General features: G+C 27.0%; 115 protein-coding genes, 1 riboswitch and 1 other annotated feature. Of the genes, 7 read left to right on the forward strand and 108 right to left on the reverse strand.

What is annotated here, in order from left to right:
* Positions 1–370 precede the first annotated feature (370 nt).
* On the reverse strand, positions 371–823 hold the full coding sequence (locus GOQ29_RS06950) for a hypothetical protein (protein ID WP_203371923.1): 453 nt from the start codon (positions 821–823) through the stop codon (positions 371–373).
* 326 nt (positions 824–1,149) lie between these two features.
* On the opposite strand from GOQ29_RS06950, the gene GOQ29_RS06955 reads away from it, so the two are divergent.
* Positions 1,150–1,383, forward strand: coding sequence for a hypothetical protein (locus tag GOQ29_RS06955; RefSeq protein WP_203371924.1), 234 nt, complete (start codon positions 1,150–1,152; stop codon positions 1,381–1,383).
* A gap of 65 nt (positions 1,384–1,448) precedes the next feature.
* Here GOQ29_RS06955 and GOQ29_RS06960 read toward each other — a convergent pair whose 3' ends face one another.
* A complete protein-coding gene (locus tag GOQ29_RS06960; protein ID WP_203371925.1) occupies positions 1,449–1,673 on the reverse strand; it encodes a hypothetical protein in 225 nt (74 codons plus the stop codon).
* A gap of 322 nt (positions 1,674–1,995) precedes the next feature.
* On the opposite strand from GOQ29_RS06960, the gene GOQ29_RS06965 reads away from it, so the two are divergent.
* Complete coding sequence (locus tag GOQ29_RS06965; protein ID WP_203371926.1) at positions 1,996–3,543, forward strand: recombinase family protein; 1,548 nt, start codon at positions 1,996–1,998, stop codon at positions 3,541–3,543.
* Here GOQ29_RS06965 and GOQ29_RS06970 read toward each other — a convergent pair.
* The 24 genes from GOQ29_RS06970 to GOQ29_RS07085 form a co-directional block, all read right to left on the reverse strand.
* On the reverse strand, positions 3,477–3,989 hold the full coding sequence (locus GOQ29_RS06970; protein ID WP_203371927.1) for a sigma-70 family RNA polymerase sigma factor: 513 nt from the start codon (positions 3,987–3,989) through the stop codon (positions 3,477–3,479). The two genes, GOQ29_RS06965 and GOQ29_RS06970, sit on opposite strands and share 67 nt — an antisense overlap.
* Before the next feature lie 72 nt (positions 3,990–4,061).
* Positions 4,062–5,690 carry a peptidoglycan D,D-transpeptidase FtsI family protein gene (locus GOQ29_RS06975; RefSeq protein WP_203371928.1) on the reverse strand — a complete coding sequence of 543 codons (1,629 nt, stop codon included), beginning with the start codon at positions 5,688–5,690 and terminating at the stop codon, positions 4,062–4,064.
* Positions 5,691–5,749: 59 nt separating this feature from the next.
* On the reverse strand, positions 5,750–6,382 hold the full coding sequence (udk, locus tag GOQ29_RS06980; protein ID WP_203371929.1) for a uridine kinase: 633 nt from the start codon (positions 6,380–6,382) through the stop codon (positions 5,750–5,752).
* A gap of 5 nt (positions 6,383–6,387) precedes the next feature.
* Positions 6,388–7,617 (reverse strand): peptidase U32 family protein, encoded by a 1,230-nt coding sequence (locus GOQ29_RS06985; protein WP_203371930.1) that lies wholly within the window; start codon positions 7,615–7,617, stop codon positions 6,388–6,390.
* 2 nt (positions 7,618–7,619) lie between these two features.
* Positions 7,620–8,264 (reverse strand): O-methyltransferase, encoded by a 645-nt coding sequence (locus GOQ29_RS06990; RefSeq protein ID WP_203371931.1) that lies wholly within the window; start codon positions 8,262–8,264, stop codon positions 7,620–7,622.
* A 70-nt stretch (positions 8,265–8,334) separates the two neighbouring features.
* Positions 8,335–9,360: an endolytic transglycosylase MltG gene (gene mltG / locus GOQ29_RS06995; protein ID WP_203371932.1), complete on the reverse strand. Its 1,026-nt coding sequence runs from the start codon at positions 9,358–9,360 to the stop codon at positions 8,335–8,337.
* 147 nt (positions 9,361–9,507) lie between these two features.
* Complete coding sequence (locus GOQ29_RS07000) at positions 9,508–10,101, reverse strand: LysO family transporter (protein ID WP_203371933.1); 594 nt, start codon at positions 10,099–10,101, stop codon at positions 9,508–9,510.
* Positions 10,091–10,402, reverse strand: coding sequence for a LysO family transporter (locus tag GOQ29_RS07005; RefSeq protein WP_203371934.1), 312 nt, complete (start codon positions 10,400–10,402; stop codon positions 10,091–10,093). Before GOQ29_RS07005 ends, GOQ29_RS07000 begins: the two co-directional genes overlap by 11 nt.
* 63 nt (positions 10,403–10,465) lie before the next feature.
* Positions 10,466–12,130 (reverse strand): ribonuclease J, encoded by a 1,665-nt coding sequence (locus tag GOQ29_RS07010; RefSeq protein WP_203371935.1) that lies wholly within the window; start codon positions 12,128–12,130, stop codon positions 10,466–10,468.
* Between the two features lie 135 nt (positions 12,131–12,265).
* Complete coding sequence (locus GOQ29_RS07015) at positions 12,266–12,703, reverse strand: Fur family transcriptional regulator (RefSeq protein ID WP_203371936.1); 438 nt, start codon at positions 12,701–12,703, stop codon at positions 12,266–12,268.
* An 89-nt stretch (positions 12,704–12,792) separates the two neighbouring features.
* Positions 12,793–13,482: a DNA/RNA nuclease SfsA gene (gene sfsA, locus GOQ29_RS07020; RefSeq protein WP_252187551.1), complete on the reverse strand. Its 690-nt coding sequence runs from the start codon at positions 13,480–13,482 to the stop codon at positions 12,793–12,795.
* 7 nt (positions 13,483–13,489) lie between these two features.
* Positions 13,490–13,729: a DUF1292 domain-containing protein gene (locus GOQ29_RS07025; protein ID WP_203371938.1), complete on the reverse strand. Its 240-nt coding sequence runs from the start codon at positions 13,727–13,729 to the stop codon at positions 13,490–13,492.
* Positions 13,730–13,741: 12 nt separating this feature from the next.
* Positions 13,742–14,155: a Holliday junction resolvase RuvX gene (gene ruvX, locus GOQ29_RS07030; RefSeq protein ID WP_203371939.1), complete on the reverse strand. Its 414-nt coding sequence runs from the start codon at positions 14,153–14,155 to the stop codon at positions 13,742–13,744.
* A gap of 11 nt (positions 14,156–14,166) precedes the next feature.
* Positions 14,167–15,117, reverse strand: coding sequence for an aldo/keto reductase (locus GOQ29_RS07035; protein WP_203371940.1), 951 nt, complete (start codon positions 15,115–15,117; stop codon positions 14,167–14,169).
* Positions 15,118–17,172 carry a hypothetical protein gene (locus GOQ29_RS07040; RefSeq protein WP_203371941.1) on the reverse strand — a complete coding sequence of 685 codons (2,055 nt, stop codon included), beginning with the start codon at positions 17,170–17,172 and terminating at the stop codon, positions 15,118–15,120.
* A gap of 17 nt (positions 17,173–17,189) precedes the next feature.
* Positions 17,190–17,447, reverse strand: coding sequence for an IreB family regulatory phosphoprotein (locus tag GOQ29_RS07045; protein ID WP_203371942.1), 258 nt, complete (start codon positions 17,445–17,447; stop codon positions 17,190–17,192).
* 88 nt (positions 17,448–17,535) lie between these two features.
* The gene (gene alaS, locus GOQ29_RS07050) at positions 17,536–20,175 is read right to left on the reverse strand and encodes an alanine--tRNA ligase (RefSeq protein WP_203371943.1); all 2,640 of its coding nucleotides are present in this window, start codon (positions 20,173–20,175) and stop codon (positions 17,536–17,538) included.
* A 62-nt stretch (positions 20,176–20,237) separates the two neighbouring features.
* Positions 20,238–20,439: a binding site (T-box leader), on the reverse strand.
* Positions 20,440–20,497: 58 nt separating this feature from the next.
* Positions 20,498–21,670, reverse strand: coding sequence for an AI-2E family transporter (locus GOQ29_RS07055; protein ID WP_203371944.1), 1,173 nt, complete (start codon positions 21,668–21,670; stop codon positions 20,498–20,500).
* Positions 21,671–21,715: 45 nt separating this feature from the next.
* Positions 21,716–21,874 (reverse strand): hypothetical protein, encoded by a 159-nt coding sequence (locus GOQ29_RS07060; protein ID WP_203371945.1) that lies wholly within the window; start codon positions 21,872–21,874, stop codon positions 21,716–21,718.
* A 36-nt stretch (positions 21,875–21,910) separates the two neighbouring features.
* Positions 21,911–22,447 (reverse strand): PRC-barrel domain-containing protein, encoded by a 537-nt coding sequence (locus GOQ29_RS07065; RefSeq protein ID WP_203371946.1) that lies wholly within the window; start codon positions 22,445–22,447, stop codon positions 21,911–21,913.
* A 125-nt stretch (positions 22,448–22,572) separates the two neighbouring features.
* On the reverse strand, positions 22,573–22,989 hold the full coding sequence (gene nifU / locus GOQ29_RS07070; RefSeq protein ID WP_203371947.1) for a Fe-S cluster assembly scaffold protein NifU: 417 nt from the start codon (positions 22,987–22,989) through the stop codon (positions 22,573–22,575).
* Positions 22,989–24,164 (reverse strand): cysteine desulfurase NifS, encoded by a 1,176-nt coding sequence (nifS, locus tag GOQ29_RS07075; RefSeq protein ID WP_203371948.1) that lies wholly within the window; start codon positions 24,162–24,164, stop codon positions 22,989–22,991. Before nifS ends, nifU begins: the two co-directional genes overlap by 1 nt.
* Positions 24,165–24,230: 66 nt before the next feature.
* Positions 24,231–24,680 (reverse strand): RrF2 family transcriptional regulator, encoded by a 450-nt coding sequence (locus GOQ29_RS07080; RefSeq protein ID WP_203371949.1) that lies wholly within the window; start codon positions 24,678–24,680, stop codon positions 24,231–24,233.
* Positions 24,681–24,833: 153 nt separating this feature from the next.
* Positions 24,834–26,498 (reverse strand): Spo0B domain-containing protein, encoded by a 1,665-nt coding sequence (locus GOQ29_RS07085; RefSeq protein WP_203371950.1) that lies wholly within the window; start codon positions 26,496–26,498, stop codon positions 24,834–24,836.
* Between the two features lie 237 nt (positions 26,499–26,735).
* Here GOQ29_RS07085 and gdhA point away from each other — a divergent pair, with 237 nt between their 5' ends.
* Positions 26,736–28,073, forward strand: coding sequence for an NADP-specific glutamate dehydrogenase (gene gdhA, locus GOQ29_RS07090; protein WP_203371951.1), 1,338 nt, complete (start codon positions 26,736–26,738; stop codon positions 28,071–28,073).
* A 30-nt stretch (positions 28,074–28,103) separates the two neighbouring features.
* On the opposite strand, the gene GOQ29_RS07095 is transcribed toward gdhA, so the two are convergent.
* The 49 genes from GOQ29_RS07095 to GOQ29_RS07335 all read right to left on the reverse strand — a co-directional run bounded on the left by GOQ29_RS07095 (position 28,104) and on the right by GOQ29_RS07335 (position 75,321).
* Positions 28,104–29,012, reverse strand: a complete 909-nt coding sequence (locus GOQ29_RS07095) for a pseudouridine-5'-phosphate glycosidase (RefSeq protein ID WP_203371952.1) — start codon at positions 29,010–29,012, stop codon at positions 28,104–28,106.
* Positions 29,006–30,097, reverse strand: coding sequence for a PfkB family carbohydrate kinase (locus GOQ29_RS07100; protein ID WP_203371953.1), 1,092 nt, complete (start codon positions 30,095–30,097; stop codon positions 29,006–29,008). Before GOQ29_RS07100 ends, GOQ29_RS07095 begins: the two co-directional genes overlap by 7 nt.
* A gap of 219 nt (positions 30,098–30,316) precedes the next feature.
* Complete coding sequence (locus tag GOQ29_RS07105) at positions 30,317–31,588, reverse strand: replication-associated recombination protein A (RefSeq protein ID WP_203371954.1); 1,272 nt, start codon at positions 31,586–31,588, stop codon at positions 30,317–30,319.
* Positions 31,589–31,845: 257 nt separating this feature from the next.
* Positions 31,846–32,793 carry an NAD-dependent epimerase/dehydratase family protein gene (locus GOQ29_RS07110; protein WP_203371955.1) on the reverse strand — a complete coding sequence of 316 codons (948 nt, stop codon included), beginning with the start codon at positions 32,791–32,793 and terminating at the stop codon, positions 31,846–31,848.
* Positions 32,794–32,853: 60 nt separating this feature from the next.
* On the reverse strand, positions 32,854–33,183 hold the full coding sequence (locus GOQ29_RS07115; RefSeq protein WP_203371956.1) for a magnetosome magnetite crystal formation protein family: 330 nt from the start codon (positions 33,181–33,183) through the stop codon (positions 32,854–32,856).
* 54 nt (positions 33,184–33,237) lie between these two features.
* The gene (orr, locus tag GOQ29_RS07120) at positions 33,238–34,302 is read right to left on the reverse strand and encodes an ornithine racemase Orr (protein ID WP_203371957.1); all 1,065 of its coding nucleotides are present in this window, start codon (positions 34,300–34,302) and stop codon (positions 33,238–33,240) included.
* Between the two features lie 61 nt (positions 34,303–34,363).
* The gene (locus tag GOQ29_RS07125) at positions 34,364–35,728 is read right to left on the reverse strand and encodes a GlmL-related ornithine degradation protein (protein WP_203371958.1); all 1,365 of its coding nucleotides are present in this window, start codon (positions 35,726–35,728) and stop codon (positions 34,364–34,366) included.
* Positions 35,718–37,931, reverse strand: coding sequence for a D-ornithine 4,5-aminomutase subunit OraE (gene oraE / locus GOQ29_RS07130; RefSeq protein ID WP_203371959.1), 2,214 nt, complete (start codon positions 37,929–37,931; stop codon positions 35,718–35,720). The genes GOQ29_RS07125 and oraE overlap by 11 nt, the downstream gene beginning before the upstream one ends.
* Positions 37,921–38,292: an ornithine aminomutase subunit alpha gene (locus GOQ29_RS07135; RefSeq protein WP_203371960.1), complete on the reverse strand. Its 372-nt coding sequence runs from the start codon at positions 38,290–38,292 to the stop codon at positions 37,921–37,923. The genes oraE and GOQ29_RS07135 overlap by 11 nt, the downstream gene beginning before the upstream one ends.
* A gap of 18 nt (positions 38,293–38,310) precedes the next feature.
* Positions 38,311–39,726, reverse strand: a complete 1,416-nt coding sequence (gene ortB / locus GOQ29_RS07140; protein ID WP_203371961.1) for a 2-amino-4-oxopentanoate thiolase subunit OrtB — start codon at positions 39,724–39,726, stop codon at positions 38,311–38,313.
* Entirely contained in the window at positions 39,719–40,033 is a 315-nt protein-coding gene (gene ortA, locus GOQ29_RS07145; RefSeq protein WP_203371962.1) for a 2-amino-4-oxopentanoate thiolase subunit OrtA, read from the reverse strand. Before ortA ends, ortB begins: the two co-directional genes overlap by 8 nt.
* Positions 40,034–40,041: 8 nt before the next feature.
* Positions 40,042–41,085, reverse strand: a complete 1,044-nt coding sequence (ord, locus tag GOQ29_RS07150; RefSeq protein WP_203371963.1) for a 2,4-diaminopentanoate dehydrogenase — start codon at positions 41,083–41,085, stop codon at positions 40,042–40,044.
* A gap of 198 nt (positions 41,086–41,283) precedes the next feature.
* A complete protein-coding gene (locus tag GOQ29_RS07155) occupies positions 41,284–42,696 on the reverse strand; it encodes a sigma-54 interaction domain-containing protein (protein ID WP_203371964.1) in 1,413 nt (470 codons plus the stop codon).
* A 37-nt stretch (positions 42,697–42,733) separates the two neighbouring features.
* Positions 42,734–44,497, reverse strand: coding sequence for a two-component system histidine kinase PnpS (pnpS, locus tag GOQ29_RS07160; RefSeq protein WP_203371965.1), 1,764 nt, complete (start codon positions 44,495–44,497; stop codon positions 42,734–42,736).
* 12 nt (positions 44,498–44,509) lie between these two features.
* Positions 44,510–45,205, reverse strand: coding sequence for a response regulator (locus GOQ29_RS07165; RefSeq protein WP_203371966.1), 696 nt, complete (start codon positions 45,203–45,205; stop codon positions 44,510–44,512).
* Positions 45,206–45,219: 14 nt separating this feature from the next.
* Positions 45,220–46,035, reverse strand: coding sequence for a peptidoglycan editing factor PgeF (gene pgeF, locus GOQ29_RS07170; RefSeq protein WP_203371967.1), 816 nt, complete (start codon positions 46,033–46,035; stop codon positions 45,220–45,222).
* Positions 46,036–46,074: 39 nt separating this feature from the next.
* On the reverse strand, positions 46,075–46,530 hold the full coding sequence (gene nrdR, locus GOQ29_RS07175; protein WP_203371968.1) for a transcriptional regulator NrdR: 456 nt from the start codon (positions 46,528–46,530) through the stop codon (positions 46,075–46,077).
* 181 nt (positions 46,531–46,711) lie between these two features.
* Complete coding sequence (locus tag GOQ29_RS07180) at positions 46,712–46,978, reverse strand: YlmC/YmxH family sporulation protein (RefSeq protein WP_203371969.1); 267 nt, start codon at positions 46,976–46,978, stop codon at positions 46,712–46,714.
* A 111-nt stretch (positions 46,979–47,089) separates the two neighbouring features.
* Positions 47,090–47,863 carry an RNA polymerase sporulation sigma factor SigG gene (gene sigG, locus GOQ29_RS07185; protein WP_203371970.1) on the reverse strand — a complete coding sequence of 258 codons (774 nt, stop codon included), beginning with the start codon at positions 47,861–47,863 and terminating at the stop codon, positions 47,090–47,092.
* 149 nt (positions 47,864–48,012) lie between these two features.
* The gene (sigE, locus tag GOQ29_RS07190; protein ID WP_203371971.1) at positions 48,013–48,747 is read right to left on the reverse strand and encodes an RNA polymerase sporulation sigma factor SigE; all 735 of its coding nucleotides are present in this window, start codon (positions 48,745–48,747) and stop codon (positions 48,013–48,015) included.
* A gap of 12 nt (positions 48,748–48,759) precedes the next feature.
* Positions 48,760–49,659 (reverse strand): sigma-E processing peptidase SpoIIGA, encoded by a 900-nt coding sequence (gene spoIIGA / locus GOQ29_RS07195; RefSeq protein ID WP_203371972.1) that lies wholly within the window; start codon positions 49,657–49,659, stop codon positions 48,760–48,762.
* Between the two features lie 231 nt (positions 49,660–49,890).
* Complete coding sequence (gene ftsZ, locus GOQ29_RS07200) at positions 49,891–51,006, reverse strand: cell division protein FtsZ (RefSeq protein WP_203371973.1); 1,116 nt, start codon at positions 51,004–51,006, stop codon at positions 49,891–49,893.
* A gap of 199 nt (positions 51,007–51,205) precedes the next feature.
* Entirely contained in the window at positions 51,206–51,550 is a 345-nt protein-coding gene (locus GOQ29_RS07205) for a small basic family protein (RefSeq protein ID WP_207750665.1), read from the reverse strand.
* A 1-nt stretch (position 51,551) separates the two neighbouring features.
* A complete protein-coding gene (locus tag GOQ29_RS07210) occupies positions 51,552–52,274 on the reverse strand; it encodes a DUF881 domain-containing protein (RefSeq protein WP_203371974.1) in 723 nt (240 codons plus the stop codon).
* A 20-nt stretch (positions 52,275–52,294) separates the two neighbouring features.
* Positions 52,295–53,023 (reverse strand): DUF881 domain-containing protein, encoded by a 729-nt coding sequence (locus GOQ29_RS07215; RefSeq protein ID WP_203371975.1) that lies wholly within the window; start codon positions 53,021–53,023, stop codon positions 52,295–52,297.
* Positions 53,024–53,038: 15 nt separating this feature from the next.
* Entirely contained in the window at positions 53,039–53,791 is a 753-nt protein-coding gene (locus tag GOQ29_RS07220) for a cell division protein FtsQ/DivIB (RefSeq protein WP_203371976.1), read from the reverse strand.
* Positions 53,792–53,841: 50 nt separating this feature from the next.
* A complete protein-coding gene (murA, locus tag GOQ29_RS07225) occupies positions 53,842–55,095 on the reverse strand; it encodes a UDP-N-acetylglucosamine 1-carboxyvinyltransferase (RefSeq protein WP_203371977.1) in 1,254 nt (417 codons plus the stop codon).
* An 81-nt stretch (positions 55,096–55,176) separates the two neighbouring features.
* Positions 55,177–56,280 carry an undecaprenyldiphospho-muramoylpentapeptide beta-N-acetylglucosaminyltransferase gene (gene murG, locus GOQ29_RS07230; RefSeq protein WP_203371978.1) on the reverse strand — a complete coding sequence of 368 codons (1,104 nt, stop codon included), beginning with the start codon at positions 56,278–56,280 and terminating at the stop codon, positions 55,177–55,179.
* 6 nt (positions 56,281–56,286) lie between these two features.
* Positions 56,287–57,387, reverse strand: a complete 1,101-nt coding sequence (gene ftsW / locus GOQ29_RS07235; protein ID WP_203371979.1) for a putative lipid II flippase FtsW — start codon at positions 57,385–57,387, stop codon at positions 56,287–56,289.
* Positions 57,371–58,747 carry a UDP-N-acetylmuramoyl-L-alanine--D-glutamate ligase gene (gene murD / locus GOQ29_RS07240; RefSeq protein WP_203371980.1) on the reverse strand — a complete coding sequence of 459 codons (1,377 nt, stop codon included), beginning with the start codon at positions 58,745–58,747 and terminating at the stop codon, positions 57,371–57,373. The genes ftsW and murD overlap by 17 nt, the downstream gene beginning before the upstream one ends.
* A gap of 13 nt (positions 58,748–58,760) precedes the next feature.
* Positions 58,761–59,732, reverse strand: a complete 972-nt coding sequence (mraY, locus tag GOQ29_RS07245) for a phospho-N-acetylmuramoyl-pentapeptide-transferase (protein ID WP_203371981.1) — start codon at positions 59,730–59,732, stop codon at positions 58,761–58,763.
* A 33-nt stretch (positions 59,733–59,765) separates the two neighbouring features.
* A complete protein-coding gene (locus GOQ29_RS07250) occupies positions 59,766–61,232 on the reverse strand; it encodes a UDP-N-acetylmuramoyl-L-alanyl-D-glutamate--2,6-diaminopimelate ligase (protein WP_203371982.1) in 1,467 nt (488 codons plus the stop codon).
* A 130-nt stretch (positions 61,233–61,362) separates the two neighbouring features.
* Positions 61,363–63,570, reverse strand: a complete 2,208-nt coding sequence (locus tag GOQ29_RS07255) for a stage V sporulation protein D (RefSeq protein WP_203371983.1) — start codon at positions 63,568–63,570, stop codon at positions 61,363–61,365.
* Positions 63,571–63,588: 18 nt separating this feature from the next.
* A complete protein-coding gene (locus GOQ29_RS07260; RefSeq protein ID WP_203371984.1) occupies positions 63,589–64,053 on the reverse strand; it encodes an FtsB/FtsL family cell division protein in 465 nt (154 codons plus the stop codon).
* Between the two features lie 30 nt (positions 64,054–64,083).
* Positions 64,084–65,016, reverse strand: coding sequence for a 16S rRNA (cytosine(1402)-N(4))-methyltransferase RsmH (gene rsmH, locus GOQ29_RS07265; RefSeq protein WP_203371985.1), 933 nt, complete (start codon positions 65,014–65,016; stop codon positions 64,084–64,086).
* 27 nt (positions 65,017–65,043) lie between these two features.
* Positions 65,044–65,475: a division/cell wall cluster transcriptional repressor MraZ gene (mraZ, locus tag GOQ29_RS07270; RefSeq protein WP_203371986.1), complete on the reverse strand. Its 432-nt coding sequence runs from the start codon at positions 65,473–65,475 to the stop codon at positions 65,044–65,046.
* A 178-nt stretch (positions 65,476–65,653) separates the two neighbouring features.
* A complete protein-coding gene (locus GOQ29_RS07275) occupies positions 65,654–65,818 on the reverse strand; it encodes an aspartyl-phosphate phosphatase Spo0E family protein (RefSeq protein ID WP_252187552.1) in 165 nt (54 codons plus the stop codon).
* Between the two features lie 200 nt (positions 65,819–66,018).
* Entirely contained in the window at positions 66,019–66,750 is a 732-nt protein-coding gene (gene lgt, locus GOQ29_RS07280) for a prolipoprotein diacylglyceryl transferase (RefSeq protein WP_203371987.1), read from the reverse strand.
* Between the two features lie 87 nt (positions 66,751–66,837).
* Positions 66,838–68,130, reverse strand: coding sequence for an EF-P 5-aminopentanol modification-associated protein YfmH (yfmH, locus tag GOQ29_RS07285; protein ID WP_207750666.1), 1,293 nt, complete (start codon positions 68,128–68,130; stop codon positions 66,838–66,840).
* Between the two features lie 22 nt (positions 68,131–68,152).
* A complete protein-coding gene (gene yfmF / locus GOQ29_RS07290) occupies positions 68,153–69,415 on the reverse strand; it encodes an EF-P 5-aminopentanol modification-associated protein YfmF (RefSeq protein ID WP_203371988.1) in 1,263 nt (420 codons plus the stop codon).
* Between the two features lie 14 nt (positions 69,416–69,429).
* Positions 69,430–69,576, reverse strand: a complete 147-nt coding sequence (locus GOQ29_RS07295) for a hypothetical protein (protein ID WP_203371989.1) — start codon at positions 69,574–69,576, stop codon at positions 69,430–69,432.
* A 99-nt stretch (positions 69,577–69,675) separates the two neighbouring features.
* Positions 69,676–69,879: a hypothetical protein gene (locus GOQ29_RS07300; protein WP_203371990.1), complete on the reverse strand. Its 204-nt coding sequence runs from the start codon at positions 69,877–69,879 to the stop codon at positions 69,676–69,678.
* Positions 69,880–69,978: 99 nt separating this feature from the next.
* Positions 69,979–70,155 (reverse strand): hypothetical protein, encoded by a 177-nt coding sequence (locus GOQ29_RS07305; RefSeq protein ID WP_203371991.1) that lies wholly within the window; start codon positions 70,153–70,155, stop codon positions 69,979–69,981.
* A gap of 120 nt (positions 70,156–70,275) precedes the next feature.
* Positions 70,276–70,863 carry a YhcN/YlaJ family sporulation lipoprotein gene (locus tag GOQ29_RS07310; RefSeq protein ID WP_203371992.1) on the reverse strand — a complete coding sequence of 196 codons (588 nt, stop codon included), beginning with the start codon at positions 70,861–70,863 and terminating at the stop codon, positions 70,276–70,278.
* A 95-nt stretch (positions 70,864–70,958) separates the two neighbouring features.
* Complete coding sequence (phoU, locus tag GOQ29_RS07315; protein ID WP_203371993.1) at positions 70,959–71,606, reverse strand: phosphate signaling complex protein PhoU; 648 nt, start codon at positions 71,604–71,606, stop codon at positions 70,959–70,961.
* A gap of 11 nt (positions 71,607–71,617) precedes the next feature.
* Positions 71,618–72,373 (reverse strand): phosphate ABC transporter ATP-binding protein PstB, encoded by a 756-nt coding sequence (gene pstB, locus GOQ29_RS07320; RefSeq protein WP_203371994.1) that lies wholly within the window; start codon positions 72,371–72,373, stop codon positions 71,618–71,620.
* Positions 72,374–72,393: 20 nt separating this feature from the next.
* Positions 72,394–73,251: a phosphate ABC transporter permease PstA gene (gene pstA, locus GOQ29_RS07325; protein WP_203371995.1), complete on the reverse strand. Its 858-nt coding sequence runs from the start codon at positions 73,249–73,251 to the stop codon at positions 72,394–72,396.
* Complete coding sequence (pstC, locus tag GOQ29_RS07330; RefSeq protein ID WP_203371996.1) at positions 73,251–74,177, reverse strand: phosphate ABC transporter permease subunit PstC; 927 nt, start codon at positions 74,175–74,177, stop codon at positions 73,251–73,253. Before pstC ends, pstA begins: the two co-directional genes overlap by 1 nt.
* Before the next feature lie 196 nt (positions 74,178–74,373).
* Positions 74,374–75,321, reverse strand: a complete 948-nt coding sequence (locus GOQ29_RS07335; protein ID WP_203371997.1) for a PstS family phosphate ABC transporter substrate-binding protein — start codon at positions 75,319–75,321, stop codon at positions 74,374–74,376.
* A 191-nt stretch (positions 75,322–75,512) separates the two neighbouring features.
* Here GOQ29_RS07335 and ychF point away from each other — a divergent pair, with 191 nt between their 5' ends.
* Positions 75,513–76,604, forward strand: a complete 1,092-nt coding sequence (gene ychF, locus GOQ29_RS07340) for a redox-regulated ATPase YchF (protein ID WP_203371998.1) — start codon at positions 75,513–75,515, stop codon at positions 76,602–76,604.
* A 26-nt stretch (positions 76,605–76,630) separates the two neighbouring features.
* Here ychF and GOQ29_RS07345 read toward each other — a convergent pair whose 3' ends face one another.
* The 13 genes from GOQ29_RS07345 to GOQ29_RS07405 all read right to left on the reverse strand — a co-directional run bounded on the left by GOQ29_RS07345 (position 76,631) and on the right by GOQ29_RS07405 (position 87,892).
* Entirely contained in the window at positions 76,631–77,062 is a 432-nt protein-coding gene (locus GOQ29_RS07345; RefSeq protein ID WP_203371999.1) for a YaaR family protein, read from the reverse strand.
* Between the two features lie 10 nt (positions 77,063–77,072).
* Entirely contained in the window at positions 77,073–77,363 is a 291-nt protein-coding gene (locus GOQ29_RS07350; RefSeq protein ID WP_203372000.1) for an EscU/YscU/HrcU family type III secretion system export apparatus switch protein, read from the reverse strand.
* The gene (locus tag GOQ29_RS07355; protein ID WP_203372001.1) at positions 77,360–79,243 is read right to left on the reverse strand and encodes a ring-infected erythrocyte surface antigen domain-containing protein; all 1,884 of its coding nucleotides are present in this window, start codon (positions 79,241–79,243) and stop codon (positions 77,360–77,362) included. Before GOQ29_RS07355 ends, GOQ29_RS07350 begins: the two co-directional genes overlap by 4 nt.
* 101 nt (positions 79,244–79,344) lie before the next feature.
* Positions 79,345–80,010 carry a deoxyribose-phosphate aldolase gene (deoC, locus tag GOQ29_RS07360; RefSeq protein ID WP_203372002.1) on the reverse strand — a complete coding sequence of 222 codons (666 nt, stop codon included), beginning with the start codon at positions 80,008–80,010 and terminating at the stop codon, positions 79,345–79,347.
* A gap of 13 nt (positions 80,011–80,023) precedes the next feature.
* Positions 80,024–80,596 carry a phosphate propanoyltransferase gene (gene pduL / locus GOQ29_RS07365; RefSeq protein WP_203372003.1) on the reverse strand — a complete coding sequence of 191 codons (573 nt, stop codon included), beginning with the start codon at positions 80,594–80,596 and terminating at the stop codon, positions 80,024–80,026.
* A 186-nt stretch (positions 80,597–80,782) separates the two neighbouring features.
* Positions 80,783–82,066, reverse strand: a complete 1,284-nt coding sequence (gene aroA, locus GOQ29_RS07370; protein WP_203372004.1) for a 3-phosphoshikimate 1-carboxyvinyltransferase — start codon at positions 82,064–82,066, stop codon at positions 80,783–80,785.
* A 1-nt stretch (position 82,067) separates the two neighbouring features.
* Complete coding sequence (gene aroB / locus GOQ29_RS07375; RefSeq protein WP_203372005.1) at positions 82,068–83,141, reverse strand: 3-dehydroquinate synthase; 1,074 nt, start codon at positions 83,139–83,141, stop codon at positions 82,068–82,070.
* A gap of 5 nt (positions 83,142–83,146) precedes the next feature.
* On the reverse strand, positions 83,147–84,286 hold the full coding sequence (gene aroC, locus GOQ29_RS07380; protein WP_203372006.1) for a chorismate synthase: 1,140 nt from the start codon (positions 84,284–84,286) through the stop codon (positions 83,147–83,149).
* Between the two features lie 44 nt (positions 84,287–84,330).
* Complete coding sequence (locus tag GOQ29_RS07385; protein ID WP_203372007.1) at positions 84,331–85,041, reverse strand: folate family ECF transporter S component; 711 nt, start codon at positions 85,039–85,041, stop codon at positions 84,331–84,333.
* A gap of 73 nt (positions 85,042–85,114) precedes the next feature.
* Positions 85,115–85,206, reverse strand: a riboswitch (THF riboswitch).
* Positions 85,207–85,232: 26 nt separating this feature from the next.
* Positions 85,233–86,225, reverse strand: coding sequence for a restriction endonuclease (locus GOQ29_RS07390; RefSeq protein ID WP_203372008.1), 993 nt, complete (start codon positions 86,223–86,225; stop codon positions 85,233–85,235).
* Between the two features lie 43 nt (positions 86,226–86,268).
* The gene (locus GOQ29_RS07395) at positions 86,269–86,937 is read right to left on the reverse strand and encodes a TIGR01906 family membrane protein (RefSeq protein WP_203372009.1); all 669 of its coding nucleotides are present in this window, start codon (positions 86,935–86,937) and stop codon (positions 86,269–86,271) included.
* 14 nt (positions 86,938–86,951) lie between these two features.
* Positions 86,952–87,572, reverse strand: a complete 621-nt coding sequence (locus tag GOQ29_RS07400; RefSeq protein ID WP_203372010.1) for a DedA family protein — start codon at positions 87,570–87,572, stop codon at positions 86,952–86,954.
* Positions 87,573–87,724: 152 nt separating this feature from the next.
* Complete coding sequence (locus tag GOQ29_RS07405) at positions 87,725–87,892, reverse strand: hypothetical protein (RefSeq protein WP_203372011.1); 168 nt, start codon at positions 87,890–87,892, stop codon at positions 87,725–87,727.
* 153 nt (positions 87,893–88,045) lie between these two features.
* On the opposite strand from GOQ29_RS07405, the gene arcA reads away from it, so the two are divergent.
* Positions 88,046–89,269 carry an arginine deiminase gene (gene arcA, locus GOQ29_RS07410; protein ID WP_203372012.1) on the forward strand — a complete coding sequence of 408 codons (1,224 nt, stop codon included), beginning with the start codon at positions 88,046–88,048 and terminating at the stop codon, positions 89,267–89,269.
* A gap of 98 nt (positions 89,270–89,367) precedes the next feature.
* On the opposite strand, the gene GOQ29_RS07415 is transcribed toward arcA, so the two are convergent.
* Together GOQ29_RS07415 and GOQ29_RS07420 are read right to left on the reverse strand one after the other, a co-directional pair.
* Entirely contained in the window at positions 89,368–89,895 is a 528-nt protein-coding gene (locus tag GOQ29_RS07415; RefSeq protein ID WP_203372013.1) for a DUF2284 domain-containing protein, read from the reverse strand.
* Positions 89,896–89,907: 12 nt separating this feature from the next.
* Positions 89,908–90,354, reverse strand: coding sequence for a hypothetical protein (locus GOQ29_RS07420; protein ID WP_203372014.1), 447 nt, complete (start codon positions 90,352–90,354; stop codon positions 89,908–89,910).
* A gap of 115 nt (positions 90,355–90,469) precedes the next feature.
* Between GOQ29_RS07420 and GOQ29_RS07425 the strand changes: the two genes are divergently transcribed.
* Positions 90,470–91,846 carry an MATE family efflux transporter gene (locus GOQ29_RS07425; RefSeq protein ID WP_203372015.1) on the forward strand — a complete coding sequence of 459 codons (1,377 nt, stop codon included), beginning with the start codon at positions 90,470–90,472 and terminating at the stop codon, positions 91,844–91,846.
* A gap of 69 nt (positions 91,847–91,915) precedes the next feature.
* Here GOQ29_RS07425 and GOQ29_RS14830 read toward each other — a convergent pair whose 3' ends face one another.
* The 16 genes from GOQ29_RS14830 to GOQ29_RS07500 form a co-directional block, all read right to left on the reverse strand.
* Positions 91,916–92,044: a hypothetical protein gene (locus GOQ29_RS14830; protein ID WP_286672870.1), complete on the reverse strand. Its 129-nt coding sequence runs from the start codon at positions 92,042–92,044 to the stop codon at positions 91,916–91,918.
* 72 nt (positions 92,045–92,116) lie between these two features.
* On the reverse strand, positions 92,117–92,266 hold the full coding sequence (locus GOQ29_RS07430) for a DUF6131 family protein (protein ID WP_203372016.1): 150 nt from the start codon (positions 92,264–92,266) through the stop codon (positions 92,117–92,119).
* A gap of 1 nt (position 92,267) precedes the next feature.
* Positions 92,268–92,585 (reverse strand): PTS sugar transporter subunit IIA, encoded by a 318-nt coding sequence (locus tag GOQ29_RS07435; RefSeq protein ID WP_203372017.1) that lies wholly within the window; start codon positions 92,583–92,585, stop codon positions 92,268–92,270.
* An 82-nt stretch (positions 92,586–92,667) separates the two neighbouring features.
* The gene (locus GOQ29_RS07440; protein ID WP_203372018.1) at positions 92,668–94,074 is read right to left on the reverse strand and encodes a PTS sugar transporter subunit IIC; all 1,407 of its coding nucleotides are present in this window, start codon (positions 94,072–94,074) and stop codon (positions 92,668–92,670) included.
* Positions 94,075–94,085: 11 nt separating this feature from the next.
* Positions 94,086–94,400, reverse strand: a complete 315-nt coding sequence (locus GOQ29_RS07445; protein WP_203372019.1) for a PTS sugar transporter subunit IIB — start codon at positions 94,398–94,400, stop codon at positions 94,086–94,088.
* 101 nt (positions 94,401–94,501) lie between these two features.
* The gene (locus tag GOQ29_RS07450; protein ID WP_203372020.1) at positions 94,502–95,176 is read right to left on the reverse strand and encodes a GntR family transcriptional regulator; all 675 of its coding nucleotides are present in this window, start codon (positions 95,174–95,176) and stop codon (positions 94,502–94,504) included.
* 23 nt (positions 95,177–95,199) lie between these two features.
* Positions 95,200–96,288 carry a DUF871 domain-containing protein gene (locus GOQ29_RS07455; RefSeq protein WP_203372021.1) on the reverse strand — a complete coding sequence of 363 codons (1,089 nt, stop codon included), beginning with the start codon at positions 96,286–96,288 and terminating at the stop codon, positions 95,200–95,202.
* Positions 96,289–96,290: 2 nt separating this feature from the next.
* A complete protein-coding gene (locus GOQ29_RS07460; RefSeq protein WP_203372022.1) occupies positions 96,291–96,740 on the reverse strand; it encodes a DUF3284 domain-containing protein in 450 nt (149 codons plus the stop codon).
* Positions 96,741–96,930: 190 nt separating this feature from the next.
* Positions 96,931–97,527 (reverse strand): 30S ribosomal protein S4, encoded by a 597-nt coding sequence (gene rpsD, locus GOQ29_RS07465; RefSeq protein WP_203372023.1) that lies wholly within the window; start codon positions 97,525–97,527, stop codon positions 96,931–96,933.
* Between the two features lie 137 nt (positions 97,528–97,664).
* On the reverse strand, positions 97,665–98,561 hold the full coding sequence (locus tag GOQ29_RS07470; protein ID WP_203372024.1) for a nitroreductase family protein: 897 nt from the start codon (positions 98,559–98,561) through the stop codon (positions 97,665–97,667).
* 68 nt (positions 98,562–98,629) lie between these two features.
* Positions 98,630–99,082 carry a ribonuclease HI gene (gene rnhA, locus GOQ29_RS07475; RefSeq protein WP_203372025.1) on the reverse strand — a complete coding sequence of 151 codons (453 nt, stop codon included), beginning with the start codon at positions 99,080–99,082 and terminating at the stop codon, positions 98,630–98,632.
* A 120-nt stretch (positions 99,083–99,202) separates the two neighbouring features.
* On the reverse strand, positions 99,203–100,240 hold the full coding sequence (locus GOQ29_RS07480) for an ABC transporter substrate-binding protein (RefSeq protein WP_484477068.1): 1,038 nt from the start codon (positions 100,238–100,240) through the stop codon (positions 99,203–99,205).
* 3 nt (positions 100,241–100,243) lie between these two features.
* On the reverse strand, positions 100,244–101,029 hold the full coding sequence (locus tag GOQ29_RS07485; RefSeq protein WP_203372026.1) for an ABC transporter permease: 786 nt from the start codon (positions 101,027–101,029) through the stop codon (positions 100,244–100,246).
* A complete protein-coding gene (locus GOQ29_RS07490) occupies positions 101,023–101,856 on the reverse strand; it encodes an ABC transporter permease (protein ID WP_203372027.1) in 834 nt (277 codons plus the stop codon). Before GOQ29_RS07490 ends, GOQ29_RS07485 begins: the two co-directional genes overlap by 7 nt.
* The gene (gene potA / locus GOQ29_RS07495) at positions 101,857–102,900 is read right to left on the reverse strand and encodes a spermidine/putrescine ABC transporter ATP-binding protein (RefSeq protein ID WP_203372028.1); all 1,044 of its coding nucleotides are present in this window, start codon (positions 102,898–102,900) and stop codon (positions 101,857–101,859) included. It lies immediately after the preceding gene.
* Positions 102,901–102,912: 12 nt separating this feature from the next.
* On the reverse strand, positions 102,913–103,452 hold the full coding sequence (locus tag GOQ29_RS07500) for a helix-turn-helix domain-containing protein (RefSeq protein WP_203372029.1): 540 nt from the start codon (positions 103,450–103,452) through the stop codon (positions 102,913–102,915).
* A gap of 302 nt (positions 103,453–103,754) precedes the next feature.
* Here GOQ29_RS07500 and GOQ29_RS07505 point away from each other — a divergent pair, with 302 nt between their 5' ends.
* Positions 103,755–104,603 (forward strand): DMT family transporter, encoded by an 849-nt coding sequence (locus GOQ29_RS07505; RefSeq protein ID WP_203372030.1) that lies wholly within the window; start codon positions 103,755–103,757, stop codon positions 104,601–104,603.
* Positions 104,604–105,544: 941 nt separating this feature from the next.
* Here GOQ29_RS07505 and GOQ29_RS07510 read toward each other — a convergent pair.
* Positions 105,545–106,384 carry a hypothetical protein gene (locus GOQ29_RS07510; RefSeq protein WP_252187553.1) on the reverse strand — a complete coding sequence of 280 codons (840 nt, stop codon included), beginning with the start codon at positions 106,382–106,384 and terminating at the stop codon, positions 105,545–105,547.
* Between the two features lie 548 nt (positions 106,385–106,932).
* A complete protein-coding gene (locus tag GOQ29_RS07515; protein WP_203372031.1) occupies positions 106,933–107,757 on the reverse strand; it encodes a hypothetical protein in 825 nt (274 codons plus the stop codon).
* Positions 107,758–107,877: the final 120 nt, after the last annotated feature.

Here is a 107,877-nt window from a genome sequence, read left to right on the forward strand (position 1 = left end):
ATACCCTACAACCCCTCTTTTTTATTGTCTTCCAATATTTTCTGTAACTATTAACCCTCGTGTCTATCAATAGTCTAAAACTTTTGTTAAATTAACTTTCCTAGACAATAAAAAAAGACCAAGATTATTAACCTTGGTCAAATAATATAATTCTATCGTTTAATTATACAAACATAAAATTCATCTTTATATTTTATAACTATTATTTTTTTTAATGTTCATTTTTTATTTTGTATATAGAACTTCCTTTTTCAAAAATGTTTGAACTACCATTCTTTTCTAGTTTCTTATTTGATGAAATAGATTCAGTTATTTCTCCAAATTTTTGTTCAATATCTTTTTCATTTATAGAAATAGCTCAAAAAATCCCTTATGCTTGTCTCGATGGTAGTTCACAAGTACAACTACCACCAATATAAGTAACCTCACTACTATATTTTGTTCCTGATATATCTATATAATAAGTATACCTAGGATTCATCATAGAATAAAAAATCTGCATATACATAGAATGATCTTTACCTATATCAGAAGTTATATAATTATATAAAAAAGAGGTTTGTGAAGCTGTAAATCCATAATTACTTGCTACCTCAATTACTTCACTATTTGTAAGCCCTTTATTAAAAACTAATGTAAAACACATACTATCATATTCTAAGTCATTTTTTTCTTTCTTTATTTTAATAATTTTATTATTTTTTTTAGATTTAAGGTTATAATTATCAATATTAAATCTTTTATTTTTTTGGCCGTCAAAAGGAAATTTTTGTAGAAATAATTTCTTTTGTGTTGCTATATAATGAGTCAAAATCTTTCTCATCCTTTCCTGCAAATACAGATATACTATTCATACTAATAATCATAGCAAAAACAAGGATAATAGTTAAAACTTTTTTCATTTACAACACCTTCCTTAATATTTTTTTATTTCAATTATATTCTACCATAAAAAATATGAAATTTTTGTCATTTATTATCATTTGTACTTTTTTATATAAATTTTTTTAATATTAGTTAAAATCAATTTCAAAAGTGATATTTTTCATGTCATCATGGTATCAAATCTAATCAATTTAAAACCTCATTTTATCGAATTTTCTCTTTTTTAGAATATGTTAAACTTTCCTATGAAGGGAGGTTTTAACAGTGAACAGAAAAGAAATATTATTAGATTTATACAAAACTAAAGATGATCTTGATCTAAAATATCAAGAACTTTTCTTTGAAGTTTTCAGTAAACATATCAATGAGTTAGATTTATCTCATGATGATTATCAAAATCTACTAAATAACTTTAAAGAACTTTTATTACTAATCAATCAATATAGTACTGATTTAGTAAATCAATATTTTAATTGTATTACTAAAATAATTGATTAGTAATTTTTTATTTTCCCTTTCTATGGTAAAATTTTCATAGAAAGGGAAAATAAAAAACTACTATCTTATTTTTCAGCTTTCTCCTTTATCTCTACTTTTTTATTTTCATATTCTGCATTTATCTTTAATTTTTCCTCATAAGACAATTCATTCCATATCTCCCATCCTATTTCTCTCATTTCCCTACGAATCCTCTCTATCTTTTCTTTAGGCATATTTGGATCTGGAGCTATTATATGAACAATGCTATTACCTATTTTGTAAGTAGCTGCATATTTTTGTTCTTGCATAAACATTCCCCCTTGCTTAATTTTATGAGGGGTCTAGATTGTACTATTAAACATTTATAGTTTGCCACTCAGGTAATGTCAAGAAAAATTTATAAAACTCAATAATGAAATTAAAGATATGAAAAATAATTTAAATGATTTTAGAGAAGAAACTCATTATAACTTTAACAGGTTAAAAAATAAACTTGATAATATAGAGCTCTATTTGATATTTCCTTATATTCTCTTCATTTAAATATCTCTATATAAAAATTATTTCTTTCCATCCAATCTTATTAATAATTATTCAAAATAAATCATAAAATTAAATTGAGGTGATTTTATGGACAGAGTTGCTATATATCTCAGAAAATCTAGGTCTGATGAAGAGGCTGAGGCTCATAGTGATAGTGAAACATTATCCAAACATAGGAAAATACTTCTTAAAGTAGCTAATAATCAGAATCTAAATATTATAAAAATTCGAGAAGAAATTGTATCAGGTGAAAGCATGGTACATAGACCTGAAATGTTAGAATTACTTAAAGAAGTTGAAGATAATATGTATGATGCTGTTCTGTGTATGGATGTAGATAGACTTGGTCGTGGAAATATGCAAGAGCAAGGTTTAATTCTCGATACTTTTAAAAAGTCTAATACTAGAATAATAACTCCTAGAAAAATCTATGACCTTAAAGATGAATGGGATGAAGAATATTCAGAATTTGAAGCTTTTATGGCTAGAAAAGAGCTAAAACTAATTAATAGACGACTTCAAAGAGGTAGAATAAGATCTCTTGAAGATGGTAACTATATTAGTCCAAACCCTCCCTATGGATATTTAATTGAAAATGATAATAATTACAGAACTCTTATTCCCCACCCTGAACAATCTGAAGTAGTGAGATTAATATTTGAATTATATACCAAAAAAGGCATTGGTGGAAGTAAAATAGCTAACAAATTGAACGAGTTGGGCTATAAAACATATAAAAATAAAAAATGGTTCTCTTCTTCTGTATTAAATATAATAAGAAATCCTGTATACAGTGGTAAAATTATATGGAAGAAAAAAAGCATCAAAAAATCAACTACTCCTGGAAAAACAAAAGACGTTAAACAAAGACCTAAGAATGAATGGATTATTGCTGAAGGTAAACATAAAGCTTTAATCTCAGAAGAAGTTTTTGAAACTGCTCAAAGAATACTTAAAAATAAATCTCATGTTCCCTATAGACTAGAAAATAGTATTATTAATCCTCTTGCTGGATTAATCAAATGTCAAATATGTGGATCATCAATGATACTCAGGCCTTATCCTAATAAAGACGATCAAATAATGTGTTATAATAAATGTGGTAATAAATCTTCTAAGTTAAAATATATAGAAAAAAGTATGTTAAATAGCTTGAAAACATGGCTTGTAGAGTACCAGGAACAATGGGAAAATGAGAATTTAAATAAAGTAAATAATAATAAAGTAAATGTATATATAAAAGCTCTCTCGAATTTAAAATCAGAACTAAAAGAGACTATTAAGCAAAAAAATAATCTACATAATTTATTAGAAAGAGGTATCTATGATATAGATACTTATCTTGAAAGATCTGAAGTGATACAAAATAATATTCAAAAGCTAGAGGATAATATAAAATCTACTCAGAAAGATATTAAGCAGGCTCAAAATCGATTAAAAACTCAAAAAGATATCATTCCTAAGGTAGAGAATGTATTAGCTCTATATAACAAAACTAAAAGCCCAGAAAAGAAAAATAAACTTGTTAAATCAGTTCTCGAATATGCTATTTATTATAAGAAAAAAAGTCAAAGAAATGATGAATTTACACTCACTTTAACTCCTAAAATTTCTGATGCCACTAATGGTAGATAAACTGTTAGTGGCAATTCATTACCTTCTTTATCTACTCCAATTGGTTCTTGAAGATAAACTTCTGATTTAATTTTTTTATCTGATCTAATACACATTAAAATTTCATTATCAATACATCTTGCTGCATAGGTGGCTAATCTTGTTCCTTTAGTTCTATCAAAAGTTGAAATAGCTTTTATTAGGCCTATAGTACCAATAGATATTAAATCATCCACTTCTCTTCCTGTATTATGATACTTTTTAACGATATGTGCCACTAAACGTAAATTACGTTCTATTAATATGTTTTTTGCCTCCTCATCACCCTGTTCATGAAGTATTAAATATCTAGTCTCTTCTTCTTTACTTAATGGTTGAGGAAAAGAATTATTATTAGAAATATACCCTAAAAAAAATGATACGGGTCTAACTAAATCTAAAATAGTAAATAGAAGTGAAGCCCACATTAATACGCACACCTCCAAAATATTAAGTCATATTATAGAATATGATTGTATTTGAAAAATGTGCACGTCTTATTATTTTAATTTATTTATTTCTTCTAATATTTCATTAAAAACAACTCCAGCTGTACTTGCTCCAGATTTATCTCCAATATCTTCCACAACTATAGTTATTGCATATTTAGGATTATTTATAGGAAAATATCCAGTAAACAATCCATCATTACTACCATTTTCCTTTTCTGCTGTACCAGTTTTCCCAGCAGCTCCTCCATATATATTACCACCAATATATTCACTTCCAGTTCCGTTTTTTACAACTTCTTCCATATATTTTTTTATGATTTGTGTATATTTGCTATTTATTAACCATTTATCTTCTTTTCTATTAAATTTTTTAGATTCCTTTCCCTTATTTGTAGCATATCCTTTTATTATAGATAAATCTTTCCTTATACCATCATTAGCAATTATCATTGTCATATTATTAATTTGAATAGGAGTTAATCGAATATGTTCTTGCCCTATAGCTAAATTTCCTATTCCTGCACCTCTTACTTCGTTTAAAGAAGATATTATTCCTGTTACTTCTCCATCTAAACCAATATCAACAATATCATCTAAACCAATATTTTTAGCTGTTTCAATTATCTTTTCTCCTCCTAACTTTTCAGCTAATTGAATAAATATTGTATTACATGATTCAGCATAAGCTTCTTTTAATGTTATCTCTCCATGAACAATATCATCATGACAAGAATACTTTTGATTATTAACTTCAATAGATCCTTCACAAATCATTTTCTCATCTAAATCAATATCATTCTCCAATGCACTTAATAAAACAATTGTTTTAAATATAGAGGCAGGATAATAACGAAATTTAATACTTCTATTCATTTGAGCATTATCATTAGATCTATTACTACTTGCTATATCATTTAAGTCAAAATCTGGTTGACTTGTCAAGGCTAGTATATCTCCCGACTCTACATCTGTTACTATGGCAGAACCATAATATTGTCTAGATTCCATTGCACTTTCTACAATTTTTTGTATTTCATAATCTATAGTTAATTGAATAGAATTTCTTATGTTATCTTTATTTTTATTAGCCTGTATATAATTTTCTTTATCATATAATATCCTGTTTTTACCATCAAATGTTAATAATAACTTATTATTTTCTCCTTTTGATAAAATTTCATTATATGCTTTTTTAATTCCAATCCCATCTCCATTTTCATTAATATATCCTATTACATGAGCTAAAATATTTTCATCATTATACTCTTTTAATTCTTCTAATACAAAAGTATTTTTTATATTAACATCATCAATATTCTCTTTTATTGGAACTTTTATTATTCTATCTTTCTCAATTTCCATATATTTTTTTAATTTTTCTTCAGAATAATCTATTTTTTCTAATAATTCATTATAATAATTCTCATCGCTAATTAAATTATACCTTGGTATATATAAGTATTTCTGACTTTCTCTATTAGTTAAAGGAATCATATTCCTATCATATATAGTCCCATTATAAGAAGTTGATATCTCATAATATCGTTGACTTTCAGCTTTTTCTTTATACTCTGGTCCCTTAACAAGTTGTATCCAAAATGTTCTTAAAATTATTATTAGAAAAATTATAATAAATATTCTATATAAATTAATTAATCTTTTTTCCAAAGAAAACATAAAAAAACCTCCATAATATTTTATTATAAGTATTTCCAAAATATCATGGAGCTATAATTTTATTTTAATTGTTTTTCTCTGATTATAGACTTCACTTTAGTAACCATCAAACCTATAGCCACTGTATTGAAACCACCTTCTGGTATTATTATGTCTGCATATCTCTTAGTTGGTTCAATAAATTGTAAATGTGCAGGTCTAACTGTGCTAAGATATTGTTCTATTACAGACTCTAAAGTTCTACCTCTATCTCTAATATCTCTAAGGATCCTTCTAATTATCCTAACATCAGAATCAGTGTCTACAAATATTTTTATATCTAATAAATCTCTAATTCTTTTATCTTCTAGAATCATAATCCCTTCAACTATAATTATATCCTTACTCTTAACTTCTATTGTTTTTTCTTTTCTATTATGTTTTTCAAAATCATATATTGGCTTTTGTACACTCTCTTTATTTGCTAACTTTTTTAAATGATTGATGAATAAATCATTATCAAAAGCTAAAGGATGATCATAATTTGTTTTTGTTCTCTCTTGAAATTCTAAATGACTTTGATCTTTATAGTATGAATCTTGCTCTATTATTAAAATATTTTCCTGAGGTAATGAGTTAAATATAGCTTGAGCTACAGTACTCTTACCAGATCCTGTTCCTCCTGTTATTCCTATTAATACTGATTTGTTCAAAAACATCAATCCTCTCTTGCTTTTCTTATCATATCCCATTTCTCTACAGGTTTATCTACTTTAATTTTAAATATTTGTTTAGCATGAGGTACTACATTTATTAAATTATTTTTTTCATCCCACATTCTATTAATTTTTTGAACAAAAAACTCTTTATTAGGACCAAATATTTCTACTTCATCATTATCAAATATTCTATTCCTCTGTTCTACCGTTGCTGTTTGAGTTTTTTCATCATAATCCAAAATTAAACCAAGAAAATCATAATTTCTTATATATGAACTACTTCCATATAATTGATCTTCTTCAGTAGGTTTATTGAAATAGAATCCTGTAGTAAAATCTCTATAGCTTGCCTTTTTTATTTCATCTAACCACATATCATTATAATTATATTTATTTGAATTTGCAAGATAAGAATCAATTGCCATTCTATAAGAGCGAATTATTGTAGCTACATAATAAGAACTCTTCATACGTCCTTCAATTTTTAAACTTTTAACTCCAGCATTAATAACTTCAGGTAAATAATTTATCATACATAAATCTTTTGAATTAAAAATATATGTTCCTTTTTCTCCTTCATATACTGGATAATATTCTCCAGGTCTTTTTTCTTCAACTAAATTATATTTCCATCGACATGCTTGAGCACATTCCCCTCTATTTGCATCTCTACCTGTCATATAATTACTCAATAAGCATCTACCTGAATATGAAATACACATAGCACCATGTACAAAAGTTTCTATATCTAAATCTTCTGGTGTATTTTCCTTTATATCTTTAATTTCTTCTAATGATAATTCTCTAGCTAAAACTATTCTTTTAACTCCTTGTTTAAACCAAAAATTAGCAGTACTAAAATTAGTAGTATTTGCCTGAGTGCTTAAATGAATTTCCATATTAGGTACTAATTCTTTTACAATTGAAAAAACACCAGGATCTGATATTATAACTGCATCTACTCCTATATCTTGTAATTTAAGAACATAACTATCTAACCCTTTTAAATCTTCATTATGAGGTATAATATTTAAAGTAACATATATTCTTTTTCCCCTTTTATGTGCAAATTCTACACCTTCTTTTATTTGATCAATATCAAAATTTTTTGCTTTAGCTCTTAAACCAAATTCTTCTCCTCCTAAATAAACTGCATCAGCACCATATATAATAGCTATTTTGAGTTTTTCTAAATCACCCGCTGGAGCTAATAATTCAATATCAGTCATTTTTACTTATCCTCCTTATAAGAAATAGCCATACCATCACCTATTGGTATTATACTTGTAATAAGTTTAGGATGCCTAGATATATATTTAAGATATTCTCTCATTCTTTTTACTATTGTCTTTTTACGTCTTATAACTAAATCATCATTAGCAACCATTCCTCTAAATAACACATTATCAGAAATTATAATTCCATTATCTTCTAACATATCAATGCAAAAAGGTAAAAAATCCATATATTTACCTTTAGCCGCATCAATAAATATAATATCAAATTTTTCATTTATATTATATAGTACCTCTTGAGCTTCTCCTTGAATTACATCTATTCCACCAATCTGAGATTTATTGATATTCTCCCTTGCTAACTTAACCATATCCTCTCTTCTTTCTATGGAAATCACTTTTCCCTTATTCATACTAGAAGCCATTATTATAGCTGAATATCCAATAGCTGTTCCAATCTCTAATATTTTTTTTGCACCTTTTATTTTTATTATTACTTTTAAAAATTCAGCTACTTCAGAATGAACAATAGGCACACGATTTTCATCAGCATATTTTTCTAAAGTTCTTAAAAATTCTGTTCTTTCAGGTATAATATCTCTTATATAATCTTCTATATATTCTTTATTTATATTACTCAAAAATATCTCCCCTCGACATAAAAATAATAATACGTAGTTTATTATACCACCTATTATTATTTAAAAAACATTAATTACTATTTTTTACACTTAAAAATTCATCATAATCATCAGTAAAGAAGTGTTTTCCACTTTCATCTTTTTTTAAGACAAAATATATATAATCGTGTTCTTCAGGATTAATCGTAGCTTCAATTGAATCTAAACCTGGAGATGCAATAGGTGTAGGAGGCAATCCTACGTTCATATACGTATTATAAACAGAATCTATTTGAGTATCAGCAATAGATAAATTAGCCTTTCTTTCCCCTAATATATATTGAACCGTTGCACAAGACTGTAATTTCATCTCCATTTCTAATCTATTATAAAAAACCTCTGCAATTTTAGGTCTTTCCTCATCCATTTTACTTTCTCTTTCTACTATCGATGCTAAAGTAACTAATTCATTAATATTTAAATTTTGTTTAAAACTCTCACCTTTTAACTTTTTTACATATATTTTATTAAATTCATCTAACATTTTTCTGATTATATCTTCCTCAGAAGTATCTGGATATACTTCATATGTTTGCGGAAATAAATACCCCTCTAAATTCATATTATCAGGAACATCTTGTAAAAATTCATAATCCTCTGCAAATTTTTCAACATCATCAGTTAAACTTAAAAATTTATCCTTGTCCACAATCTTTTCATCAGAAAGTCTCTCTGCCATTTCTTCAATTGTGTAACCTTCTGGTATAGTAAACTTAACTGCACTACTATTTGTTCCACCTTCTACTAATTTATCTAAAATTTCTTCTGGAGTCATAGTGGCTTTAATTTCATACAAACCTGCTTTCAATTTACCATCTGTTCCTTTAATTTTAGAAACAATTCTAAATATATTCTTATTCCTTATAAGATTATTTTCTTCTAATATAGAAGCTATTTTTTCAGTAGAACTACCATTAGGTATCTCTATCTCTATTGATTCTATCTCACCATCAGTCACAACTGGTTTTGTGTTAACTTCATAATAATATTTAGATCCTAATCCCCCAACTATTATGATAATTAAAAAAACTATAAAAATTTTCCATATCATCTTCATTATACTCACACCTCGACAATTTTATATATTTTTCATTATATAGTTTTATATTTAAAATTTCAAGTAATTGAATAAAACAGGAATTCGGTTTTAATCGATTTCCTGTTTTCACTATACATCTCACATAATATTTATAAATCACTAACTTTATATACTTATCATTATTGGTACTAAAATAGGCACTGCGGTAGATAAAATCATCCCTGTAATAAAAGATACAATTGCTGTTTTAGAATCAGTAGATTTAGATATTAATGGTAATGATGTATCCATTGCTGTAGCTCCCGCTGGAGCTATACTCTCCAAGTATCCAATATGTTTTGCCACAAAAGGTATAATCATTAATCCTAATATCTCTCTAACCACATTAGTTAAAAAAGCTAATGTGCTAAGTTCAGAAGAATAATTAGTAAGCATCATTGCTGATAATGTATACCATCCCAATCCAGCTCCTACAGCCCCTGACTCATTTACAGGTAATTTTATTATAAAACCTGCTAATATACTACCAAATATACTACCAAGTATAATCATCAATGGTACTAATAAAATTTTAAATCCCATTTCCTTGATTCTATGCAACACTTCTTTATTTTTTCCAATATCTATTCCCACAAAAAATAGAAGAAGACATAATCCAATATCAATAATTATATCTGAATTTGATAGTATAAATTCAGGAGAAAAAAAATATCCTAATAATATTCCCCCTAATACTGCTAATATTATTCTAAAACTCATTTTTTCCCTCCTCTTTTTCTCCATCATTTATCATAAATTTTTTTATAATCATAATAAACAATATACTTAAAGCTATTGAAAATATTGAAATAATAATTGCTTGAAATCCTAGTCTAAAAAATGAGGACGTTACATCTTCATTCCCACCTATTTTTATACCCATTATAAATAGTAAAAATAATAAACATATAGACTGTATTAAATTCATTTTTCCCATTATATTTTTATGTACAAGTCTTTTATATCCTACTATACCACCTAAAAATATAATTACTAAGTACATGATTAGTCGTAAACCCATTTATTTCCCCCATTTAATTATAATTGAAAATGATAATCACAGACTTTACTGTGACTATCATTTTTAAACTTCCATGATTATTGGTAAAATCATAGGATTTCTCTTGATTTTTTGATATAAGAAATTCCTTAAAGCATCTCTAACACTAGATTTAAGAGTTGACCAATCAGTTATTTGATTTTTTTCACACTCTTTTAATACATCTCTTACAATATTTCGAGCTTCTCCCATTAGATCTTCTGATTCTCTTACATAAACAAACCCTCTTGAAACAATATCTGGTCCTGATACAACCTTACCATTTTCTTTAGTAATAGTTACGACTACAACTATTAATCCATCTTCAGACAAATGTTTTCTATCCCTTAATACTATATTTCCAACATCGCCAATACCTAGACCATCAACTAAAATATTTCCAGATGGAACACTTCCACTAACCTTAGCTGAATGTCTACTTAATTCTAACACTGTTCCCTTTTCAAGTATGAATATATTATCTCTATCCATACCTAAATTATTAGCTAACCGAGCATGCTGTTTTAAATGTCTATATTCTCCATGTACTGGTATAAAATACTTAGGTTTAACTAAAGAATGCATTAATTTTAATTCCTCTTGACAAGCATGACCAGACACATGTACATCGGCTAGAGCTTCATATATAACATTAACTCCTTGCTTAAAAAGTTGATTTATAACTCTTGATACAGTCTTTTCATTGCCTGGTATCGGTGTTGCAGATATTACTACTAAATCTCCTGGAATCAATTCCATTTTTCTATGGTCAGAAGAAGCTAATCTAGATAAAGCTGCCATAGGTTCTCCTTGACTACCTGTAGTAATTATAGTAATCTTATTATCCGGATATTTATCCATATCATTAATGTCTATAATAGTTCCTTCGGGAACATCTAAATATCCTAATTCCGTTGAAACCCTCACAACATTTATCATACTTCTACCTGAAACAACAATTTTTCTGCCAAATATAATCGCTGAATTTATAATCTGCTGAATTCTATGAACATTTGAAGCAAATGTAGCTACTATTATTCTTCCTTCAGCTGTCATAAATATATCATTAAAAGTATTTCCTACAGTTTTTTCTGACATTGTCGACCCTGGTCTTTCAACATTAGTACTATCTGCCAATAATGCTAATACTCCTCTATTCCCTAAATCAGCAAATCTATTTAAATCTATCATTTCACCATTTATTGGAGTATAATCAATTTTAAAATCTCCTGTATGAACTATTGCACCTTCCGGAGTATGGATAGCTAAAGAAACTGAATCTGGAATACTGTGATTAGATCTTATATATTCAACAACCATTGATCCTAATTTTGTCTTTTGCCCTGGCTTTACTATATTCAAAGTAGTATTTTTCATTCCTTTTTCATTAAGTTTATTCTCTACTAAACCTAATGTTAATTTTGTTCCATAAACTGGTACATTCAATTTTCTTAATACATAAGGTAACGCTCCAATATGATCTTCATGTCCATGAGTTAATACAATAGCTCTTATTTTTTCTTCATTTTTCTCAAGATATGTTATATCTGGTATTACAACATCAATACCTAACATTTCATCCTCTGGAAATATTATTCCACAATCTACAACTATAATATCATTTTTATATTCGATAACTGTAATATTTTTACCTATTTCATCTAATCCTCCTAACGGAATTATTTTTACTTTTGGTGTTTGTTTTCCCACCTTATCACTCTCCTTTAATAAATCCACTATTGCATAACCTTTCATATTTCATTACTATTTTTATTATATCCATCAATGTATCCTAAATTATATTGACTTAATAAAGCTTTTCAATTATATTTCCAGCCATAATTTTTACTTTTGACAATCCTCACAATATCCAAAAAATTTAACATTATGATCTACTATTTTAAATTTACTCTCTTTCTCAACCTTCTCTTCTAATTTATCTAACAAATCAATTTCAACTTCTGATACTTTACCACATTCCATGCATATTAAATGATGATGCTGATGATGATTTGTATTAGTATTTAACTCATATCTATTACAGCCATCATCAAAATTTAATTTATAAATAACATCTAATTCTTCAAATAATTGTAACGTCCTATATACTGTAGCTAACCCTATCTCTGGATATTTATCTTTAACCATATCATAAACTTCTTCTGGACTAAGATGACTTTCTTGATTATCTATAAATACATCATAAATAACTCTTCTTTGAGTTGTTAATTTATATCCTTTTTCTTTAAGTTTATCTCTTAACATATCAAATAATGATTCCATTAAATCACCTGCTTTTATTATTATATTTATAGAATATATCTATATTATGGAAATGTCAATGTTAAATGCAAATAAATATCATTTGATAATCATAATTTCACTTTAACTTCTTTCCATAGTTTTATATTTTTATTATTTACATGACATTTAATTGCCTTTATTTTTACATTATATTGATCCGCCAATTTTAAAGCTTCACTAAATTTAGGATCCATTTGATGATTGGGAGAAAAAATTTCTGCATCATTCCTTTGAATAATAAAAATAATCGCAGCATTAAAATTTTCTTTTGTAGCTTCTATAAGCTCTAATACATGTTTTGTCCCTCTTGTAGTCGGTGCATCAGGAAACTTAGCTGTTCCATTATCTACAAAAGTCACACATTTAGCCTCAATTAAAGTATTTGTTTTACCTTTTAAACTTAAATCAAATCTACTATTTTTATATTTTACTTCCTTATTAACTTCCATATAATCTCTAAAAAAAGATATCTCCTTATTTATTAGAGCATCATATAATATTTTATTTGGCATACTAGAATCTATCGAAACTAGAATATTATTATGATATACCATTAATAAATCAAACTCAGTTTTTCTGTTTAAATTATTGACCTTTCTAACAATTATTCTCGCTCCAGGAATTAACAACTCTTTCATCCTTCCAGTATTAGGAACATGAGAAAAATAAATATTTCCATCAATGGATATTTCAGCTACAAACCTATTTAATCTACTAATAAATTTTCCCTCTACTAAATTACCTTTAATATTAACCAATTTCTTATTATTCCTCATCAATAATTTGCATATATATTTCACTTACCTCATTAAATTCATTTTCATCTTCAATTTCAATTAAAAAACCTTCTCCATTTTTATCATATTCTAATCTTAATAACAATCCTTCTTCAATATCCTCTGGCCTTACAACTGCATATTCATTATCTTTAGCTTCAAACAGATGAATAATTTCAAAATTATGCTCCTTTCCATTTTCATCAATAAATGCATATTTTTCTTCCATAATTAACTCCTCCTATTTATTCATATCTAAATAAGTCTGTAATATATAAACTGCTGCTAATTTATCTACAACTTTTTTTCTTTTACTCCTACTCATGTCTGCTTCTATTAATGTTTTCTGAGCAGATACCGTTGTTAATCTCTCATCTTGATATATTATTTCAATCTGCTTTTTTTCTTTTAATCTTTCTACAAATTTAAATACTTTTTCCCCTTGAGGCCCTAGAGTATTATTCATGTTTTTAGGCAATCCCACTATTAATTTCACTATATTATATTCTTCTATGATTTCTATAATTTCTTTAATATCTTTTTTAATACTAGTTCTTCTAATAGTCTTAATTCCTTGAGCAGTTAATCCTAATGGATCACTTACTGCTATACCAATAGTTTTATCTCCCACATCTAGCCCTAATAACCTTTGCATATCATCCTCCATTAAATTATTTTAATACAAAACTCATTACAATACCTTCCACAATAACCGCATAAAACGCATTTATTCTTATCTACTTGAGCTTTTCCATTAACTATTTTTATCGCATTATGTCTACAAATTTCTTGACATCTTCCACATCCAACACACCAATCTGCAATATGAAGTTTTCTATTAGATTTACGAAGTTTTTTCTCAATATCTTTATTAATAGTTCTTTTTTCTATTAAATTAACATTTGCATCTACTTCTAAATGTGATTGCATACCTATTGCAATAGAATGTATTTCTTTTATATCCTGAACATAATTAAATGCTTCTTCAACATTTTTTAAAAGATGTCCTCCCCCTAAAGGTTTCATTCCATAAATTCCTTTTCCTAATGCATGACATTTTTTTATAGCATTTATCATGTCGTTGCTATCTCCATCTTGAATTCCTATACCTATTTTATTTATTATGGGATGAACTACCTCTATCTCATTATATTTAGCTGCTGCCAATACCCCTTCAACTCTATGAGTCGATATTCCTATACTTCTTATAATACCCTTTTCTTTAGCTTTTATAAAATATTCTATAGCTTCATAATGTCCTTTAATCGTATGCTCACTTTCTTGTTCATGTAATAAAAATAAATCTATATAATCAGTGCCTAATTCATTTAAGGCTTTCATTAAACTATTTTCTGCTGTTTCTTTAGAATAGGAATATGATTTTGTAGCAATCACAAAATCTTTTCTATCAATATCTTTTAAAAATAAATTTATATGACCATAATTATCATATAATTCAGCAGTATCTAAAAAATTTATCCCTCTATCAAAAGCATATCTAATTAACTTTGCCCCCTCTTTATAAGAAAAATTTCTTTGTAAAGGACTTATCGTAAGAGAGCCAAAACATAATCTAGATACATCTATATTAGTATTCCCTAATTTTACATTTTTCATCTATTCACTTCCCTTATTAATACCCTCAACAATTGTAACATATATTATGTAATTACAAATATAAAGATTAATTAGTGCAGACAACAAAAGTCCAGAATCATTTGCTAAAAAGCCTACAATACTCCCTATTATAAGACTATTAAACAATGTTAAATCTATTTTATTTAAACTTTTATATTTTATAAATTTATTTATTAAATAAAACATTATAGGAATAGTTATTAAAAACATCTTACTCCATAAACTATTACCTATAAGTCTTATATTTACTAAAACCTTTCTTTTAAATATACTTAAACTTCCTTTTAACCCATTAGAAAAAATAATAGACAAAAAATTGGTTATATGACTTTCTCCAGTAGATAAAAATAATATATAAATAACTACTAAGAATATTATAATTAGACTTATTAATAAAATTTTAATTATAACTTTATCATATTCTTTTTCTTTAAAATCTCTATATACTAAATATAAAAACATAATAAATATTGCTATCCCCGACCCCAAATTAGAACCCCATTGAGGAAATATTACTATTAAAAAAGTAAAAAAATAAATTCCCATTATCAATGATTTATTATTTTTTTCAGTTATCATGTCACTAAACATAACCATGGAAAAAATTAAGATACCAGCCATCTCATTTCCTAATCCATAATATCGTGCACCTATTATAGGATCATATCCCAAAACAGAAAATAATATTAGCTTGTTTTTATTCAATATATCTATGATAAGTATAATAAATATTAATGAAAATATATATTGGATTTTTACATTTAAAAACTTAAACAATATTAATAAACTAAATAATAAAATTAATATAAAATATATATTATTATTAAAAATAGGACCTATAATTAAAACCAAAGGTAATAAACATAATATATAAACTATATAACTAAGTAAAGAAATTATATACTTATTTTCTATAACTAATAAGCTGAAAATTAAATATAAAATAAGCAATAAAAAACCTATTATAATGACTATTTTTAATATAGGAATTCTTAAATTTGATGTTTTATTGATTTTATTATTTAGTTCGTTAATATAATTTAAATTCGACTTATAATCGATATTCTCAATACCATTATTCTTAAAATCATCTTCATATATATTAAAATTTTTTACTATTTCAGCAGCAATATCTAAATTACTAATAATACCTTCTCTTTTAGTAGAATCACTATATAATAATCCTTTATTAATATCTTTACCCCATATAATTGCTGGAGTTAAACCTTTATCAAATCCTTCTTTAACATTGGGACTAATGATTATAACTCTATCTCTAGATCTATCAACTCTTTTTATTATAGAATTTAAAAAATCATCAATTCTATTTAAAATTGCTAGTCTTGTATGAATAGGATTATTTAAATTCTCAGTATCAATTATAACAAAATCTGATGTGTTTTCGATACTATCAATTTTATTTATTATTAATTCATAATATTTTTCAATATTTTCACTATAATCTCCATCATTATATGGATTATAAAAATTTAATATATTATTTATTTTACCATCTTTATTCATAGCTATTAAACCAGTCATTCCTATAAAAGTATCAGCAGTATCTGAATAATCAAATACTGCTGATTCTATATTATTTGAATTAAGCAAGTCTCCTATAACCCCTATATTAGGATTATATAGATTATTTTCATTATTATAAATTATATTATCTATTGTAAAATTGCTGGAATAATTATTAATATCTTGTCCTATTACATTTCCCTTCTTTAATATATCCAGTGGATAATGTACTATTTTTCCACCGAAAACTTTATCTGTAGAATTTATAGTAACAAACCCTTCATAATTTGTATAACTTGATACACCTTTAGGATTCATCAATCCTATACTACCATCAGAAATCATCTTCTTTAAAAAATCCATTTCATTAATATCTTCCAAAGACAAATTATTTATGACTATCATATAAAGTTTAGATTGACTATCATTAGTATTCCCAAAAGTAATTGAAGATTTTAAAAATAATATACTTATTAATATAACAGTCAAGATATATTTATGTTTATTCAATAATTACCCTTCTTTTATCATTCATTTATTTTTAAATAATTTTTTAACAGCTCTTCTAATAAATCATCTCTTTCCACTTTTCTTATCATACTTCTAGCGTTATTATAGCTCGTAATATAAGTAGGGTCACCTGATAAGATATAACCCACCATTTGATTAATAGGATTATAACCCTTTTCTTCTAAAGCATGATAGACAGATACAAGAATATCCCCAGCTTTATTTTTTTTATCATTAAATACATCAAACATCATAGTTTTATTTGTATCATTCATAATAACACCCCTTTTTAATAACATATCTTACTAAAATAATCTTATATACATTATATATTATAATAAAGATCTCTTCAATGAACTTTAACTATTTATTTATCTGTTCTTTCACTAAATCTTCTACAATACTTAAAGCCTCTTCAATTTTAGATGAATCTTTACCGCCAGCTTGAGCCATATTAGGTCTTCCTCCTCCTCCTCCTCCAGTAACTTTTGCAACTTCTCTTATAATATTCCCACAATGTATTCCTAATTTCACCGAATCTTTTGTAGCCATTGCAATTAAATTCACTTTATCATCTTTTTTTGTAGCTAATACTATAATTACATTATCTAATCTTTCTTTTAATTTATCTCCTAACTGTCTTAAACCATTAATATCTAATCCATCTATTCTCTTAGTTATTATATTTATTCCATCTAAATTATATACTTCATCCAATAAATCTTCTATCTTTGAATCAGCTATTTTTGATTTAAGAGTTTCAATCTCTTTTTCTAAAGACTTAATTTCTTCTATTGTAGCTTTAGTTTTTTCAACAATACCATTTTTATTTGTTTTAAGAATAAAAGTAACATCATTAATTTGTTTTTCCATTTTAACAAACATATCATATACTCTTCTACCTGTAATAGCTTCGATCCTTCTTACTCCCGAAGCAACACCTGACTCTGATATTATTTTAAACATTCCAATTTGGCTAATATTATCTACATGAGTACCACCACAAAGCTCCATACTATAGTCACCCATTTTCACAACTCTAACTTTGTTATCATATTTTTCATCAAATAATGCAATAGCTCCCATATCCTTAGCTTCTTCCATACTTTTTTCCATAACTTTTACTTTTAATGAGTCAAATATTTGCTTATTTACTAATTGCTCTATTTCTGTCAATTGTTCTTCAGTTAATGATTCATAATGAGTAAAATCAAACCTAAGTCTTTCATCAGTAACTAATGATCCAGCTTGATTAACATGCTCTCCTAATATAATTTTTAATGATTTATGAAGAATATGTGTAGCAGAATGATTCCTTGCTATATCATTCCTTCTTAATTTATCTACAGAAGCTTTTATTTCATCCTCTAACTTTATACTTCCTGACTTAACTGTAACCAAATGTATAAAATTACCATTCTTGCGTTTAGTATCATATACTAATCCTTTAAAATATTCATTTTCTAAAATACCTGTATCACCAATTTGTCCTCCACTTTCTCCATAAAAAGGAGTGTTATTTAATATTAAATACCCTTCTTCATTCTCATTTAATTTTTCTATTAATTTATTATCTTTTATTATAGCTAAAACTTTTGATTGATACGATAAATTATTATATCCTTGAAATTCCGTCTTAAAATTATATTCTAAATCTAAGTTATCCTTTGAATCCCAAGCCTCTATATCATCAGAATTTCTAGCATTCCTAGCTCGATTTCTTTGAAACTCCATTTCCGTATTAAACCCTTTTTCATCAACATAAAAACCTTCATCTTCTAATATTTCTTTTGTTAAATCTAGAGGGAAACCATAGGTATCATATAATTTAAAAGCTCTTTTACCTTTTAACGTATTTTCATCATTACTTTTCATTTCATCAATGTATGAATTTAATATCTCTATACCTTGATCAATTGTTTCTTCAAATTTTTCTTCCTCAGTTTTAATGATTTTTTTAATTTGAATTTTTTTATCTTGCAATTCATTATAAAATTCTTTCCAATTATCTATAACAATATCAGCTAATTCATATAAAAATTTATTTTTTAATCCTAATAATTTTCCATGTCTAGAAGCTCTTCTAATTAATCTTCTTAATACATATCCTCTTCCTTCATTACCTGGTAATACTCCATCAGATATCAAGAAAGTCATAGCGCGTATATGATCAGTTATAACCCTTATAGACACATCTGTTTCTTTATTATCACCATATTTTATATTAGCTATTTTCTCAATTTCATTTATAATTAAACTTATAGGTTCTATCTCAAATATATTATTCGCATTATTAAGAACTGCTGTTATTCTTTCTAAGCCCATGCCTGTATCAATATTAGGATTAGGTAATGGATTATAATTTCCATTAATATCTTTATCATATTGAGAAAATACTAAATTCCATACTTCTACATACCTATCACATTCACAACCAGGTTTACATTTTTCATCACCACAACTATACTCTTCCCCTCTATCAATATATATTTCTGAAGAAGGTCCACAAGGCCCTACCTCTAGTTCCCAAAAATTGTCTTCTTTTCCCAGCTTCACTATCCTATCCTTAGATACACCTATTTTTCTATTCCATATTTCATAAGCTTCTTCATCTTCTACATATACAGAAACCCAAAGTTTATCTTTTGAAATGTTCAACCTTTGTACCATAAATTCCCAAGACCATTCTATTGCTTCTTCTTTAAAGTAATCACCAAAAGAAAAATTTCCTAGCATTTCAAAAAAAGTACCGTGCCTATCAGTTTTTCCTACATTTTCAATATCATCAGTTCTAACACACTTTTGACAAGTACTCATTCTATCTCTAGGAGGTTTTACTTTTCCCAAGAAATAAGGTTTTAATGGAGCCATACCAGCAATTATAAGTAATAAACTCTTATCACTCTTTGGCACTAAAGAAAAACTTTCTTTTATCATATGATCCTTTTCCTCAAAAAAATCTAAAAATTCTTTTCTAATTCTATGTAAAGTATAATTATTCATTTTATACACTCCTTTTATTAAAACAAAATTTATTCTTTATAAAAAAATAAAGCTTCATCCCGGTTAGGGACGAGCTTTGCCCGCGGTACCACCCTATTTACATAAGTGTCACTTCATAATATAACGGTTTAACCGGAAATCCTCTACTTAATTCAAGAATTCAGCTTAAGGGCTGCTTCTATATATTATATTAGGTATTTTCCAGCCTTGAATACCCTCTCTATAAATCATCATATATATACTATTCCCTATCCTAGCCTTTAATTATTTAATTATTTAATTCTTATAAAAATTATAATTATTTATATTATATTTGTCAATACTACATTTCACTTATCTTTTCTACTATAAATGATAATATTATCTTTAAAGTAGTAGTAATTGGTATTGCTAATAACATCCCTAATATCCCCATTAAATTACCACCTACTAATAATGCAATAATGACAAGTAATGGATGTAATCCTACTTTATCTCCCATAATCTTAGGTTGTAATATATTACCTTCTATCTGTTGAATAACAACAAATAGAATTAATGCCCAAACTGCCTTCATAGGAGATTCTAAAAGTGCAAATAAAACCGCCAAAGAACCACCTATTATTGGTCCAAAATAAGGAATTATCTCGGTAATTCCTGAAATGAATCCAATAATTAAAGCATAATTCACATTTAATATTAATAAACTGATAGCAGTAAATATACCAACAAATACTGCTATAATAAATTGTCCTCTTATAAAATTCCCTAATGAATAATCTATTTTTTTTGCTAAACTTATAATATCTGCTCTATATTTTTTAGGAATTGTCATTTCTATATTTTTTTTAAAAAACTCTTTATCTTTTACTAAATAAAATACAATAATTGGAATTAAAAATATGTTTAATGCTTTTGAAAAAAAAGACATTAAAAAATCCATAGATCCCTTAATACCATCAATCAAAATATTTTGTATTTCAGTTATATTATTTTCAATACTATTACTAATTTCATTCAATCCAAAAGGAAGATTTTCAATATTCCTATAATAATTATCATAAAAATTATCTATAAATTTACTTATATTATTCGCATACTCAGGTAACAATTCTATTAAATTCTTAACTTCTTTAAATATTGCAGGAAATATTAATACAGCTATTAAATAGATAATACCTATAATTGATAAATATACCAACAAAGTTCCATAAATTCTTTTTATCCTTTTAGATTCTAAAAAATTAACAACTGGATTTATAATATATGCAATAATAATAGATATAAATATAGTAAATACAATTCCTCTTAAACTATTATCATTATAAATATAATAAATTATTATTAAAAAAATAAAAATTAATATTGAAATTATTCTTTGTTTTCTACTAATATATAGTCGTTTTTCTTTATCTAAATATTTATTCCCATATTTAATAATAAAATATGAAAATAAAATTATTAATATTATAATAGATATTTCTTTTATGTAAATTAAAGTTTCTAATAAATTCATATATTATTCCCCCAACATTTATTAAGGCAGCATAGCTGCCTTAATTTAAAACATGTTCATATCATCAATTGCATTCATAACTTTTTTCTTACTTCTTCTCATAATTCTTTTTTTTTGTCTGGGACTCAATCTACTGGATGCATACACACCTATAGAACTTATTATTGTTCCTGCAATAACACCATTTAAAAATTTATTATTCATATCATCAACTCCTTAAAATTAGTTTACTCAATTATATCAATCTAACTCAAGAAGTTTTTTGAATTTATCCTTATTTTTTTCATAATTATCCTTAAATTGTTTATCAAGTATTAATGCATTATTACAAATATTCATACCTTTTATACATGGTAAAACATTACGTCCATCTAAAATATCTTGTATAACTCCATCTGTCAATACAAATCCCTTGATTTTTCCATTTTTTTCTTCAAACAATATATCATTAATATAACCTAAAGTTTCTCCATTTTTTATTAATACTGGTAAACCTATCATATCATTATAATCATGCATCTGTTTATCTATTTCTGGAAAATCTTTTAAATTTTCTATAGAATTCTTCTTTTCAATCATAATAAAATCTTTACCAATACTAAAAATATTTTTATACCTTATTATTTTATTTCCTCTAAACAGTCCATTTTTACATATAAGTATTGCAGATATTCTAAAGTTTTTTTTTGAGAATATAATTCTTTTTACTGTTCCTATATTATCTCCTAAATAGTCAGCAAAAATATTAAATGTCATTATTTCTTTGGTGCTTTTCAATCTAACACCTCTTTCTATTTCTTTAATAAATACATATATAATTATTATTTCAAAAAAAAATTTTTTTATTAATTTAAATTTAATCTATAAAAGCTACTAATTTAATTAAATCAGTAGCTTTTTCTTTAATGATGATCTTCTTTAGGTTCAAAATCTTTCAATTCTTCAATTATTACACCACTTTTTTCTGAATAATCCTTAAGTGCTGATTTTATTGCCTCTTCGGCTAATACAGAACAATGCATCTTAACTGGAGGAAGTCCATCTAAAGCTTCAGCAACAGCTTTATTAGTTAATTTTAACGCTTCATTAATAGTTTTACCTTTTATTAATTCTGTAGCCATACTTGATGAAGCTATAGCTGACCCACATCCAAAAGTTTTAAATTTTATATCAACTATAATATCATTTTCAATTTTAAGATATATTTTCATTATATCTCCACATTTAGCATTTCCAACTTGTCCTATTCCATCTGCATCTTCAATTTCTCCTACATTTCTTGGATTAGTAAAATGATCCATTACTTTCTCAGAATACATTAATTATCCCCCTTTACATTTTCATACAATGGTGACATATCCCTTAATCTTTGTACAATTTTAGTTAAATTTTCTATTACATAATCTACTTCTTCCTCTGAATTAAAATCACCTAAAGATAATCTTAAAGAACCATGTGCTATTTCATGAGGTAAACCCATTGCTAACAATACATGAGAAGGATCCAAAGAACCAGAAGTACATGCAGATCCACTAGATGCTGCTATACCAGCCATATCTAGGCTCAATAATAAAGCTTCACCCTCAATAAACTCAATTGATATATTTACATTGCCAGGCAGTCTCTTCTCAATATGTCCATTTAATTTTACATTACTAATTCTATCCATTATACCATTTATTAATCTATCTCTTAATCTTATTAAATATTTATTATGAGATTCTAAATCTTCGTATGCTAATTCCAAAGCTTTAGCTAAGCCCACTATTAGTGCAACATTTTCAGTTCCAGCTCTTCTATTTCTTTCTTGAGCACCACCATGAATATATGGATGAAGTTTTACACCTTTTCTAATATATAATGCCCCTATTCCTTTAGGTCCATAAAACTTATGAGCAGACAAGGATAGTAAATCCACTCCTAATTCGTCTACATCAATTTCTATATTTCCTATTACTTGAACAGCATCTGTATGAAAATAAATATTATTTTCTTTTGCTATTTTACCAATTTCTTTAATAGGTTGAATAGTTCCAACTTCATTATTAGCATACATTATAGTAATTAATATAGTATTATCATTTATTGCATTTTTTAAATCATCTAAATTAATCATTCCATATTTGTCTACATCTAAATAAGTAACATTAAATCCATTTCTCTCTAAATACTCACAAGTATGAAGTACAGCATGATGTTCTATTTTAGTAGTTATTATATGATTGCCCTTATCTTTATTTCCAAAAGCAACTCCTTTAATTGCCCAATTATCAGATTCAGATCCTCCACTCGTAAAATATATTTCTCTTGAAGTAGCTCCCAATGTTCTAGCAACTAAATCTCTTGATTCATCTAAAGCCTTTTTTGAATTTCTTCCCTTTTTATATATACTTGAAGGATTTCCATAATTCTCAGTAAAATATGGAATCATACTTTCAACAACTTCTTTCTTTACTTGTGTTGTAGCAGCATTATCCATGTATACATCTTTCATAAAATGTACCTCCCTATTTATCATATTTTCTATTCATACCTATAGAAAAATTAAGTTTAACATTTATTATATATAAAACATATAAGATTTATTTTTATCAATTTCTTCTTGCTCATCTACCATATCTTGTAATGTAACTGTATCTATAACTTGATTAACACTATCTCTAATTTTTTTCCATACTCCTCTAGTTACACAAAATTCTCCTTTATCACAATCTATTGCTTCTCCTTCTATCACACAATCCGCAGGAGCAATATTTCCTTCTAAAGATCTAATAACATCACCTACAGTAATATCTTTTGGTTCACTGGATAAAAGATATCCTCCTTGGGCACCTCTTACGCTATTTACTAATCCATCTTTTCTTAACGTTGCAATCAACTGTTCTAAATAATGTTCTGATATATTTTGTTTCTCAGCAATATCTTTAAGTGGTAATGGCCCTTTGCCAAAATGTAATGATAATTCAAACATAGCTTTAAGACCATATCTACCTTTTGTAGATAATTTCATTTTATCACCCTTTCGAATCCCTACTATACCACTTGGATTTATGTGTTCAGTATATTATATCCGACTATCCTTGTCAAGATTCAATCAATATTAATATCTATAAAATTATTTTATAAATATCAATAAATAAAAATGATAATCATTACTTTCTATTTAATTTTTGGGAAATCTTACAATAAAGTAGTTTCCATCATCTATAATCAAATCTAAACTTCCATTATTTTTTTCTACTAAACTTTTAACAATATACAAACCTAATCCCCTATTTTTATCACCATTAGTTGAAAAATCTTTTTCAAATATATTATCTCTAATCTCTTCCTTAATTATAGGTTTATTATTATATACACTAAATACGTAGTCTCCCACACTTTCATATATTTCTATCTTCAATACTTTATTATCAAATCCTGAAACTTCTAAGGCTTGTACAGCATTTTTCAATAAATTTGTTAATATTTTTGATAAATCATATAAATTAATATTAATATTCTTTGGTAATTCAATAAAATCTATTTCTACATTAATTCCAACCTTTTTGGCTTTATTTATAGCGGAATATATCGTCGCCTCAATTTCTGGAATACCTATTTTATATCTTGACGTTAATAATCTACCTTCCTTAACTACATCCTGTAAATAGTTCAAAGCTTTATCACTTTGTTTCATTTCTAATAATCCTTGAATTATTTGTAAGTGATTAAAAAAATCATGTTTATATATCCTTAGTTTACTGTTCATATCTTCAGTTACTTCTAATCTATAATTAGAAACTTCTTTTTCCGTCATTAACTTTGAAAAAACTAATAGCTCTAATATAATCCATAAAGATATTATTAAACCTACAAACCCTAACATTAAGAAACTTTCTCGCAAAGACTCTTTTGTTTCCCCAATAATAGAATCCATAGATTGGATTGTAGATAAATACCAACCATCTATGCTTTCTATTTTTGAAATACTAAGTAATACCTTCTTATTATTATAATCTATCTCTTTAGTCTCAATATTTATACCTTTATCTATCGAATCTTTTACTTCAGAAGATAAGTTTAAATCTTCTTTATTATTGAATAAAACTTCTCCTTTATCATTAAAAATAGATATGTCATATATATCATTTACTAGTATATCTTTATATAAAGAATTTAATGCATCAATATTTACAATGGTTACTAGTATACCAGCATGAAAATTCCTATCTTTCTCTTGAACATTATGTTTTTCAGCCATAGCTTTCGGTATCATATAATTTAATTTCTGAAATACTATAAGACTTTCTTCATAATCATCTTTTAAATAACTCGTTTCATCATCATTATAAATCCATATTTGATCTCTTTCATCCTTCAAAAATTCTCTATAAACTTTTGATTTTAAAAATTCATCTTCAATAATTTTATGTTCTTCTTCGTTTGAAAAAAATTTATCATTATAAGTTACATATATTAAGTGATCAATAAAATAATTTTCATTCTTAACTTCATTTAATTTTTCCTGTAAATAACTATCTACCCTCTTTTGATACTTTTCTTCTACTTTATCATACTGATATAAAGATGCATTATATCCATTATCATTAGCTATTTCATTAATATCCTTTTTCAAATTATCTATATTATAATCAATTGATTGAGTAGTCTTATATAAAACTTGATTAGAAGATTCAATTCTTTCCTTTGTAATTATAGACATTGTACTTTTATAATTAATAAAAATATTTAAAATCATAGGTATATAGATCAATAATATTATCAATATTAAAAACCTTATTCTTATTTTTTTATCTTTCATTATACTTAGCAAAAAAATTTTCATAGTTTTCACCTCTATTCTATATTGCCCAGGAAATTGATGATTACTTAATTATAGCTATATATGATTTGTCACTTAATATAGATTCAAAATACTTAATGCAGAAATCTATCGAAATGTGTCATGATAAAATTATATCATAAAAGCATATCATATAAATTATAGTTTATTAATTAAATAATATTTTATATTAAATAATATATATAAATATGATATTATTTATTAAAAAGGAGTGAGTATATGTCTACTACTAAAGAAATTTTAAGTAATCTTAAGGAAAGAAATCCAGGAGAATCAGAATTTCATCAGGCTGTAGAAGAAGTTTTATTATCTCTAGAGCCAGTATTGGCAAAAAATCCTCATTACCTAAATACAGGTATTTTAGAAAGGCTAGTAGAACCTGAAAGACAAATAATCTTTAGAGTTCCATGGGTAGATGATCATGGAAATGTTCAAGTAAATAGGGGATTTAGAATTCAATTCAACAGTGCTATAGGTCCATATAAGGGTGGATTAAGATTTCATCCATCAGTTTATCTTGGCATAATTAAATTTTTAGGATTTGAACAAATATTTAAAAATTCATTAACTGGCTTGCCAATAGGCGGAGGTAAAGGTGGTTCCGACTTTGATCCTAAAGGTAAGTCTGACGGAGAAATAATGAGATTTTGCCAAAGTTTTATGACTGAATTATATAAGCATGTTGGTCCTGACATTGATGTACCTGCTGGAGATATCGGAGTTGGTGGAAGAGAAATAGGATATCTTTTTGGTCAATACAAGAGAATAAAAAATGGTTACCAAGGTGGAGTACTTACAGGAAAAGGTTTATCCTATGGAGGTTCCTTAGGAAGAAAAGAAGCTACTGGATATGGACTAATATATTTTATTAAAGAAATGCTACGAGTAAATAATTATACATTAACAGGTAAAACTATAACTATTTCTGGATCAGGAAATGTCGCTATCCATGCATGCGAGAAAGCTCAACAAAATGGTGCTAAAGTCATTGCTATGTGTGATTCTAAAGGATATATTTATGATGAAAATGGAATTAACCTTGATACTATTAAACAAATAAAAGAAATAGAAAGAAAAAGGATAAGTGAATATATTAAATACCATCCAAAAGCAAAATATAACGAAGGACAAAAAGGTATTTGGTCAGTTAAATGTGATATAGCACTTCCATGTGCTACACAAAATGACATCCACTTAGAACATGCTAAACAATTAATTAATAATGGTGTTCAAGTTATTGGTGAAGGAGCTAATATGCCTTGTACAAATGAAGCTCTTAAGTTTTTCTTAGAAAAAGGAATATTAGTTGCCCCTTCTAAAGCTGCAAATGCTGGTGGTGTTTCCGTTTCTGCCCTAGAAATGAGTCAAAATAGTATGAGATTATCTTGGGATTTCGAAAAAGTAGATGAAAAGTTACAAAATATAATGATTAATATTTTTAAAGCTTCTGATAATGCCGCTAAAGAATATGGAATGGAAGGTAATTATATAGCTGGTGCAAATATTGCAGGATTTTTAAGAGTTGCAAATGCTATGTTAGAACAAGGTGTAGTATAAAAAGCTCCCCACTTGGGGAGCTTTTTATACTTATATCAACTCTTTTGCCAATCTAGATGCTACTTTAGCATTATTATAAACTAATTGTATATTTGATTTTAAACTTTCACCTTTTGTGACTTCTTTTATTTTAGATAATAAGAATGGTGTTGTTTCTTTTCCTTTAATATTATTATCATCAGCTTCCTCTAAAGCATTATTAATTGCCTTATCTATCTCATTATAATCCATTTCATATTCTTTTGGTATAGGATTTCCAATTACTAATCCACCTTTTAAATTTAAATCCCATTTCGTTTTAATAGCTTTTGCTAATTCTTTTTCTGATTTCACTGAATAATCTACCTTAAATCCACTTTTTCTTGTATAAAATGCTGGAAATTCTTCTGTACCAAACCCAATTACAGGAACACCTTGAGTCTCTAAATATTCCAAAGTTAAACCTATATCTAAAATAGATTTAGCTCCTGAACAAACAACTGCTACATCCGTGTTTGCTAATTCCATAAGATCTGCAGATATATCAAATGTATCTTGGGCATTTCTATGAACACCGCCTATTCCTCCAGTAGCAAATACTCTTATATTTGCTAAATCTGCAATTATCATTGTAGTAGCCACGGTTGTTGCTCCATCTAACTCTTTCGATATAATAAATGGTAAATCTCTCCTGCTAGTTTTTACAACAGATTCTGATCTTCCCAAATATTCTAATTCCTCATCAGTTAGTCCAACTTTTATTTTACCCCCTAATATAGCAACAGTAGCAGGAATACTACCATTTTCTCTTACTATTCTTTCTACTTCTCTTGCTGTTTCTACATTTTGAGGATATGGCATTCCATGAGATATTATTGTTGATTCTAATGCTACCACTGGCTTTTTATTCTCTAATGCATCCTTTACCTCTTCATTAATCTCTATATATTTTTCTAACATATTCTCATCTCCTCTATTAATTTATTTATATTATTTATTGACATATTCCTATTAACTGTATTTTCATCCATCATTGTAATTAATGATGATGCTATTGAAAATATTACTATATCTTTTAAAGAAAATCCCTTGTGTTTCCCATAAATTAAAGCTGCCATAAATGCATCTCCAGCACCAGTAGCATTTATTACATTAATTTGTGGACTTTTTATATGTCCAGATGTATCCATATTTTTATAATATACTCCATCCTTTCCCAATGTAATGATTATATTTTTAACTCCTTTATTTAAAAAGAAATCTGCAACTCTATCTAAATCTTTATTAGATTTAATTTTAATTCCACTCAAAATCTCAGCCTCGTATTTATTAGGTTTAATAGTATGAAATTTACCTATTATATCCTTTATTTTTAATGCTTTAGTTGTTGAAACTGTATCAATAAATATATCTTTCGTTTTATAATAATTAACTATATAATCTATTGATTCCTTAGGTAAATTCGTATCCAAAACTATACACTTAGAAATTCCTATTAATCCTGTTTTCTTTCTTAGAAAATCTATTGTTATTTCATTAAATATATCCATTGATGAAATTGCTACATTCATATCTCCATCATTATTTAATATTGATAAATAAGTAGATGTAGAATATTTATCAGTTACCAGTATATTCTCTGTAGATAGATTTGAAATCTGTAATTCTTTCAAAATTTTTCTTCCATATATATCATCGCCTACTGCAGAAATTAAATTTACTTTTACTCCTAATAATGAAAGGTTTTCTGCAATATTCCTACCAACACCTCCTACAGAAAGTTTTATCTCTCCAGGATTTGAATCTCTTTGAATTAAATTCTCTTTACTAAATCCTTGAATATCTATATTACTACCTCCAATAACTACAATATCTTCATTATTAAGAATATAACCCTTTCCTTTAATAATACCTTTTTTCATTAAATTAGCTATGTGTACTGCTACTGAAGACCTTTTAATATTTAAGATGTTAGCTAATTCTTGTTGACTTATTAGAGGGTTTTCACTTATTATTTTTAATATTTCTTTTTCTCTATCAGTCATTATAACACCAACTTTTGTTTATTTAATAAACTTATGTCTATATATTATGATTATAATTTCATTTTGTCAAGTATTTTTTATTCTTATAAAAATTCCTCTAATACATCAAAGATTTCCATACGCTACCATATTTAAATTAAATATCTATAGACAGACTTTAATTTAAAAAACTTTGACGTCAAAAAAGGAGACATTTCCGCCTCCTTAGTATAATTTGAATTAAGTACTTTTATTCTTTTTAATCTTTTTCTGAAACTCTTGAAATTTTAACTCCATTTTATTATTAGCTGGTTCATAATATTTTCTATCTTTAATATTATCTGGTAAATATTGTTGTTCCACATAATGATTTGGATAAGAGTGAGGATATTTATATTCTACTCCTCTACCTAATTTAGCAGAATTTTTATAATGACTATCTTTTATATGAATTGGTATATCTCCAATATTACCTGTATCAATATCTTTTAAAGCTTTATCTATTGCATTTATAGCTGAATTTGATTTTGGCGAATTAGCTAACAAAATGACTCCTTGAGCTAATGGAATTCTAGCTTCTGGAAATCCTAATTTCAAAGCTGATTCTACACAATTATTAACTATTGTTATTGCATTAGGATAAGCTAAACCAATGTCTTCCGAAGCAATTACTAATAAACGTCTACAAATAGATGTTAAATCTCCAGCCTTTATTAATCTTGCAAGATAATGAATTGCAGCATCAACATCACTTCCCCTAATTGACTTTTGAAATGCGCTAAGAGTATCATAATGATTATCCCCAAATTTATCATAATTAAACCCAGAAGTTTGAGTACATTCCTTAGCTATTTCTAAATCTATTAATATATTATCTTTATTTAAACTGTAATATATTGCTGATTCTAAATTATTTAATCCCGTTCTCAAATCACCATTAGCCATATTAGCTATATATTCTAAAGCTTCATCCTTATAATCAATATTTTTATTTACTACTTCTTTTTCTGCAAAAATAATTCCTCTTTTTAATCCCTGAATAATATCTTCAACTTGAAGTTTTTTAAATTCAAAAATAGTAGATCTACTTATAATAGCATTAAAAATTGTAAAATAAGGATTTTCTGTAGTACTAGATATCAGCGTAATCTGTCCATTCTCAATAAATTTTAATAATGATTGTTGTTGCTTTTTATTAAAATTTTGAATCTCATCTAAATAGAGTAATATACCATCTTTAGCTAAAAAAGTATCTAAATCATTTATTATATTTTTTATATCTTTAACTGAAGCATTTGTAGCATTAAGTTTATATAATCTTTTACTCGTAGAATCAGCAATTATGTTAGCTACTGTAGTCTTTCCAGTTCCTGGTGGTCCATAAAAAATCATATTTGGTATATGTTTAGACTCAATAATATTTTTAAGTAATTTTTCTTTTCCTAATATATGTTTTTGACCTACAACTTCTTCTAAAGTTTTAGGTCTTACTAAATCTGCTAAGGGTTTCATAATATCACCTTTCAGTTATTCAATAATATAATATCCTATATTATTATACTTAAATTATTTTATTAATATCATTTATTATATAGAAATAAACTACAAAATGTATTATATCATCAGTAACATTAGTTGTAAAAAAATTCTTCTTGTCATCTTATATATTAATTCTATTTAAAATATTTACTATAATATTAACTTTATACAATTAATAACTCTCTATTTTTTCATATAATATATTTTTCTTGTTTTAATATTATTTATATCTATATATTATATAATTGTTTTATATATTTAATTTCTTCATTTATTCCTTTGTCTATATCAGTATTTTTTTCTCTATATATTATTTTTTCATAAATATTTGTACAAGCCTTAGTATTCATTTGTTCCTCTATTATTGGTTCTGTATATATAATTTTTCCTTTTTTATTTAATATATCTTCTATTATAGTTATAGAATCATTCACACTTAATGAATAACCTTCACCAATGTTTATAACTGTATCTAGAACTTCTCTATTAAGTAATTGAATAATAGAATCTACCACATCATCCACATAAATAAAATCTCTCTTTTGATTTCCATCTCCATAAACAATTATATCTTCATCTAATAAAATATTTTTTATAAATTTATGAAATGCCATATCTGGTCTTTGATGTGGTCCATATGTTGTAAAAAATCTTAAATTAATTATATCAATATTATAAGTATGACCATAATAAGTAGATAAACTTTCCCCCGCTAGTTTGCTAACACCATATAAAGATATTGGTTTCGGATTACTGATTTCTGACATAGGTAATATTCCATTCTCTCCATACACAGTAGAGGAAGATGCATATATAAATTTTTCAACACCTTTATTTTTTATAGATTCTAATATTCTTTGAGTAGCAATGATATTATATCTAATATATTCATCAAAATTAATTTCATTACAATTATTAACTCCAGGTATATCTGCTAAATGTACTACACTATCAATATTCAATCCTTTTATCAGACGTTTCATATTAGGGTCTAATATATTATTTTCTAAAAAAATAAAATTTGGATCACCTAATAAATTCTTTAAATTAAACTCTTTTATAAACTTATCATAATTATGATAAAAATTATCTACTCCTAATACTTTATAACCCTTACGAAGTAACTCTTCGCATAATTTACTCCCAACAAATCCAGCTGCTCCTGTAATTAAAATCATAAAAAACCTCCTTAATCATATTATTTATTATTAATATATGATATAAGGAAGCTTTTTGTTTTATATGCTTTTACGAATATATCTACCAGATATAGGATATGAGTAATCATTATTATTTGCTATATTTATAGTTGCAATAATAGGAAAAATAAATGTTACTATTGCTATTAATATTAAAAGTGGTATTCCTATTAAAATTAAAACTAATATTCCAGCAATTGCTCCCAAAACTAATATCATAATATGAAAACCTAAGGCTTCCATCGCTTGAGTTTTTATGAACCCATCTTTGGCAAATAATAGAATAATTAAAGGAATAATTATAGGCATACCAATAAATATTCCTAAATGACATATAATTGATAATATTTTTTGTTCATTTGTTAACACTTTTTCACTCCCTTCCTTATATACTATTATATTATATTGGAAGTTAATAAATCTTTAAATAATTTTTTTCGAAACATATTGTGAAGTCATTAATTTTAATATACTACCATAATTTAGTTTAAATAATACTTCATCTCCAATTTTATATTCTTTATCACTATCAGTAACATCTATTATTAAATGATCACTACTTTCTCCTATTAATAAAATATTACCATCCATTGGAATTAAATCATCTATTTCAACATCCTGTTTTCCAATGGCACATATAGCTCTTTTTCTATTTCCTTTGTCTGTAAATTTAGGTTTTCTTCCAAAAGCATCCATTCCAATTTCACCAATAGGTACTGAAGGTTTTTCCTTCAATTCTATTATCTGAGCTGCTAATTTAAAGCAGTCATTATAAGTATTCTTGATTTGATTTCCGAAGGCTGTTTCTCTGCCTAATATTAAAGCTTCTCCTAGTCTTAATTGATTAATCTTATCTGGCATTTCTCCAGATTCTATTAAATGTAAAGAAGATGAATTACCACCAGATAACACCTCTAATTTTATATTGAATTTTTTTTCTATATTTTCTCCTATTTCAACTAATCTATTTAAATTGTCCCTACTAGGTATAACTCCTCCATAACAAGTAAGATTAGTTCCTAATCCCAATAATTTAATCCCTTTAAAGTTTAATATCTTTTCAACTGAATCATAAATCTTGCTTTCATCAAATATTCCTTCTCTTAAATCACCTAAATCTATCATTAAAATAATACTATGGATCTTATTTTGCTTAATTGCAGAATTTGATAATAACTGTATTGTTTCAACTTCTGAGTTAAGAGATATATCTGAATACTTCACTATTTCATCTATTTCAGATAACATAGGCAATCTCAACATTAATTTTGGAACATTAATATCTTTAATCTTTTTTATATTCTCTATTCTTGAATCAGCTAAAAATTGGACTCCCCCTTCAACATATATTTTAGCTAAATCTCTATTAGCACAAAAGGCTTTAGTTACACCTCCAACATTAATACCATTACTTCTACATATATTTACTAGATTCTCTACATTCTTTTTTAATTTATCTCTATAAATTAAAATTTTTGGATACGACATTTTTACAAAACCTCCTTTTTTAAATAAGTCCAACCAATGGTTGGACTTATTTAATAAGTTATTATATTTTTAAACTTTTCTTTAATAAAGATAATGCTGCCTCTGGATATTCTTTAGATAAAACTCCTAATGAAGCCATTATATAGTCATTGTCTACCAATATTTTAGCTTCTTTATTTGGAAATAAATCATTTCCTTTATTACTTCGTGCAATTTCTTTCATTATTTCTACTCTATTTGGCAACCTTGTTAATGCTCCTCCAGTTCCTACAATATATTTTACATTTGTTAAATCTTTTCCTTCTGCAACAGTTTTCTTTCCTGAAGGACCATAAAGATTCCTAAATTTACCTGCATGTCTTTGTACAGAAGTCATAGTTGCTTCTTTAGTAAGTTCTTCAACAAATTTCTTCTCCATATCAGTATGTGGAATTGGTTTATGATTTTTTATTAATTCTTCAAGTTTTTCTAAAGAAATATTTAACCTAGATGCCAATTCCTCTACCCCTATTCTATTTACGATATTCTTCATATTTACATATACCCCTAAATCACCTTCTACAGTTCTCTTTGCTACAGGTTCTGGATTGATTAATATTCTATTTACTTCTTCACTACCTTCTGTAACCGAATGTAAATCAGTAGTAGCACCTCCAACATCTAAAGTGATCAAATCTCCAATTTCTTCTTTTAATAATTTTGACGCTAACATCACAGCTCCTGGAGTTGGTATTATAGGTCCATTAACAATATCTCTTACTTTTGTCATTCCAGGTGCATGAATTATATGTTCCTCAAAAACATCTTGAATTACTCTTCTTGTAGGTTCAATATTTAATTGATCAATTTTAGGATATACATTTTCTACTAAATATAATTTTGATGGGGTATCTTCAAATATTAATCTGATTTCTTCTTGATTTTCAATGTTACCTGCATATATTATAGGTACATTTAAATTCAATTCTGCAATTTTTTCGGCATTATGGATAGCGGTATCTCTTTCTCCATAATCTACTCCTCCAGCTATTAATATTATATTAGGATTTATCTCTTTTATCTTTTTTATATCCGTTCTTCTCAGTTTACCTGATGTTATTTGATGAATATTGGCACCTGCACCTAAAGCAGCTTCTTTTGCAGCTTTCACAGTCATATCATATACTAATCCATGAACCGTCATTCGAAGTCCACCTGCTGCTGAACTGGTTGCAATCAATTTATCATATCCAATCTTATCTACTCCTAAATTTTCCTTTAAATCATCAATTGCAGCATTCAATCCAATATTGACATCTCCCTCATCAACACTAGTAGGAGCTTGCCCTTGCCCTATAAATTTAGGATAAGAAGTAAAAATTTCATTAAATGCATTTATTACTGTAGTAGTGCTCCCAATTTCAGCAACTAAAATATTAATTTTCATTTCTTTTTCTTCTCATTTCAACTAATTTTGTAGCAACATGGATACCTTTACTTCCTCTACCAAAACCAGCATCCATTCCATTGCTTACAGCTATCTCTGGTGTAACTTGTGTACCACCAGCTAGAATTGTAATTTTATCTCTTATACCTTTCTCTATAGCTAATTCATGGATTTTTGACATGTTCTTATAATGAATATCATCATGACTTATTATAGTTGATGCTAGAATTGCATCAGCTTTAGTCTCAATTGCTGCATCCACTAATTTTTCTACAGGCACTGAAGTTCCTAAATAATGACACTCAATACCATATTTCTCAATTCCTCCGTGCTTAATATCTATTATCTCTCTAAGGCCTACAGAATGCTCATCTTCTCCAACTGTTCCTGCTACAATTGTCATTGAATTATTTTCTATGTCTTCCCTAATTTCATCCTCGCTCATCATCTTGGGTTTTGGTGGTATAACTAAATCATCTGTATCAATTGTAAATGGTACTCTACCTTTTATTTCTATTTTAGTACCCTCAGCATATTGCATAATTTCTTTGTGAATAACCTCAACATCTTCTAAGCCCATCTTTTTACCAATTTCTATAGCTGCAAATTCTGCAACTCTCTCATTAGTCGGTAAGAATAAAGTGGTTTGAACAATCCCATCTCCTTGCCATTCCATTTCTGGCTTAAGTTTTGTTGATTCTCTTAATTCCTTAGTTTCTTCTAACCTAACATTTACATTGTCATTTTCATCTAACTCATCAATATAAACAATTTTATCTGAATTTTTTAGCGTATCTCCATTTATGAGGCTTGATGGATTATCTTCAGCTGATTCATCATATTGAGATACATTGTTATATCCAAAAAACGCTGTAACCGGCGCCATATAATCTTCATCTCTTTCGTATACGGTACCTTCACCGATTCCACCATCTATTTTTCTTGCTATACCATCACCATTTCTTTCAGGATATTGACCAGAATCTACAAAAAATCCTTCCTCTACTGCCTTAAAATATCCTCCTGTTTCAATTATTTCTTCCATAAATAGTACAGCTCTTTCTTTTAATTCTCTTACTTTATCAGCAAGTTCTCCTTTATCTCTCTTAATTTGTACCATTTCAGTTAATCCATCCATACCTGCTAAAGCTTGTTTAGCTGTATCAGTACCTTCTATATTATATATATGCCATGGTACATTTCTTCCTTCATCAGGAGTAATTGTAGATTGAATCTCTGCCCTAGTTAATTTAGATATTAATAAGTTTAATGTATGAGTTACAGTTGCTTCTCTAGTAGACGATCCCATATATTTAGTATTTTGTTGTGCTCTCATTTTATATTCTCTAAATAACTCTCTTAACGCAACTGCATAAGGTAAATCTAATCTCATAGATGGTGCTGGCGGAGCAGTAGGGGGAACTGTTGATAACGCAATATTCTCTTTATCCATACCTACTTTTACAGAAAATATTGAATTTAATGCATGTTGTACCATTAATTCAGGCATAACTTTCCATGCTTCTCTAGCTGTTGCATTAGCATTATGAGCTCCATCTATCTGGGCCATTCCAGCCCACGACATGACCTTCTTAGCATTAGCTGCATCAACAAACGATCTTATCATATTTATATTTCTATAAAGCACATTATATTGAGGATCCTGATGAGCTCCATTTACCCCTTCTTCTGCAAACATTACTGCTATTTCAGGTCCTGCAACACCACTAACATAGGAATGATAATTAATTGGTCTGCCTACTTCATCTTCAATAATATCCAAAGCTTTTCTTTGAGCTCTAACTTGTTTTCTAGTAATTGGTATACCACCAACTCCTTGAGGTGTACCTTCAATAAGTCCATCAAAATGACTTTGTCCAGCGGTTCTTATAACCATAAGATGATCAGCTCCATGCCAAGCTGCCATTCTCATTCTTCTAATATCATCCTCAAATCTTCCTGAAGCTATTTCAGTAGTTATCACACTAGTTGGTTGTGGATCTATATCATTAAAATAATGAGCTGAAGGCAACGGCTGACTTTGCTTTAAATTTTCAGCAGTATCATAATATTCAAATTGTCCTATCTTTCTTTTTTCTCCAGTACCTTTTCTCCATGTCCAACCTGTTCTTCTAGGTCTATACTTGTCTAGATCTTTTAAGATTTCCTTTATATCTAACTTTTCATTTGGTTTAAGCTCCACGATTTTCACCTCCGAATATATCTATAGCTTCATCCCATAATTCACCATCTAATAATTTTAATCCTGTTTCTCTAATACCTGAATTATTCTCTTTGGCAAGTCTATATATTATATGTCCAACACCTTTTCCTACTAACCCTCTATCTAATGCGCCTTCAACTATACCTTTTGCTTCTATACTGGAAAAACCCATTCTCATAACTACAGATCTCTCTATAGAAGGAGTAGTATTTTTTGATGCTAAGTCTACCATTGGCTCTACTATTTTTTCTGCTAATTCCCAAAATCTTGCTTCTAACTGTTCTTCTGTCAAATCAGCTAAATGTTCTCTTCTCTTTAAAAAATCATCTTCTCTCTTCATTTACCACACCTCCATCAATTATTCATTATTTAATTCCAATAATATCTCTCTAACAAATTCAACATTAGTTTTTGTATCTTTAGCTAAAAATTCCAAATCCTCATCACTAATTTTTACATCCTGATTATTTTTGATGCAATTTTTAATATAAGACTTCCTAATCTTGTTTAGATCTAAATCTTTAACTTTTATATAACTAGGATCTTTAGGTAAAATAATATTTTCACCAGGAACTTCATCAGATGGATCACCTATTTCAATTTTAACTCCATTTTCTTTTGCAAAAGATAATTGAGGTTGAATATGTTTTCCAGCTCCAGTATACTCTGTTTCCTGTACTACAATAATTTTGTCTTCATCTAATTCTTGTGCAAGTGAAAAAGCTGCTGCTAATGATGTATTTCCTGCAGGACCTCTTTCAATTCCTTCTAACTGAGCTAAAGCTTCAGTCATATAAAATACTTCTCCTTGATTTACAGTAACATATCTATCCATATACCTTAAAGGTCTAGCTGCAGATCTAGGTACATCTGATCTATCCGGCCATGTAGCAAATGGAATTCCAAAGCCAGTATGTCCTGTAGTAAAAGACTTTTTGTTAAACTGTGTATCACTGGCCATATGAAGACCTTTTAAATTAACACTAGCTCCTACTACTTTAGCATCCTCAGCACCAGCTTTTATTAACCCCCTTGCAGTACCAGTTAAATTTCCACCACCTGCATTAGTAGCAACTACAACATCAGGATCCCTACCCTCTAATTCTCTAAACTGCATTGCTATTTCATAACCTAAAGTTTCAATTCCAGCTATGCCAAAAGGAGTATATAATGATGCATTAAAATATCCTGTTTCTTCTAATAATTTCAAAAATGTATAAAATAACTCGGGTCCAACAGTCAATTGTAAAACCTCTGCACCATAAGCTTCACATTTTCTAGCCTTTTCTACAATTTCGGGTTGTCCCACTCCCCTTGAATCATAACATTCTTGAACTATAATGCATTTAAGACCTAACATAGCCGCTTGACTAGCTACTGCAGCACCATAATTTCCACTTGTAGCAGCTATAACACCTTTATATCCATTTTTCTTTGCATGATACACACTGGTTGCAGCTCTTCTAGCTTTATAACTTCCAGAAGGATTAGAAGCCTCATCTTTAACAAATATTCTAGCTCCTTTTCCTTTTGGTGCAAATTTTCTTGCTAATTTAGTGATATTTTTTAATTCAAGAATTGGAGTATCTCCAATACTTGTTTCTTTTTGAGATTCTATTATTTCTTGAAGATTATATCCAGTTCTATGCATCATCTCATCATAATCAAAAGATATTCCTTTTTCCTCGAATTTATCATAATCAATCCCTACGGCTTTTTTCATTATCTCATTTTTACGACTCATCACGCCACTATAACTCATATCTTTACTCATTTTCATCACCAACTTCTAAAAGAGTTCTTAGCTGTCTGCCTATATATAATAATTCTGGAACACATTTTCCATAGCTATGATCATAATAAGGATTTACTTCTAATAACTTACCTTTAATCCTTCTACCAATATAAGTTTCAACTTCCACTATATCTCCCATTGTAGCTTCATCATTAATCAAATAGCCTTTATCCCACATTTCTAATGGCACTTTTTTAGTATCTTCAGGCACTTGAGGAGCCCTTTCAGAAGCTTTAAGAACTACATTATAAATTCTTACCCAATCTCCTTTTTTTGCATCACTCATCATTATCCCTACTTTCTAATTAATTTTCTCATATCTCCCATGATTGCTCTTGGTACTGGTAAATCTATCATAGTTTTAAGTCCAGCAGGCGCATTTATAACATGAGGAATCATATTTACACACATAGCAATAGTTCCCAATCCACCTTCTACTTCAGGTTTAATAGCCATATTTACTTCTGGTGTTCCTTTAATTCTGATATAATCTCCTGTATGAGTTCCTTCCATTTCAGGTTCTATTTGTTGTGGATGCTTCATATCAATCTTAACTTCTCCATCAACATATCCTTGTCCAGTCATATTCACTCCAGCTACATTTCCTGCTTTAGCAAATCCATATGGAGCTTTTCTATCTACATTAGTCACTATTGGTTTCATTTGTTGTTCAAATTTCTCAACTTTCCATCCAATCGCATCTCCTATCATTTTAATAGACTCATCAAAACCAACATGACCAGCTAGTGTACCATCTTTAACACCTTTTTCAAATTCTTCCACTGTAACACCTACACCCTGTTCCTCCATAACTGCAGAACCAAATGGTGAAAGACTATTTACTCTTTCTGCTTCAATATGCTCTACATCAGTCATACATCCCGTCAAACATACCACTAATAAATCCATAATTAATCCTGGATTAATTCCAGTTCCTAATACAGATACACCATTTTCTTTTGCTATCTCATCAAGTTCTTTTGTTAATTTTGGATTTTTAGCTTGTGGATATGCCATTTCTTCTGCTGTAGAAATAATATTTATTTTATTTTCTAATAATAACTTCAACTTAGGAAAAGCTTTTTCTGTAAATGAATCTGTAGCAACTAATGCTAAATCTGGTCTTTCATTAATAATATTATCTATATCAGGAGTAATAATAACTTCTGGCTTATCTCCTTTCTCAACATCTAAAACTTCAAACATACTCTTATTTACTCTAGCTTTATTTCTATCACAAACTCCTACTATTTCGACACCTTTCTTCTTTAATAACATTCTAGCCATTCCACTTCCCATGGCTCCAAAACCCCATATAGCTACTTTAATATTTTCCATTTAACATGCACCTCCAAAAAATTTTGTTCACTTAATATAATAAATGCAAATATCTTGCCAACTTTAAAGTTTATTCTGAATTTTCTAGCGAATCTCTTAATTTCAACTTTTATAATAAATATGACATATTCAAATTAATTTGAATATGTCATATAAATTTGTAAAACGCAAGAATATTGGCACGTTCACGTGCCAATTTTATTGCACCTGCAATAATTCATATTTTTTCAATTTATGCTGAAGGGTTTGTCTCTTGACGCCGAGATTTCTTGCCGCAGCAGAAATGTTATTATTACATTCTATTAATTTACTTTTTATTATTTCTTTCTCAATATTATTTAATGTATCTTTTAATGACTCCTTTTGATTTATCTTTAATATATTATTTTGAGTTTTTTTCTTTTTTTCAAAATCTTTTATACTATCTGGAAAATACTCGATTTGTAAAACATGTTCATCTTTTGCAATAAAATTCATGGCTCCTTCAATCATGTTCTCAAGCTCTCTTACATTTCCTGGCCAATTGTACACTTTAAACAAACTCATCACTTCTCTAGAAAGCATCCATACATTTTTTTGTAATTTTTTATTATATTTCCTTATAAAAGCTTCTGCTAATAAATTTAAGTCTTCTTTTCTTTCTCTTAATGGAGGTATATTTATATTTATAACATTCAATCTATAATATAAATCCCTTCTTAATCGTCTATCATCAATAGCCTCGTTAGGTAATTCATTCGTAGTTGCAATTATTCTCACATCTACTGGTATCTCCTTAGTTCCACCTACTCTTCTTATATATCCTTCTTGAAGAACTCTTAATAATTTTGATTGTAAAAGCATACCCATTGAATTAATTTCATCTAATAAAAGGGTTCCTCCATTTGCTTGTTCAAATAATCCTGGTCTATCAACAGCCCCAGTAAATCCTCCTTTAACAGTTCCGAATAATATACCTTCCAATAATTGTTCAGGTAAAGCAGCACAATTTTGAGCTACAAAAGGAGATTTTTTTCTAATACCGGAATAATGTATACTTTGAGCGAATAGTTCTTTTCCTGTTCCAGTTTCTCCATAAATTAGAACTGATGAAGAAGATTTTGAAGCTTTTTTTGCTATATCAATAGATTTTTTTAAATTATCTGTTTTCCCAATAATATTATCAAAAATATATTTTTTGCTTTTAATCTTAATTTTTTTGTTATTATTACTATTTAATTCACTTCTTAATGCTAATAATTCTTCAGATAATTCCTTTATCTTTGTAATATCCTTTCCAATTTCTAATGCACCTATTAAATCTCCTTTATCAAAGATTGGAATAGTAGTATTCACAGATGAAATTTTCTTTCCCTTATAGTTTAAATACGTTTGTCCTCTATTCATAATAGCTCTACCAGTTTTCATTACTGTAAATAACGTACTAGACTCTTCATCCAATGATGGGAAAATATCTAATAAATGATTATTTATAATATTTTCTCTTTTAATTCCTTCTAACTCCTCCATAGATCTATTATATATTATTGTTTTTCCTTCTTTATCTATTACGTGAATGCCTTCATCTAAATACTGCAAAATATTTTGCAGTATTAAATCTTCTCTTTCCATTACTATTCACCTCAAAATTTATAATACATTTTAGTATTTAATCAGTATTTTCAATAGGAATTTTAATTTCAAATTCTGTTCCTTCATTTATTTTACTTCTAACTTTAATATCACCATCAAATGTAATAACTATATGTTTAACTATGGCTAATCCTAATCCTGTTCCTTCTACAGCTTTTGATCTTGCCTTATCAACTCTATAAAATCTTTCAAATAATCTATCAATATGTTCATCATCTATTCCAATTCCAGTATCTTTAATCTTCATTATTAAATCATTATTTACTGTATATACTTTTATATTTACTCTTCCACCATTTGGAGTATATTTTATAGCATTATCTATTAAATTTATTATCATTTGTTTAAACCAACCTCTATTTCCATATACACATGGCAATTTCTCTTTTGTTTCATTTATTATTTTTATATTTTTCTTTTTAGCTAATTCTGAAAGAAATTCTATTACTTCGTCAATTGTATAATTAACATTTATACTTTCATGTTTTATTGTTTTACTATTGTTTTCTATGTCAGATAAAATCAGTAAATCTTCTATCAAAGAGTTTAATCTAGATGATTCAATATCAATTATATTTAAAAATTTATCTCGTAATTCTTTTTGATCAGCAGCCCCTGATTTTAAAGTTTCAATAAAACCTTTAATAGATGTTAAAGGTGTCTTTAACTCATGACTTACATTAGCAACAAAATCTTTTCTCATTCTTTCTAATTTTCTCATTTCCGTTATATCCTGTATAATTATAAGTATACCAATTTTTCTATTTGGATTATCCGCTAATCTTATTGAATTTGTATAAATTCTCATATACTTTGTTTCAGGATAATTTATTTCTATTTCTGTACTTCCCTCTATATGATTAATTAATAGATTCTCAATATCTTGATCCAATTTATTATTTCTAATAACTTCTAATATATATTTACCTTTCACTTTTTCTTCTTTAATTTTAAACATCTTTTCTGCTGTCGGATTAATAAACATTATTTTTTTATTGTTATCTAATGCTATAACTCCATTTATCATACTTTTTAGTATTGCCTTAAAATTAGTATTACTATTATTTAATTCACTAATATTCTCTCTAAGTTTAACACTCATAACATTAAAATTCTCTGCCAATAAACCTAATTCATCATCACTTTTAAAATATACTTTCTCACCATAATTACCATGAGTAATACTATTAGTAGCCCTGGTAAGTTCTTCTATTGGATAAGTTACCCTATTTATATATCTTATAGCTAATATCATAGCAATAAAAAGTCCCGCCAATGCAGAAATTAATACATTTACTAAAAGATTCTTAGTATATCCAAAAATATCTTTTAATGGAACTGATAACCTTATAACAGAAAGAGAAGAATCTATATCATCTATTGGAATAGCTACATAATACATATTCGTATCTAAAGATTTACTATATCTTTGACTTACTCCTACCCTATTATCTAAAGCTTCAGATATTTCTGGTCTATCTTTATGATTTTCTAATAAGTCAATATCTATATCAGAATCTCCTACTACTTCTCCATTATCATCTATAAAACTTATTCTAGCTCCTATTTCTTTAGCATAAATACGAGTAAATTCATTTAAGTCCTCATCCTGAATTTTTTGTGATTTAAGAACTTGACTTATTAATCTAGAATTTGATTTTAATTGCTCTTCCACACTATTGATATAATTAATCCTAACCAGACTAAGAGATAATGCTCCTGTAGTAATCACTCCTATCAATATTAATATAGAAAATATTATGAATATCTGTTTTTTCATTAATATTACTCCTTATTTAATCTTATATCCTACTCCCCTAATAGTCTCTATTAAATTATTATTAATGTTAAGTTTTTTCCTTAAATGTCTAATATGTACATCTACAGTTCTAGTTTCTCCATAAAATTCATATCCCCATATTTTATCTAATAAATAATTTCTAGACAATACTTTGCCCCTATTATTTGCCAGAATTGCTAGTAATTCAAATTCTTTCAATGTAAGTTCCTTAATTTCGTTATTTACAGTAACTTCATGTTTTTCTATGTCAATAATTATATTATCAATTTTTATTTTTTTATTATCTAAATTTTTATCTTGATATTTAATATTTTTGCTTCTTCTTAATACGGCTTTAATTCTAGCAATCAATTCTCTAACACCAAAAGGCTTTGTTATATAATCATCTGCACCTATTTCTAAACCTATTACTTTATCCATTTCTTCTCCTTTTGCAGTCAACATTATAATTGGAATATCTTCTGTTTTCTCATCTTTCTTTATCTTTTTACACACTTCTATTCCATCTAAAATAGGTAACATTATATCAAGTAATATTAAATCAGGCATTTCCTTTATAGCTTTTTCATAAGCTTCTTTTCCATCATAAGCTGTAATCACCTTATACTCATTTTTTTCTAAATTATATTTTATAAGTTCTATTATATGTTCCTCATCATCCACTATAAGAATTTTCTCAAAACTCATATCTATTCCTCCTATTATTTAATTTTAATTATAGCAGCCATCCTTCCAGTCTTACTTTCTTTTTTTCTATATGAATAAAAAATATCATTATTACAACTAGTACAAATTTTACTTACTATAATGTTCTCTTCTTTAACTCCTTTTTCTCTTAAAATTTCTTTATTAGCTTCCCACAAATCTAAATCATATTGATTATGTGCAAGTAATTTAACGAATTTTTCAGTACTTATAAATTCCATATTAAACTTATCAATCACATCTTTGTTTACTCTATAACAGCAAGGACCTATTGAAGGCCCAATTCCTACTATAATATTTTTTATGTCACATTTAAATTCATTTACAAATTTATCTATCATTCTACCTCCAATTCTACCTACTGTTCCTTTCCAACCAGCATGGGCTAACCCTACTACTTTTTTATTTGGATCTAAGAAAAACAATGGTACACAATCAGCATAAAAAGTAACTAATGAAATTCCTTTTATATTTGTAATTAAACCATCTACAGAGTCATAATCTCTTTCTTTTATTAATCCTTTACCCATATCCTCTTCTTTTACTATTCTAATATTTGTTTCATGTACTTGATTAGATACAACCATTTTATCAATAGTTGTACTTAAAATATAAGACACTCTATTAAAATTTTCAATTATATTTTTAGCCAAATCTTCTGTATTTAATCCAAGATTTAAACTAAAAAAATCTTCTGTACTAACTCCTCCAATTTTTGTTGTAAATAAATGATCTACTATTCCTGTTTTTTCAAATTTATCAATAACAAAAAATTTAATACCATTAATTTTTTTTAATCTAAATCCAGACATATTTAGCCTCCAACATTAAAATAATAGGCTCTCATGAGCCTATTTTTCATCTAATAATTTTTTCAATTCATCCATAAATGTATTAATATCTTTAAACTGTCTATATACAGATGCAAACCTAACATAAGCTACTTCATCTATATTTTTTAAACTTTCCATAACCATTTGACCTATTAATTCAGTAGATATTTCTTTCTCCAGTGAATTATTTATATTTTTCTCTATATCATCTGCAATCTTTTCCATAGAATTCATAGAAACTGGTCTTTTTTCACAGGCCCTTATAATACCATTCAATAACTTATTTCTATTATATGGTTGTCTAGTTCCATCTTTCTTCACTACAACTATAGGAATTTCTTCTACTTTTTCATAAGTAGTAAACCTTCTATTGCACTTTATACATTCTCTTCTTCTCCTAATTGATTGACCTTCATCAGTAGGTCTAGAATCTACAACCTTTGTTTCATAATAATTGCAATAGGGACATCTCATGTAATCCTCTCCAAACTATTTATTCTTACATATACATTATAATTTATATAATTAAGTTTGTCTAATAATATTATAAATTCTCAATATATTATATATCGAGAATTTATAATCATCTAATCTAATTGAATATAAAATTATTTACAACCAAAAACTCTTTTAACAATAAATTATAAAAATATCTTTATTTATATTGATTAACTTCTCCATAATTATCTGTTTTAATATTAACTAATATAACTTCTTTGCCTATCCTAACTATATCCCTCCATTCAATAATTATATCATTAGATTTAGTAAAAAGACTCATGATTCCACCAGATTTCGGCATCATAATAGCTTTTAATTTTGCTTCTTCTAAATCAATTTCTATATCACTAATCAAACCTAATCTAGATCCATCCGCCTGATTTATAATTTCTTTTTCTCTTAATTCAGATGCTCTAATCATATACTCACCTTCTTAATCTTTTTATATATATTTATATTAACTTGTCTCAAAATATTCCTTAAAATAAGTATATTAATATACAATTAACAAAAAAATGTAGAGTATAATCCTCTACACCAATTTTTTCATATGTCTTAAAGCAGTTTTTTCTAATCTAGATACCTGAGCTTGTGAAATACCTATTTCCTCTGCTACTTCCATTTGAGTTTTACCTTCATAAAATCTTAAATTTAATATAAGTTTTTCTCTATCATTTAATCTTCTTAAACCTTCTCTTAAGGCTATTCCTTCTAGCCATGATTCATCTTCGCTTTTCTCATCACTCACCTGATCCATTACATAGATTGCATCTCCACTATCATGATATATTGGTTCAAATAAAGATATAGGATCTTGTATAGCATCTAGTGCAAATACTACATCTTCTTTGGGCAGATCTAATTCCTTTGCAATTTCAGATATTTTAGGTTCTTTTGAATTTTTACAAATTAATTGATCTCTAACTTGTAATGCTTTATATGCAATATCCCTTAACGATCTACTAACTCTAATTGAATTATTATCTCTTAAATATCTTCTAATCTCTCCAATAATCATTGGTACTGCATAAGTGGAAAATTTTACATTATGACTCAAATCAAAATTATCTATTGCTTTAATCAATCCTATACATCCAACTTGAAATAAATCATCAACATGTTCTCCTCTTTTATTAAAACGTTGTATAACACTTAATACTAATCTTAAATTCCCTTGAATAAACTCATCCCTAGCTGCCATATCTCCTTTATGAATTCTATCAAATAATTTTCTCATTTCTTTATTTGTTAGTACTGGTAATTCTGCTGTATTCACTCCACAAATCTCTACTTTATTAATATACATTTATGTTCATTCCCTTCTTGATGTTCTCCCCCTTCCATTATCAATTATTACCTTAATAAATGTATTTTATACTTAAGTTAATGTAACTACATGAACTTTTATTTTATTCAATTCTAAATTAGAAAATAGCATATAAATATATCTATATGCTAGACCATTTTACTGATTTCTTTTTTTAATCTTCTAACTATTCTTTTTTCAAGTCTAGAAATATATGATTGAGATATTCCCAAAATATCAGCTACCTCCTTTTGGGTTTTTTCTTGCCCAACTTTTTTAAGACCAAATCTAAGTTCCATAATCTTTTGCTCTCTTTTTGTTAATTTACCCATAGCCTCAAATAATAATTCTCTATCAATTTCTTCTTCCAATAATTTGAATATTATATCACTATCTGTACCTAAAATATCTGATAATAATAATTCATTTCCATCCCAATCAATATTTAAAGGCTCATCAAAAGAAATCTCAGATTTTGTCTTATTATTTCTTCTTAGGTACATTAAAATTTCATTTTCTATACATTTAGATGCATATGTAGCTAATTTTATTTTTTTTTCTGGTTTAAAAGTATTAACTGCCTTTATTAATCCGATAGTTCCTATAGAAATAAGGTCTTCTATACCTATTTTTGTGTTTTCAAATTTTCTTGCTATATATACGACTAACCGTAAATTTCTTTCAATTAATATTGTTTTAACAGATTCATCTTCATTTAATTTAGATAATAAATATTTTTCTTCTTCTGGTTCTAAAGGTGCAGGTAATACTTCACTTCCACCAATATAAAAGATTTCTTTAGAATCATATATTTTTAATTTTTTTAAAATATTTATATAAATTATTTGAATTTTGATTTTTAAAATCTTCCAAATTTTTTTCATTCTAAACTCCCCCTAGTTTATTATTTCTGGATGCAATAAAGCTACATAATCATTATCATTAGTAAGACTATTATTGTAAATTCCTATAACAATATCTGAAATTTTTTTGTCTTCATTAGTATCTAATATAACTTCATCAGGTTTAAAGCCTAATAACATACCATTGTCTTTCCCTATTGATTTAAATGGAATCAATCTAAATTTAATCATTTCATTCTCTTTATACATTATTTCTGAAATTATATTTAAATCATCTTCATTATATTTCGAAAAAATTTCCTGTATTGTATTAGGTAAAATTTTTTTAATGGCTGAAAATTCTACAATAATAACCGGAATATTAGTTATTGGATCCATCAAAGAATTTCCAGTATCCACAATCCCTTTCAATTCTGCTTTCTTATTTTGCAACCTTATAGTTAAATTTATATACATATCTTGTTTCTTAAATTTTGCATATATATATTGAAATGCTATCTTAAAAAATAATAACGAAATAACTATACCAGCTATTAAAAATATGGGATTAAATCCATTGATATCTTTTATATAAAAAATCCCTTTTCCAAAATATATCTTTGAATTAGTCAAATAAAAAAGAGCAAAAGACCCTCCTGCAAAAACAAACGATACCGTATAAAAAGTTGTAAATAGTTTCACAAAACTTTTAAACTTTATGGGATTATATGCAATCACAACTATTAATACAGAAATAGATATTTTTGCAATAACATTAGACATAAAATATAATCCTGGAACAAATACTAATAATGTATATATAGCACCTAAGAATGCAGATATAAATAATCGTATATTTGAAGTATCTGGTCTCGTAAACCTTTTTGTTACATACAATATTATATAATTAATAATAAAATTCTCTATTAACAAATATTCAGCATAGACATACAACTTTAACCCCCCTTTAAAATATATTCAAATATAATAAATATACTCCTTTTTAAAACTATTCTAATAATAAGCCTTAATTTATATCTTTATAAATAAAGATATCTTTATTAACATCTATTCATTAAACATTATTCTTATGCTTATTATATTAAATTTTTCTTCAGAAATATGTCAAAAGCTGTAGTCGAAAAAAGATCCATTTCAAAAAATGAAATGGATCTTTTTTAAAAACTATTTATTTGTTCTTCTTCTCAAAAATGTTGGTATATCTAACTCATCAGAGGATTCTTTCTCTTTATTATTTTCTTTATTATTTTCTTTCATATTATCATTAAATTCACCTTGCTGCTGACTTGATTTATTCAATGGACTTGCAGAACTATTTTCCTTAGGTTCATCACTAAAACCAGTTGCAATAACAGTAATTTGTATATCATCTTTTAAACTTTCATCTAAAACTGCACCAAAAATTATATTTGCGTCTGGATCTACTGATTGTTTAATAAGATCAGCTGCTTCATTAACTTCAAACAATCCAAGATTTGATCCTCCTGTAATATTTAATAATACACCCTTAGCACCTTCAATTGACGTTTCTAATAATGGACTATGTATTGCTTGTTTAGCAGCTTCAGTAGCCCTATTATCTCCATCAGCTTTACCAATCCCCATATGGGCCAAACCTTGATCCAACATTATAGTTGTAACATCTGCAAAATCAAGATTTACTAGCCCAGGTACTGCAATCAAATCAGATATACCCTGTATACCTTGTCTTAAAACATCATCTGCTATCTTAAATGCAGCCACTATTGATGTTTTCTTTTCAACTATTTGTAATAATCTGTCATTGGGAATAGTAACTAATGTATCTACTCTAGTCTTTAAATCCTCAATTCCTTTATTGGCATGAATTGTCCTTTTCCCACCTTCAAACATAAAAGGCTTAGTAACTACCCCTACTGTTAAAATTTCTAATTCTTTTGCAACTTCAGCTACAACTGGAGCAGCACCTGTTCCTGTTCCACCACCCATGCCAGCAGTAATAAATACCATATCAGCTCCTTCTAAAGCCTCTTGTATTTCATTTCTATTTTCTTCAGCTGCTTTTTTTCCTATGTCAGGATTAGCTCCAGCACCTAATCCCCTAGTCAGCTTTTCACCAATTTGAATCTTAGTATCAGCTTTTGATGAATGGAGGGCTTGTCTATCAGTATTAATAGCAATAAAATTTACTCCTTTAACTCCTTCTTCAATCATTCGGTTAACTGCATTATTACCTCCACCACCTACTCCTACTACTTTTATTTGCGCAAACTGTTCCATATCTACATCAAATTCAAACACGATTTAACCCCCTTATTCTGATTACTCATGACTTTTATTGTACTTTAGAATTATTTCATCATTAAAAAACCTGTTTAACATAATAACATTCTACATTGATTTTCATTTTCCTGCTAATTATAAAAAATACTCTTACTCTATTAATTTTATCATAATATTTTATAAAAATCTTTATTTCAAAAACAATAACCAATATTTACTAATCATTCATATGTTCTTTATTGAAAAAATATCTTCTTATTATTGCAAAATTATTAAATAATCTAATACCAAAAGCAAAAATTGCAGCATAATATAAAGGTACTCCTAATTCATCTCCAATATATGCCAATAAGGCTGCAAGAATAGCATTTCCAATAAAACCAGAAATGAAAATTCCAGAATTAAATTTATTCTCTAAAGATGCTCTAACTCCACCAAATACTGAATCCATACAAGCTAATATAGCTACTGACATATATGTGGAATAACTTAATGAAAATGTAACTGGAACATATAATCCAATAATAACACCAACAATAATACCAATTAAGGCAATTATCATATTATTCACCTTCTTCTACAAGTTTCATATAATTTATTTCTAATGTATTACTATAGCGTGGAACTACAATACGACTTTTTTCTTTAATTTCTAATTTCAAATCTCTAGAATCATTTAAATATCTTCCATAAGCCCCTGGAGCATCAATTGCTGCATATAATTTTTTAGAATCTCCAATTGCTCTTATAACAAATGGAGCAATTAAATTTTTATTATTAACTCTTATCACAGGACCACCACATTTAACTGGAGAATTGAGAATTACTCTCTGTCCACTAATACTAATAGCCTCTGCCCCTGCCACTTTTAAATCATTTAATATATTTTGTATATCTGCATCATGCACTATTCCGCTACTATCACTCTCTCCATAAATATATTCTTTATCACTATCTTGTACTGTAAGTACAATACCTGGACCTTCTAAATCATTAAATCCTGATAAAGTTTTATATTTTTCAATATCTTTTTCTAGTACTTCAATCATTTCTCTAGTATCATTAACATCCTCTAACTTTTGAAATTTCTTCTCTTGCTCTTTAGTTAATTTTTTTATATCTATTATCTCTTTTTTTATTTTATCAACATCATTTTGTTTTTCTTTTATAGTACTTAATGATACAAATGAATTATCTTCAACATTATTCCTTATTTGATAAGGTATCAATATACCTAAAAAAATACACATAATAAGAATAATTCCTTTAATAATATATTTATTCATACTAAAGACCTCCCTAAGGTCTATTCTTCATCATCAGATATAGGTTTTGCATATTTAAGTTCTTTAATTTCGGTATACCTTGGAATCGTAAGTTTATCATGTTTTTTTATTTCTATTTGAAATCCATAACTTTCCATTAAATTTATTATTCCTCCAGAAATTCTTAATGCAGATTCTATATCATCCGATGGACCAATTGCCTTTATTTTAATTGGTGCACCTATAGGTTTATTATTAAAATTAATATGCTCCCCTGCAATTAACATTTCAGAATAAGATGTATATCTCAAATCATTAATAGAAATTGCCTCTGATCCTGTAACATTTAAATAACTAATTATATCTAAAAGATAATCATAATTTTCTACTATTGAACTAGAATGAGCATATTCATCATTAATCTCTGGCTCATTTATAACTATTTCTACTCCAGGACCTTCAACTTCTTCATATCCCGAAAACATTCTATATTTCTCCAATTCCTCAGATAATTCCTTTATATAATCACTTTCTTTAGATGCTTCACTCTCATATTTTTTAATTTTATTCTCCAAATTGGTTAATTCATTCATCAATCCTTCTTTTTCTTCTTCAAGTCTCGCTAATTCATTAACTAATTCTTTATTCTTTTGACTGGGAATAGAATCAGGACCTACAACATCATTAACTGTTTTATATTGAATCGAAATTATTATCCCTAATAATACACATACTGCTACTATTAGAGTTTTAGATGCTATATTTTTCATTGAATACCTCCTATCCTATTTCACAATAATAGGATTTTTACCTTTATTTAAATATATTTTTTCAGGGAAAATCTCCTTATCCTGTAAATCTTTTATAATTTCATTCATCAACCTTAATTTATATTCTACATCATCTAACCTTCCAAATGCAATATATGTTCCCAAATTTAACTCTAAAATAATACCTTCTTTTTCCTGTAAAATATTGTGTATATTAAAAGAAAAATCATTTTGATTACAAATACTTAACATATATAATATATCCTCTAAAAATGAGTAATCTTCAAAATCAATTTTTTCTGAAACTTTGGCATTTATTTCTTTATCACCCTTAATTAAAGGAATATTTTTATTTTTAAATTCTGATAAAATATTGACAACATATCCTTCACTATCCATGATTATATATGTATCATTTATCTCATACGCTAATGTATCTTTTCTTTCTACTAAATCTATTATAATTTTATTAGGAAATCTTCTATTTATTTTTACTTCTTTTATATAAGGATGTTTTAATAAACTACTTTCTGTCTTTTTTATAGATATTCTGAAAATATTCTCTCCTTCATTTATACCTGATGCCATCAGAATTTCATCCTTTTTAACGATTGAATTACCCTTTATTTCTATATTCTCAACATTAAAAAAAGTAGTCTGAGTTAGCAATAATATAGATAAAATAGATATTAAGAAAATTAATATAATTATTATTATCAATCTTTTTTTTCTTTTAAGTTTATTATCTACTTTGACTTTTTCCGTCATATAAATCCCCCTATAGCTTGTACACTATCTTAAAAGCAGCTTTTAGCTGCTTAATCAAATCTATCAATTTTAGCTCCTATAAGAGTAAAATTTTCTTCTAACTTTTCATATCCTCTATCCATATGATATATATTTTCTATAATAGTAGTTCCTTTAGCAGCTAACCCTGATAGTAATAAGCTTGCTCCTCCTCGTAAATCCTTAGCAGTTACTTTTGCACCTGTTAATTCTTTAACTCCTTTTACAATTGCAACATTCCCAACTGTTTTAATATTCGCCCCCATTCTAACTAATTCTGGTACATGTTTGAATCTATTTTCAAATATTGTCTCTGTAATGATACTAGTACCATTAGCTATTGTCAACAGAGACATAATTTGAGCTTGCATATCTGTAGGAAATCCCGGATAAGGTATAGTTTGTAAAGACTCTATAGGTGTAACTCTTTTAGGACCTATAATTTTTAAATTTGTACAATTATTATAAATAAGACAACCAGCTTCCCTTAACTTTGCTATAATAGATTGTATATGATCTACCTCAATATTTTTTAGTACAATTTCTCCACCTGTTATTCCTGAGGCAATCATATATGTACCAGCAACTATTCTATCTGGAATAATTGTATGTTCCACACTATTTAAGTGGTTTACACCGTCTATTCTTATTATACTTGTTCCTGCACCATATATTTTGCATCCCATAGCGTTTAAATAATTTTGCAAATCAATTATCTCTGGCTCCTTAGCAGCATTTCTTATTATTGTAGTCCCTTTAGCCTTTATTGATGCTAACATTATATTTTCTGTAGCTCCTACACTAGGATAATCAAGTTGTATATCTGCTCCTTTTAAATTTTTTCCTTTACAATAAATAAATCCATGAGATTCTTCTATTTCTGCACCCAGTTCTTTTAAAGCTTTAAGATGGAAATCAATAGGCCTAGGTCCAATCTCACATCCACCAGGATAGCTAACTTCCACTTCTTGACATCTTGACAGCATCGCTCCCATAAGAATAATGGAAGATCTCATTTCTCTAACTAATTCTTCAGGAATTCTTACAGTATCTAAAGTACGAGAATCCACTGTTACAATATCATCTAATTTATTTACTTTACATCCTACTGCACTTAATATCTTTATCATTACTTTTAAATCTATAATCTCTGGTACATTAAAAATTGTATTTATATTATTATTTAATACCGTAGCAGCTAAAATAGGCAACACAGAATTTTTTGCACCACTTATTGATACTTCTCCTACTAATCTTTTTCCACCTTCTATTATATATTTAGACATCGTTACACCTCCACAATATGCAATAGTTCTATGTAAACTATATAAATATTTTATGCATATATTAGAAAGGTGTGACATCCGCTATAAAAGTTTCAATATCATCTTATATATTCTATCAGCAGAATCTCTATTTCCTAATTCTTTGCTATTTATAGACATTTTCTTTAATCTTTCTTTATCATTCAGTAGATCTAACACTTCATCATTTAACTTCTCTTCAGTAACTTCTTTATCCAAAATCATTATTCCAGCTCCATATTTTTCAATAGCCTTAGCATTAAATTCTTGATGATTTCCTGCAGTATATCCTTTAGGTATTATTATACTAGGTATGCCAACTGCAGTAACTTCAGCTAACGTAATAGCTCCAGCACTAGTTATTATTAAGTCTGCTATACTTAAACCTTTAGGCATATCATAAAAATATGGAAGAACCCTAATATTATCTGGCAATTTATCAATACCTCTATCTTTCAATTGCTTTATAAATGTATCAAAATGTCTTTTCCCAGTAATATGTAATAATTGCAAATTAGTATTTGTAATATTTTTTTCTATAACTCCTACAAGTGAATCATTTAAACTTTTCTGACCTCCACTACCTCCTAATGAAATAACAAAATCTTTATTCTTATCAACTTTTAATTCTTTATATGCTTTATCTTTATCTACATAAAAAAAATCTGTTTTAACTGGATTTCCTGTTATTTCTACTTTATTTGTATCTTTAAAATATTTATTACTCTCTTCAAAACTTGCAGCAATTCTATCTACAAATTTAGAAAGTATCCTATTCGTTACCCCAGGAAGAGCATTTTGCTCATGTATTATAGTAGGAATTTTCTTTAAAGATGCAATAAATACTACTGGGCCACATACATATCCACCAGTACCTATAACTATATCTGGAGAAAAATTTTTTATTATTTTTCTAGCATCATTTAATCCTAAGAAAAGCTCTTTTACCGATTTAGCCGTATCTAATGATAGCTTCCTTTCAAATCCTTTTACTCTTATGCTTTTAAATTTAAATCCTTCTCTAGGAACTAATTCTGATTCCATACTATCAGGAGTCCCAATATATAATATTTCAGATTTAGGCTGTTCATATTTAATTTTTTTTGCTATAGCCAGAGCTGGAGAAATATGACCTCCAGTTCCCCCTCCTGTAATTAAAAATTTCATCTATTTTCAACTCCTATCTAATTTCGCATGTCTAGAAATATTTAATAAGATACCTATACCTGCCATAAATACCATTAATGAAGTTCCTCCTGCACTAACAAAAGGTAAAGGAATACCTGTAGGTGGCAATGAACTAGTTACAACTCCAATATGTATTAATGTTTGAATTGCTATTAATGCAGTAATACCTGATGCTAAATAACAACTAAATAAATCTTTTGCTGATAATGCTATCTTTATACCTCTCCATATAATTATTAAAAAAAGTATGATAACTATTACTCCTCCTATAAACCCTAATTCTTCTCCAATTATAGAAAAAATAAAATCACTATAAGGCTCAGGAATATAAAAAAACTTTTGCTTACTTTGACCTAAACCTGCTCCAAATAGTCCTCCTGATCCTAAAGCATATAATGATTGAACAACTTGCCAACCATCCCCTGTTGGGTTTGCAAAAGGATCCATAAAAATTAGCATTCTTTTTAATCTATATTCTTTACCAATTATTGCTAATACCACACTAGCTGCCCCAATAGCTCCTAATCCAATTAGATGTCTCATTTTAACTCCAGCAATAAATAACATAATTACTAACGTAACCCCTAAAGTAGCACTAGTACTTAAATCTGGTTGAATAATTATTAGTCCACAAGATAAAGCAATCAAAAATAACGCAGGTAATAACCCTTTCCCTAACTTCTGAACATCATCTTTCTTTTTAGCTAAAAACGTAGCCATTAAAATTATTGAAGCTAGTTTTATTACCTCTGAAGGCATTATAGTAACTCCTGCAATATTGATCCATCTCGTTGCTCCACCAGCATCAAAGCCTAAAGGAGTAAATAATAATCCATCTAAAATAATAGCACCTAAAAAAATCAATTTAGAAAGCCTTCTTAAAACCCAATATTTAAAATTCATAAAGAATATCATAATAAATAGACCTAATCCACTAAAAATTAGTTGTTTTATAAAATAATAATAGGGATTTCCTAATTTATAATAAGCCTCAGGATAGCTAGAACTAAATACCATTACAATCCCTATAAAAACTAAAATGATTGTAGCAATCATTAATGTAAAATCACTAGCCTTTTTTGGCATTGTGAATCCTCCTTATATGCTTTACAAGATTTTTAAAATCATTTCCCCTTATTTCATAATTATCATACATATCCCAACTAGCAGACGCCGGAGATAATAATACATTACCTCCAAAGGTAGCTATAGTATAAGCCTTATTTACAGCCTCTTCCATATCGTTAACCATATAGATATTTTCAAACCCTTGTTCTTTTGCTAGCTGTGCTATCTTATATTTTGTTTCTCCTAACAAAATTAGTGAAGAAACTTTACCATTAAAAGAATTAACAAATTCCTGATAATCTGAATTTTTATCATATCCTCCAGCAATGAGTACTATAGGTGCTTCGAGAGCTTTTATAGCTTGAATAGATGCAGCTGGATTACTGCCTTTAGAATCATTATAATATCTAACAAATCCAATTTCCTCAACAAATTCCAATCTATGTTCTACCCCATAAAAAGAAGTAATTGATTTCCTTAAATTATTAATATCTAGATTCATAACTAATGATATACCTATTGTTGCCATTATATTTTCAATATTATGTTTTCCTGGAATCTTTATATCCTTAAGACCTATTATATTAATACTCTTGACACCATCACTATATACAATATGATTACAATCTATAAAAATACCCTTTTCTAATTTATTGTTTTGACTGAACCAAATTATATTGGCTTTAATTTTATTCTCTAATTTTCTAACATCTGCATCATCGTAATTTAATACAATATAATCTCTTTCATCTTGATTTTTAAATATTTTTGCCTTTGCATTTATATAATTTTCATAGTTCCCATGCCAATCAATATGATCTGGTTTAATATTTATTATTACACTTACATCCGGTTTAAATTCTACCGTATTTTCCAATTGAAAACTACTAGTTTCTATTATGAAATAATCTTCTTCATTTGAATTAACCAACTCCCATAAAATACCGACTCCAATATTTCCACTTACATGGGTAACTTTTCCATCTTCTTTAAATACCTTTCCAACTAAAGTGGTTGTTGTAGTCTTTCCATTAGTACCTGTTATGGCAACAAATTTATTACTAAACAATCTATACCCTAATTCAATATCTGTTATTACTTCTATATCGTTTTTAATAGCTTTCTTTATAATCGGTACTGAATTCTTTATTCCAGGACTTTTAATGATTAAATCTATATTATTTAAATTAATATCATTAGTTCCTAATAAATATTGAATATTAATATTCTTTAATTCATCTATATATCTTCTCAATTCTTTCTCATCTTTTGAATCATTTATTATTATATTTGCTCCTAATTTATTTAATGCTTTAGCTGTAGATACTCCGCTTATACCTAAACCAAGAACTAAAATATTTTTATCTTTTATATTCATGTACTCACCTACTTTATATAAAATACCTTAATGCAAATAACCCTATTAAACATAAGATTACAGTTATTAGCCAAAATACAGTAACCACTTTAGTCTCTTTCCATCCAGATAATTCATAATGATGATGTAATGGACTCATCTTAAATATTCTTTTACCTGTCAACTTAAAGCTCACAACCTGTATAATAACTGATAAAGTTTCAGCAAAATATATTCCTCCTACTATTGGAAGTATTAATGGTATCTTCATAATAATAGCTATTGCTGATATTGCTCCTCCTAAAGCTAAAGAACCTGTATCTCCCATAAAAACACGAGCTGGATGTGAGTTATACTTTAAAAATCCAAGACATCCTCCAGCTAATGCAGCACTAAACACTGTTACTGAATTATAACCCATTTTTAAAGCTATCAAACTAAAAAACGCTAATATAATTAAAGTTACTCCAGTTGCTAATCCATCTAATCCATCTGTTAAATTTACACTATTAACAGTTCCTACAACTACAAATACAACAAAAGGAAGATAAATAATTCCTAAATCTAAATAAAAATTATTTAAAAATGGTACTATAATTTCAGTTCCATGAGATGCTGTTTTTGTCTGATATACAACTAAAATCATAGCTATTAAAATTTGACCTAATAATTTTTGATATGCCCTTAAGCCAAGATTTCTTTTAAGTACAACTTTAATAAAATCATCTATAAAACCGATCATTCCAAATCCTAAAGTAGCAAAAATTAAAATAAATAAATCTTGATTAATTATGCCTGATGTTAATGACGTTATTAATGCTGCTATTAAAAAAATCAAACCTCCCATTGTAGGTGTTCCGCTTTTTTTTATATGACTTTTAGGCCCCTCTTCTCTAATGCTTTGTCCTACCTTTAACCTTTTTAACATTGGTATACTAATAGGTCCCAATATTAAAGCTATTAAAAATGAAATCACTATTATTCTAATTATATCAATATAATTCATACTAATTTTCTCCTCTCAAGTTTATCTGAATCTTCATCTATTATTATCAAGCTCATTTAGCAACTCTTGAACTATTTTAAACTCATTAAATTCATAAGTCTTTCCATTAATTATTTGATAAGTTTCGTGTCCTTTACCTAAAAGTAATACAATATCTTTAGATCTAGCAGTTTTGATTGCATATTTAATTGCTTCTCTTCTATCAGTTATTTTCTTATATTCACAAGAAGTATTATCAAACCCAATAAGTATTTCCTCTATTATATCATCTGTATTCTCTGTTCTAGAATTATCACTAGTTAATACACATATATCTGAATACTTCGATGCAATTCTTCCCATTTTAGGTCTTTTGCTTCTATCTCTGTCCCCACCACAACCAAAAAGAGTAATAATTCTTCCCTCCGCAAATTCCTTTACTGTATGTAATACATTAGAAAAACCATCAGGTGAATGAGCAAAATCAATTACAATATCAAATTCTTTATTTATAGGTAAAACTTCAAATCTACCTTTTACTCCCTTTATGTTTTCTAGTCCCTTTTTTATTAATTCTAAATTAACTCCCATAACTACAGCTAAACTAGCCGCTGCTAATGCATTATAAACATTAAAAACTCCTGGAGTTTTCATATTTATATCAATTTTCCCTAAAGGAGTAATAAGATTAAAACTAATTCCTTTTACTGATAATTCTATATTCTGAGCTTTAATATCTCCATACTTAATACCATAAGTTATTAATGTAGTATCTATTTTTTTTAATTCCCTAATTATTCTTTGACCATATAAATCATCTGCATTAACAATATTATAATCTCTAGTCATATAAAACAATTTAAGTTTTGCTCCCATGTAATTTTCCATCGTTCCATGAAAATCAAGATGTTCTTCTGATAAATTGGTAAATATCCCTATATTAAAATCAATACAATTTACCCTATCTAATACAAGAGAATGAGAAGACACTTCCATAATACAAGTGTTAATACCTTTTTTATTCATTTCGTAAAACATTTTTTGATTATACAAAGATTCAGGAGTAGTATTATTAGTTTTAGTTAATTCACTTCCAACTATACTACCTAATGTGCCTATTATACCAACTTCATCTTCTTTCTCTTGTAATATTGATTTAATAAAATACGTACAAGAAGTTTTACCATTTGTACCTGTTATACCAATTATATTTAATTTTGCTGACGGATTATTGTAAAAATTCCTAGATATTATAGATAAGGCTTCTCTAGAATTCATAACTTTTATAATAGTTATATCTTTATTTATCTCAATAGTTTCTTCAATTATTAATGCTTTAACACCTTTATTTATTACCTCCTGAATAAACTTATGTCCATTTACTTTAAATCCTGTAATAGCCACAAATAAACTATTATCTTTAACTTCATTGGAATCAAAAACTATATTTTCTATTTCTATATCTAAATTTCCTGATATACTTAGATAATTTAAACCTTTTAATATTGCATCTAATTTCATAATCAACACCTCTATAATAATATCATAAATTTATATACTAATCTATTATATTGATAATAATACTTATAAGTTGCTTAGTGTATTTAGAAAAGGCAACTTTCAAACCTTCGTCTGAAGTTGCCTGAGCTTTTTACTCTAAATTAGTATCTTCTAAGTTTACTCTGATTTCTGTATTATAATTTACTATCGTTCCTGCTTTCGGTGATTGTGAAATAACTTTCCCTTCACCATCAACCGTAAATTTAACATCAATACTATTAAGAATTTCTACTACTTCATCATAATCTTTTCCCATAAGATTTGGAACAATAGTACTACTTTTTTCTATTGGTGTTGATTTTATATATAACTCAATGATTTCACCTTGTTTAACCTTTGTACCTGCTTTAGGCAATTGATCTTTTACCACATCTTCCGCCTTAGGAGCTACAACATCTGTAACATGACCTAATTCTAATTCATCTAGCTTCTTAGCTGCTTCTTTTACATTCATTCCTTTAATATTAGGTACTTCAATTAGATCAAGATTAAATTCCTCCTTTTCCTCAGATGTCAATTGAGGTTCATAATCTAAATAATCTAATGTCTCCTTAAGAACTTGACCTATAACAGGTGCAGCAATTTGACCTCCATAATATATTCCGGCACTAGGTTCATCTATAACAACTAACCCCACAACCTTTGGATCATCAGTTGGTGCAATACCTGCAAAGGATGCAATATAAGTACCAGGTGCATATTTCCCATCTACAACTTTTTGAGCTGTACCTGTTTTACCTCCTATCTTATATCCTGGTTGATATGCTTTACTTCCAGTACCTTCAGAAACTACTGATTCTAAAATTTCTAAAAGGTTTTTAGATGTTTTTTCTGAAATTACTCTTCTAACTACTTTTCTCTCAAAATCATGTATAATATTACCTTTATCATCAGTTATGTTTTTAACAACTTTAGGTTCCATTAAATTTCCACCATTTGCCACTGCAGATATAGCTGTTACCATTTGTATTGGAGTAACTGATATACCTTGACCAAAAGATATAGTTGCTAAATTTACTTCTTTCATATCCTCAAGATTTCTAACGATACCTGATGTCTCTCCTGTTAAGGAAATTCCTGTATTTTCTCCAAAGCCAAATTTTTTCACATTTTCATGCATCTTCTCCTTGCCTAATTTCAACCCTAAATTTACAAAAACCTCATTACAAGAATTTTGTACTCCTTCAACAAAAGTTTGACTTCCATGAGGATTATAATATCTCCAACATTTAATATTTGCGCCCTTTATCTGTCTTACATATCCATCACAATGAAATTTCGTATCATTTGATACTACATTTTCTTCTAATGCAGCAGCAGCTGTTATTATTTTAAATGTCGATCCCGGCTCATAATTATCATTAATAGAAAAATTTCTCCAACTTTCATAGAGTATTTTAGACTTATCATCCCAAGGCAATTCAGAATATTTTTCTATCTCATCATCTTCTAATGGTACCCACGGTTTTTCAGGATCAAAAATTAATGAATTATTATCATTAGGATCATAATCTGGTTTTGTTGCCATAGCTAATAATTCTCCACTATTAGGATCCATCAAAATAATTGATACATTTTTAGCCTTATTCTTTACTAATGCTTCAAGAGCTGCTTTTTCGGCTATATGTTGTATTGTTTCATCAATTGTAAGTGTAAGATTCATTCCTTTTTGTGGTTCAAAAAAACCTTCATTATCATAGGGAAGTTCCCTTTGTTTACCATCAACAGCTTTAATCCATCTTCCATTTATTCCTGTAAGATATTTATCATAAACTTTTTCTACACCATATAATCCATAATTATCAATATCAGTAAATCCTAAAATATGAGAAGCAAAATTTCCTAGTGGATAATATCTCTGATTATCATCAACTATTTCTATACCACGTATCTTTTCATTTCTTAATTTATCTGCTTCTTCTTTATCTATCCATTTTTTTATAATCACCAAACTTTGAGTTTTAGTCATGGATTCATATACATCTTTCTTTTCCATATCTAATATGTTTGCTATAGTAATAGCATCCTTATCTAAACTAACAACATCAGCCGGCCTACACCATACTGTATAACTACTTATATTAGTTGCAATAACATTATTATTCCTATCATATATAATTCCACGTTTAGCAGGCACTGGTATATCTCTTGTCCATTGCTCTAAAGCACCTTCTCTAAGCTTTTCACCATTAATTATCTGTATGTAAAACAATCTTACACTTAATACAAATAATGATATTATACAAAATAGCAAAGCAAATACCAATCTTTTTTTTGTAATTACAGCAGGTGAAGACACTTAAGAAGCCCTCCTTGATTAATTAACTATATTATCAATAATCTTTCCTATCAAATTATTATTTTCTGCTGTATTTTGGAGATTTTCTTCTTTCTTGTCTGATAACTCTAAAGAATTATCTGTATCAACATCTATATATACTTTTTGATTTTCATCAGGATAACTCATATCTAAACTATTTATCGCAACTTCTTCAATCCATCTAGAGTCCTTAATTTTTTCTAGTCTTATTGAAAGGTTTTGTTTTTCTTTTTCTAAACTAGACACTTCAGTCTCTAAACTCGAAAGATCATACTGTAGTCTAGATATATGTGCAAATCTTAATAAGATTATTATAGATATGGTTAATACTCCAGTAGCATATAAAAATAATTTTAATTTTATTAATGTATTATTTTTTTTAGGTTTTTTATTTTTTCTCGGTTTTCTATCTTTTTCTTTTTGAAGATCATAAGTTTGAAATTCTTTTCGTGCTACTACCAATTCTATTCACCCCTTTTAAATTTTAGAACTCTATATTTTTTCCGCCACTCTCAATTTTGCACTTCTTGATCTTGGATTTTTTTGCAATTCGATTTGTGATGCTATTATAGGTTTTTTATTTATTATTTTTATTTCTCTTTTCTTATTACATTTACATATAGGAAATTCTTTAGGACAAATACATGTTTTATTTAAATATTTATAAGCTTCCTTTATAATTCTATCCTCTAAAGAATGAAATGTTATAACACTCAATCTTCCATTAGGTTTTAAACAATCAACTATGTCAAAAATACTATCTCTTAATATATCCAATTCCCTGTTAACTTCAATTCTTATAGCTTGAAAGGTTCTTCTCGCAGGATGTGGTCCATCCTTTCTTGCTCCTTTCGGTATTGCTTTCTTTATAATATCTACAAGTTCTCCTGTTGTTTCTATCTCTTTTCTATTTCTTTCTTTCACTATAAATTCTGCTATCCTTTTAGCCCATCTTTCTTCCCCAAAGTCTTTAATAATTCTATTTAAGTCATCTAAACTATAATTATTCACTACTTCCTTAGCTGAAAGTTTATCTTCTTTATTCATACGCATATCTAATGGAGCATTCTGATGAAATGAAAAACCTCTATCAGCTGTATCTAATTGATGAGATGAAACCCCTAAATCTAATAACACTCCATTGACTTTATCAATATTCAAATCACTTAATATTTCTTTTATATTTTTAAAATTATCATGTACTAAAAGATACTTATCTTCATAACCTTTCAATACTTCTCTTGACTTATTAATTGCATTCATGTCTTGATCTATTCCTATAAGTTTACCATTATCAATTCTTTTTAAAATTTCTTTAGAATGACCTGCTCCTCCTAAAGTACCATCAATATATATTCCATCTTTCCTTATATTTAATCCTTCTATAGATTCTTCTAATAACACAGATACATGCTTAAATTCCACTTATTTCACCTCAAATATATTATTAATCTATATTCCTAATTCTGCCATCTTTTCGGCTATATTCTCATAACTTAAATCATCATCGTCATTATATGCTTTCCATTCTTGACTACTCCAAATTTCGATTCTATTTGAAACCCCAATAATAGTAGCCTCTTTATCTAATTTAGCATGACATCTCAAATTATTAGGTATTAATATTCTTCCCTGTTTATCTAATTCACATTCTGTAGCCCCAGCAAAGAAAAATCTTACAAAAGCTCGGGCATCCTTTCGTGTTAAAGGTAAGGATTTTAATTTGTTTTCAAGAACATTCCATTCTTCTAAAGGATAAACAAATAAACAATTATCTAATCCTTTAGTTACTATAAAAGAACTTCCTAAGTTTTCTCTAAATTTAGCCGGTACTATTACTCTTCCTTTTTTATCAATAGAATGGATATGTTCACCAATAAACATATATTAACCCCACTTTTATAATTTTTACACCACTTGTTACCACTTTACACCACTTTATTATTAATTCTATATATATTCTCAATATCCTTCTATTTTTTAGATTTTTTTTAGTAGAACTTTAGTACTATTTTTAAAAACAAAAAAAGAATATTTTGATTGTTAACAATCAAAATATTCTTTAACTCTTTATAGTACTATTATTTTTTTTATGTTCTACATAATATTTAGTTATTAATTTATCCAAAGCAACGCTTAATTTATATATTTCATCATAATTAGCATTGCTTAGCAAAAGTTTATTAAGCTCGTCCCTTAAAAAGGTAATTTTGTCGTCTATTGTCATATTATCACCCACCATTATTAAAGGTGATTTCATTTTATTACTGAAACATGAAATTGTCAATTAATTTTATATGCTATTTGCTCGAAAAACGTAATAAAAATACTAATTCTCTTCAATATACTTCATTTTATTTCATTTTTCTACCTATATTATCTAATTAGATACATAATTTGAAGTTTTCACCATTTTTATCTACTTTTCTACATTTTTCTCTTTCTTCTAACAAAGAAAATTATCATAGTAAAAATTATTAAAACTATACTAATCAATTGAGCAACTCTTATATCACCAAGCATCAAACTATCTGTTCTTAATCCTTCAATAAAAAATCTTCCTAATGAATATAATGATAAATAAAGTAAAAACACTTCTCCCTCTATTTTCTTTTTATTCTTCCGATACCATAATAAAAATACAAACATCAATATATTCCATAAAGACTCATATAAAAAAGTAGGATGTACATTAACACCATCAACTGAAATCCCCCATGGTAAATCTGTTTCTCTTCCATATGCCTCTTGATTTATAAAATTTCCCCATCTTCCAATAGCCTGACCTAATATTATACTTGGAGCTGTTATATCTCCTATTGTCCAAAAATTAATATTTCTTATTTTACAATAAACAATAGCCGTAAATACACTTCCTATAATACCTCCATGTATAGCCAAGCCACCTTCTCTTATATTTATTATTTTTAATATATCCCCCTGATAATATTCCCATTGGAATATTACATAATAAAGTCGTGCTCCTATAATAGCAATAGGTATTGCAAATAATAGTAAATTAATCAACTCATCTTCGTCAAAGTCTATCCTTCTAGATTCTCTAATGGCTAAAAGTGTACCTAATACCATTCCTATAGCTATAAATATACCATACCATCTTACACTTATACCAAATATTTCAAATGCTATTGGATTCATATTTATCCTCCCTAATATTTTATAGCTACTAGTTATAACTAGTAGCTATAGATAAATTATAATAATTTTATACTAAAGTCAACAAACCTATTTTGATTTTATAACAGATAACGTACAATTATCTTTATTAAAGTGATTATCAAATCTATGAATTATATCATCAAATGTAACGTCTTCTAATATATTTAAATAGTTTAATAGCGAAGTATTGTTAAATGTATATTTTATAAAACTATTAGCAATATAATCTAAAGAATCAAAATTCATGACATGATGTCCAAGCATTTTATTTTTTATTCTTTTAAAATCTTCTTCATTTAATCCTTGTTTTTTAATTTTCTTTATATATTCTAATACTTTATTTAATACCTCTTTAGGATCATCTGATTCTCCACCTATAATCGAATGTGCATAGGTTTTATTAGCTGTAAATTGAGATCCAAAATTATTATTAATTATTCCTTTTTCATACATATTTTTATAAAACTCTGTTCCTGTACCAAAAAGTATATCTAATAATACATTAGTTGTAATCTGCTTTTTAATAAGTTCATCACCATCATATCCAACATCGTAGTCCTTAAATCCAATATTAAATAAAGGTATAGAAACACTTAATTTTTCTTCAATATACTTATTATTTATCTCTTTAGGTTCATTGGGATAAATCCTTTCTATATTTTTTATATCATTAGAAATACCTCTATTCATGTTTTTATTAATTACATCTATAGCTTTTTCAAAATTAATATCACCTACCATAAATAAAACCATATTAGAAGGATGATAAAAAGTATTATAACACTTATACAATGTTTCTTTGTCAATATTAGAAATACTTTCTACTGTACCTGCTATATCAATTCTAACAGGATGTTTATGATACATACCTCTTAAACAATTAAAATATACTTTCCAACTTGGATTATCATCATACATTTTAATTTCTTGTGCTATTATTCCTTTTTCCTTATCTACATTTTCATCTGTAAAATAGGGACTTTGAACAAAAGAAACTAACAATTTAAGATTCTCATAAAATTTATCAGTACAAGAAAACAAATAAGCTGTTTGATTAAAATTCGTATAAGCATTAACATATGATCCCAACTCAGAGAATTCATTGAAAATATTACCTTCTTTTTCTTCAAATAATTTATGTTCTAAAAAATGTGCAATTCCTTCAGGAACTACTATCGAATTATCTTCACCCAAAGGAACAAATTCATTATCATTAGAACCATAATTTGTAGCAAATACAGCATATTTCTTAGTAAAACCTTTTTTAGGCACAAAATAGACTTTTAATCCATTCTCCAATACATGTAAAAAAGCTTCTTCTTTTAAAATTTCATTTTTTATAGTACTTATATTATTCAATTAAATACCTCCTATAGTTATTCTATTGATTTTTTAAAAAATATACAGTATCTAATGATATTTTATTCATAGAATTTATTATATCTTCTTTTTTAACTTTATTAATAGAATCTATAATTTCATCTATATCTTGATTATCAGTTAATACTTTGCTTAAATTAAACTCAGAAATTGAATAAGTATCATCTTCTACAGCTTTCATAGATGTAATCATTGCTTTTTTAGATTGTTCAATATTTTTTTCTTCAAATTCTCCTTTTTTCATAGCCTCTATTTGTTCTTTTATTATATTTAATGCACTTTCATATTTATCAAATTCAATTCCTGCTGAAATTAGCATTAGCGATTTATATTTATATCCTCTTGAATAAATATAATATGCTAAACTCTCTTTCTCTCTAACATTTATAAATAACTTTGAATCTGGGCCACCACCTAAAATATGATTACCTACAAGAAAAGCAGTATACAAATCATCTTCATATGGTATATTGGTTCTATAACCTAATGTTAACTTTCCTTGCTTTATATCCATTTCTTCTATAACTGTTTTTTCTTCAATATCTTTCTTAATTACATTTTCTCTTTTTAAAAGTTTACTCTCTCTTTCATCAAATGGAAAATAATCTTTAATTATATTTTTAATTTCATTTTTTTCTATATTACTTACAACATTAATTTCTACTCTAGATTTTTTAAAAAAATCTAAATAATGTTTATACAAATTCTGTGAATTAATATTTTCTAAATCCTCTATATAACCATACTTATAAATATGATAAGGTTCATTCTTGCACATTTCTTCTATACATCTAGTTGTTGAATATTGTTTCTTATCATTTATTCTAGAAGAAATTCTATCTTTTAAATTCCTTTTTTCTTGAGAAACATACTCTTCCTTAAACTTATTATCTATTACCAAAGGATTATAAATTAACTCTTTTAACACATCTAATTTATTCTTCAATATATCATTAGATAAAACAAAATCTTCTCTTGGTCCTTCAATAGTAAATCTTATAATATGTTTTTCACCTTTTTTATTTACACTTACACTTAGGTCAGAACCATATAATTCTTCTAACCTTCTTTCTATATCCATAGAAGTATTATATTGTTTGGTACCTCTCTTTAAAATAAGAGGTACTAATGTATTTTTAGTAACCTCACTTCTATTTAATGGCATAATAAAATAAAAACTAATAAGTTCAGTTTTAAACTTATCTCCATTAATAATATTTAAATACACTTCATCATTTATTTTTTCTCTTGTTGTCTTTAACAAATTTATCCCTCCTATTAATTCCAGTTTTGAATATCTACACATTCAATCCTGTTTATTATTTCATTTATGATATTATTATCCATAAGAAATCCATCTAATACTTTACATTTTACTCCATCAGGAAATTCAATTTCTTTTTTTATTTTTTGATAAATATCCACTTTTATTACTTCTTCCAACTAGGGATCAACTAATTAAACGAATCATTTCAGAAATACCATATCCCAGTAATTCATTGTTTTTACTTAAATAATTAGGTTTTAAATCATCATACCAAAAAATACTATTCTGGAAGAATCAATATTTAATTCTTCCACTAATTTTTCTTTTATTTTACTTTGAAATATTACACTTTGTTTAATAGCTTCAGAATCATCAATGCTATCATTAATATTTTTATCTATTCCTATTAAATTAATTCCTATTCTTTTTATATTATTAGAATTATTCTCTATCAAATTCACATAAGATTCTATTAATGACTTACTAGACCATAAAGTATCTGTTATTATACTTATATCATAAATACCAATAAATAATATAATAAAAATATAAAAATTAACTTAATAATAGATACATATTCTTTTTTTAAAAATTAATCCTATTAACATTATAACAGAAAATGAAAAAATCATTATAAATAAATTTTCTATCGGATCTTCATAACACATATATACTAAAAATGAAATTAGTATTAAAAATATTAATATATACTTATAATATTTTCTATTATTATCCATACTATTCCTCCAAAATATATAATTATTAATATTTACGTAATGAAATAAAGCTTTTATGAAAAAAATCCAGCAATTTGCTGGATTTTTTTCATAAAAGTCTTATAATCTATTAATTACTATTTAGTCTCGAGTATCAGGAGTTAAAGCATCAATTAAATCATCTAATTCATCAGTAAAGTCATCTATTGGATCTCCTCTTCTGATATCTTCTGCTACTCTATTAATTCTATCAAAATAGTCTGTTTCAGAAGATATATATACTTCATCTATGTCTTCATTTCTCTCTTTCACTTTAGCTTCTATATCATCCCTTAATTCTTGAGAAATTTCTCCATCTGTAGTATCAACAGCATCTATTCCTACTATTGCTGTATTATCTCTTACTACTACAGTGGCATCATTAATTCCATTCACCTCTACTATACTATTAGCTATGTCTTCATTTTCACCATTAATATCATCTACATCTTCTTCAGCATCATCTGTCATATCATCATCATTATCATTTATATCACCATTATTATCTATGTCACCATTGTCTCCTACATCGCCATTATTTCCTACATCTCCATTATCATTCACGTCGCCATTATCATTTACATCACCATTATCATCTGGCTCTTCTTCTGGTTGACATCCTATACTTATAGCTGTGATCATAAGTATAATTAACAATATGATGCTGAATTTACTAAATTTTTTATTCATATTTACACCTCCTATAATTAGTATTACATAATTTATAAATTTTATTATTTAATTTTAAATATAAAAATAAAAAAGACTTTACATTTTAGTAAAGTCTAATAATTAACTCTATTTCCACTTATCATATATATTATTCTTTCACATATATTAGTTGTATGATCTGATATCCTCTCAATATACCTTCCTATAAATAACAAATCTACGATTTGTTTCATCTTACTCTTATCTTCTATTAGAATATCCAATAATTCTATATATATTGTTTCATATATATCATCTACAATATCATCCATCTTTGCCACTTCTCTTGCTAATTCTTCGTCTTTTTTCACAAAACTATCAAGGCTTTTTCTAAGCATTTCCTTGGATATGTTAGCCATATGAGGTATATCTATTAATGGTTTAATATATATTTCATTACTAAGTCTTTTAGTGATTTTTGCAATATTTACACCATTATCTCCAATCCTTTCTAAATCAGTTATTATTTTAAGTATAGTACTAATCTCCCTTAAATCTTTTGCTTTAGGTTGTTGCAATGCAATAAGTTCTATACATTTTTTTTCGATTTTAATTTCCATTTTGTCAATTTCAATATCTAAATTTATTACTTTATCAGCTAACACTTCATCTTGTTTTAATAAAGAGTCAATAGAAATATCAATCAACTCCTCCACCATTACTCCCATTTTTAATAATAAATCATTTAATCTTTCAAGTTCAATATCAAAATATTTTCTCATAATATCCCTCCTTAACCAAATCTACCTGTAATATAATCCTCAGTTCTTTTATCTTCTGGATTAGAAAATATCTTAGAAGTCTCACCATATTCAATTAATTTTCCCATTAGAAAAAATGCTGTATTGTCTGATATTCTTCCTGCCTGCTGCATAGAATGGGTTACGATTACAATAGTATATTTATCTTTAAGTTCTCCAATTAATTCTTCAATTTTTGATGTAGCAACAGGATCTAATGCTGATGTAGGCTCATCCATCAATAATACATCCGGTTTCATAGCTAATGCTCTAGCAATACAAAGTCTCTGTTGTTGTCCTCCTGAAAGTGACCATGCTGATGAATCAAGTCTATCTTTTACTTCTTCCCAAAGTGCCGCATCTTTTAAACTGGTTTCAACTATTCTATCTAATTCTGCTTTCTTTTTTATACCATTTCTTTTAGGACCGAATACAATATTTTCATATATAGATTTTGGAAAAGGATTTGGCTTTTGAAAAACCATGCCAACTTTAGTTCTCAATTCCACAACATCTACTTCAGAAGAATAAATATTTTTACCTTCATATATTATTTCTCCAACATGTTTAGTTCCATCAATTAAATCATTCATACGATTCATTGTTCTAATAAATGTCGATTTACCACATCCTGATGGGCCTATAAATGCGGTTACTTTATTTTCTTCTATTTCTATATTTATATTATTCAATGCTTTAAAATCACCATAAAAAAAATCTAAATTCTTTACATCTATTTTGATGTTCATTATAATACCTCCTAATTTTATTATTTTATTCTATTTTGATATTTATTTCTTAGTATAATAGCAACAGCATTTGCTCCTAATAATAATATCAATAAAATAATAATGGCTCCTGCTGCTAAATCATGGAATTCTGTTTGAGGCATTGTTGACCAATTATAAACTTGCATTGGTAATGTAGTAAATTTATCAAATATACTTTCTGGAATAAATGCAATAAATGTCACAGCTCCTATAATAATTAAGGGGGCTGTTTCTCCTAAGGCTCTAGCAATTGCTAATATAGATCCTGTTAAAATCCCCGGTAATGAATAAGGTAATACTACTCCTTTCACCACTTGCCATTTTGTTGCTCCCAAAGCATAAGCACCATGTCTTAATTCCTTAGGTACACTCTTAATAGCTTCTTGGGAAGAAACTATTATAATAGGCAATATAAGAAGAGTTAATGTTAAAGCTCCTGATAATATGCTCCTACCAAATCCTAAGAAATTCACGAATATTCCTAATCCTAATATTCCAAATACAATAGATGGAACTCCTGCTAAATTAGATATATTTAATTTTATAATCTTAGTTAAAATTTTTTTATCATCAGAATATTCTTCTAAATAAAGAGCACTCCCAACTCCTATAGGAAATGCAAAAATCATAGTAATAGTGATTATCCATATACTTCCAAAAAGAGGAGCTCTTATCCCTGCTTTTTCTGCAAATCTTGAGGTAAAATTAGTAAAAAATTCTATATTAATCCATTTTAAACCATCTTTCAATATATCAAATAACAATATACTTAAAATAAGCAATCCAAATAAGGTTGTCAAAAATACTAATATATGAAACCCTTTATCTATTAATTTTCTTTTCTTTACATTACTCATTAATACTCCTCCCTATATTTCTTAATTATCATTCTAGCTATAATATTCATTATCAATGTAATTAAGAATAGAAGCATTCCTACTGCAAATATAGTTTTATATATAAGACTCCCATGGGTAACATCTCCTGATGCCACTTGTACTATAAAAGATGTCATAGTTTGAACACTTTCTAAAGGATTTAGTGTTAATTTTGGTGTAGAACCTGCCGCTAAACTAACTATCATAGTTTCTCCTATAGCTCTGGAAATAGCCAAAACAAAAGAAGAAATTATACTAGATAAGGCTGCTGGTACAACAATCTTTATTGAAACTTCAAATTTTGTAGCTCCCAAGGCATATGCTCCCTGTCTAATTTCATTAGGTACAGCTTTCATAGCATCTTCACTTAAAGAAGAAATCATAGGTATTATCATAATTCCTACAGCTACACTGGCACTTAAAGCATTAAATATATTTATATCAGGAATAACTTTTTGTAATAATGGTGTTATAAAAGTTAATGCAAAATAACCATATACAATTGATGGAATCCCCGACAGTATCTCTAATAGAGGCTTAACTATTTTCCTAGTTTTTTCTGATGCATACTCACTAAGATAGATTGCACTTCCTAATCCTATTGGAATTGCAATAAAACTTCCATATACTGCAATCATTAAAGTCCCCATAACTAATGGTAGTACTCCAAACTTAGGATTAGCAAATAATGCTGTCCATTCAGTTCCTGTTAAAAATTCAATTATAGAAACCTCTCTTAAAAAAGATATAGTCTCCCTAGAAAGAATAATTACTATCCCTATAGTAGTTAATATAGATATTGATGCTAATAAAAATAAAATTATTTTAATACATCTTTCCTTAACATTTCTCTTTTTTATTTTATTACGATTTATCTTCTTTGATTTTTCCTGAATAGCATACATTTTAAATCCTCCCTACTTCTTCGTTAAGCTATATATTAATTATAATTTATTTATCTGTTAATGTTGTTGCTTTAAAGTTAATAGAATGTTAATTTTAAGTTAAGAAGATAATCTGGATACCATTCAATAAAACAAAAAGTTTCAATTACTTAACCTCCTTAAACAATAATAAAAATGGGTACATTACCCATTTTTATTATTTAGTTCCCAATTCCTTTAATTTATTTAATTCTTCTTCATATCTTTCTTCTGTTAATGCTACATAACCAGTACTTGGTACAATAGACTTACCATTATTTAAATAATAATCTACAAATTCCTTTACTTGTGATTTATTTTTATAATGATCATTATTTACATATATAAATATTGGTCTTGCTAAAGGAGTATATTTTTCACTACCAATATTCTCAGGAGTCGGTTCTACTCCATCTATACTTAATGCTTTTAATTTATCTTTATTTTCTTCATAATATGCATATCCAAAATACCCCAATGCATATTCATCTCCAGCAACTCCTTGTACTAATACATTATCATCTTCACTAGCAGTAAAGTCCGTTCTAGTAGCTCCACTTTCCCCTACAATTGCTTCAGTAAAATAATCAAAAGTTCCTGAATCTGTTCCTGGACCATATAATTTAATTTCTTCTTCTGGCCAATTAGAATTTATATCACTCCACTTTTTGACAGAGCTATTTGGTTCCCAAATTTTCTTTAATTCCTCTACAGTAATATCATCTGCCCAATCATTATTACTATTTACAACCACTGATATTCCATCAAGAGCAACAGTTAATCTAGTAAATTCTATTCCATTTTCTTCTGCTATTTCAGCTTCTTCCTCTTTTATTTCTCTAGAAGCATTACTTATATTAGTTTCACCTATTGTAAATCTTTTCATTCCTCCACCAGTTCCAGAAACCCCTACAGTAACTTCTGTATCTTCATGTCCAATTTGAAACTCCTCTGCAACTGCCATTGTAATAGGATAAACTGTTGACGATCCATCTATCTCTATTGAACCACTTAATTCCTCACTTTTTTTAGTATCGTTGGATTTCTCTTCGCCTTCTGTTTCACAACCAACAAACACTGATACTGACAATATTAATACTACTAATAATGATACAATTTTTTTCATGTTAATATCCCCTTTCACAATTTATAATTTATCTTTCAAGGAAAGTATAACATTATCTATTTTGAAATATGTTGTCTCCTGGTTAAGGGTATGTTAAATAACTGTTAATTGGATTATATTGAAGTTAAAGTCTATATACTGTATAATTTAATCTAGATTAAATTATAACCATAAGTTGAAAGGAGATTTATATGAAATTAGGTATAGTTGGATTACCCAATGTAGGAAAATCTACATTGTTCAATGCCATTACAAAAGCAGGTGCAGAATCTGCAAATTACCCATTTTGTACAATAGAACCTAATATGGGTGTTGTATCAGTTCCTGATGAAAGGCTCGATATATTAACAGAAATGTTCAATTCTGAGAAAAAAATACCTACTGCTATAGAATTTTTTGATATCGCAGGATTAGTTAAAGGTGCTAGCAAAGGAGAAGGCTTAGGTAACAAATTCTTATCTCATATAAGGGAAGTAGAAGCAATAGTTCATGTAGTAAGATGTTTTGAAGATGAAAATATAACTCATGTAGAAGGAAATATTAATCCTTTAAGAGATATTGAAATAATCGATCTAGAACTTATATTGTCAGATTTAGAAATAATGACCAAAAGACTAAATAAAACCGAAAAATTAGCAAAAGGTGATAAATCCCTTTTAAAAGAATTAGATATAATAAAAAGAATTATTCAAGTACTTGAAAATGGCAATCCAGTTAGAAATATTGATTTTAATGAAGATGAAAAAATATTTGTGAAAAACTTAAACTTATTATCTAACAAACCAGTATTATATGCTGCTAATATTTCAGAAGAAGATATAATTAATGATAATAAAAATGAATACTTAAAAGCTTTAAATGAATATGTAAAAAAAGAAAACTCTGGATTAATAACTATATGCGGGAAAATCGAATCAGAAATTGCAGAATTAGAAGATGATGAAAAAGAAATGTTCTTAGAAGAATTAGGTCTTAAAGAATCTGGATTAGATAGATTAATAAAAGCTAGTTATGAATTATTAGGTCTAATCTCATTTCTAACAGCAGGACCAAAGGAAACTAGAGCTTGGACTATTAAAAAAGGTTGGAAAGCTCCTCAAGCTGCTGGTAAAATTCATACTGATATGGAAAAAGGCTTTATACGAGCTGAAATCGTAAGTTTTAAAGACTTAAATAAATCGGGTAATATGGTTAAAGCGAAAGAACAAGGATTAGTTAGATTAGAAGGTAAAGATTATATAATGAAAGATGGCGATGTTGTAATATTTAGATTTAATGTATAAAAAATTCCCTATTAATAGGGAATTTTTTATACATATATATTTAATAATAATCCTTCTATTTCTCCAACAATTCTTAATAAATTTAACTTGCTATTTTCACCTTTTATCATTTCATCAGTTAAATCTATTAATTTATCATCTATCTTAGATACTATTTTTAATATCCTAGATCTTCCTCCTCTTTTAAATCCTCCTCTTTTATCTAACTCTAATCCTAATTCTACTGCTTCATCTAAAAAATCTTTGATTTTCTTCTTATAATCAAAAAGATTTTCAATTGTTTTTTTCTCAGCTAATTGTTTTCCAGATTCTTTTATTTCAGACATCATTTCATGTAATTTTTCTAAATTAACATCTTGACTCTTTTTATCCATAACTTCTTTAAAAGAAATTTCATTATTATTTTCTGTATTATTTGTCTTATCAATACTTTTCATTCCCACTCTTTCTACCTTCAATTTATCACTCCTAAGAATCTTTCTCTAAATTCTGTAATAATAAAAATATTTCTGCTATTACAGAATATAACTGAGGTGGTATATTTTCTCCTAAATCCATATCAAGTAAATTACTTAATAATGATGTATCTTCTTCTAAAGGGATATTTCTTTCTTCGGCCATTTCAATAAGTTCTTGAGCCATATTACCTTTTCTATTGGATATGATTTTTGGTAATGAATCGGTAGAATTCTCATAATGAACCGCTATTGCTCTTTTTTCTTTAAAATTATTCTTAAAATTAAATCTCCTATAACTCATATCCTTATATCTAACCCCTTTCTATGAGAATTAAATTCATCACTAGTATTTTCTAATGGTTTATCTAATATACTTGTGTCAATTTTTTCTTTAGAAAATTTATCATATCTTATTCTATTCACATTATATCCTATATCCTTAAGTTTATCTACTAATTCATCCTCTAAGAAAGCTATCTTGTTTTTTATTTTATTATTATCATTTCTTATAGTAATATCTAAATTTCTATTCTGAGAATTAATAAGAATACCTGTTTCTCCTAATTTATCAGTTTCTATTAAGAAATATAAACTGCTATTCTTCCAATCTATTTTTTCATTTTCTTTATTTGAATTAACAATTAATTTCATATTTTCAATTTTCCCAACAAGATTAACTGGAATATCAAAAAACATAGTTTGTACAGAATTATTATTTTCTAATTTGTTCAATAATTGTTGACCATTCAAATTATCTAAAACTTTCATAATACTAGATATATCCTTAATACTTCTATTCTCTTGAGACATAATTTTTAATAAATTTCCTTTTAAATTTTCTTCTAAATTTATATTATTTAAATTAAACAATTCATCATTCAATATATCCTTTTCATAATTTAATCCTAAATTCTTCATATAATCATATACTTGTCTTGCTCCAGAAGGTGGATTTTTAAAAATATCAAATGAAGAGTTAATATTATCTTTACTCCCATTAATATCTTTACTTATTTCTTTAGATAAACCATATACAATTTTTTCCTCAGATGCCTTAAATTCTATTTTATTTAATTCTTCTTTTATTTCATTTATTAGTATCTTTCCTTCTTTAATATTGTTTTTTGATACTAAATTCTTTGCCATGTCTATTTTACTACTTATTTTTATTAATTTTTTTTCGGTTAACATATCTGTATACAAAGTTATATCACTCTTTAATATTTTTCTATTTAAATAATCTAAACTATTTTCTAAACTCTCTTTTATATCTTCTTTATTAATAGTATTATCAAATATAACTCTATCCATGTTTTTTACTAATGTATTCTTTAAATCTTTAAAATTTTCATTAATTAAATTCATCTTTTCTGTAACTATAGTCATTAATACTTTCTTTTGACCATTAAATTCCGTTGATAATATATTTTCTGGATATGAACTTAAATCTAGATTATCATTTTCTTTATCTTCTAATCTTGATAATAAAGAATTATTGTCTATATTTTTCTCATCTTTATTTTTATTAAAATTCTCTAAAATTTTATCACTTAAATCATTAACCACTTTTTCATCCAATTTTAAATCAATACTATCTTCTTCTCCATTTAAAATTGTTAAATCAATTTGTAAATTAAAAATTTCTAATATATCATTTAAATTTACATCTATACCATCACCAAATAGAGTTTCTTTTATAGATATAATATTTTTCAAAGTTATATCTATACTCTTATCAACTAATCTATTTAGTATATCAATTTTCTCTTCTAATGGAGAATTATCTTTTTCAATAAATTTTCTTATTTGATTAATCTCTTTATCACTTAACTTTACTCCTTTATCCCTTAATGTTTTTATTATTTTTTTTAATTCTTTTCCTTCAATTCCTTCCAATTTATTTAAAGCTTCAATATCATTATTAACCTTACTATTTTCAACATAATCTACAGATATACCATCAGAATCAATGTTTGTTATATAAATTTTTCCTTTACTATCATCAATTCCATCTAAGCTTTTATTAAACTTAGCTTTAATATCCTTTCCATTAACATTTATAATTGCAGTATCTTTGGATAGTTTTTCCTTGAAAGTAAAATCTAACGTACTTCCTACTTCTAAATCATTATTTCTATTTAATTTCTGATACTTACTACTTATATTATTAATTATTTTCATATCTTCACTCCCTAATTTACTTCCATGAAATATATCGGCAAAATTAGGCATTTTATTTAGCATTATTAAAAAATAAGCCAGGTTTATAAACCTGACTTATTTTAGTAATTCGAATTTTCATGTTCTCCTTTTACTATAGATACTGAAGAACTTGCTCCAATTCTTGTTGCTCCTGCTTTTATCATTTTATCAACAGTATCTCTATCCCTAACTCCTCCAGATGCTTTTACACCCAATTCTTTACCAACAATTTTTTTCATAAGAGTAACATCTTCAACAGTAGCCCCTCCCGTTGAAAATCCAGTAGAAGTCTTTACAAAATCAGCTCCCGCTTTTTTAGATAATTTACATGCAATTTCTTTTTCTTCATCAGTTAATAAACAAGTTTCTATTATTACCTTTACTAATTTATCTTCTGAAGCATCTACCACACTTTTAATATCTTCTTTTACTAAATCATAATTTTTATCCTTTAATGCTCCTATATTTATTACCATATCTAGTTCATCTGCACCATTTTCAATTGATTTTCTAGTTTCAAAAGCTTTAACTTCTGAAAAAGTACTTCCTAATGGAAAACCTATTACTGATGTAACCTTAACATCACTATTATTTAATTGTTCTGCAGCATAGCCAACATAATATGGATTAACACATACAGATGCAAAATTATTTTCCTTAGCCTCATCACATATTTTCTTTACTTGTTCCTTTTTTGTATCTGGCTTAAGTATTGTGTGATCAATTATTGAAGCAATATTATCCATTATATAACCTCCGTTATTTAACTAAATCTACCATCATTCCATTTTTAGCTCCAGCTGCATTTCCTTCCTCAATATCTACATGCATTTCTAATGAATACTTAGGACTTACTCTAACTAATACATTTTCAAATATAAGAGATCTTTCTCCTGGAACTTTAACCTTAACTCTATCATTATCTTTTAGTCCAAATTCTTTAGCATCATCAGTATGCATATGAATATGACGAGATGCTGCAATTATACCTTTTTCTATTACTACTTCTCCTTTTGGTCCTACAATTTTTGCTCCTGGAGTCCCCTCTATATCACCTGAATCTTTAATAGGAGGTACAACTCCAAGTTTAAATCCATCAGATAAAGCAACTTCTGCTTGTGTATTTTCTCTAGCTGGTCCTAATACTCTAACTCCCTTTAAAGCACCTTTTGGTCCTACAATATCAACTTTTTCTTCGGATGCATATTGTCCTGGTTGAGAAAGGTCCTTAAGTCTAGTCAACTCATATCCTTCCCCAAAAAGCTTGTCTATATGTTCCTTACTCAAGTGAATATGTTTGTTTGATAATGCAATTGGTAATTGCGTCTTCATTATAAATTCCTCCTAATATATATATATTTATTTATTACCCAAAAATCATCTAAATTTAATTATGTAATAAAATTCTAACACATAATTTCACAGATTAAATTATAAAACTTTTCATTATAAAAATCAAATAGTGAACCTCACCCCCTGAATAAAATATTCAGAGGGTGCTTGTGCCTTAATGCATGGTCAATACTTCATTAATTCATTTAAAACTTTTAAAAAATCTGGATAGGAAGTTTTAATAGACGATATATTATCTATCTTAGATACTCCATCTGCCATTAAAGCTGCTATACTCATGGACATAGCAATCCTATGATCTTTATAAGTATTTATCTTTCCACTTTTAAAGTTAGATTTTCCTTCAATTATCATACCATCTTTCAACTCTTTTATACCTACTCCCATACTATATAATCCTTCTACAATGACATTAATTCTATTACTCTCTTTTACTCTTAATTCCTCTGCATTTTTAATAATAGTCTTTCCATCAGCACAAGCAGCAGCTACTGCTAATATAGGTATTTCATCTATTATTCTAGGAATTAAATCACCTTTTATTTCTATTCCTCTAAGATTAGAACTTCTTATTTCCATATCTACTATAGGTTCATTATTTACTTCTCTATAATTAAATATTTCTATATTTCCACCCATCTCTTTTAAAACATCTATTATTCCACTTCTAGTTTTGTTATACCCAACACCTTTAATTTTAATATGAGAATTTTTCAAAATTAAAGCTCCTACTATAAAAAAAGCTGCAGATGACATGTCTCCTGGAATAAATACTTCCTTTCCTTTAGGTTTTATATTAGAATTAATAATTACTACATTATCTTTTTCAATAACATTGATTCCAAAATATTTCATCATTCTCTCTGTATGATCTCTTGATTTACTTGGTTGAACTATTTTTGTTTCTCCGTTTACATATAAACTTAAAAACATAATAGCAGATTTTACTTGAGCGCTAGCTATATCTTGATTATAAATTATAGAATTTAATTCTTTTACTGGCAATATTGTTAATGGAGGATAATTATTATTTTTACTATTTATATTAGCTCCCATCATAGAAAGAGGATCTATTATTCTTCTCATAGGTCTTTTTTCTATAGATTTATCTCCTGTAATAATAGTTTGAAATCTTTGTCCGGCTAAAATACCAGTAAGTAATCTTATGGTTGTCCCTGAATTTCCAACATATAATTCTTTTTTTGGTTTATTAAGTCCATAAAGACCTACTCCATTAATAAATACTTTATTGTCACAAGTTTTTATATCTACTCCTAAATTTCTTAAACAATTTATAGTATTTATACAGTCTTCACTAAACAAAAAATTATCTCCAATAGTAACTCCTTCCGAAATAGACCCTAGCATAACAGTTCTATGAGATATAGACTTATCGCCTGGCGCATTTATCTCCCCAATTAATGAAACATTTCCACCCTTTATATACATATCATCTATCAGCCCCTAAAGATTTTATAATTAAGCTTCTATCAATTCCTTTATAAAATATTCTTACTTCTCCTCGATTAATAGGAAGTATGAAAACAATATCTTTATTAGTATTTTTCTTATCATTTTCTAAATTTTTAATTATTTCTTGTTTTTCTTCCCTTGTAAATTTTACATCTGATATAATTTTATTTAATAAATATTTAATTTCACAATAATAATCACTTGATATATATCCAAGTTCTCTAGATATATACGCTTCACTTATCATTCCTAAAGCTATAGCCTCTCCATGAGTAAATCTTTGAAAATCATTTAATGATTCAATACCATGTCCAATCGTATGTCCAAAATTTAATATCTTTCTAATATCATTTTCATAAGTATCTAGATAGACTATCTCTTCTTTTATTTCCAAAGATTTTTTAATTATATTTTCCATTTTATCTATATTCAAACTTTTAATAATATCTATCTCCATTTTTAACATCTTAAAAAAATCATAATCTCTTATTATTCCATATTTTATCACTTCAGACAATCCAGACTTAAGATTCTTTAAGTCTAATGTTTTCAGAGTTTCAGGATCAATTAAAACTTTTTTAGGTTGATAAAAGCTACCAATGATATTTTTTATATTATTATAATTAATTCCAACTTTTCCTCCAACGCTACTGTCTACTTGGGACAAAAGAGTTGTAGGAATCTGTATAAAATCAATTCCTCTCATATATGTAGAAGCTACAAATCCTGCTAAATCACCTATTACTCCTCCTCCTAAACTTATTATCAATGATCTTCTATTATACTTACCATATAATAACTTATCATAGATATCTTTCGATGTGTTTAATGATTTACTTTTTTCTCCCGGGGAAATTATATGAAAATCTATTTTAAAATCCTTTAATGTTTTTTTTATTTCATTAATATATATATTAGCTACATTTTCATCAGTAATAATTAATATTTTTTCTTTCTTATATTCCTTTATATAATTTGATAAATCATTTAATAAATCTCTCTTTATATAAACAACATAATTTTCACTTTTAGTTCTTATGTTTAACTTCAAGAATATCACCTCTTTTTAATATATTTTATATATTTAGTATAATTATTTTTCATTTCTTGAATACTATCTCCACCAAACTTAATTATTAATTCTTCAGCAATTATCCAAGATAAAATACTTTCCCCTACGATACTAGCAGAAGATACTGCACATACATCTGCCCTTTCTTTATGTGCTAAATACTCTTTCTTTGTATCCATATCTATACTTTTCAGAGGGATTTTTAAAGATGGTATAGGTTTCATATATCCTTTTAATATTATATTTTCTCCATTAGAAATTCCAGCCTCAATGCCTCCAGCATTATTTGTTGTCCTATAATATCCATTATCATAAAAAATTTCATCATGTACTTGTGAACCAAGTTTTTTAGATATATTCATTCCTTCTCCAATTTCTACTACTTTTATTCCTTGAAGACTCATAAGTCCTTGAGCTAATTTTCCATCTAATTTTCTATCCCAATGACTATGGCTCCCTAACCCAATAGGTAAATTAATTGCAAATATTTTAAAAGCTCCCCCTAATGTATCGCCTTTTTCTTTGCATTCATCAATTTTATCTATTACTTTTCCTTCTATTTTCTTATCTATTATTCTTAAAGATGAATTTATATTTAAAATTTCACTAATTGAATAATGACCTTTATCTTCTATCCCACCTATTTCTGTTACATGACTACATATATCAATATTAAATTCTTTTAATATTAACTTAGCTATAGCTCCTATTGCTACACGCATAGCTGTCTCTCTTGCACTTGCCCTTTCTAAAATATTTCTTATATCTTTCTGTGCATATTTTATTACGCCTGCCAAATCTCCATGTCCAGGTCTTGGCTTTGTTATTATATTTTCTGTAATTTCATCCATAATGCTCATCTTTTTATACCAATTTTTGTAATCTTTATTTTCTATATATAAAGTTAAAGGACTGCCTATGGTGAAACCACCTCTAACTCCAGATAGTATATTTATACTATCTCTTTCAATTTCCATCCTTTTTCCTCTTCCATATCCCCTTTGCCTTCTTTTCAATTCACTGTTTATATAATCTATATCAATAAATAAATTAGCAGGTAATCCTTCAATAATACCAATTAATCCTTCCCCATGAGATTCCCCTGCATTTAAATATCTTAACATAAAATTTCCTCCTAACTCTAAAATAAAAAGCTGCCCATGGCAGCTCATCTAACATATTTAAAGTATTTTGAAAGTATAAATATTATTACAGTTTCTATCGGTATTGTTACTAAAGCTGTTAATACTCTAATAGGAAATATAGCTATAAACCCTAATTTATACATAATAATTAACCATAAAGTAGTTAACATCAAAGACGTAATAATTGTTGTTATTGATACTACAAATATTAATTTATCAAATCTATATCCAACATTTTCATTTTTATATTTTTTATTCATAATTAATGGTATAATTATAAATCCTAAAATACCTATTACATATATAATAAGAAACTCCATAGGAATTTCATTTCCTGATTTCTTATATGTCATATAAGAAATCCCAAAAAGTAAAATAACAATAAGTCCATTAATAATACTAAAATTTAATTTTGAATTCTCTCTATATATGTAATGATAAAATATACCTGGAATAAATCCACTTAATCCTGCAGTTAACGTAAAACCAGGGAAATAAGGTCCCATAGGATTAATCATAACACCAACTAAATCTGCAGTTATTCCTGTTAAAGCTCCTACAATAGGTCCAAATAATATTCCAGAAATAGCAATAGGTATTCCACCAAATGTAATTCTTAAAGCTTGAGCTCCTGCTATAGGTACCATTATTGAAAATGCTCTAGTAAGTATTATACTGATAGCAGTGAGTAAACTTGCTGAAACTAAAACTTTAGTATTAACTCTTTTGTTCATATTCAAAAATCCCCCCTTTTCTTTATATATGCTATTAGAGCTCCGTCACACTAAAGAAAAGAGACCTTTAATGTACAGCGGACGCAGCAAGATATCGCGGTTTAATCCTTCGTTTAAAGGCAACTTCCCATCCTTTAACACTTAACGCATCTTACCTACTCTGACATTATATATCTATTCTAATACACAATTTATTCTTTGTAAATAAAATCATAAGAACAATTTTTTTCTTCTTCTTTTTTATACTCATTAATTGAAACAATAATTTTTTTTAATAAAGAAACTAAACCTAATGAAAATAATATTATAGAAACTATTAAATAATAAGTATAAAAATTAGTAAATTTCCCAAATATCCAAAGCATGAATCCACTTAATAAATATTTTTTCCATTTATTAGGTGATATTATGTTATGACTATATTGATTAATATTTTTTCTCTCTGACCTCATCTTATTTAATATATAACCTTCAATATCTTTTTCTTTAGGAAACATTGAAGTTTCATTTAATATTTCAACTACATCTTTCATATTTAATAAATATATCTTCATGTGCTTTTGAATTTTTTTAATCAAATTATTTGCTTCTTCAGTATAATCTGTAGTAGTTATAATAATTCCTTCATCAAAATCATTTCTTCTAAGTTCCATAAAAAAATCTCTAATTATTCCTTCATTTACATCATATCCCTTAGTATATTGTAGTAACTTTACACCTATTTTAACATTATTTCTCTCTAGACTTATATTTAAATCTTTTGAATCTATCTTTAATATATCTATATAATCTAATTCCTTAAATAAATCAATAAAATAATCTACAAACTCCTCAGGAGACCTATTCAATAACTCATTATAAATATTATTTTCCACTACATTATTTTTAGTCATGCCTTTAGATTTTTCAATTGTCCTAAAATCTTTAAATATAATTCCTAAGAATAATAAAATAGCAATAAATGAACTTATAATTAAAGATAAATAAATATTTTGAACTTTAATAAAGAGAAATATAAATAAACCAATAAAGACCATTAATGATATAAATAACCTATCTAATAATCTAGCAATCAAAGTTTTTCCTTTAAAAATTTCTCTTGCATAAAAAGATTTTATTCTATATTTATTTACTTTCTTCGTAATATATTTGATTGTTTTATTCCATAATAATTTGATGTCCATAAAATCCTCCTTTTTTAAGTATTGTAGACATCAAATTATTATTTTATTCTATTTTATATTTTTTTCTCAAAATAATTCCTAAAAATAATATTATAATCAACTGCAATATTAAATATATTAATGTTTTTATCGCTATACTATTAAAAAAATCTAATGGTAACATTTGAATCAAAATATCTGTATCAGGATTTAATAACCATAAATCATTTGTAAACAATATCTCATGAAAAATATCAAAATATTTATTAAAATTAATACTCAATAGAATTCCAAATATAAATAAAATTAATGTTGGTACTATAGAAGCTATAATTAAAATTTTATACAAATCTTTAATGTAAAACCTTACTATTAAAAATAATGTTACTATTACTAAAATCAATGATATATTCCTTATCATAAATCCTTTTTTAAATAAATTTCTAACATCAACCATATGTAATATTTCTCTTTCACCAAATACCAATTCTTGTCTTCCATCTATCTTCGCTTCAATAATTAGATCCTTCCTATCTCCTTTTAAATACTTAAGCATCTCATCAGTTACTTCCATTAACGTATTTTCTTCCATCTTAGTAACTTCAGATATATTATATTCTTCAAATTTATCTTGAAAAAACTTTCTATCAAATGTTGAAATTTGAACATTTGTTAATAATAAAGTTACAATTAAAGAAATTATAAATATTATACCAATAATTATTTTTTTCATATTATATTCCTCCGCTAATTAAAAATTTTCTTTTTTATTTGTATAATAATAAAATAAATAATTATTATAGGTATAATCAACATTAAAATTTGTCTATTATATATCTTTATCTTTCTAAAAATATATGTCCAATTTTCACCTAATACTTTTCCTAAAATAATTAAACCTAAATTATGAATACTTGTAATTATAAATATAGCAGTATATGCAATATTTTTTCTCACTCTAAAAATTCCAGCTGATAAAATAGTTATTGAGTATAATCCAGGAATAAACTTACTTACTATTATAACTATACCTCCAAATTTCTTAAATAACCTGTTTAACTTTAACACTTTATCTGTTTCAAATAATTTTTTAATTATTTTAAAATCTATAATTTTATGTCCTTTTTTATATCCTAATGTATATAAAATAATTGATGAAAGAAAAGTAGCAATAATTGCATTAAATATTACCAAAATAACATTAATTCTTGCTACTTCAGATAAATACCCTTCTATTATTAAAACCATATCTCCAGGATATGGAGGAAATAACACTTGTAATGTTTGAGAAATAAAAAAGAAAACATATGAAAGTATTATATTCTGAGAAACAATACTTTCAGAAAATTTTATTATAAACTCTTCCATCTTTCCACCTCTAATTTAAATAAACTCAATAAACATTTCCAATTATATTTTCTTTATAATAATATCATATTATTATATTTTTCAAAACAAAAAGTAGCGAATTACTTTTCGCTACTAAACAATATAATTCAAATTATCTATAATTTTTATCATTAAGCCATAGCTTTTTCTAATTTACTTAAATGTTGAATAGGAAACATACTTAATAATTCTTTAAATTGATCTACAGTTAATCCACTTGTAGTAGTATAGATTTCTATTTTCTTATCTAAATTTGCATTTTGAAAATCTTTTTTTATTTCTTCAAAACTTTTTTTCAATTTTCTTCTCCCTTCTTATAGTTAGTAATTATTCTAAGTAGTTATTAGTTTAAGTAATAAAAGAAAATTTATACTTTTTTATTTTATATTATATAAAATATTTTTCGAAATTTTACACATCCTAAGACTATATAATATTTAAGGAGGTCAATTATGCAAAATGGAGTTCATGTATATAATGAAATTGGTCAATTAAAGACAGTTTTAATTCATAGACCTTGTCATGAAATAGAAAATCTTGTTCCAGAATATCTTGAAAGATTACTTTTTGATGATATAGCATATATTAAACAAGCAAATATAGAACATGATAGATTTGCTGAACTTTTAAGAAATAATGGAACCGAAGTATTATATCTAACTGATTTAATATCAGAAGTTCTAGAAAACAAAGAAATTAAAGATAAGTTTTTAAATGAGTTCATTAATGAAGGAAATGTATCTTCTAAACAATTAAAAAAGACTTTAATGGAGTATTTAAAAGACTTTGATACAAAAGATATGATAGAAAAAATTATATCTGGAATAAGAACTAAAGAAATACCTGAAATTAAAAATAAATCTCTTGTAGATATGGTTAACGAAAGAGAAGATTATCCATTTTATTTAGACCCTTTACCTAATCTATATTTTCAAAGAGATCCCTTTGCAACTATAGGTAATGGAATTACATTAAATAGAATGTCAACTATAACTAGAAACAGAGAAACAATTTTTGCAAAATACATCTTTGATTATCATCCAAGATTTAAATGTGTGCATAAATGGTATGATAGGGATGCTAAATATCCTTTGGAAGGAGGAGATGAATTAGTATTATCCAATAAAGTATTAGCCATAGGAATAAGCCAAAGAACAAGTGCTAAGGCTATTCAAACTATAGCTGAAGGAATTTTAGGTGAAGAATCATTTGAAACAATCCTAGCATTCAATATTCCTAAAGCTAGAGCTTATATGCATTTAGATACAGTTTTTACAATGGTAGATCACGACAGTTTTACCATACACCCTGGAATAGAAGGTCCATTAGAATTATATAGTATTAAAATGAGCCCAAATAATTCTCTATCTATAAAATTCGAAAAGGAAGAACTCTCTACAATCCTAAGTAAATATCTTAACCTTTCTTCTGTTAACTTAATTAGATGTGGCGGTGGAGATTTTATAGATGCAGGAAGAGAACAATGGAGTGATGGTTCTAATACTTTAGCAATATCACCAGGTAAAGTATTATGTTATGACAGAAATTATGTTACAAATGAATTTCTAAGAAAAAATGGAATAGAAGTCTTAGAAATGCCATCTTATGAATTATCTCGAGGTAGAGGTGGTCCTAGATGTATGAGTATGCCATTAATAAGAGAAGATATACATTAAATTAAAAATAAGATAGAGTAATATTACTCTATCTTATTTTTAAAAATTATAATATTCTTATTAAGAAAATTTATTTTAAAATTAATAAATATTACCTTCTACTTGATTAAAACAGCACCTATCCAAGTAATTTCATTAGTACCAAATACAATTTCTATTCCTTTAGTCTTAACTGTTTTAACAACATTTACTCCTACAGCTTCTAAAGAAGTTCTAGCCTTATCAGGATATATACATTCGTCATAACCTTTTTCTCTTTTACAAGGCTTACAAATTTTACATTCTCCCGCAATAAAACCTAATGGTTCAATATAACCTTCTTTTATTAATTCATTCTCAATTTCTAGCACTATTTCATGTAATCTTTTCTGAGAATTATAATATTTATACGTATTTGAATCTTCAATAATATCTTTAAATAATATTAAATATCCATCATTATATGATTTAATTGTTTTTTTATACTTTTCTACTGATCCGATTATAGGCGGACACATAAAATTATTATTATATCTTCCACACTTGTTTTCTATACAATAACCTCTAATAGAATCATCAAAAATTATTTCTTTTGGATTAATTTTATATATTTTTACTTTTTCATCTATATATTTATTAAAACTCATCATTTAATCACCTTATTTAAGTATAATCTCATCTATTATTTCATCATAACTTATTGGAATTTCAATTTCATATTTACCATATTCTATTTTTTGAGTTGCTTTTCTTTCTTTTAATCTATCTAGAAAACTTTCTTTATTATCAATAATATGTAATTCATATAATTTATCTATAATATCATTTATTGATTCACCTTTATCAATAACTAATTTCTTTATTTTCTTCTCTTCTTTTTGTTCTTTATTATGTTTGCTATCTTCTTTTTGATTATTATCTAATGAATTACTATGTTCTCTATCATCTTTCAATTTAATTTCAGTATACTTAGAAACTATTTCTTCATCAGTATATTCCTTATATTCTATCTTAGGATTAAAATAAAATACTATGGCAGTAAATATAATCCCAATTCCCATACCTAAAAACAAAATAGCTACATCTGTTATTTTAATTTTTTGCATATTTAACCCTCCTATAATTTCTTATTTAATTATACTATAAAATCTTAATAAAGTTAAAAAATTTGACTATATTTTCTTCTTATTATAAGGTATATATTAATATGGAGGTAATACAATGGAAAATGAAAATAGAATGGGAACACAACCAATTGTCCCATTATTGTTTAAACTATCAATACCATCTATTATATCCATGGCTATTCAAGCTCTATATAATGTTGTTGATAGCATTTACATAGGTAATTACGATTCTCTTGCCTTAACAGGATTGTCTATTGCCTTTCCTATTCAAATGATTCTTATAGCAATTGGAACAGGAACAGGTGTAGGTACTAGTGCTATGATATCTCAACAATTAGGCAAAGGAAATAAAGATAATGCCTCTAGTGCTACTGAACACGTACTTATATTATCTTTCGTCTATGGAATAGTTATGGCCATTATTGGGATTTTATTTTCTAATAATCTTATTTCTCTTTTTACTAATAATTCTGAAATAATAAGTTATGGTACCCTATATATAAGAATAATACTTATTGGATCAACTGCCATGTTTATTCCAATGATATCTAATAATATTCTTCGTGGAGAAGGAAATACTTTTATACCTATGATATCGATGCTAATAGGATCCATTATTAATATAATACTAGACCCATTATTAATATTTGGTATAGGGTTTTTTCCAGAATTAGGTGTAGAAGGAGCAGCAATCGCTACAGTATTAGCCCGACTATTGAGTGGTATATTTATAGTTTTAATGATTTTCAAAGGAAATAATGAAATAAAAGTAAATTTTAAAGATTTCTCTTTTAATTTTGATATTATAAAAGACATATATAAAGTTGGTTTTCCAGCAATGATAATGCAAATGTTAGCATCTTTTATGACCAGTGGATTAAATCTTATAGTTGGAGCCTTTAGTGAAACTGCAATAGCAGCCACAGGCATATATTTTAAATTACAATCTTTTGTATTTATGCCTGTATTCGGACTTAATCAAGGATATATGCCCATAATCGGGTATAATTATGGGCATAATAACCCTAAAAGAATGAAAAAAACAATTAAATATGGTTTCATTATCTCGTTTATTTTTACCACACTAGGGTTTCTATTGTTTCAATTAATACCAACTCAATTAATTAACTTATTTATTTCAAGTTCAGAAGAAAATCAAGAACTATTAGAAATAGGAACTATAGCATTAAAAACTATAAGCATTGCTTTTCCAATTATTGGCCCTGCTATTATTGGTTCCACTACGTTTCAAGGAATTGGAAAAGGATTCCATAGTTTAACTTTATCATTTTTACGCCAAATAGTTATTCTATTACCCTTTGCATATTTATTAGGTCAATATGGTGGATTAAACTTTATATGGTTCTCTTTTCCATTATCTGAATTAATTGCATTCATATTTATGATCTTATGGCTGCGTAAATCCTTAAACAATATATTTTCAACTATGGAAACTAATCAAAAAAACTAGACATCAAATGTCTAGCCACTATATATTTATCAATATAAATATATAGTGGGCAGCAACTCCTGCACACACTCATCCAACTAAATAACTTGCTATAGTCCTAGATGTCAATTTTCTATGTCCTAAAGAATCTAACATAACAACATAAGTACTTAAAAAACCACTCATACCATATATCTTTGCCCTTTCCATCATGTTCAAAGCTACCTTCTGACTAAGCAGCAGAAGTTGCACTCCCGAAATAAAACTTATCAGTAAATTTTAACATTTGAATCATCCTTTTCTGTTTTTTATAATTAAAATTACACCGACAGCTATTATTATTAAACCCATTATTAAATTTGTATTCTGATTGGAGAACATAGGACTAGTTGCAATCAGAAGCAATCCTATAGAAACTATGAAAAGATACCATTTATTCATCTTATCTCCCTTCCTGAAATCGTATATATATATCTATAAACTCTTCAGCTAATATTTTAAAAGCTTCCGCACTCATCATTTGATCTTCTGCATGTACTAATATAAGGCTAAATTCAAGCTTTTCATCACTAGCTTCTTTTTGTATCAATTTGGAATGTGATCTATGACCTTGTAGAAAGAGTTCATTCCCTTCTTTTATTTTTTCTTCTGCTCCTTTAAAATCTCCACTCTTTGCTTTCCCTATAGCGTCAATAAATAATGATCTTGCTGTTCCTACTGCAGAAATTATTTCAAAATAAATCATTTCTAACTGTTCCATCTTTATCTCCCTTTCTAAATAAAGTAAGACTCAGATCAGGTAGCATTTAGCTACCTAAATTCAGAGTCTTTTTTATAATATTTTATGCTATTTGTTTATCTTCCTTATCAACTTTATTTACTCTATTTGCCAAAATAACAAATGGTGACCATATTACAAATGAAATAAATAAATTAAATATTGAAGCCAGACCGGCTAACCAGCTACCTCCTGTTGCAAGATACGCAAGTACACCTACTGGCATTACCCATGGAACTGCTACAAATGTAGGAGGAATAATTCCTGCTGCTGTAAGTAAATAAGCAATAGTTGCAGTAATTGGTGGAATTATTAACCATGGTATTATATAAAATGGATTTAACACTATAGGCATACCGAATACTATTGGCTCATTTATGTTAAATAATCCCATTGGTGCTCCTAATTTTGCAATTGTTTTTGAATCTTTTCTCTTTGAGAAAATGAATATCGCGATAATTAAAGCAAGGGTTATACCGGAACCACCCATTTGTGAATATGCATCAAATGATACTCTAGTCCATATGTAAGGTAGATCTGCTGCGGATTGAGCTGCCTCATATGCTTCTGTATTTGTAACAAGAGCTGGTAAATAAACTCCATCCATAATTGGAGCAAGTACATTGGGCCCATGTAGACCAAAAAACCAAAATACTTGAATAAGAAATGTCGTAAGTATAACACTAAACAAACCTTGTGACAAGCCGAGTAATGGCTTTTGTATATATTCTAATATTAAATCATTTATTGAGAAACCTAAATAAGTAACTGATAAATAACCAAGTGTTGCTGCAACATATACAGCAATTATACCTGGTATTATAGCTGCAAACGCTTTATTAACTGCTGATGGTACAGAATCTGGTAATTTTATAGTAATTCCTTTTAACATAAGTTTTACGTAAATCATTGATGATATGAATCCTATTATAAGTGCTGTAAATAATCCTGATGCTCCAGCATAAGAAAGACCAATATATCCCCAACCTGACACATCAATGTTAAGGTTTTCTCCTACTATTTGAGCTTGAACCCCTAACTCTGTAAGTGCATCTAAATTATCAATGCTTACTCCTGGAAGTGCATATAAGAAATTTGCAGTTTGTGGTAAAGTTACTATAAATGAAGAAAATGCTATTATACCACCTGCAAGTGGGTTTACATCATAACTTTTGGCAATATTATAACCTAAAGAAAATACAAATACCAAAGCTATAATAGCAATCGAACCAAACCATACATTACCATTTATACCGATGATAGGCGCCATTGTTTCAACAAAAGACGTAGCACCCCATTCAGTAGGTAAATCTCTAAAAAATACATTTAATAAAACTGCTACAGAACCAACCATAGTAATTGGCATAATACCTATAAAGGCATCACGTATTGCAACTAAATGTCTTTGAGAACCTATCTTTGCTGCAACAGGTAAAAAATGTTGTTCCATCCATTGAGTAAATTTATTCATTATTATCCCCCCTATTCGTTAAAATTCTTATAAACTTCTAAGGCATTATCTAAAGCTTTTTCACCATTCATAGTGCCATATACTAGCATATCAATGATAGCAACTGGCTTCTTGTTATCTACTCTTTGTTTCATTTTAGATTCAAGATAACGAACTTGAGGTCCTAATAATATTATATCCGCCTTTTTTGATTCTTCTTGAGATTCAGCATCCCCTATTGCCCAAATATTTACTTCAATATCTCTTTTATCTGCTGATTCTTGCATCTTTTTTACTAATGCACTTGTTGACATACCTCCTGAACAAATCAATAAAATATTTGTCATTTAACTCCCCCTTCTAATCCTCTTTGTGGTATATACCATTATACATATAATATACCACATTGTTTCAAAAATGTAAACATTCTTTATTAAATATTATTTTATTAGATAGTTATCTCTATTATTTTTTCTTTAGGATTATTATAAGATTTATAATAAATATATGGAGTACCACTTTTTTTACGCACAACTCCTTCAACCATAATAATCGGTGTATTTATATCTAAATTAAGAGTAGAAGCATATTGGGTAGGTACAGTAATAGGAATAAATTTCTGAGTCATAGTACTGTCCTTCAAATAACCATTTAGATCTAATAATTTATTAAATCTATTTATATTTTTTTCATCAATAAAACTTCTTATGATGTAAAATTCTTCCACGTTTTGAGGCTTTCTATCTTTAATTACTACTCTTATAGCTCTGATTATGGAAAATGAATCGTTGTCAGTTAAACCTAAAAGTTCTAATACATCATCTTTTATGCTATATTTTACATCAAAATTTATAAGTCTATATTCCAATTTTTCATCTTCTGAATTTATAACAGAAGTATTCTTTTTCCATAATGATTTATCTGATACAAATGTACCTTTATTCTTTTCCCTATATAGATAACCTTCTTCTACAAGTTCATCTATTGCTTTTCTAACAGTCATTCTGCTAGCATTTAATCGTTTTGATAAGTCTCTTTCAGATTCAATTGCATCATTAGAGTTTTTATACTGAATTTCCTTTTGTATTTTTTCTTTTATTTGTATATATATTGGTGTTTTCAAAATTTAATATATCTCCTTTAAATTTAGTCTATTATTACAAATTTATCCCATGAATTTAAATAATACAATAAAAATAATTCATCTTCAAATATACTTCCTATCACATTTTTATTGCCATCATTTGGTATATCTTTCAATACTATATGAAGCTCTCCTTTATAGCGAGTATAATTATCGTTTAAAATAACTACATCTCCTCTTCTCAAATCACGAGTATTTTGTGGTTTTATTTCGCTATCTCTATATTTAACTCTAGTCATAGTACTTCTTCTCATATAATCACTTATATCTCCCCGTACAAAATGTTCATCATCATAGAGTATTTTTTCTTCTACTTCAGATAATTTATATTCTTTATTTACTTTAAAGTTTACTTGATTTTCCTTTATCTTAAATAAAGACTCAAATTCATCTTCGGTAGCATAACAATTAGCAATAATAACATTATCAATTAAACCTGTAGCTATAAAATGTCTAGCCTGCAAATCAATAGGTAGACTTCTATGGATTTCAAGAGTACATAAACCCTCATTTATATTCCAAGGTCCAAAGGCATCTTCAGTATTGCTTGATATAAATGATGATAATTCAATATCTTTTTCCTTGATTCTTTTACTATTTTCTATAAAATAGTCTAATCCTAGCCCAGTATATTTTTGAGGATAAAAATTATGTGAAGATATTACTTTTTCTTTTTTGGGTTTAAAGCTCAAGATATTTTCAAGTTGATTTATGCTACCACTTGCATTAAATTCAATTTTTAATCCATATTGGTTATATGACATAATAGCTTCTTTACTCCCATCAAAACTTTCATCCATTCTTATACCATCAGCACCTATCTCATGAAAGAAAGATAAATCATCATACGAAATTCCCAGTTCATTAAATATATAAGGAGCTACATCTACAATTACTTCCATATCATATTTATGTGCATGTTTTATTCTAATACTAAACTCATTTTTTATTTCATCTTTTGATTTATTACCTAAACCAAGTAAATTAGTAAATATTCTTTTAACCTTGTATTTTGCAGCTAAATCTATATAGTTTAAGTCATCTCCAATATTAGATTTATCTGGATAAATTGAAATACCTAAATTTATCATATCTACATATCTCCTTTTTTGTTTTTAATATATCTTTCTATGTTCTTTAAAATAGACTCTGCACGAGAAATACTTTTTTTCTTATAAAATAAATTCATCAACTTAAAATTCCAATCTTTTAGTTTATCACTAGCAATATAGCTTTCAGAATATGTTACATTTATTTTTTCATCATTTAAATTCTTTATATTATAAGAAATTCTATTCGTCCCTTGATTACTTTTAAACTCGGCTATATATTCTTTACATGGCTCAAATTCTAATATATTAACCTCTACATCTCCAGCTCTGCCTAACTTATTTTTAAGTTCTTTTTCATATGTATAACCCTTTTTAATATCTTCTTTACTAACTTCTCTATTTGTACTAGTTTTTATATCTTGCAATAAAGAATCGTTGATAAATTCAAAAAATTCTTCTTTCGTTACATCTAAATCCAGGCTAACTTGCATATAATCACTCCTATACACTTGGTATATACCATAACTTTATAATATCATATATTCTAAATATTACAAGTATTTTATATTTTAAAACCAACACTATTTTTTATAAAAAGTTAATGCTATATAAATATCAAAACCCACAGATTTTATCTGTGGGTTTATCATTAATCTGAAATCTCCAATTTGGAGATCTTTTTTATTTTCTTGAATAAAATTCAATTATTGAATGTTCGTCTACTTCCACAGGAATCTCTTCCCTTTCAGGTAGCCTATTTAAAGTAGCAGACATATTATTTTCATCTCTATCAATATAATCTAATTGAAAAGATGGATTCTCAAAGTTTTCTTTAAACATTTCAACATTTTTTGATTTATCTTTTAATGTAATTTCATCCCCTGGATCTATCTCATATGATGGTCTATCAATTTTTTTGTCATTTACTAATATATGTCCATGATTAACCATTTGTCTAGCCTGTCTAATAGAATTTCCAAATCCTATCCTATAAACCATATTATCTAATCTTCTTTCTAATAATTCTATTAATACTTCCCCAGGAATTGAATCTGATTTCATTGCCCTATCTACATATTTTTTTCTAAATTGTTTTTCCATAACCCCATAGTATGCTCTTAATTTTTGTTTTTCTAATAATTGCATACCATAATTTGAAAGTTTCCTATCTGCTCTACCTGTACCTCTTTCTGCACGTTTCATAGCTTTTGGATGTCCAACTACATTCACACCTAATCTTCTACTTAATTTAAAACGTGGTCCCATCATTTTTGCCATTTTATAAATACCTCCGTATCTAGAATATATTTGCCGCGGTATATATTCTGTAACGAATTGCCAATAAATATTATAACATAGACATATTTCTTTGTAAATGATAATTTTTATCATTTACAAAGAAATTATAAAATATTTTATAATTTATACTCTCCTAAAACACTATAATTAACATCAGCATCAGTTTGTGTATTACCTTCTATAAAGTCCCAAGTATTATTTAATCCCATGTTTTTTGCCATTTGTTCAAAATAATACATTATAATCCCTATATCCGTTAAATTCTCTTTATTTTTAGGATCTAATACTACTAGTTCAACCCTATCATCTTTCAATATAAATCTCCAAGGTTGCTTATTTTTATTAGAAGGTGCATATCTCACATAATAAAATAATTGTTCTAAACCTCTTTCTTCTAATTTATTTACATCTATATTTTCCCCAAAATTCTCATCATATACTATTTCTTTAACGGATAATCTGCTACTTGTAGATTCTTCTACATAATATTTTTTCTCTTTAAATGATCTAATTGTATTTAAATAACCTATATCTTCACCTTTCAATCCATCACTATCTGTAATCTTTGAAATTTTACTTTCTCTTTTTGGATAACCAATAGCTACTATGTAATCAATATTGTTACCTTTTTCATTAAATAATAATTCTTTTATTTCATTAGAAACATTCATAATATTTATCCAACAACTACCTAATTTTAATTTATAAATCTCAGTAAGTAAATTTTCCATAGCATATGCTGATTTAATGATTGATTTTTTATCTCTATTTTTAGTTTGAAGTCCGATATAGTGAGGGCTTTTTATCATTACACCAGAATATCCACCTATACCTTTCAATTTATCATATATCTTTTCACCATTTTTATAAAATATAAATTCTATATTATTATTATATTTAGCTTTAATATCTTTACTAAAGTCTATTAGACTTTCTAATTTATCATCTTCCACCTTTCTGTCTTGATATTCTCTTATCGAATGTCTACTTTTTAAAAAATTACTAAATAACATACTAACCATCCCTTTCAATGTATAATATATATACATTTTACCCAAATAAAAATAAAATAATCTACACTTTATTTTATCTCTTCCATTCCTTTATTAGCTAATTGATCAGCTTTTTCATTTAATTCAATTCCTGAATGTCCTTTTACTTTTATAAATTTTATTTCTTGAAACCTATCAATTAGACTTAATAATTCTTGCCATAAATCCTTATTCTCTACTACTTTTTTCTTAGAATTTATCCAGCCATTTTTTCTCCATTTTACATACCATTTCTGATTGATACAATTACATAAATAAGCTGAATCAGTATAAATCTCAATAGGTATATTATATTTTTTTACTATTTTTAAAGCTTCTATAGGAGCTTTTAATTCCATTCTATTATTGGTAGTATTCTTTTCTCCACCATATATTTCTTTTTTATTCTTCTTATATATTAATACTGCACCATATCCTCCAATATTATTAATATTTTGATTTCCAGAACATGCTCCATCTGTATAAATAATGATTTTATCCATTTAATATCACTCCAATTAATATAAAATTCTTCTTAAAATATCTATTCTATATTTTATAATATAAAAATATATTAGTAAAACAGTAATTTTACTAATAAAATGAGTCCCTAGGGACTCATTTTATTGATGTGCTTTAACTTCTGTCCATAACCTATCATACACTTTTAAAAATTCCCCTGGGTCTAAAAACACTTCACTATTAATTACTTCTTCCTCTGAAGGATATGCTACAGAATTATTTCTTAATTCTTCATCTAATTCTTCCATAGCCTTTTTATTTGGTGTAGAATAACCTATATATTCAGTGTTCTTTAAAGCTATATCAGGTCTAGTCATAAAATCAATAAATTTCTCAGCTAATTCTTTATTTTCAGAAGTTTTTGGTATAACCATATTATCATACCAAAGATTAGATCCTTTTTTAGGTATAACATAATTTAAATTTTCATTTTCTTCCATAAGATATGTAGCATCACCCGACCAGGCAACAGATAGTGCTGCTTCTTCCCTAACCATCATATCTTTACCTTCATCTCCTACATAAGCTAATACTAGATCCTTTTGTTTAATTAACTCATCCTTAGCTTCTTCTAATTCCTCTTCATTATTAGTATTTATTGAATATCCAAGTTTCTTTAGAGCTATTGCAAATGAATCTCTTTGACTATCCAACATTAATATTTCATCATCATACTCTTCATCCCAAAGTATATTCCAACTATTTACTTCTTCATCTACCATTTTTTCATTATATAATATTCCTACTGTGCCCCACATATATGGTACTGAATATTCATTATCAGGATCAAAATCTAAATTCTTAAATCTATCTGCTACATTATCATAATTTTCTATATTATTCATATCTATTTTATGCAATAAATCTTCTTTTATCATTTTTTCAATCATATAATCTGAAGGTATAGCTACATCATATTTAGTACCTCCTTGGTTAATCTTCACATACATTTCTTCATTAGTAGGATAAGTTTCATAAACAACTTCAACATTATATTCTTCTTCAAATTCATCTAATACATCTTCATCTATATAATCTCCCCAATTATATACATACAATTGAGCCTTTTCCTCACCACAACCTGTCATAATAGTTATCAAAAATAATATAAATATTAATACTATAAAACTTTTTTTCAATAATTATACACCCTCTCTTTTTAATTTATTTGAACTTCTTTTATTTATTATAATCATTAATATTAAAACACTCACAAACATGAGAGTAGATAAAGCATTAATTTTAGGATCGATTCCTCTTCTTGCCATTGAATAAATAGTTATAGATAAATTACTTACTCCAGAACCAGTGGTAAAGAAACTAATTACAAAATCATCAATAGATAATGTAAATGCTATAAGTGCACCAGTAACAATTCCTGAAGATATTTCTGGTAAAATCACCTTTCGAAATGCATAAAAAGGAGTTGCTCCTAAATCCATAGCTGCTTCTGGCATATCCTTTGGCATTTGTTTTAATTTAGGTAATACTGCTAAAATTACATAAGGAATGTTAAAAGTTATATGAGATAACAACATTGTTGTATAGCCTAATCTTATTTTTAAAAATATAAATAATGTCATTAACGAAATACCTGTTACTATATCTGGATTAAGTACAGGAAGATAGTTTATGTTTAAAATTATTTTCTTTCTAAAAGACTTCATATTATAAATACCTATTGCTGATAATGTCCCAATTATTGTAACTATAATTGAAGACAAAGTTGCTATACTCAACGTATAATATAAAGATTTCATTATTTCCCTACTTTTAAAAAGCTCTCTATACCAATTTAAAGTAAAACCTTCCCAAGATCCTTGTAATCTTGAATTGTTAAAAGAAAATATGATTAATACTAATATAGGTGCATATAAAAATAAAAAAACAAGAAATATATAGAACTTTTTAATACTCTTTTCTACCATAATCCCACACCTCTATCTTCTTTATCTTCATATTTATTCATTATTGCCATAGCAAATAATATAACTATCATCAAGATTAATGCTATTGCAGAACCAAAATGCCAATCATTTATTCTTAAAAATTGTTCTTCAACTAAATTACCTATTAACCAGTATTGTCCTCCTCCTAATAATTTCGAAATTACAAAAGTACTAACAGCAGGCATAAAAACCATAGTTATTCCAGATATAACTCCTGGTAAACTTAATGGAAATACAATTTTTGAAAAGATTACAAATCGATTAGCTCCCAAATCTTCGGCTACCTCCAATATATTTCTATTCATTTTAGTAAGAACTGTATATATGGGTAATATCATAAATGGCAAAAAATTATAAACCATTCCCAATATTACTGCTCCATCATTATACAATAAATCTAATGCTGGCAAACCAATAATTCGTAAAAAATTATTTATAATTCCATTTTTGCCAAGTATAGTCATCCAAGAATAAGTTCTTAATAAAAAATTCATCCACATAGGTATTACTATTAAAAGAACAAACTTATTTCTTCTCTTCAATGAAGACTTTGCTAATATCATAGAAAAAGGATATCCTATTATTAAACAAATTAATGTAGACAATATTGCTAGCCATACAGACTTCCACAATACTCTTAAATAAATCGGCTCACAAAACCTTTGGAAATTTTCTATTGATAACTTAAATCCAAAGAATGAAGTTTTAGAAGGTATAGTGATACCATATAATAATACAAGTAATAAAGGAAAGATTATAAAAATAACACTCCAAATTATATAAGGATATGAAGTAAATTTTTTCATTTAATTTCTCTCCTTTTTCATAACATGTATATCTTCAGGATAAATTATAATTCCCACTTTAGATCCTATTTCTTTTTTTAATGTATTATGAACTAACCATTCTCTATTTTCTTCCTTTATTATCATTTCGTAATGAACACCTTTAAAAATAACAGAATCAACATTTCCTACTAACATACCCTCTTCCTCAGATACTAACTTTATATCTTCTGGCCTTATAACAATATCAACATCTTCATTATTTTTAAATCCTTTATCCACACTCTTAAATTTTTTACCAGCAAATTCCACTACATAATCCTCTATCATTATTCCATCAATAATATTACTTTCTCCTATAAACTTAGCTACAAATCTGTTACTTGGTTCATTATATATGTCTACAGGACTTCCTTTTTGTTGTATTTCTCCATTATCCATAACTATAATTGTATCAGACATAGTTAAAGCCTCTTCTTGATCATGAGTCACATAAACAAAAGTTATTCCCACTTCCCTTTGTATATTCTTAAGCTCTAACTGCATTTCTTTCCTAAGTTTTAAATCTAAAGCTCCCAACGGTTCATCTAATAACAATACTTTAGGTTTATTTACCAATGCTCTGGCAATTGCAATTCTCTGTTGCTGTCCACCACTTAAAGAATCAACTTTCCTATTTTCATATCCTTCTAATCCAACTAAATCAAGTATTTCACTTACTTTTTTCTTTATATCTTTATTTGGTAATTTTTTTATTTTTAATCCAAAAGCTATATTTTCAAATACATTCATATGAGGAAATAAAGCATATTTCTGAAATACAGTATTTATTTGTCTTTTATATGGAGGTAAATCATTAATTTTTTTTCCATTAAAATATATATTACCTATTGTAGCTTTTTCAAATCCTCCAATTATTCTTAAAGTAGTAGTTTTTCCACAACCACTTGGACCTAATAAAGTAAGAAATTCATTTTTTCTAATATTTAAATTAATATTTTTTAATACTTGAACATCTCCATATATCTTTTGTAAATTTTCTAACCTTATTATATTGTTATTCATGTCTAAACCTCCTTAAAAATTTGGTGGAGTAGAAACCCACAAAATTTTAGCTTTACTCTTATTAGGATTAGTTATATAATGACTAACATTTGCCTTATAATAAAAACTATCTCCTTTTTTTGCTTTATATCTCTTATTTCCTAAACAAATACATATACTTCCTGATAATATATATCCAAACTCCTCACCTTCATGAGGATTATCTTCTTTAGACATTCCCCCAGACTCCAAAGTTACTAATATAGGTTCCATTTGATTCTTTTGAGCATTTGGTATTAACCACTTTAATTCATATTTATATTCATTGTCTTCACTAATAAACATATCATTCTTCGTAAACACTATTTTTTCTTCTTCAACTTCATTAAAAAAATCTTTTAAATTTGTACCCAAACTTTCTAACATATCAATAAAAGTAGCTATAGATGGCGAAGTTAAATCCCTTTCAACCTGAGATATAAAACCTTTAGAAAGTTCACATCTATTTGCTAATTCTTCTTGTGTTAAAGAATTTTTAATTCTTAATTCTTTAATTTTTTTCCCTATTTCCATTTTTACTCACCTCTAAATATATTAAGTACACTAAACTTATAGTTTATAATTACTAAACAATAGTCGTAATTATTATACTTTTTTATAATATCTAAGTCAATCATAATCTTTTAAAAACTAATAAAATAATATTAATTATCTTAAACATAATATCAAATATCTAAATGTTTAATATTATATAAATATAAAATTTCATAATTACTTCTCGTATAATAATTAGAATATTTTGATATTTGATAAGCTATTTACATATTTCATTTTTAGTGTAAAATAGGTATTGTATTAATTTAAGGAGGGATAAAATGACTGACAGAAAAAAAGGCATAATTTTAATTCTCTTGTCTGCTTTATTTTTTGCTTTAATGTCAGCTACTGTCAAGTCTTTACACAGATTTCCTGTAACGGAAAAGATATTCTTTAGAAATTTATTAGGACTAATAGTAGCGACTTATATATTAATTAGAAATAAAAAACCAATCTTTGGGAACAATAAAAAATTTTTAATCCTAAGAAGTATTTTCGGTCTACTAGGAGTTGCTGCAAACTTTTTTGCCTTATCTCGTCTACCTTTAGCTGATTCAGTAATGCTTAATAAAATGTCACCATTTTTTGTATTGATTCTTTCAGCACTTTTTTTAAATGAAAAAGTTAAAGGAGCTCAAATAATTGCCTTAATATTTGCTATATTAGGTGCAAGTTTTGTCATAAAACCAGAGTTTAATATATCTTTAATTCCATATATTGTAGCTCTACTATCAGCTTTTTTCGCAGGAACTGCATATACAATTATAAGACATTTAAGACATACTGATTCATCAGAAACAATTGTATTTTATTTCACTTTTATTTCAACAATCTCAATGATTCCTTTTATGCTCTCTGGACAATTTATAATTCCTACTGGAACAGAAATACTCGGTCTATTGGCCCTTGGAATATTTGCTACAATTGCTCAATTTTTAATGACAAATGCTTATAGATATGCACCAGCAGGTGAATTATCTATATATACTTACACTAATATAATTTTTTCTACAATTATAGGATTAATTATATGGTCAGAAATTCCTGGTATCTTAAGTATTATAGGTGGAGGATTAATTATACTTGCCGGTTATACAAATTATCATTCTAATAGAAAAAAGGCTTAGTTTTTGGGGTCACCTCAGAACCTCCGGGTCCGGGCATCTTTTTTAATTTTTTAATATTTCTTGCCTACAATAATTTTACTCTAAGATAACCTATCCAAATCATTGTCAATCATGTAATCATCCGTTACAGATAGTTGATTCATATCCTGTTCTGATAAGTCGGAAAACGATACTTCTATCTGTCGTTGACGTTGTAGTTGCCTTTGAATATTGATGACTTCATTCTTCAATGCTTTTCCCAAGAACTGTCAAATATATGTCTTTTGTGTTCTTCATGGGAAGTTGCCTTCATTTTTTTCATCTCCTTTCGTTCTTCTAAAGAAATAGACAACCCATGATTCCTTCCCTTTCGCTATTACTACAAATAGAAAGGGTGGTTTTGCCAAAAATGAAGAAAAAAATTTGATAGATAAAAAAATAAGTCCGATAAACCCAAAGGTTATCGAACTTATTCAATCTATAATATTTAGAAACTGTGCAAAAATATTGTAAGCGACAAAGATTTGACGTATGGAACTCAGATGATGTTATTAATATAATAAATCCAGTAGAAATTAGCATTATGCAAGTTCTACTGGATGTTTTGTTTTTATTTGATTTTTACGGACATTTAATATTGCAATTTATAGTATTATGATTTTAAATCTTTAAAATTAGCTATTTTTCAATATATAGAGAGTTCATGTATCTATTAATTATTTAACTACACAGGAAGTTGAAAATCAATGTAGAAAAATCTCATAAGTTTGTTCGAAAATATGTGTCTACATTATTGACATAGATCCATTAGGTACGATTTGTATGCTATATACAAATAATTGTCCTGGCGTGGTTTTTGTAGAAAATGTTGGCGATCCCTCATTTAGTCCAACTCAAAACAAAAATCATAAAAAGTCTTATATTAGGTCTCCCAGTAAAACAATATAATTCCTGATTTTATTTTACCATAAGCTGAGTGTTATTAGAAACACTTCAATTAACAGCAAAGATATATAGGATCGTTGGAACCGTAACCTGGACGTATAACCAATGATACAGTATATCAACCACATCCTTAAAACATTAATCGCTATAACTCCATCCTTTATATTTAACAAAAGTGCAAAGCTGATGCAAATACTTCCCAATAATATTCCAAATTTAAGTATATCACCAATGCGAAATAATATATCTTTGAATTTTGTGCGGCTAGAAAAATACATTTTACCATCTATAGATATTCCCTTACCTGCAATAATATCGTGTAGATCACCTATAAAATAAAAAAGGAAATTAATAATTAAAGCCAAGTAAAGTCCTAAACTTAAAAAATTAAAATGTAAATTTCCGTCTTCTATCAATAATATTCTCAGAACCAAACTGATTACAGAAATCACAAATAACATAGAAACGAAAGCTATAGATTTTTTTATCGGAACACCAAGTAAAATATTTTGCTTTTTTTCCATCATTTCTGATTTCTTTTCACCAACTTCTCTAGAAGCATTTTCGAATACGATATACAGATTATTCTGGCATATAATTTTACCATTGCCAGTTTTCATATTTTCAATCTTTTCATCTATCTCTTTGTCTAAATGCTTGCGAAAAATAGCATATGACTTTGGTACTTCAGTTTTTGCATAACAAAATTTTAGTATATTTAAAAATTTTCCCATTGCACCACAAAGACTATAGCCTTCTATCGTTTGCTTCTCCATAAATCCAGTCAATGCAGCATTCTCATAAAACTGATAATTATTATAAACTATTTTATTTTTATGGTTTTTTTTCTTGATCATAATTTTCATCCAACCTTTCTCCTATTCTTCCAATAAAAAAACGATATTGTCAAGTAATATGCGCGAAAACTGTGAAAACCCCAATAGGTCTATCTGCTTGAAGTCATTCCTCAGATAGGCTTATGCTACTTTAAATCGCCCCTTATAGTTAAACTGATATTCTTTGAGTCTATATAGCCTCTTCCTGCCTACCCGTCTTCGCTGTACTCGATCAAATATGAAGTTGCTAATCGCACATATGAATCAAAAATTGATAAGATTCTCACAGATTAAGTTCTTCTGCGAATCTATTGATTGAAGCGTTCAATCATGTTTGTTCTTTAATAACGTTCATTCGTGCAGCTTCTGACCGCTTATTTTCAAAAGATTAGGTAGAATTCAAGTAGGCCATCGGTTTATCTACTCCTTTATGGTTTTCTCGACAATTACCTTATTTGGAGTCACCGATGGCTTTACCTTTTTATTATATACTTTGGTTCACTTTATTTTACTCTATCTAAATTAATCTATCAAAAAATCTTGCATCTTCATTAATACTATGGACACTTTTAATAAATTATAAAGTGTTCATAGCTGATTGCTCGACGATACGTTCCTGTACATTCTCTGTTCGCATAAAATTTATTAATATATTTATAATCACTGGCTCCAGCTGTGTAAGTTGTATATGTACAACCCAAATACTGGGTTCTAGGATTTACTGCAACAAGAACATTATAAACTCCCTGAGCTACGCCTGACAAAGTTACTGCTATTCCTAAATAAGGGTGAAATAAGCCGATAATGGCAGCTAAGGCAGTAATTGTAAGAGAGTTTAAAGCCTGTCCTAGATACCTATTCTGTTTTCCTGAAGTCAAATATTTGTTATAATCAGAAGGCGTTAAACTACCATATGGGGAAAGAGACTTCACGCTTTTGTAAACTGTTCCGGTTGGCATAACAGCTGTATTCGTATCCATCTGGTATTCTTGGGATGTTTGAATTTTATGACCATCAAGTATAATACTACCGTCCTTCGTAAAAGAAATCACATTACTTTTTTTTCCATCACTAGCAATAACGGTTAAACTTTCATCATCACTGCTTTCTATAATTACTTTTTCATCAACATTCTTATAGTTTAGGATATACTCGTTACCCCTTGCCGTCATATTAACTCTTTTAATGATTGATGTATCTATATGATAATTATTTAATGTAGCAATTTCTGACTCAATTTGAGAAGTCTCTTCTCGTGTGAGTGTCTTATTTGCCAAAATAGAAGGTTTCATTGCATTAGATCCCCGTGAGTTATAAGTAGTAGATGCAAAAGCCCCAGTTGTCGAGAGCGTGAGAATGGTCAAGACCAATAAAATGCTAACAAATTTTTTCATAATCTAACCTCCATTTTTTATATTATATTGCAAAAGAAATTTTTGTTACTTTTTACATACCTCCTAGTACAATATATTTGTAACATAAAAGTTACATAGTATTACTTTCTATAAGTTAAT

Source organism: Anaeromonas gelatinilytica (assembly GCF_016820635.1).
In the GTDB taxonomy this organism is placed as follows: domain Bacteria; phylum Bacillota; class Clostridia; order Tissierellales; family SIT17; genus Anaeromonas; species Anaeromonas gelatinilytica.

Coding starts and splice junctions, on each gene's coding strand:
- GOQ29_RS07490 (WP_203372027.1), bottom strand. CDS start 101,856: ATGAAAAAATTTACTTCATATCCTTATATAATTTGGAGTGTTATTTTT.
- ortA (WP_203371962.1), bottom strand. CDS start 40,033: ATGAGTGATGCAAAAAAAGGAGATTGGGTAAGAATTTATAATGTAGTT.
- pstA (WP_203371995.1), bottom strand. CDS start 73,251: ATGAGTAATGTAAAGAAAAGAAAATTAATAGATAAAGGGTTTCATATA.
- GOQ29_RS07250 (WP_203371982.1), bottom strand. CDS start 61,232: ATGAAATTAGATGCAATATTAAAAGGTTTAAATTATCTAAGTATATCA.
- GOQ29_RS07025 (WP_203371938.1), bottom strand. CDS start 13,729: ATGGAAGAAAAATATGCATTTATTGATGAAAATGGAAAGGAGCATAAT.
- GOQ29_RS07215 (WP_203371975.1), bottom strand. CDS start 53,023: ATGAAAAATATAGCATCTAAAACTCTAATAGTAGCAGTATGTGTATTA.
- GOQ29_RS07435 (WP_203372017.1), bottom strand. CDS start 92,585: ATGGAACAGTTAGAAATGATTTATTTTGAAATAATTTCTGCAGTAGGA.
- GOQ29_RS07110 (WP_203371955.1), bottom strand. CDS start 32,793: ATGATTTTAATTACAGGAGCAGCTGGATTTGTTGGGAGTAAATTATGC.
- GOQ29_RS07350 (WP_203372000.1), bottom strand. CDS start 77,363: ATGAGTTATAGGAGATTTAATTTTAAGAATAATTTTAAAGAAAAAAGA.
- orr (WP_203371957.1), bottom strand. CDS start 34,302: ATGTCGTATCCAAAAATTTTAATTTATAGAGATAAATTAAAAAAGAAT.
- sigE (WP_203371971.1), bottom strand. CDS start 48,747: ATGAAAAAAATTTGGAAGATTTTAAAAATCAAAATTCAAATAATTTAT.
- GOQ29_RS06950 (WP_203371923.1), bottom strand. CDS start 823: ATGAGAAAGATTTTGACTCATTATATAGCAACACAAAAGAAATTATTT.
- GOQ29_RS07310 (WP_203371992.1), bottom strand. CDS start 70,863: ATGAATAAAAAATTTAGTAAATTCAGCATCATATTGTTAATTATACTT.
- GOQ29_RS07035 (WP_203371940.1), bottom strand. CDS start 15,117: ATGAAAAATGTAAAATTAGGGAATACTAATATAGATGTATCTAGATTA.
- GOQ29_RS07135 (WP_203371960.1), bottom strand. CDS start 38,292: ATGAAGAGAGAAGATGATTTTTTAAAGAGAAGAGAACATTTAGCTGAT.
- GOQ29_RS07415 (WP_203372013.1), bottom strand. CDS start 89,895: ATGAGTTTTAATAAATATATAGATGAAAAAGTAAAAATATATAAAATT.
- mraZ (WP_203371986.1), bottom strand. CDS start 65,475: ATGTTTATTGGTGAACATATCCATTCTATTGATAAAAAAGGAAGAGTA.
- alaS (WP_203371943.1), bottom strand. CDS start 20,175: ATGAATAATTATACTTTACATAGAATTAGAAAAGAATTTTTAGATTTT.
- GOQ29_RS07335 (WP_203371997.1), bottom strand. CDS start 75,321: ATGAAAAAAATTGTATCATTATTAGTAGTATTAATATTGTCAGTATCA.
- pgeF (WP_203371967.1), bottom strand. CDS start 46,035: ATGTCTGGATTTAGATTAAAAAAAATTAATGGTATTAAATTTTTTGTT.
- GOQ29_RS07005 (WP_203371934.1), bottom strand. CDS start 10,402: ATGGGTTTACGACTAATCATGTACTTAGTAATTATATTTTTAGGTGGT.
- GOQ29_RS07445 (WP_203372019.1), bottom strand. CDS start 94,400: ATGACAAATATTTTATTGATTTGTTCAGGAGGTATGTCAACAAGTGCA.
- nifS (WP_203371948.1), bottom strand. CDS start 24,164: ATGAAAGATGTATACATGGATAATGCTGCTACAACACAAGTAAAGAAA.
- pduL (WP_203372003.1), bottom strand. CDS start 80,596: ATGAAGACGCAATTACCAATTGCATTATCAAACAAACATATTCACTTG.
- GOQ29_RS07205 (WP_207750665.1), bottom strand. CDS start 51,550: ATGATAATTGCCTTAATTGGTATTATTGTTGGTGTTATTATTGGATTA.
- murD (WP_203371980.1), bottom strand. CDS start 58,747: ATGAATATAAAAGATAAAAATATTTTAGTTCTTGGTTTAGGTATAAGC.
- GOQ29_RS07275 (WP_252187552.1), bottom strand. CDS start 65,818: ATGACAATAGACGACAAAATTACCTTTTTAAGGGACGAGCTTAATAAA.
- GOQ29_RS06985 (WP_203371930.1), bottom strand. CDS start 7,617: ATGACTGATATTGAATTATTAGCTCCAGCGGGTGATTTAGAAAAACTC.
- GOQ29_RS07220 (WP_203371976.1), bottom strand. CDS start 53,791: ATGACGGAAAAAGTCAAAGTAGATAATAAACTTAAAAGAAAAAAAAGA.
- GOQ29_RS07095 (WP_203371952.1), bottom strand. CDS start 29,012: ATGTTAGAAAAATATATAGAGATTAATGAAGAGGTAAAGGATGCATTA.
- GOQ29_RS07055 (WP_203371944.1), bottom strand. CDS start 21,670: ATGAATTTATTAGAAACTTTAATTTACATAAAAGAAATATCTATTATA.
- GOQ29_RS07100 (WP_203371953.1), bottom strand. CDS start 30,097: ATGACTGATAGAGAAAAAGAAATATTAAAAATAATAAGTGAAAACCCT.
- GOQ29_RS07510 (WP_252187553.1), bottom strand. CDS start 106,384: ATGATCAAGAAAAAAAACCATAAAAATAAAATAGTTTATAATAATTAT.
- GOQ29_RS07505 (WP_203372030.1), top strand. CDS start 103,755: ATGACTGACAGAAAAAAAGGCATAATTTTAATTCTCTTGTCTGCTTTA.
- aroA (WP_203372004.1), bottom strand. CDS start 82,066: ATGTATATAAAGGGTGGAAATGTTTCATTAATTGGGGAGATAAATGCG.
- ord (WP_203371963.1), bottom strand. CDS start 41,085: ATGGAAAATATTAAAGTAGCTATATGGGGTTTTGGAGCCATGGGAAGT.
- GOQ29_RS07440 (WP_203372018.1), bottom strand. CDS start 94,074: ATGAATAAATTTACTCAATGGATGGAACAACATTTTTTACCTGTTGCA.
- mraY (WP_203371981.1), bottom strand. CDS start 59,732: ATGAATTATATTGATATAATTAGAATAATAGTGATTTCATTTTTAATA.
- pstC (WP_203371996.1), bottom strand. CDS start 74,177: ATGTATGCTATTCAGGAAAAATCAAAGAAGATAAATCGTAATAAAATA.
- GOQ29_RS07420 (WP_203372014.1), bottom strand. CDS start 90,354: ATGCAAAAAATTAAAATAACAGATGTAGCTATTTTGTTTTTAGGTATG.
- ortB (WP_203371961.1), bottom strand. CDS start 39,726: ATGAGTAAAGATATGAGTTATAGTGGCGTGATGAGTCGTAAAAATGAG.
- GOQ29_RS07000 (WP_203371933.1), bottom strand. CDS start 10,101: ATGAGTTTTAGAATAATATTAGCAGTATTAGGGGGAATATTATTAGGA.
- GOQ29_RS07125 (WP_203371958.1), bottom strand. CDS start 35,728: ATGAAAATTAATATTTTAGTTGCTGAAATTGGGAGCACTACTACAGTA.
- GOQ29_RS07470 (WP_203372024.1), bottom strand. CDS start 98,561: ATGTTATTTAGTAATTTTTTAAAAAGTAGACATTCGATAAGAGAATAT.
- arcA (WP_203372012.1), top strand. CDS start 88,046: ATGCAAAATGGAGTTCATGTATATAATGAAATTGGTCAATTAAAGACA.
- ychF (WP_203371998.1), top strand. CDS start 75,513: ATGAAATTAGGTATAGTTGGATTACCCAATGTAGGAAAATCTACATTG.
- nifU (WP_203371947.1), bottom strand. CDS start 22,989: ATGTATTCTGAGAAAGTAATGGATCATTTTACTAATCCAAGAAATGTA.
- GOQ29_RS07015 (WP_203371936.1), bottom strand. CDS start 12,703: ATGGAATCATTATTTGATATGTTAAGAGATAAACTTAAAGAAAAAGGA.
- GOQ29_RS07385 (WP_203372007.1), bottom strand. CDS start 85,041: ATGAACAAAAGAGTTAATACTAAAGTTTTAGTTTCAGCAAGTTTACTC.
- murG (WP_203371978.1), bottom strand. CDS start 56,280: ATGAAATTTTTAATTACAGGAGGGGGAACTGGAGGTCATATTTCTCCA.
- GOQ29_RS07165 (WP_203371966.1), bottom strand. CDS start 45,205: ATGAGTTTTGAGAAAATTCTTATAGTGGATGATGAGGAACATATAATA.
- potA (WP_203372028.1), bottom strand. CDS start 102,900: ATGAATAACAATATAATAAGGTTAGAAAATTTACAAAAGATATATGGA.
- gdhA (WP_203371951.1), top strand. CDS start 26,736: ATGTCTACTACTAAAGAAATTTTAAGTAATCTTAAGGAAAGAAATCCA.
- GOQ29_RS07400 (WP_203372010.1), bottom strand. CDS start 87,572: ATGGAAGAGTTTATAATAAAATTTTCTGAAAGTATTGTTTCTCAGAAT.
- GOQ29_RS07080 (WP_203371949.1), bottom strand. CDS start 24,680: ATGAAATTATCTACAAAAGGTAGATATGGTCTTAAAGCTATGTTTGAA.
- GOQ29_RS07455 (WP_203372021.1), bottom strand. CDS start 96,288: ATGATAAATTTAGGTATTTCAATTTATCCAGATAAATCTAATATTGGA.
- GOQ29_RS07395 (WP_203372009.1), bottom strand. CDS start 86,937: ATGAAAAAAATAATTATTGGTATAATATTTATAATTTCTTTAATTGTA.
- rpsD (WP_203372023.1), bottom strand. CDS start 97,527: ATGGCAAAAATGATGGGACCACGTTTTAAATTAAGTAGAAGATTAGGT.
- GOQ29_RS07425 (WP_203372015.1), top strand. CDS start 90,470: ATGGAAAATGAAAATAGAATGGGAACACAACCAATTGTCCCATTATTG.
- GOQ29_RS07430 (WP_203372016.1), bottom strand. CDS start 92,266: ATGAATAAATGGTATCTTTTCATAGTTTCTATAGGATTGCTTCTGATT.
- GOQ29_RS07390 (WP_203372008.1), bottom strand. CDS start 86,225: ATGGACATCAAATTATTATGGAATAAAACAATCAAATATATTACGAAG.
- GOQ29_RS07210 (WP_203371974.1), bottom strand. CDS start 52,274: ATGAATAAATATATTATTAAAGGAATTATTCTTATTATGTGTATTTTT.
- GOQ29_RS07460 (WP_203372022.1), bottom strand. CDS start 96,740: ATGCAAGTTAGCCTGGATTTAGATGTAACGAAAGAAGAATTTTTTGAA.
- pstB (WP_203371994.1), bottom strand. CDS start 72,373: ATGAACATCAAAATAGATGTAAAGAATTTAGATTTTTTTTATGGTGAT.
- sigG (WP_203371970.1), bottom strand. CDS start 47,863: ATGTATATTAATAAAGTAGAGATTTGTGGAGTGAATACAGCAGAATTA.
- ftsW (WP_203371979.1), bottom strand. CDS start 57,387: ATGCCAAAAAAGGCTAGTGATTTTACATTAATGATTGCTACAATCATT.
- phoU (WP_203371993.1), bottom strand. CDS start 71,606: ATGAGAAAATATTTTGATATTGAACTTGAAAGATTAAATGATTTATTA.
- pnpS (WP_203371965.1), bottom strand. CDS start 44,497: ATGAAAAAACAGATATTCATAATATTTTCTATATTAATATTGATAGGA.
- mltG (WP_203371932.1), bottom strand. CDS start 9,360: ATGAAGATGATATGGAAAATTTTTATAGTTTTTTTAATTATCATAATA.
- GOQ29_RS07105 (WP_203371954.1), bottom strand. CDS start 31,588: ATGAAACCCTTAGCAGATTTAGTAAGACCTAAAACTTTAGAAGAAGTT.
- deoC (WP_203372002.1), bottom strand. CDS start 80,010: ATGGATAATATTGCTTCAATAATTGATCACACAATACTTAAGCCAGAT.
- GOQ29_RS06975 (WP_203371928.1), bottom strand. CDS start 5,690: ATGTTTTCTTTGGAAAAAAGATTAATTAATTTATATAGAATATTTATT.
- nrdR (WP_203371968.1), bottom strand. CDS start 46,530: ATGAGATGTCCCTATTGCAATTATTATGAAACAAAGGTTGTAGATTCT.
- GOQ29_RS07500 (WP_203372029.1), bottom strand. CDS start 103,452: ATGGAAATAGGGAAAAAAATTAAAGAATTAAGAATTAAAAATTCTTTA.
- rnhA (WP_203372025.1), bottom strand. CDS start 99,082: ATGGATAAAATCATTATTTATACAGATGGAGCATGTTCTGGAAATCAA.
- murA (WP_203371977.1), bottom strand. CDS start 55,095: ATGTCTAAATATATAATAGAAGGTGGAAAAAGATTAGTAGGAGAAGTA.
- aroC (WP_203372006.1), bottom strand. CDS start 84,286: ATGTTAAGATATTTAAATGCAGGGGAATCTCATGGGGAAGGATTAATT.
- GOQ29_RS07045 (WP_203371942.1), bottom strand. CDS start 17,447: ATGAATGATACAAATAAAACTATGATGTTTGATGTATTTAATGATAAA.
- ruvX (WP_203371939.1), bottom strand. CDS start 14,155: ATGCAAAGGTTATTAGGGCTAGATGTGGGAGATAAAACTATTGGTATA.
- GOQ29_RS07060 (WP_203371945.1), bottom strand. CDS start 21,874: ATGAATAATAAATTTTTAAATGGTGTTATTGCAGGAACAATAATAAGT.
- GOQ29_RS07305 (WP_203371991.1), bottom strand. CDS start 70,155: ATGGATAATAATAGAAAATATTATAAGTATATATTAATATTTTTAATA.
- GOQ29_RS07355 (WP_203372001.1), bottom strand. CDS start 79,243: ATGAAAATAATTAATAATATAAGTAGTAAGTATCAGAAATTAAATAGA.
- GOQ29_RS06960 (WP_203371925.1), bottom strand. CDS start 1,673: ATGCAAGAACAAAAATATGCAGCTACTTACAAAATAGGTAATAGCATT.
- GOQ29_RS07485 (WP_203372026.1), bottom strand. CDS start 101,029: ATGGTAGAAAAGAGTATTAAAAAGTTCTATATATTTCTTGTTTTTTTA.
- GOQ29_RS07180 (WP_203371969.1), bottom strand. CDS start 46,978: ATGATTAGAGCATCTGAATTAAGAGAAAAAGAAATTATAAATCAGGCG.
- GOQ29_RS06970 (WP_203371927.1), bottom strand. CDS start 3,989: ATGTGGGCTTCACTTCTATTTACTATTTTAGATTTAGTTAGACCCGTA.
- GOQ29_RS07085 (WP_203371950.1), bottom strand. CDS start 26,498: ATGAAAATTTTTTTGCTAAGTATAATGAAAGATAAAAAAATAAGAATA.
- GOQ29_RS07515 (WP_203372031.1), bottom strand. CDS start 107,757: ATGAAAAAATTTGTTAGCATTTTATTGGTCTTGACCATTCTCACGCTC.
- GOQ29_RS07155 (WP_203371964.1), bottom strand. CDS start 42,696: ATGGAAAGAGAAGATTTAATACTGCAAAATATTTTGCAGTATTTAGAT.
- lgt (WP_203371987.1), bottom strand. CDS start 66,750: ATGAATCCAATAGCATTTGAAATATTTGGTATAAGTGTAAGATGGTAT.
- GOQ29_RS06965 (WP_203371926.1), top strand. CDS start 1,996: ATGGACAGAGTTGCTATATATCTCAGAAAATCTAGGTCTGATGAAGAG.